Origin of the sequence: Paenibacillus glycinis (assembly GCF_009909185.1) — a bacterium.
In the GTDB taxonomy this organism is placed as follows: domain Bacteria; phylum Bacillota; class Bacilli; order Paenibacillales; family Paenibacillaceae; genus Paenibacillus_Z; species Paenibacillus_Z glycinis.
In genome coordinates, this window is sequence record NZ_JAAAMV010000028.1 from 1 (window position 1) to 115,343 (window position 115,343).

The 115,343-nt window shown below is 58.9% G+C and carries 96 protein-coding genes, 1 tRNA gene, 1 pseudogene and 1 other annotated feature (1 of these 99 running past the window's edge); of the genes and pseudogenes, 65 read left to right on the forward strand and 33 right to left on the reverse strand.

The features are described from left to right. The 3 genes from GT019_RS26735 to GT019_RS26745 form a co-directional block, all read right to left on the reverse strand. Nucleotides 1-312, reverse strand: a 312-nt coding sequence (locus GT019_RS26735; RefSeq protein WP_201755615.1) for a hypothetical protein, incomplete at its 3' end; no start/stop codon positions are given. A gap of 17 nt (nucleotides 313-329) precedes the next feature. Further along, nucleotides 330-1,286: an aldo/keto reductase gene (locus GT019_RS26740; protein WP_161746616.1), complete on the reverse strand. Its 957-nt coding sequence runs from the start codon at nucleotides 1,284-1,286 to the stop codon at nucleotides 330-332. Nucleotides 1,287-1,486: 200 nt separating this feature from the next. Beyond that, nucleotides 1,487-2,359, reverse strand: coding sequence for an aldose epimerase family protein (locus tag GT019_RS26745; RefSeq protein WP_161746511.1), 873 nt, complete (start codon nucleotides 2,357-2,359; stop codon nucleotides 1,487-1,489). 221 nt (nucleotides 2,360-2,580) lie between these two features. On the opposite strand from GT019_RS26745, the gene GT019_RS26750 reads away from it, so the two are divergent. The 4 genes from GT019_RS26750 to GT019_RS26765 all read left to right on the forward strand — a co-directional run bounded on the left by GT019_RS26750 (nucleotide 2,581) and on the right by GT019_RS26765 (nucleotide 6,238). Then, nucleotides 2,581-2,901 carry a PadR family transcriptional regulator gene (locus tag GT019_RS26750; protein ID WP_161746512.1) on the forward strand — a complete coding sequence of 107 codons (321 nt, stop codon included), beginning with the start codon at nucleotides 2,581-2,583 and terminating at the stop codon, nucleotides 2,899-2,901. Beyond that, the gene (locus GT019_RS26755) at nucleotides 2,898-3,455 is read left to right on the forward strand and encodes an HAAS signaling domain-containing protein (RefSeq protein WP_161746513.1); all 558 of its coding nucleotides are present in this window, start codon (nucleotides 2,898-2,900) and stop codon (nucleotides 3,453-3,455) included. Before GT019_RS26750 ends, GT019_RS26755 begins: the two co-directional genes overlap by 4 nt. Then, nucleotides 3,452-4,405, forward strand: a complete 954-nt coding sequence (locus GT019_RS26760; protein ID WP_161746514.1) for a DUF4097 family beta strand repeat-containing protein — start codon at nucleotides 3,452-3,454, stop codon at nucleotides 4,403-4,405. The genes GT019_RS26755 and GT019_RS26760 overlap by 4 nt, the downstream gene beginning before the upstream one ends. Before the next feature lie 384 nt (nucleotides 4,406-4,789). After that, nucleotides 4,790-6,238, forward strand: a complete 1,449-nt coding sequence (locus GT019_RS26765) for an HD-GYP domain-containing protein (RefSeq protein WP_161746515.1) — start codon at nucleotides 4,790-4,792, stop codon at nucleotides 6,236-6,238. Between the two features lie 156 nt (nucleotides 6,239-6,394). On the opposite strand, the gene GT019_RS26770 is transcribed toward GT019_RS26765, so the two are convergent. Next, nucleotides 6,395-7,288 carry a helix-turn-helix domain-containing protein gene (locus tag GT019_RS26770; RefSeq protein ID WP_161746516.1) on the reverse strand — a complete coding sequence of 298 codons (894 nt, stop codon included), beginning with the start codon at nucleotides 7,286-7,288 and terminating at the stop codon, nucleotides 6,395-6,397. Between the two features lie 361 nt (nucleotides 7,289-7,649). On the opposite strand from GT019_RS26770, the gene GT019_RS26775 reads away from it, so the two are divergent. The 4 genes from GT019_RS26775 (at nucleotide 7,650) to GT019_RS26790 (ending at nucleotide 14,360) form a co-directional block, all read left to right on the forward strand. Then, the gene (locus GT019_RS26775) at nucleotides 7,650-7,901 is read left to right on the forward strand and encodes a hypothetical protein (protein WP_161746517.1); all 252 of its coding nucleotides are present in this window, start codon (nucleotides 7,650-7,652) and stop codon (nucleotides 7,899-7,901) included. Between the two features lie 106 nt (nucleotides 7,902-8,007). Next, nucleotides 8,008-11,898 carry a response regulator gene (locus tag GT019_RS26780; protein WP_161746518.1) on the forward strand — a complete coding sequence of 1,297 codons (3,891 nt, stop codon included), beginning with the start codon at nucleotides 8,008-8,010 and terminating at the stop codon, nucleotides 11,896-11,898. A gap of 127 nt (nucleotides 11,899-12,025) precedes the next feature. Then, nucleotides 12,026-12,745, forward strand: a complete 720-nt coding sequence (locus tag GT019_RS26785) for a response regulator transcription factor (RefSeq protein WP_161746519.1) — start codon at nucleotides 12,026-12,028, stop codon at nucleotides 12,743-12,745. A 214-nt stretch (nucleotides 12,746-12,959) separates the two neighbouring features. After that, nucleotides 12,960-14,360: a putative bifunctional diguanylate cyclase/phosphodiesterase gene (locus GT019_RS26790; RefSeq protein ID WP_161746520.1), complete on the forward strand. Its 1,401-nt coding sequence runs from the start codon at nucleotides 12,960-12,962 to the stop codon at nucleotides 14,358-14,360. 146 nt (nucleotides 14,361-14,506) lie between these two features. Here GT019_RS26790 and GT019_RS26795 read toward each other — a convergent pair whose 3' ends face one another. Beyond that, nucleotides 14,507-14,725 carry a hypothetical protein gene (locus GT019_RS26795; protein WP_161703863.1) on the reverse strand — a complete coding sequence of 73 codons (219 nt, stop codon included), beginning with the start codon at nucleotides 14,723-14,725 and terminating at the stop codon, nucleotides 14,507-14,509. A gap of 287 nt (nucleotides 14,726-15,012) precedes the next feature. Between GT019_RS26795 and GT019_RS26800 the strand changes: the two genes are divergently transcribed. The 3 genes from GT019_RS26800 to GT019_RS26810 all read left to right on the forward strand — a co-directional run bounded on the left by GT019_RS26800 (nucleotide 15,013) and on the right by GT019_RS26810 (nucleotide 18,418). After that, a complete protein-coding gene (locus GT019_RS26800; protein WP_161746521.1) occupies nucleotides 15,013-16,572 on the forward strand; it encodes a sensor histidine kinase in 1,560 nt (519 codons plus the stop codon). A 94-nt stretch (nucleotides 16,573-16,666) separates the two neighbouring features. Continuing rightward, nucleotides 16,667-16,741: transfer RNA gene (locus GT019_RS26805), tRNA-Thr, on the forward strand. 303 nt (nucleotides 16,742-17,044) lie between these two features. After that, on the forward strand, nucleotides 17,045-18,418 hold the full coding sequence (locus tag GT019_RS26810) for a sedoheptulokinase (protein ID WP_161746522.1): 1,374 nt from the start codon (nucleotides 17,045-17,047) through the stop codon (nucleotides 18,416-18,418). Between the two features lie 341 nt (nucleotides 18,419-18,759). On the opposite strand, the gene GT019_RS26815 is transcribed toward GT019_RS26810, so the two are convergent. Both GT019_RS26815 and GT019_RS26820 read right to left on the reverse strand, forming a co-directional pair. Beyond that, nucleotides 18,760-19,218 carry a hypothetical protein gene (locus GT019_RS26815; RefSeq protein ID WP_161746523.1) on the reverse strand — a complete coding sequence of 153 codons (459 nt, stop codon included), beginning with the start codon at nucleotides 19,216-19,218 and terminating at the stop codon, nucleotides 18,760-18,762. Between the two features lie 283 nt (nucleotides 19,219-19,501). Continuing rightward, nucleotides 19,502-20,455 carry an alpha/beta hydrolase gene (locus GT019_RS26820; RefSeq protein WP_161746524.1) on the reverse strand — a complete coding sequence of 318 codons (954 nt, stop codon included), beginning with the start codon at nucleotides 20,453-20,455 and terminating at the stop codon, nucleotides 19,502-19,504. 193 nt (nucleotides 20,456-20,648) lie between these two features. Between GT019_RS26820 and GT019_RS26825 the strand changes: the two genes are divergently transcribed. Continuing rightward, a complete protein-coding gene (locus GT019_RS26825) occupies nucleotides 20,649-21,221 on the forward strand; it encodes a hypothetical protein (RefSeq protein ID WP_161746525.1) in 573 nt (190 codons plus the stop codon). Nucleotides 21,222-21,285: 64 nt separating this feature from the next. On the opposite strand, the gene GT019_RS26830 is transcribed toward GT019_RS26825, so the two are convergent. Next, entirely contained in the window at nucleotides 21,286-21,936 is a 651-nt protein-coding gene (locus GT019_RS26830) for an NUDIX hydrolase (protein WP_161746526.1), read from the reverse strand. A gap of 3 nt (nucleotides 21,937-21,939) precedes the next feature. Next, nucleotides 21,940-22,434, reverse strand: a complete 495-nt coding sequence (mscL, locus tag GT019_RS26835) for a large conductance mechanosensitive channel protein MscL (protein ID WP_161746527.1) — start codon at nucleotides 22,432-22,434, stop codon at nucleotides 21,940-21,942. Nucleotides 22,435-22,610: 176 nt separating this feature from the next. Between mscL and GT019_RS26840 the strand changes: the two genes are divergently transcribed. The 3 genes from GT019_RS26840 to GT019_RS26850 all read left to right on the forward strand — a co-directional run bounded on the left by GT019_RS26840 (nucleotide 22,611) and on the right by GT019_RS26850 (nucleotide 26,891). Further along, nucleotides 22,611-24,416: an ATP-binding protein gene (locus tag GT019_RS26840; protein ID WP_161746528.1), complete on the forward strand. Its 1,806-nt coding sequence runs from the start codon at nucleotides 22,611-22,613 to the stop codon at nucleotides 24,414-24,416. Between the two features lie 262 nt (nucleotides 24,417-24,678). Beyond that, nucleotides 24,679-25,857 carry a DNA alkylation repair protein gene (locus GT019_RS26845; protein ID WP_161746529.1) on the forward strand — a complete coding sequence of 393 codons (1,179 nt, stop codon included), beginning with the start codon at nucleotides 24,679-24,681 and terminating at the stop codon, nucleotides 25,855-25,857. Continuing rightward, the gene (locus GT019_RS26850; RefSeq protein WP_161746530.1) at nucleotides 25,854-26,891 is read left to right on the forward strand and encodes an FUSC family protein; all 1,038 of its coding nucleotides are present in this window, start codon (nucleotides 25,854-25,856) and stop codon (nucleotides 26,889-26,891) included. Before GT019_RS26845 ends, GT019_RS26850 begins: the two co-directional genes overlap by 4 nt. Nucleotides 26,892-27,026: 135 nt before the next feature. Here the strand turns inward: GT019_RS26850 and GT019_RS26855 are convergent, their stop codons facing one another. The 8 genes from GT019_RS26855 to GT019_RS26885 form a co-directional block, all read right to left on the reverse strand. Then, nucleotides 27,027-27,320 (reverse strand): transposase, encoded by a 294-nt coding sequence (locus tag GT019_RS26855; protein ID WP_161746531.1) that lies wholly within the window; start codon nucleotides 27,318-27,320, stop codon nucleotides 27,027-27,029. 37 nt (nucleotides 27,321-27,357) lie between these two features. Further along, a complete protein-coding gene (locus GT019_RS31655; protein ID WP_201755616.1) occupies nucleotides 27,358-27,501 on the reverse strand; it encodes a hypothetical protein in 144 nt (47 codons plus the stop codon). A 165-nt stretch (nucleotides 27,502-27,666) separates the two neighbouring features. Continuing rightward, nucleotides 27,667-27,969, reverse strand: coding sequence for a hypothetical protein (locus GT019_RS26860; protein WP_161746532.1), 303 nt, complete (start codon nucleotides 27,967-27,969; stop codon nucleotides 27,667-27,669). Between the two features lie 27 nt (nucleotides 27,970-27,996). Beyond that, the gene (locus GT019_RS26865) at nucleotides 27,997-28,602 is read right to left on the reverse strand and encodes a TVP38/TMEM64 family protein (protein ID WP_161746533.1); all 606 of its coding nucleotides are present in this window, start codon (nucleotides 28,600-28,602) and stop codon (nucleotides 27,997-27,999) included. Between the two features lie 26 nt (nucleotides 28,603-28,628). Beyond that, entirely contained in the window at nucleotides 28,629-29,819 is a 1,191-nt protein-coding gene (locus tag GT019_RS26870; RefSeq protein WP_328804038.1) for an MFS transporter, read from the reverse strand. A gap of 36 nt (nucleotides 29,820-29,855) precedes the next feature. Further along, complete coding sequence (locus GT019_RS26875; protein WP_161746535.1) at nucleotides 29,856-30,989, reverse strand: MGDG synthase family glycosyltransferase; 1,134 nt, start codon at nucleotides 30,987-30,989, stop codon at nucleotides 29,856-29,858. Nucleotides 30,990-31,245: 256 nt separating this feature from the next. After that, the gene (gene ilvA, locus GT019_RS26880) at nucleotides 31,246-32,517 is read right to left on the reverse strand and encodes a threonine ammonia-lyase IlvA (protein WP_161746536.1); all 1,272 of its coding nucleotides are present in this window, start codon (nucleotides 32,515-32,517) and stop codon (nucleotides 31,246-31,248) included. Nucleotides 32,518-32,591: 74 nt separating this feature from the next. Further along, nucleotides 32,592-32,859 (reverse strand) — a binding site (T-box leader). A gap of 89 nt (nucleotides 32,860-32,948) precedes the next feature. Beyond that, entirely contained in the window at nucleotides 32,949-33,773 is an 825-nt protein-coding gene (locus GT019_RS26885; protein ID WP_161746537.1) for a PPK2 family polyphosphate kinase, read from the reverse strand. Between the two features lie 194 nt (nucleotides 33,774-33,967). Between GT019_RS26885 and GT019_RS26890 the strand changes: the two genes are divergently transcribed. The 6 genes from GT019_RS26890 to GT019_RS26915 all read left to right on the forward strand — a co-directional run bounded on the left by GT019_RS26890 (nucleotide 33,968) and on the right by GT019_RS26915 (nucleotide 40,548). Beyond that, complete coding sequence (locus tag GT019_RS26890) at nucleotides 33,968-34,537, forward strand: histidine phosphatase family protein (protein ID WP_161746538.1); 570 nt, start codon at nucleotides 33,968-33,970, stop codon at nucleotides 34,535-34,537. Next, nucleotides 34,528-34,947 carry a GNAT family N-acetyltransferase gene (locus tag GT019_RS26895; RefSeq protein ID WP_328804039.1) on the forward strand — a complete coding sequence of 140 codons (420 nt, stop codon included), beginning with the start codon at nucleotides 34,528-34,530 and terminating at the stop codon, nucleotides 34,945-34,947. The genes GT019_RS26890 and GT019_RS26895 overlap by 10 nt, the downstream gene beginning before the upstream one ends. A gap of 79 nt (nucleotides 34,948-35,026) precedes the next feature. After that, entirely contained in the window at nucleotides 35,027-35,338 is a 312-nt protein-coding gene (locus GT019_RS26900; protein WP_161746539.1) for a Dabb family protein, read from the forward strand. 136 nt (nucleotides 35,339-35,474) lie between these two features. After that, nucleotides 35,475-35,900 carry a metallothiol transferase FosB gene (gene fosB, locus GT019_RS26905; RefSeq protein WP_161746540.1) on the forward strand — a complete coding sequence of 142 codons (426 nt, stop codon included), beginning with the start codon at nucleotides 35,475-35,477 and terminating at the stop codon, nucleotides 35,898-35,900. Nucleotides 35,901-35,944: 44 nt separating this feature from the next. Further along, entirely contained in the window at nucleotides 35,945-36,118 is a 174-nt protein-coding gene (locus GT019_RS26910) for a hypothetical protein (protein WP_161746541.1), read from the forward strand. A 206-nt stretch (nucleotides 36,119-36,324) separates the two neighbouring features. Next, complete coding sequence (locus GT019_RS26915; RefSeq protein ID WP_235949493.1) at nucleotides 36,325-40,548, forward strand: choice-of-anchor I family protein; 4,224 nt, start codon at nucleotides 36,325-36,327, stop codon at nucleotides 40,546-40,548. Between the two features lie 768 nt (nucleotides 40,549-41,316). Here the strand turns inward: GT019_RS26915 and GT019_RS26920 are convergent. Then, nucleotides 41,317-42,342, reverse strand: a complete 1,026-nt coding sequence (locus GT019_RS26920) for an electron transfer flavoprotein subunit alpha/FixB family protein (RefSeq protein WP_161746543.1) — start codon at nucleotides 42,340-42,342, stop codon at nucleotides 41,317-41,319. Between the two features lie 278 nt (nucleotides 42,343-42,620). Then, entirely contained in the window at nucleotides 42,621-43,490 is an 870-nt protein-coding gene (locus GT019_RS26925) for an electron transfer flavoprotein subunit beta/FixA family protein (RefSeq protein ID WP_161746544.1), read from the reverse strand. Nucleotides 43,491-43,753: 263 nt separating this feature from the next. Here GT019_RS26925 and GT019_RS26930 point away from each other — a divergent pair, with 263 nt between their 5' ends. The 9 genes from GT019_RS26930 to map all read left to right on the forward strand — a co-directional run bounded on the left by GT019_RS26930 (nucleotide 43,754) and on the right by map (nucleotide 55,915). After that, the gene (locus GT019_RS26930; protein ID WP_235949506.1) at nucleotides 43,754-46,054 is read left to right on the forward strand and encodes a (Fe-S)-binding protein; all 2,301 of its coding nucleotides are present in this window, start codon (nucleotides 43,754-43,756) and stop codon (nucleotides 46,052-46,054) included. A 224-nt stretch (nucleotides 46,055-46,278) separates the two neighbouring features. Continuing rightward, nucleotides 46,279-48,735, forward strand: coding sequence for a 3-hydroxyacyl-CoA dehydrogenase/enoyl-CoA hydratase family protein (locus tag GT019_RS26935; protein WP_161746545.1), 2,457 nt, complete (start codon nucleotides 46,279-46,281; stop codon nucleotides 48,733-48,735). A gap of 74 nt (nucleotides 48,736-48,809) precedes the next feature. Further along, nucleotides 48,810-50,009 (forward strand): thiolase family protein, encoded by a 1,200-nt coding sequence (locus GT019_RS26940; protein WP_161746546.1) that lies wholly within the window; start codon nucleotides 48,810-48,812, stop codon nucleotides 50,007-50,009. Between the two features lie 180 nt (nucleotides 50,010-50,189). Beyond that, nucleotides 50,190-52,004: an acyl-CoA dehydrogenase family protein gene (locus GT019_RS26945; protein WP_161746547.1), complete on the forward strand. Its 1,815-nt coding sequence runs from the start codon at nucleotides 50,190-50,192 to the stop codon at nucleotides 52,002-52,004. 233 nt (nucleotides 52,005-52,237) lie between these two features. Continuing rightward, a complete protein-coding gene (locus GT019_RS26950; protein WP_161746548.1) occupies nucleotides 52,238-53,983 on the forward strand; it encodes a long-chain-fatty-acid--CoA ligase in 1,746 nt (581 codons plus the stop codon). Beyond that, nucleotides 53,964-54,395 carry a PaaI family thioesterase gene (locus GT019_RS26955; RefSeq protein ID WP_161746549.1) on the forward strand — a complete coding sequence of 144 codons (432 nt, stop codon included), beginning with the start codon at nucleotides 53,964-53,966 and terminating at the stop codon, nucleotides 54,393-54,395. Before GT019_RS26950 ends, GT019_RS26955 begins: the two co-directional genes overlap by 20 nt. A 111-nt stretch (nucleotides 54,396-54,506) precedes the next feature. After that, nucleotides 54,507-54,680 (forward strand): hypothetical protein, encoded by a 174-nt coding sequence (locus GT019_RS26960; RefSeq protein WP_161746550.1) that lies wholly within the window; start codon nucleotides 54,507-54,509, stop codon nucleotides 54,678-54,680. A 190-nt stretch (nucleotides 54,681-54,870) separates the two neighbouring features. Continuing rightward, a complete protein-coding gene (locus GT019_RS26965; protein WP_161746551.1) occupies nucleotides 54,871-55,059 on the forward strand; it encodes a hypothetical protein in 189 nt (62 codons plus the stop codon). Between the two features lie 112 nt (nucleotides 55,060-55,171). Then, nucleotides 55,172-55,915, forward strand: coding sequence for a type I methionyl aminopeptidase (gene map / locus GT019_RS26970; RefSeq protein ID WP_161746552.1), 744 nt, complete (start codon nucleotides 55,172-55,174; stop codon nucleotides 55,913-55,915). Nucleotides 55,916-55,917: 2 nt separating this feature from the next. On the opposite strand, the gene GT019_RS26975 is transcribed toward map, so the two are convergent. From GT019_RS26975 to GT019_RS26990, 4 genes are all read right to left on the reverse strand, one after another. Further along, nucleotides 55,918-57,030 (reverse strand): Ger(x)C family spore germination protein, encoded by a 1,113-nt coding sequence (locus tag GT019_RS26975; protein ID WP_161746553.1) that lies wholly within the window; start codon nucleotides 57,028-57,030, stop codon nucleotides 55,918-55,920. Then, the gene (locus GT019_RS26980; RefSeq protein ID WP_161746554.1) at nucleotides 57,023-58,126 is read right to left on the reverse strand and encodes a GerAB/ArcD/ProY family transporter; all 1,104 of its coding nucleotides are present in this window, start codon (nucleotides 58,124-58,126) and stop codon (nucleotides 57,023-57,025) included. Before GT019_RS26980 ends, GT019_RS26975 begins: the two co-directional genes overlap by 8 nt. Nucleotides 58,127-58,129: 3 nt before the next feature. After that, nucleotides 58,130-59,542, reverse strand: coding sequence for a spore germination protein (locus GT019_RS26985; RefSeq protein WP_161746555.1), 1,413 nt, complete (start codon nucleotides 59,540-59,542; stop codon nucleotides 58,130-58,132). A 127-nt stretch (nucleotides 59,543-59,669) separates the two neighbouring features. After that, a complete protein-coding gene (locus GT019_RS26990; protein ID WP_161746556.1) occupies nucleotides 59,670-60,608 on the reverse strand; it encodes an AraC family transcriptional regulator in 939 nt (312 codons plus the stop codon). Nucleotides 60,609-60,713: 105 nt separating this feature from the next. Between GT019_RS26990 and GT019_RS26995 the strand changes: the two genes are divergently transcribed. Further along, the gene (locus GT019_RS26995) at nucleotides 60,714-61,358 is read left to right on the forward strand and encodes an SOS response-associated peptidase (RefSeq protein ID WP_161746557.1); all 645 of its coding nucleotides are present in this window, start codon (nucleotides 60,714-60,716) and stop codon (nucleotides 61,356-61,358) included. Nucleotides 61,359-61,478: 120 nt separating this feature from the next. Here the strand turns inward: GT019_RS26995 and GT019_RS27000 are convergent, their stop codons facing one another. Next, on the reverse strand, nucleotides 61,479-62,267 hold the full coding sequence (locus tag GT019_RS27000; protein ID WP_161746558.1) for an AraC family transcriptional regulator: 789 nt from the start codon (nucleotides 62,265-62,267) through the stop codon (nucleotides 61,479-61,481). Between the two features lie 158 nt (nucleotides 62,268-62,425). Here GT019_RS27000 and pyk point away from each other — a divergent pair. Both pyk and GT019_RS27010 read left to right on the forward strand, forming a co-directional pair. After that, nucleotides 62,426-63,430, forward strand: a pseudogene (gene pyk, locus GT019_RS27005) (pyruvate kinase); the annotation flags it as partial. A gap of 200 nt (nucleotides 63,431-63,630) precedes the next feature. Beyond that, nucleotides 63,631-65,568 (forward strand): ABC-F family ATP-binding cassette domain-containing protein, encoded by a 1,938-nt coding sequence (locus GT019_RS27010; RefSeq protein WP_161746560.1) that lies wholly within the window; start codon nucleotides 63,631-63,633, stop codon nucleotides 65,566-65,568. 479 nt (nucleotides 65,569-66,047) lie between these two features. Here GT019_RS27010 and GT019_RS27015 read toward each other — a convergent pair whose 3' ends face one another. Then, nucleotides 66,048-67,511 (reverse strand): MATE family efflux transporter, encoded by a 1,464-nt coding sequence (locus tag GT019_RS27015; RefSeq protein WP_161746561.1) that lies wholly within the window; start codon nucleotides 67,509-67,511, stop codon nucleotides 66,048-66,050. Nucleotides 67,512-67,686: 175 nt separating this feature from the next. Here GT019_RS27015 and GT019_RS27020 point away from each other — a divergent pair, with 175 nt between their 5' ends. Then, on the forward strand, nucleotides 67,687-68,574 hold the full coding sequence (locus tag GT019_RS27020; protein ID WP_161746562.1) for a helix-turn-helix domain-containing protein: 888 nt from the start codon (nucleotides 67,687-67,689) through the stop codon (nucleotides 68,572-68,574). 108 nt (nucleotides 68,575-68,682) lie between these two features. Here the strand turns inward: GT019_RS27020 and GT019_RS27025 are convergent, their stop codons facing one another. Beyond that, complete coding sequence (locus GT019_RS27025) at nucleotides 68,683-69,126, reverse strand: Dps family protein (protein ID WP_161746563.1); 444 nt, start codon at nucleotides 69,124-69,126, stop codon at nucleotides 68,683-68,685. 539 nt (nucleotides 69,127-69,665) lie between these two features. On the opposite strand from GT019_RS27025, the gene galU reads away from it, so the two are divergent. Both galU and GT019_RS27035 read left to right on the forward strand, forming a co-directional pair. Continuing rightward, nucleotides 69,666-70,544, forward strand: a complete 879-nt coding sequence (gene galU / locus GT019_RS27030; RefSeq protein WP_161746619.1) for a UTP--glucose-1-phosphate uridylyltransferase GalU — start codon at nucleotides 69,666-69,668, stop codon at nucleotides 70,542-70,544. Nucleotides 70,545-70,605: 61 nt separating this feature from the next. Then, nucleotides 70,606-71,568: a hypothetical protein gene (locus GT019_RS27035; RefSeq protein WP_161746564.1), complete on the forward strand. Its 963-nt coding sequence runs from the start codon at nucleotides 70,606-70,608 to the stop codon at nucleotides 71,566-71,568. Between the two features lie 80 nt (nucleotides 71,569-71,648). Here the strand turns inward: GT019_RS27035 and GT019_RS27040 are convergent, their stop codons facing one another. Beyond that, nucleotides 71,649-72,038 (reverse strand): DUF6220 domain-containing protein, encoded by a 390-nt coding sequence (locus GT019_RS27040; protein ID WP_161746565.1) that lies wholly within the window; start codon nucleotides 72,036-72,038, stop codon nucleotides 71,649-71,651. A 208-nt stretch (nucleotides 72,039-72,246) separates the two neighbouring features. On the opposite strand from GT019_RS27040, the gene GT019_RS27045 reads away from it, so the two are divergent. The 3 genes from GT019_RS27045 to GT019_RS27055 all read left to right on the forward strand — a co-directional run bounded on the left by GT019_RS27045 (nucleotide 72,247) and on the right by GT019_RS27055 (nucleotide 75,920). After that, nucleotides 72,247-73,380, forward strand: coding sequence for a GntR family transcriptional regulator (locus GT019_RS27045; RefSeq protein WP_161746566.1), 1,134 nt, complete (start codon nucleotides 72,247-72,249; stop codon nucleotides 73,378-73,380). A 140-nt stretch (nucleotides 73,381-73,520) separates the two neighbouring features. Further along, entirely contained in the window at nucleotides 73,521-74,216 is a 696-nt protein-coding gene (araD, locus tag GT019_RS27050) for an L-ribulose-5-phosphate 4-epimerase (protein ID WP_161746567.1), read from the forward strand. A 24-nt stretch (nucleotides 74,217-74,240) separates the two neighbouring features. Further along, a complete protein-coding gene (locus GT019_RS27055) occupies nucleotides 74,241-75,920 on the forward strand; it encodes a ribulokinase (RefSeq protein WP_161746568.1) in 1,680 nt (559 codons plus the stop codon). A gap of 113 nt (nucleotides 75,921-76,033) precedes the next feature. Here GT019_RS27055 and GT019_RS27060 read toward each other — a convergent pair whose 3' ends face one another. Then, nucleotides 76,034-76,330, reverse strand: coding sequence for a hypothetical protein (locus GT019_RS27060; protein WP_161746569.1), 297 nt, complete (start codon nucleotides 76,328-76,330; stop codon nucleotides 76,034-76,036). Between the two features lie 32 nt (nucleotides 76,331-76,362). After that, nucleotides 76,363-76,833 (reverse strand): hypothetical protein, encoded by a 471-nt coding sequence (locus GT019_RS27065; protein WP_161746570.1) that lies wholly within the window; start codon nucleotides 76,831-76,833, stop codon nucleotides 76,363-76,365. Nucleotides 76,834-77,112: 279 nt separating this feature from the next. Here GT019_RS27065 and GT019_RS27070 point away from each other — a divergent pair, with 279 nt between their 5' ends. After that, nucleotides 77,113-77,940, forward strand: a complete 828-nt coding sequence (locus GT019_RS27070) for an alpha/beta fold hydrolase (protein ID WP_161746571.1) — start codon at nucleotides 77,113-77,115, stop codon at nucleotides 77,938-77,940. A 229-nt stretch (nucleotides 77,941-78,169) separates the two neighbouring features. Here GT019_RS27070 and GT019_RS27075 read toward each other — a convergent pair whose 3' ends face one another. Beyond that, nucleotides 78,170-80,383, reverse strand: a complete 2,214-nt coding sequence (locus GT019_RS27075; RefSeq protein ID WP_161746572.1) for a methyl-accepting chemotaxis protein — start codon at nucleotides 80,381-80,383, stop codon at nucleotides 78,170-78,172. A 215-nt stretch (nucleotides 80,384-80,598) separates the two neighbouring features. On the opposite strand from GT019_RS27075, the gene GT019_RS27080 reads away from it, so the two are divergent. The 6 genes from GT019_RS27080 (at nucleotide 80,599) to GT019_RS27105 (ending at nucleotide 90,416) form a co-directional block, all read left to right on the forward strand. Beyond that, nucleotides 80,599-82,167 (forward strand): response regulator transcription factor, encoded by a 1,569-nt coding sequence (locus GT019_RS27080; protein WP_161746573.1) that lies wholly within the window; start codon nucleotides 80,599-80,601, stop codon nucleotides 82,165-82,167. Nucleotides 82,168-82,178: 11 nt separating this feature from the next. Continuing rightward, nucleotides 82,179-83,960, forward strand: a complete 1,782-nt coding sequence (locus GT019_RS27085; protein ID WP_161746574.1) for a cache domain-containing sensor histidine kinase — start codon at nucleotides 82,179-82,181, stop codon at nucleotides 83,958-83,960. A 162-nt stretch (nucleotides 83,961-84,122) separates the two neighbouring features. Further along, entirely contained in the window at nucleotides 84,123-85,430 is a 1,308-nt protein-coding gene (locus GT019_RS27090; RefSeq protein ID WP_161746620.1) for an ABC transporter substrate-binding protein, read from the forward strand. Nucleotides 85,431-85,575: 145 nt separating this feature from the next. After that, the gene (locus GT019_RS27095) at nucleotides 85,576-86,451 is read left to right on the forward strand and encodes a carbohydrate ABC transporter permease (RefSeq protein WP_161746621.1); all 876 of its coding nucleotides are present in this window, start codon (nucleotides 85,576-85,578) and stop codon (nucleotides 86,449-86,451) included. Then, a complete protein-coding gene (locus tag GT019_RS27100; protein WP_161746575.1) occupies nucleotides 86,444-87,262 on the forward strand; it encodes a carbohydrate ABC transporter permease in 819 nt (272 codons plus the stop codon). The genes GT019_RS27095 and GT019_RS27100 overlap by 8 nt, the downstream gene beginning before the upstream one ends. A 76-nt stretch (nucleotides 87,263-87,338) precedes the next feature. Beyond that, nucleotides 87,339-90,416 (forward strand): glycoside hydrolase family 2 TIM barrel-domain containing protein, encoded by a 3,078-nt coding sequence (locus tag GT019_RS27105; protein WP_161746576.1) that lies wholly within the window; start codon nucleotides 87,339-87,341, stop codon nucleotides 90,414-90,416. Nucleotides 90,417-90,722: 306 nt separating this feature from the next. Here the strand turns inward: GT019_RS27105 and GT019_RS27110 are convergent, their stop codons facing one another. Beyond that, complete coding sequence (locus GT019_RS27110; protein ID WP_161746577.1) at nucleotides 90,723-91,331, reverse strand: superoxide dismutase; 609 nt, start codon at nucleotides 91,329-91,331, stop codon at nucleotides 90,723-90,725. Nucleotides 91,332-91,563: 232 nt separating this feature from the next. Between GT019_RS27110 and rfbC the strand changes: the two genes are divergently transcribed. From rfbC to rfbD (GT019_RS27125), 3 genes are read left to right on the forward strand one after another with little or no spacing between them, the layout of a single operon-like run. Further along, nucleotides 91,564-92,121 (forward strand): dTDP-4-dehydrorhamnose 3,5-epimerase, encoded by a 558-nt coding sequence (gene rfbC, locus GT019_RS27115; protein ID WP_161746622.1) that lies wholly within the window; start codon nucleotides 91,564-91,566, stop codon nucleotides 92,119-92,121. A gap of 7 nt (nucleotides 92,122-92,128) precedes the next feature. Further along, entirely contained in the window at nucleotides 92,129-93,157 is a 1,029-nt protein-coding gene (rfbB, locus tag GT019_RS27120; RefSeq protein WP_161746578.1) for a dTDP-glucose 4,6-dehydratase, read from the forward strand. Between the two features lie 11 nt (nucleotides 93,158-93,168). Further along, on the forward strand, nucleotides 93,169-94,014 hold the full coding sequence (gene rfbD / locus GT019_RS27125; protein ID WP_161746623.1) for a dTDP-4-dehydrorhamnose reductase: 846 nt from the start codon (nucleotides 93,169-93,171) through the stop codon (nucleotides 94,012-94,014). 174 nt (nucleotides 94,015-94,188) lie between these two features. On the opposite strand, the gene GT019_RS27130 is transcribed toward rfbD (GT019_RS27125), so the two are convergent. Both GT019_RS27130 and GT019_RS27135 read right to left on the reverse strand, forming a co-directional pair. After that, a complete protein-coding gene (locus tag GT019_RS27130) occupies nucleotides 94,189-95,724 on the reverse strand; it encodes an S-layer homology domain-containing protein (protein ID WP_161746579.1) in 1,536 nt (511 codons plus the stop codon). A gap of 159 nt (nucleotides 95,725-95,883) precedes the next feature. After that, complete coding sequence (locus GT019_RS27135; protein WP_161746580.1) at nucleotides 95,884-98,319, reverse strand: O-antigen ligase family protein; 2,436 nt, start codon at nucleotides 98,317-98,319, stop codon at nucleotides 95,884-95,886. A gap of 402 nt (nucleotides 98,320-98,721) precedes the next feature. Between GT019_RS27135 and GT019_RS27140 the strand changes: the two genes are divergently transcribed. The 16 genes from GT019_RS27140 to queG all read left to right on the forward strand — a co-directional run. Continuing rightward, nucleotides 98,722-99,498 carry an ABC transporter permease gene (locus tag GT019_RS27140; protein ID WP_161746581.1) on the forward strand — a complete coding sequence of 259 codons (777 nt, stop codon included), beginning with the start codon at nucleotides 98,722-98,724 and terminating at the stop codon, nucleotides 99,496-99,498. Between the two features lie 19 nt (nucleotides 99,499-99,517). Then, the gene (locus GT019_RS27145; RefSeq protein ID WP_161746582.1) at nucleotides 99,518-100,255 is read left to right on the forward strand and encodes an ABC transporter ATP-binding protein; all 738 of its coding nucleotides are present in this window, start codon (nucleotides 99,518-99,520) and stop codon (nucleotides 100,253-100,255) included. 70 nt (nucleotides 100,256-100,325) lie between these two features. After that, nucleotides 100,326-102,407 (forward strand): HAD-IA family hydrolase, encoded by a 2,082-nt coding sequence (locus tag GT019_RS27150; protein WP_161746583.1) that lies wholly within the window; start codon nucleotides 100,326-100,328, stop codon nucleotides 102,405-102,407. Between the two features lie 46 nt (nucleotides 102,408-102,453). Further along, nucleotides 102,454-105,570, forward strand: coding sequence for a glycosyltransferase (locus GT019_RS27155; RefSeq protein WP_161746584.1), 3,117 nt, complete (start codon nucleotides 102,454-102,456; stop codon nucleotides 105,568-105,570). Between the two features lie 389 nt (nucleotides 105,571-105,959). Continuing rightward, the gene (locus tag GT019_RS27160) at nucleotides 105,960-107,006 is read left to right on the forward strand and encodes a polysaccharide pyruvyl transferase family protein (RefSeq protein ID WP_161746585.1); all 1,047 of its coding nucleotides are present in this window, start codon (nucleotides 105,960-105,962) and stop codon (nucleotides 107,004-107,006) included. A 19-nt stretch (nucleotides 107,007-107,025) separates the two neighbouring features. Continuing rightward, nucleotides 107,026-107,235: a hypothetical protein gene (locus GT019_RS27165; protein ID WP_161746586.1), complete on the forward strand. Its 210-nt coding sequence runs from the start codon at nucleotides 107,026-107,028 to the stop codon at nucleotides 107,233-107,235. Between the two features lie 2 nt (nucleotides 107,236-107,237). Further along, nucleotides 107,238-107,411 (forward strand): hypothetical protein, encoded by a 174-nt coding sequence (locus tag GT019_RS27170; protein WP_161746587.1) that lies wholly within the window; start codon nucleotides 107,238-107,240, stop codon nucleotides 107,409-107,411. 15 nt (nucleotides 107,412-107,426) lie between these two features. Next, on the forward strand, nucleotides 107,427-108,275 hold the full coding sequence (gene rfbD / locus GT019_RS27175; RefSeq protein WP_161746588.1) for a dTDP-4-dehydrorhamnose reductase: 849 nt from the start codon (nucleotides 107,427-107,429) through the stop codon (nucleotides 108,273-108,275). Beyond that, entirely contained in the window at nucleotides 108,272-109,216 is a 945-nt protein-coding gene (locus tag GT019_RS27180; RefSeq protein WP_161746589.1) for a glycosyltransferase family 2 protein, read from the forward strand. Before rfbD (GT019_RS27175) ends, GT019_RS27180 begins: the two co-directional genes overlap by 4 nt. 93 nt (nucleotides 109,217-109,309) lie before the next feature. Further along, nucleotides 109,310-110,716: an undecaprenyl-phosphate glucose phosphotransferase gene (locus tag GT019_RS27185; RefSeq protein WP_161746590.1), complete on the forward strand. Its 1,407-nt coding sequence runs from the start codon at nucleotides 109,310-109,312 to the stop codon at nucleotides 110,714-110,716. Beyond that, nucleotides 110,706-111,653: a glycosyltransferase family 2 protein gene (locus tag GT019_RS27190; RefSeq protein ID WP_201755620.1), complete on the forward strand. Its 948-nt coding sequence runs from the start codon at nucleotides 110,706-110,708 to the stop codon at nucleotides 111,651-111,653. Before GT019_RS27185 ends, GT019_RS27190 begins: the two co-directional genes overlap by 11 nt. Nucleotides 111,654-111,790: 137 nt before the next feature. Beyond that, complete coding sequence (locus tag GT019_RS27195; protein WP_161746591.1) at nucleotides 111,791-112,273, forward strand: hypothetical protein; 483 nt, start codon at nucleotides 111,791-111,793, stop codon at nucleotides 112,271-112,273. A 257-nt stretch (nucleotides 112,274-112,530) separates the two neighbouring features. After that, a complete protein-coding gene (locus GT019_RS27200) occupies nucleotides 112,531-112,953 on the forward strand; it encodes a GNAT family N-acetyltransferase (RefSeq protein ID WP_161746592.1) in 423 nt (140 codons plus the stop codon). Nucleotides 112,954-113,135: 182 nt separating this feature from the next. Beyond that, nucleotides 113,136-113,687, forward strand: a complete 552-nt coding sequence (locus GT019_RS27205) for a DUF402 domain-containing protein (protein ID WP_161746593.1) — start codon at nucleotides 113,136-113,138, stop codon at nucleotides 113,685-113,687. A gap of 187 nt (nucleotides 113,688-113,874) precedes the next feature. Beyond that, on the forward strand, nucleotides 113,875-114,393 hold the full coding sequence (lepB, locus tag GT019_RS27210) for a signal peptidase I (RefSeq protein WP_235949496.1): 519 nt from the start codon (nucleotides 113,875-113,877) through the stop codon (nucleotides 114,391-114,393). A 40-nt stretch (nucleotides 114,394-114,433) separates the two neighbouring features. After that, nucleotides 114,434-115,343, forward strand: the 5' portion of a protein-coding gene (gene queG / locus GT019_RS27215; protein WP_161746625.1) for a tRNA epoxyqueuosine(34) reductase QueG. It continues 230 nt past the right edge of the window; 910 of the gene's 1,140 nt are visible here — the first part of the coding sequence; its start codon is at nucleotides 114,434-114,436; its stop codon lies beyond the right edge, outside the window.

Below are 115,343 nucleotides of genomic sequence, written 5' to 3' on the forward strand. Positions count from 1 at the left end.
AGCCCGCGCCAAGCCCCGCAAGCCCGCGCCAAGCGCCGCAAGCCCGCGCCAAGGGCCGCAAGCCCGCGCCAAGCGCCGCAAGCCCGCGCCAAGCGCCGCAAGCCCGCGCCAAGCGCCACAAGCCGGCGCCAAGCGCCGCAAGCCCGCGCCAAGCGCCGCAAGCCCGCGCCAAGCGCCGCACCCCCGCGCCAAGCGCCGCACCCCCGCGCCAAGCGCCGCAAGCCCGCGCCAAGCCCCGCAAGCCCGCGCCAAGCGCCGCAAGCCCGCGCCAAGGGCCGCAAGCCCGCGCCAAGCGCCACAAGCCGGCGCCAAGCGCCGCACCCCCGCGCCTAGCGCTTCCCGCAAAGCTCCGACAGCTCCGCGAGCTCGCGGAGCTCGTCCGCGCCGAGCGCGAAGGTCATCGCGCGGACGTTCTCCTCCGCGTGATGCGGCTTGGAGGCGCCGGGGATGGCGAAGACCGTGTCGCCGTTGGCGTGGATCAGCCAATTCAGCGCGACTTGGCTCGGCGACGCCGCGTACTTGGCGGCCAAATCCTCCAGCCGCTCGATCAGCGGCTGCGTCCGCTGCAGGCCGGCGGGCTTGAAGCCGGCGGAGAACCGGCGCGGCCCCTTGAGGCCTTTGACGAGATCCGGATTGCGGTGGAACTTGCCGCTCAGGAGCCCCTGCTCGAGCGGCGAGTACGCGATGATCGCGATGCCGAGCTCCTTGGCCGTCTCCAGGATGCCGTTGCGCTCGATTCGGCGGTCGAGCAGGCTGTACTTGACCTGATTGGACGTGAGGCGCAGGCCGTGCGCGCGCAGCGCCTTATCCGCTTCGCGCATTTTCGCCGCGGAGAAGTTGCTGACGCCGACATGGCGGATGCGCCCGGCCTTCGCGAGCTTCGCCATTTCGTTCATTTCGGCGGTCGCCGAGGAGAAGGAGTACGGCTGATGCACCTGGTACAGGTCGATCCGCCAGCCCTTCAGCCGGCGCAGCCGCTCGTCGATCGTCCGCGGGATGCTGCCCGCCGTGCGCAGGGCCGGCCACCATTTCGTCGCGACGCGGACGTCCGCGGGCGAAGCCCCGGAGCCGTTCAGCGCATCGGCCAGCGCCTCCTCGGACCGGCCGCCGCCGTACACCTCGGCGGTGTCGAACCAGTTGATGCCGCCGGCCAGGCTGATGCGCACGATCGAAGCGATGTCGGCGTCGCTCAGCACCGGCCAGAATTTCCCGACCATGCCGCTGCCCTTGCTGAATTGCCAGCACCCGAGGCCGAGCGGGGACAGCTCCAAGTCCGAGCCGCCCATCCGCCTAAGCTTGACCGGCGCGCTTTCCGGTTCCGCGAGCCCGGCTTCCGCCGTTCCCCGCGCGGACGTTCCGGCTAGACTTTGCCTCGTCTCCGTTTCCCCGTCCAACCCCTGTCGTTCCGTTTGCTCCATGTCCGAATCTCCCTCTCTCCTCAAAATCATTCAAGGTCATCGGGCCGCGATCGCGCGGCTGCCGCGTGTTAGCGCGAGAATCCGATCGTAAACGCCAGCTCCAGCTCCTTGCCGGCATCCAGCCGAGGCAATTCATCCCGCGTATTGAGCGCGCTGTTCAAGGCCATCCACGGTTCCACGCACAGGAAAGGAGAGCCGTTCACCTGCCAAAGCACGACGTACTTGAACGCCTCGCTGTACGATAACGCAACGGTGCCGCCGTCCGGTCCGGGAAACGCGATCCGGCGCTCCGAAGCGTCGAGCAGCGCGACGGATTCCTTCAGGCCCGTCAGCCGGACGGCGCCTTCGATCGGCTTCACGACGTTATCGTTGTAGTCGAGATACTTGGTTGCGTCCGTCTCGTAAACGAGGTCCTTGCTCTCCGTGCGGAAATACGGATGGAAGCCGGCATAGAACGGCATGCTGCGCTCCGACAGATTGCGGTAGGTTTGGCGGATGGTCAGCTCGCCGTCCGCTAACGCGTAGGTGAAAAGCAGCTCGAAGGCGAACGGGAATTCCGCGAGCGTGCCGGCATCGCTGCGAAGGCGGACCGTCAGCGACGCTTCGCCGTCCTCGGACGTGGAGACGACCTCCCAGGGCCGGTTGCGCGCGACGCCGTGATTGCGCATCGCGTACGTTCGGCCCTCCCATTCGAACTTGCCCTCGACCAATTGGCCGCAAATCGGGAACAGCACCGGGTTGCCGCCTCGGATATTCGCCTGCGGATCCAGGAACGACGCCCGGTCGAGATAGAACAGCTCCTCGCCGTGCAGCCGGCAGCTGACGGCGATGGCGCCGCGCTCGGGGCAAACGGTGACCGAGGAGCTCGTCCCGGCGTCCTTCAGCGTGTAGAGCGGATAACCATCCTCGTGTTGCGTGACTTCGTAACGGGTTTGATTCATTCGTAATTGGCCTCCATTTCATTCGGGCGAGATATGAAAATCATACCATATCGCATGCCCCAGACTAAAGGCTGCCCAAATTTTAGAAATTGTTGCTAAGCTATATTGCAATGATGAATAGCTGGTGATATAGTATACCTATCGAGCGAAAGCCGATTATTTTTTCGGTCAGCTATTCTATAATGCTTAATACTCAACGATAACCAATAGGGGCGCTGCGAATGAATGTGCAATTTAAGAAAGGCGTGCTCGACTTATGCGTGCTGGCGTTGACCGCCTGGGAAGACCGGTACGGTTACGAGCTGGCGGTCACGATGTCGGCGAAGTTCGAGGTTGCGGTCGGCAGCGTCTATCCGCTGTTGAACCGGTTGACGCAGGAGGGCTTCTTCTCCACGTACCTCAAGGAGTCCAGCGAGGGACCGCCCCGCAAGTACTACAAGCTGACGGCGCTCGGCCACACGCATCTGATGGGCCTGATCGGCGAATGGCGGAGCTTCTCCGTCGCGGTGGATGAACTCATTAAGGAAGGTGTGGAACGATGACGAGAGAGCAGTACCTGGGACAGCTGTGGGATCTGCTGGCGCCCGTGCCGGAGAAGCAGCGCAAGGAATGGATGTACGATTACGAGGAGCACTTCCGCGTCTCGGCCGAGCTTGGCCGAAGCGAAGAGGCGGCCGCGGCCGAGCTCGGCGATCCGCGGATGATCGCGAAGGAAATGCTGCTGAATTACCGCGTCGATCAAGCGGACCGCAAGAGCGGCAGCATCACGCTCGTATCGCGCGCGGTGTTCGCGGCCGTCAGTCTCGGCTTCTTCAATCTGATCTTCGTGCTCGGGCCGTTCATCGGCATGATCGGGGTGCTGATCGCGCTCTGGGCCGCTGCCGTCGGCGTGGCGCTATCCTCGCTCGCCGTGATGTACGAAGGATTGTTCGGCAGCGCGTTCACGAGCGTGCAGGCTTCGTTCATCGCGCTTGCCCTCATCGGGCTCGGCATGCTGCTCGGCGCAGGCGTGCACTGGCTGACGCGCGCTTTCGCGAAGCTGACGCTGCAATATTTGAAATTCAATTCCAAAGTGATAAGGGTGAAAAAAGGGTGAGAAACTGGATCGTGATTGGCCTCATTCTGCTGGTCGTCGGATTGATCGGCACCTTCGGCACGTTCGGCACCAAGGGCGATTTTTCGTTCGGGACGGAAAAGGTGGACCGGCAGCAAACGATATCGGGGGACGGCGTTCGGAACATCGAGATCGATACGGGCAGCGTCGACGTAAAGGTCGTTCCCGGCGCGGGAGACGAAGTGAAGGCAAGCCTGACCGGCCGCGCCAGCAAGAAGTACCTCGACAAGCTGGAACTCAAGCTCGCGAAGGAAGGCGATACGCTGAAGGTCAGCTTCAAGGATCATCTCGGCTTCCGAATCGGCTTCAATATTCTGAACGTCAACCTGAAGCTCGAAGTGCCGCAGCGGCAGTATGCATCGCTCAAGCTGGATTCCGGCAGCGGCGATAACGAAGTCGGCGGGATTCAGGCGGATGCCGTCGTCCTGGACGGCGGCTCCGGCGACATGGATTTGAACGGATTGCGGAGCAAGACGATTACGGTCTCCATCGGCAGCGGCAATCTGAACGCCTCGGACGTGAAGGCCGATGACGGCATGAAGGTCAAGGCGGGCTCGGGAGACGTACGGATAGACGGATTGACCTCGAAGTTGATCGACGTGGATCTGAGCAGCGGCAACGTGAACGTCGCGGACGCCGATGCGGAGCTGAAGCTCGAGACGGGCAGCGGCGACATCACGGTGGAGCAGCAGACGATAAGCCGGCCGGCCGCGCTCAGGACGGGCAGCGGCGACGTGGAGTATATGACCGACGAGCAGCCGGCCGACGCCGAGATCAGCTTCAGCACCGGGTCCGGCGACCTCGACAACGATTGGGACGGCGTCAAGGGCATGACGGACGACGACGGGGTGCATCATCTCGTATTCGGCGGCGGCTCCGTGCCGGTGCAGGTGCATACGGGCTCCGGCGATCTGGATGTGGGGAAACGGTAAAAAAGCAATAGGGCTGTGGCTGCTAATCGAGCGGTCGCAGCCCTGTTTTTGCGTCTGTGGAACTACATTTTACCTGGCGAAAAACCGATATTCTGAAAGAGAGAATAATTGCCGCTTACGCCGGCATTTGCCGCGGCAGCCTCGCATACACTTCGCTGGTTGCGATACGGGAGGGATTGCGAATGGCGGAGTCGCCGCACATGCCGCATTTCCCTGAAAGCACGGTCCTCGTCGCGCAGGGCGAAACGCGCGACATGCGGTTCACGTCCTGGAACCCGGGCAACCGGCCGTTCCATTGCCATACCCCGCCTCGTAACGCCAACGATTATAAGCTGCCGACCGGCAGCGTATTAACGCAAGGGACAAGGGAGAGGAATCCAAAGCATGCACGTACAACGCAAAGCCGTCATCGGCCCTATACTGACCGCCGTTCTTCCGGTCGTCCTGTTCGAGTGGCTGCGCTCGGATCGGGCGGCCGACGTTACGCTCAAGGCGCCGCAAGGCCATTTCGTCTTCGTCACGCTGGTCGCGGCGCTCGCGATGGTCGTCGCGCTGGCCGTCGGCCTGGCGGGCCACCGGCTTCGCAACATCAAGGTCAGCTTCATGTCCCTCGCTTACTTGTCGCTGGCCGGCGTTTTCCTCCTGCACGGCCTGACGACGCCCGGCTTCGTCGTGCATACCGGCAATTTGCCGGCCATGTTCGCGCAGCTGAGCTTGTTATTGACGGCACTCTGGCTCTGCCTGTCGGCGGCTTCCTCGGATCATCGGTTTATCCGGGGCTTGTCCAAATGGCGGCAATGGCTGATTCCGGTCTGGCTGCTGCTGCTCGGGGGGCTGGCGTGGTTCACCGTCCGCATGCCGCATGACATGGATATGATGCCTTTGAAGAGCGGGCCGTTCAAAGGGGCGGCGGTCATCGTCACCTGCGTCGCCTGCCTATGGACGATGTACCGGTATTGGCAGTCGTATCGGCATGCCGGCTTCCCGCTGCAGCAGGCGATCGTGTACAGCGTCAGCTTCATTCTCGCCGCCCAGTACATCATCGTCGAAGGCACGAATTGGCGGCTGAGCTGGTGGATGTACCACCTGCTGCTGCTGATTTCCCTGCTGGTGATGGTCGTCGGGCTGCTCCGCCAGTATTTCTCCCAGGGGTCCTTCAGCTCGTCGCTGCGCGTGCTGTTCCAATCCGATCCGCGCGCATGGCTCGAAGCGTGCAAGACGCCGAGCGTAAAGGCGCTGATCATGGCCACCGAAGCCAGGGATGCGTATACGGCGGGCCATAACAACCGCGTGGCGCTCTACGCGCTTCGTCTTGGCGAGGAGATGGAGCTGTCGAAGGACAAGCTTCGCGCGATTGCCCAAGGCGGCGTCGTCCACGACGTCGGGAAGCTGAGGGTGCCGGATGCGATCCTGAACAAAGCCGGGAAACTGACGCCGGAGGAACGCCTCGTGATCGAGCGCCATCCCGTCTCGGGCTACGACATGTGCAAGCGGCTCGGCTTCATGGGGGACGAGCTATCCGTCATCCGCTCCCATCACGAGAAATGGGACGGCACCGGTTATCCCGATCGCCTGCAAGGCGAAGAGATCCCGCTGCTCGCGCGGATTACCGCGGTCGCGGACGTCTACGACGCCCTGACGTCATCCCGTTCTTACCGGAAAGCGATGTCGCACGAGGAAGCGATGGCCATCATCGTCGAGGGCAGCGGCGCGCATTTCTGTCCCGCCTGCGTCAAAACCTGGCGGCGGCTGGCTGCGACGGATGCCGAATTTTTCGCCGAGATCGCGGCAAGCAGCCGGACGCTTCGGCTCGTTCGCCAAGCAGCGCTGTAACGCGCAGTTTCATTCGCCGGGTAATGCTGTAACGCACCTTTTCGGTCAATGGGCAATGCTGTAACGCACCTTCCCATTCAAAAAGCAACGCTTTAATGCACTAAACCGTGAGGGCGCAAAGTCCCGCGGTTTTTTCATTTCGGCGATAATTCGCGATCAGGGCCAAATCTCGTGCGGCGCTACTTTTAACGCATTCGCGATGAGCAGCGTCGTTTGGCGCTGGGGCCTGCTTATTTTGCCGTTGCGCAGCTTGGAGATGGTTTGCAGCGATATGCCGGTCGCGGACGAGAGTTCCTGGGCGGACATGTACTTGCGGGCCATGAGCACTTTCAAAGTAACGGACGGATCGGCGGCGGTGGTCCGGTTCTCGGCAATCGACTGAATATCGGTCACGATGAAGGCGATATTCTTCAGGCTGCCGTCCCCGTGGAAGAACGGGCGGTACGTGATTTGCAGCTCCAGCTGCAGGGAGTCTTCTAATCTCTTGGTGTGGACGATGATGGTGTCGGTGCGGCGATGAAGCGCTGCGAGCCTGAGCGATGAGAGGATGCGTTCGCGTTCTTTTTCCTGGAAGAATTCGTTCAACGAGGCCTCTTCCACGCGAAACAATCGATCGACGACGGGCGAAGGATAGTACTTGAAGTATCGTTCGATAATGAATCGGTCGTTCAGGATGCCGGACAAGAGCACCTGCCCGGAGCTGCCCATGCCGTCGATCCACGACTTGGCGCTGATGTCCTCGACGGTCAGGAGGAAGGCCGAATCGTCCGTATCGGCGAGCGCCTCGCAGGTCAGCAGCAGCCGAAGCGGATCGTCGCTGGGCATTCGCTTGACGAGGGAGATCTCGTGCTGGTCGTCGGAGCGAAGCGTGCTGCTGCTCCATTCCGAGAACAAGCGGTTCGGCGGCAGTCCCTCGAGCACGTCTCTGGGGAAACCGACCAAACGGGAAAATGCGTTGTTCGCCAGGTTGAAATGGCAATCGTCGTGCTTGTCGACGACGACGACGGCCAGCGGCGTTTTCAGGTTTTGAAAGACAGCGGTAGTCAGCATCACGGGCATTCCCTCACAATCTGTAACTAGCTGGTTTATAGAACAGTATAAGAGCGCTTCTCCTACTTTTCAACTGGGACTATTCAAAAAATCGGGCCGGATTTTTTTTCGCGTTTAGTTCTGAAGGATGAGATCGCCCGCAGTGCCCGGATATGCTGGGAAAGAGCGTTTCGGAGCTTCGCGAAAACGAAAGAAAGGCAAGAAATTTTTTCCAAATTCCAGATGCTGGGTTCTGTCTGCGCAGAACTCGATTTCGCGAGGCGCCGCGCGGATTTGCGGGCTTTTCAAAGCTAACATTATCGGTCATAATCAAGATGCGAAACCGCAGCAAGAGATACCTACACCGAGGGGAAGATTCCGGATGAGAAATTGTACAGTCGAGGCGTGCGACAAACCTGTAAAAGCGAAAAAAATGTGTTCCATGCATCATCAGCGCTGGCTGAGGCACGGCGATCCGGACATCATCAAGGTTCGCCAGGCCGCGGAACCGACCGCTTGCAAATGGGTCAATTGCGTCAAACCCTCGATCAGCAAAGGCTTTTGCTCGAAGCATTATTACATTCAGCGGCTGCAGCAATTGCAGGGACAAGCCCGCATGCAGCCGAACGCCTGACCCAACTGCCCCCGCTCGACAATCTCGCAATCTATAAGCTATGAAGCATTTTCCTCCCAAGGTATAATAAGGGCACTAGGTCCTAATGCACGCAGGAGGGTTCCGCTTGGGTAAATATTCGCTCCGGACGAAAGTGCTTGTCCTCATTCTCTTCGTGACCGCCGGCGTGCTGTCGATCGTCGGCTACGGCAATTATTCGGCTGCCAGACGCACCGTCATGGAAGCGCTCGTCGACAAGGCGGGCACGAACGTGCAGAATACGGCCAGTAACCTCGCATCCTGGATCGACACCCGGCGCGCCGAGGTGGAGGTCATGAGCCGCACCGATCAGGTGCGGTTCGGTTCTGCCCGCGATCGCCTGGACTACTTCCGCAACGAAATCGACCGTTCCGCCTCTCCGTTCAAGTCGCTCGGATTCGCCGATCCGACCGGGCGGACGGAGCTGAGCGGCGGCGACGTCATCGAGATCGGGGACGAGGACTCTTTTCCCGCGGCCATCAAAGGAAAAGTCGTCGTGACCGATCCGTTCGCCAGCAGGCTGGACGGCACGCCGATCGTCGCCATTCAGGTGCCCGTCTACGACGAAAGAAACATGATCGCCGGCTTGGTCGATGCCTCCATTTCCACCGAACAGGTATTCCGGGAGCAGCTTCGCGTCCGGATCGGAAAATCCGACAGAGCCTTCGTATTTAACGACGAAGCCCGCATCATCCAAGCGCCGCAAGGCGGCGGTCCGCTCGCGGTTTCCGCCCTCATTACTTCTCCGGAGCTGCCTTTCCAAAGGGCCGCGAAGGACATGCTGGAGAAAACCTACGGCGTCGCCGAGCTCCACGGAAAATCCGGAAGCTCCATGCTGTTCTACGCCGCGGTGGAAGGCACCAATTGGCATATCGCCCTCAACGTGCCGATGCGGGAGATCGAAGCGCCGCTGACGGCGATCAAATGGCGGTCCATTATTTCCATCGCCGTCGCCGAAGCCGTTCTGACCATCCTCTTCTTCTTGTTCTCCTATCAAATCATTCGTCGCATCAAACGGATTCTGACCGTCACGGAAGCGGCCGCGGGCGGCCGCTTCGACGTCAGCGACGTCCGGGACGAGGGCGGGGACGAGCTTTCCCTGCTGTCCAAGTCCGTCAACCAGATGAAGGTGCATCTCAGCGGCATGTTCAGCCAGATGGACGCCATGATCAATCAGAACCAATTCGCCTTCATCGTGCTCGACAACAATTACCGCGTGACGTATTTCAGCAAAGCCGCGGAACAGATGCTCGGCTACGCGGCGGAGGAGGTCCTTCGCAAGGCGACGCCGCTCGACTTCATCGACCCGCAGGACATCGCCATGGAAGCGGAACGCCTGAGCGGCAGGTACGGCAGGCCCGTGCCGGCGGATCTGACGGTATTCGAGCTGCTGCGCCGCGACCAGTTCTCTTACGAACGGGAATGGCATTACGTCCGCAAGGACGGGACGCGCTTCCCGGTCGCGCACAGCTCGAACGGCATGCTGAACCGGGAAGGCCGCTTCATCGGCGTCGCGGGCATCGCGCGGGACATCACGAAGCAGAAGCAGGCCGAGAAGGCGCGCAACCAGCAGCTCAAGGTGATGGGCGCCGCCAAGGATCTGATCGCCACGTTCGACGACCAGGGGCAGCTGCTCTACATCAACGAAGCGGGCAGGTCGATGCTCGGCATCCAGTCGCCGAACATGAACGTGGACGAGGTGCCGAAGCGCACGGTCGCGGAGCTGCTCGACGGCATCGAGGACGCAAGGACGCTCGGCTACCGGGAGAACGAGGCGCTGCTCCGCACGCTGCAGGGCGAATTCTTTCCCGTTTCCAAAATCCTGGTCGCCCACCGCGACGACGATTCCGGGGAGATCTTCTACTCCTGCATCGCGCGCGACATCTCCGAAGCGAAGCGCGTGCAGTTCGAGCTGGAGCATGCCAAGCGAGAGGCGGAGAGCGCGAACGTCGCGAAGAGCCACTTCCTGGCGCAGATCAGCCACGAGATCCGCACGCCGCTCGCCGGCATCATCGGCCTGACGGGGCTGATGCAGAAGACGGAGCTGACTTCGCTGCAGCTGGATTACTTGCACAAGACGCGCGATTCCTCCCAGGCGCTGCTCGCGATCATCAACGACATCCTGGATTTCTCCAAAGTCGAGGCAGGCCGCATCGAGCTGAACGAAATGCCGTTCGACCCGTACAGCCTCATCCAGAAGCTGACGGAGATGCTCAGCGTGTTCGTCGGCGGCAAGGAACGGTTCCAGTTCATCGCCGAGACGCCGCGGCTGCTCCCGGAGCTCCTGATCGGCGATTGGCTGCGCATCGAGCAGATCTTGCTGAACCTCTGCATCAACGCCATCAAATTCACGGAGCACGGCTACGTCCGGTTGCGGCTGCAGCTGCTCGAGGGCGGGGATCCGGGCGGCGGCCGCGCGCGCATCGCGTTCAGCGTGGAGGATACGGGCATCGGCATGACGGAGGATCAGCTGGGCAAGCTCTTCAAGCCGTTCATGCAGGCCAACGCGGAGACGAACCGCAAGTACGGCGGAACGGGCCTCGGCCTCGTCATCGTCAAGCGGCTGGTCGAGCTGATGGGCGGCTCCATCCAGGTCGCGAGCGAGATCGGCAAGGGCAGCCAGTTCTCGTTTACGCTGGATATGGCCGTCGCCGCGCCGCCGCTCGCGGACCGGTTCGTGATTCAAGCCGGGAGCGATTGCTCCGTATGGGTAGTGGAAGACCACCCGCTGATGAGCGAGCGCCTGAGCGCCGTCATCGAGGACACCGGGCTCATGCCGATTCCGCTGCAGTCCTGGAAATTCGCCCACGAGCGGCTGGTCCGCTCCGGCATCGGCGTCCGGCCGTTCGCGATCCTGCTCGATTTCGAGATGCCGGACATGTACGCCGAGGAAACCTGGCATGCCATGCACGCAACGGCGCTCGAAGCGGGGGTCAAGACGGTCGCGCTCACGACCGCCTACGGCCGGGAGGAGCTGCTGAAGCTGCCGCCGGAGAAGCGGCCGGACGCGATTCTCGTCAAGCCCGTCACGCGCGTCAGCATGTTCAAGGCGCTGCTGACGCTGTTCGACCGGACGGACCGGGAGGCGGCGATCGGCGCGGAAGAAGCGGCGGCCGCCTCCGCGATGCCGGAGCGGCTGACCGGCACGATTTTGCTGGCGGAGGATAATTACGTCAACCAAGTGGTGGCCGTCGAGCAGCTGCGCGAGCTGGACTACATGGTCGATGTCGCGGAGACCGGGACCGAGGTGCTGCGCATGCTGACGGAGAAGCGCTACGACCTCATCCTGATGGATATCCACATGCCGGACATGGACGGCGACGAGGCGGCCCGCATCATCCGCCAGGATTCCAAGTACGACCGGATGCCGATCGTCGCGCTGACCGCGAACATCATGCAGGAAGACCATGACCGTTACATGCAGCTTGGCATGAACGACGTGCTGACGAAGCCGGTGGATCCCGGCACGCTGGCGAAGGCCATGGCCAAATGGCTGCGTTACGGCAAGGAGCTGCGCGTCGACGCGACCAAGGCCAAGCCGAAGGAACGGGAGGCGCCGAGCGCCGTGTACGTGCCGGTATCGCCGGCGGACGACGGCTGGCTGGACCGCGGCGTGCCCGGTTTGCGGCTGGACGAGGCGCTGCAGCGGGTGAACGGCAAGCGCGAGATATTGACGCATATGCTGAAGCTATTCGTAAGGGATTACCGGCATTTCGACGCACGCTTCGAGGAGACGCTGCTGGACGGCGATTATGCCGGCGCCCGGCGGATGGCGCATACGCTGAAGGGCGTTGCCGGCAACCTGTCCGCCGCCGAACTGTCCCGGGCCGCGCAGGAGCTGGAGCAGCTGTTGAAGGCGCCCGGCGATGCGCCGTCCGAGGCGGAGATCGCCGCGGCGGCGGCCGAAGTGAGCGCGGCGCTGCGGGGGCTGCTTCGCGAATTGGAGAAGGGAATGCCGGATTTCGACAGCGCAACCTAACAATTTTCTAACAATCTATTGTTGGGTTGATCTTCCTATTGTATATTAATAGTAAGAAAGCGCGCCTGATTGTACGGCTCCGCGGTTGGTGTCGAAATCGACGAATCCCTTCACGAGGTGAAGTATCATGTATAAGCTCTTGGTGATCGAAGATGATGTTATGATGAGCGATATGCTGTCCATGTACATGTCTGGCGAGGGCTACGAGATCAAACAGGCAGAGAATGGCGAGCAGGGACTGAAACTTCTCGAGCAGTTCGTGCCGGATGTCGTATTGCTGGATCTCATGCTCCCGGATTGGGACGGAACCGAACTTTGCATTCGGATGCGCCAGCATTCCACCGTGCCGATCATGATCGTTTCCATGAAATCCGAAGTATCCGAGCGCGTGCAGGCGCTGCGCGCAGGCGCCGACGATTATTTATGCAAGCCGTTCAGCATGCACGAGTTAAGCGCCCGCGTCGAAGCGCTCATCCGAAGAGCCCGCCTCATGCAGCCGAACGCGGCCGGAGGTCAGCAGGAGGAAGCCGGGCAGGCATCCGAGAAGGAGATCAAGCTGGATTCCGAGCGCCGGCTGCTGCTCGTCCGCGGCACCTTCGTCGAGACGACGTTCTCCGAATTCGAGATCATGAAGCTGTTCCTCACGCATCCGGGCAAAGTGTTCAGCCGCGAGGATCTGATCAACGCGATCAGAGGCTTCGATTCGTTCGTCACGGATCGCGCCATCGACGTGCATATCGTCAATCTCCGCCGAAAGGTGGAGAAGAATCCGAAGGAACCGCACTATATTCGCACGGTATGGGGCGTCGGCTACAAATACGTCACGGAAGTCGAAGCAACGCGCTAATACTTTCCTAACAGTTCCTTGCCGCAAGTTCGACCTTGCGGCAAGGGGCTTTTTTTTGTTCTCTGCCGGTCCGAACCTCCCCGACGACTGCGAAAATTGGAAAATCTAACATGGCGCTCATACATCTCTGCTTCTTTCCTAATAGTTTTGTGTGAGAATTTGCCTATTGTACAGCTCGGACATTATAGGACCAAAGGCGGTGTGGAAAACGGCAATGAAAGAGACGGAGTGCGATGCAGCGGACAACTTCCCGCGAACGGGAACGGTACCTCTTGCGGAAGTCGTGGACGCGTTGACGGGGCTGCCGGGGCGGAAAGCGGCGTTCGCGATGCTGGCGAGGGCCGCCATGCTGGCGAAACGGACGGGGAAGAACGTACTGGCGGCGCTGGTCGACGTAGACCGCTTCTATATCATCAACGAGACGCGGGGGACGGCGTTCGGCGACGAGACGCTGCGTCAAATCGCGCGCAGGCTCGGCATGCTGGAGCCGTGGTCCAATCACGCCCATCGGCTCGGCGGCAACACGTTCCTGTTGTTCCGGCTCGTCGGCCATGAAACGGAGATGCGGGAAGCGGACGCGATGATCCGGGAGCTGAAGCATGCGGTCGAGGATGTGCTGACCGTGCGCGGCCAATCATTGTATCCGTTCTGCAGCATCGGCGTCAGCCGGTATCCCTGCGACGGCGATACGGCCGAGCTGATCGTGCGGCACGCCGATACGGCGCTCCGGCAGGCGAAGGCCGCCGGAGGCAACCGGATCGCGTCGTACGCGGAGGACGGCATGGCGCATGTCCACAGGACCGAGGAGCTGCGCAGCGCGCTAAGGCATGCATTGTCCGCGAACGCGCTTTCGCTGCGGTACCAACCGCTCTACGAGTCTTCGGGAGCGCTTAGGGGCTTCGAGGCGCTGCTCCGCTGGCGACACCCCAAGCTCGGGGATATCTCCCCGGCGGAGTTCGTCCCGCTTGCGGAGCAAAGCGGCCAGATCGTCGAGATCGGCGAATGGGTGCTGGGCGAGGCCTGCCGGATGCTGAACCGGGCGGAGGCGAAAGGTCTTCGCCAGCTCGTCATGTCCGTCAATCTTTCGCCGCTGCAGCTCCGCGCGCCGGGGTTCGTGGAGTCGCTGCAGCATATCCTTGACCGGACGGGCACGAGACCGGAGTCCCTGGAGCTGGAAATCACGGAAAGCATGATGATCGACGCCGACGACAGCATGAATACGGTGCTGTACCGGCTCCGCGGCATGGGCATCCGGATCGCGCTCGACGATTTCGGCGTCGGATACGCCTCGCTCACGTATTTGCGCAAGCTTCCGCTGCATACGCTCAAGCTCGACCGCTCGTTCATCCGCCACATCGGCGAGCAGAGCGCGGAGCATGTCATCGTGCGCGCGATGATCTCGCTCGTGCATCAATTGGGGTTCGAGGTCGTGGCCGAGGGCGTGGAGACCGAGGATCAATTCCGGCTGCTGCGGGAATGGGGCTGCAACTTCTATCAAGGCTATCTCCTGGCGGGGCCGCTCGAAGAAGAGGCGGTCGGCGCGCATCTGCTGAAGCATGCCTGCCGCGTGTTCCGCGCGCCTTGCGACGAGCGGGTCGCGGTTCTGCAGCATTGACCAGAACGGCGCCCCAATAGCGCGTACGAAACGAAAGAAAGGCAGTCCGCGCGCATGCGGGCCGCGGCCGACGGGCCGGGTCCGCTATGCGAGAGGGGCTGCCTTTTTGAACGAAATAGGGCGGGATTTCGTCGCTGCGCGTTTGCTCAGCACACTTCCAGGTAAAGCTTGGTACCATCGCTGTATTGGAGGATCGCCACGTCGCGGATCATTTCGACGGACTTGATTCGCTTCCATTTCTTGCGGAAATCAAAGTTGTATTCCATTTCCTGCAATTTATTTTGCAGCAGCTCCATGTACGAAAGCTGCTCGGATGGGTAGTGTACCGGGACCGAACGATTTTTGAAGGTTATGACTTTGGTCATGTGTTGTGCACCTCCGTTTCTTTAATACTGCCATTGTACAGGGCGAATCTTAGTCCCTTATAAAATGAACATGAGCCGGTTGTTTGATTTGCTTACCCTTTTCTAACAAGTTAGAAAAGGCGGATTGGCTTGCGCTCGAAGCCGAAGCGTTGAATGCAGCATTCCGTAAGGACCGGGCCGCGGCGTAGTGGTATTATGCGCCCGATGGCGGAGGAATTATCCGCCAGTGCTTCAAATCGTGCGAGGGCGGGTAATGACCCGGAGATGATGTGCGGGAGGATTAAGAGTTGACCTTTGCATTCGCGAAAGCGTTATTCGCTAATATCAGCTTGTTGATCGCGCTGGCGTATATGTTCGATCTGGGGTACCGCTACCTGTTTCAATATGCGTCGGAGCGCGTAAAATACGGCATTACCATCGCCGTCTTCATCCTCGGCGGATGGCTCGCGATGGCGTTCGGCCTCCGCGCGGACGGCCTGCTCGTGCTCGATTTGCGATTCCTGCCGGTCATAATCGCGGTCCTGGTCTTTCCGAATCCGCGCGCGATCGCGCTGATCGGCCTCGGCATCGGGCTCGGGCGGCTGTTCATGGGGTTCGACGAGACGTCGATCGGCGCCTGCGCGAACATGACCGTGCTCGGGCTGCTGGGCATGTGGCTCAGCGCTTGGCTGCGCGCGAAGCCGTGGCGCTTCCTGACGAAGAGCCTGATCGCCCTGACTTCCCTGAACGTGGTGTTCGCGCTGAACGCCACCGCGGTAGTGGCGCTGGCGCCGTCCATGAGCGTGCGTGAATTTTGGCTAAGCTTCGGCATCTATTCCTTTCCGCTGCGGCTGCTGCTCGGCGGGCTGCTGATCTTCATCATCCGCGACTTCCAGAAGGAGCAGCAGCGGGTGGACGAGCTTCGCAAGATGAACATGCTGCTGCGGCGGCAAACCCGCGAGCTGCGGATGGCCAAGCGCGACGTCGAGGAGAAGGCGCGCGAGCTGATGCTGGCGAACAAATACAAATCGGAGTTTCTCGCGAACATGTCGCATGAGCTGAAGACGCCGCTCAACAGCATCATCATGCTCTCGCAGCTGATGAAGGAGAGCGAGGAGGAGCGGGACGCGGTCAAGGAAGAAGTGCAGTACGCGGAGCTCATCAACGGCGCGGGCAACGAGCTGCTGCAGCTGATCAACGACATTCTCGATCTGTCCAAGGTGGAAGCCGGCAAAATGGATATCAGCATCGAGCCCCATTCGATCATAGAGCTCGTGCAGACGCTCTATCAGCAGTTTCTGCCGGTGGCGACGCAGAAGAACGTGGCGTTCGAGACGGAAATCTCCCCGCAGGTGCCGGAAGCGATCCATACGGACGCGCTCCGCATCAATCAGATCCTGCGCAATCTGCTTGCCAATGCCTTCAAGTTCACGGACACGGGCAGCGTGCGCCTGATCGTCAAGGCGGAGGGCGGCGTGCCGATCGAGCCGTCCGCGCTGAAGAAGCGCAGGATACACAATTGGAATCCCGTCTCATGGGCTCGCCCGGCCGTACGGACGGTGGCGCCGCTCCGGGTATCTTTCTCGATCGTGGACACGGGGATCGGCATCGAGCCGGAGAAGCAGGAGCTCATCTTCGAGGCTTTTCGGCAGGAGGACGGCTCGATCAGCCGCAAATACGGCGGCACGGGACTGGGATTGTCCATCAGCCTGCAGCTGGCCCGTCTGCTCGGCGGATCGCTTTCGCTCGAGAGCCGCAAGGGCGAGGGAAGCAAATTTACCCTTCGCGTTCCGGTGTCGGCGCAGGCGGCCGGCGATGCCGCGAAGAGCGCGGAAGGCGGCCCGTTGCCGCATCGGCGGAAGCGCTGAACGATTTTTCCGGTTTTTTTCGACAAAAAGATTGACTCCGCGCGGACAATGCAGTATATTATAAAAGTCGCCTCGGCGACACGAGGATAGACAAGCTGGTGTAGCTCAGGGGTAGAGCAACGCACTCGTAATGCGTAGGCCGGGGGTTCAATTCCCTTCACCAGCACCATTTACTCCAATAACGGCGCGGTTTCCGATAATTTCGGGGATCGCGCTTTTTGCTGTCTGGAGACAGAAATAAAAATCGAAACGGCATGGGAAGTTTGCGGCTCCCATGGGAAAAGATAACGTGTAGCGTGCTGAACCGTTATCATTCCGGCAAACATCGCCAAGCACACAACAGGAGACGGCAGCGTTTGGGCGAAATCAATACGGAGGATACATATTTCTGCGTCTCCCGGGAAACGAAAGTCGTTGAAGTCGCGTTCGTTCAACCAATGCGCTTATTATTCGAAACGGAGGTTTACCCCTCATGCTCATTGCAGGCATCGATATTGGCACAACGTCCATCGGCATCGTAATCGTTTCGGCTGAAGGCGGCGAGACGGTCGGCATGCTTACGAAATCGAACGACGCCGCGCTTCCGAGCGAACGAAGCTGGGAGCGAATCCAGGAGCCGGAACGGATCGTGGCGATCGTCCGCGAGTTAATCGCGGGCTGCGCGCCTTATTGGAAGGACGTGTCCGCGATCGGCATATCCGGTCAGATGCACGGCGTGCTGTACGTGGACCGCGGCGGACGCAGCGTCAGCCCGCTGTTCACGTGGCAGGACGGCCGCGGCGACCTGCCGATGGGACACGGCGAAGGCACGTATGCCGAGCATCTCTGCAAACTGACCGGCCATTCGGTGAGCAGCGGCTACGGACTGGCTACGCATTATTACAACAAGCTGAACGGGGAAGTGCCGAAGGAAGCGTCGTTCCTGTGCACCATCGGCGATTATGTGGCGATGAAGCTGGCGGGGGCCGAAGCCCCGGTCATGGATCCGTCCAATGCGGCAAGCATCGGCTTGTTCTCGAGCCGTCTGCATGCCTTCGACTTGGAAGCGGTCCGCCATGCCGGGATGGACGCCTCCTTGCTGTCCCCGGTCGGCGAGCGATACGCCGTTGCAGGCACGACGGACGACGGCAAGCAGGTCGCCATTGCCATCGGCGATAACCAGGCAAGCTTCATCGGCTCGGTTCAGAAGCTGGAAGGGACGCTGCTGGTCAACGTCGGAACGGGCTCGCAGATGTCGTTATATGCCGGACAGCACGAGGATATACCGGGACTCGAGACGCGGCCTTTCCCGGGAGGCGGCTATCTGCTGGTCGGCGCTCCGCTCAGCGGCGGCAAATCGTATGCGCTGCTGGAGCAATTCTTCAAAGCGGTCTGCCGCTCGTTCGGCGGAGTCAGCATCGACGATGCGGATATCTACGAGCGGATGAACGAGCTGGCGGCGCGGGCGCTGGAAGAAGGGCAAGGGAGGCTGCGGTTCGGGACGCAGTTTTACGGCACGCGCCATGACCCGCTTGTCCTCGGCCATGTGGCCGATATCAGCCCGGACAATTTTACGCCGGGTCATTTCGCCCTCGGCGTGCTGGGCGGCATCGTGGACGAGCTGATGGGTTACGTGCATCTGCTGCCCGGGCGGCTGCTCTCCCCCGTGGCCGTCGCCGCGGGATCGGGCAACGGCATTCGCCGCAATCCGGTCATGCAGCAGCTGCTGAGGGAGCATTTGAACCTGCCGCTGCATCTGGCGGAGTCGAAGGAAGAAGCGGCCTTCGGTGCCGCCGTGTACGCCGCGGCAGCCTCGGGCGCATTCCCGGATTTGAACGCGGCGATGGCATCGATGAAGAGAGCATGATCGTTGACGAAGAGGGCGCTCAAATTCGTTCAGCGCAAGATGAACGCTAAACAATGATATCCGAGCCTAATGGGACCGTTGTCGGGGTATTACACCGGCCTATCCGGCGAGCCCATGCTATGAAGGTCGGCGCGCGCGGCTGTCTGCGCGCGTTTTTTTGCTTGGCATGGCAGATAACGGCCCTAATCGATTAGCGGGTATCGGAGTCGTTCGCCGGCTTTCCGACGCGGGCGATGCACGCGCATTGCGCCGGTGTCCCAAGCGGGCATATGACGGGCGAGGCTCCTACCCGCGCGCGAAATCTGCGATTCAGCTTGTGCGAATGGCATCGGCATCTTGTCTTATTCAAGGATGTCCCTCCTGACATAGAGTACATTAGCTCTCAAGAAGGAGGAATTCAGGTGTCCGCTAAAGTAAAAGTGAAGAACGTCAAGGCAGTCCGCACGAGCAAGTCCCGCAAAGCAAAGGTGTCGAACGAAGCTCTCGGGGGTGTCAGTTCCGGTCATCAATGCTGCAACCGCAGGGACGGCGCGGTCGAAGGAATTCAAGAGGCAGGCGCCGATCTGAGCGATTTGTTCTGCCAGTTGAAAAACCCCGTCGTTGCCGCCAAGCTCGTTCGCGCCATCCGCTGCAGAAACCGCAAAGTCATCGAAGAATTGATCGGCGCGAACTGCGAAGTTGTCTGTTTCTTCCACCAAGGTCGTTTCGCCTGCGTTCGTATCGCCTGCGTCTTCGGCAACTGCTGCGATGTCCGCATCAGCTTCGACATTTGCGTCTCCCAAGGCAACTGCCGCAACCAATTCTAATCTGCCCCCTCTGATGCGTTCGTTTCCGGAATGTCCGAGAAGGTCCCATGGACCCCTTCTCGGGCATTTTTGGTTTGTCCGCATGTTTGCATGACCGAATGTCCGAATGTCCGCATATCCGCATCGAAGCAGCCGTTCGCGTTCGGATCCCCGCCGCGCGGCGAAGGCGAGACGGCAAACAGAGACTGCCTTCGGCCAAACGGCCTTCGGGACAGTCCCTGCGCTGCGGCGTCGAACGCCTTTGTCCATGCGCAAGCGCTCATCCGAGCGCCGACGATTATTGCTCGATCGGTTCTTTCAGCCAAGCATTGGCGAGCATCAGCGCGCCGCGCGCCGCGGCCGTGCCGGCCAGCGCGTTCAGCATGACGAAGTCGTGGATGATGCCTTGGAAACGCGCCGCCGTCACGCGAACGCCCGCTTCCCGTAGCTTCGCGGCGTAGGCTTCGCCCTCGTCGCGCAGCACGTCGGCTTCGCCCGTGATGATCAGCGCCGGGGGAAGGCCCTGCAATTGCGCCGAGGACGCGCGCAGCGGCGATGCCGTGACCTGCGCCCGTTCCTCGGGATCGGTCGTGTACTGATCCCAGAACCACTGCATCCCCTCTCGGCTCAGAAAATAGCCGGTCGCGAACTGCTCGTACGATTCCGTGTCGAAGGACGCGTCCGTGACTGGATAGAACAGCAGCTGTCTGGCGATTCTCGGGCCGCCGCGCTCCTTCGCCATAAGCGTCACGGCGGCGGTCATGTTGCCGCCGACGCTGTCGCCGGCCACGGTCAGCTCGCCCGGCGCTGCGCCGAGCTCTTCCCCGTGCTCGGCGACCCACTGGACGACCGCGTAGATCTCCTCGATGGCGGTGGGATATTTGTGCTCGGGGGACAGGCTGTATTCGGGAAATACGACGATCGAGCCCGAGCCGTCGGCCAGCTCGCGGACAAGCCGGTCATGCGTGTGCGCATTCCCGAATACCCAGCCGGCGCCGTGGATATAGACGATGACGGGGAGCTTGCCGGCGATAGTCTTCGGTTTCAGCACGACGACCGGCACCTCGCCCTTCGGACCGCCGGGGATGCTTCGTTTCTCGATCGCGACGTCGGGCTTGGCGACGGGGCCGGACTGCACCTCGTCCACCTGCTTGCGGCCCTTCTCGGGCCCGAGCTCGTACACGAACGGCGGATTCGCCGTCTTCTCGACGAACTGCTGCGCTTCTTGCTCCAAAATGACTTTCTTTTGCATAGTTTAACGCTCCTTTCGGTTTAATTTGGGGGTCTCGTCCTTTTCTTATACACGGCAGGGATGATGCCGAAACCCGCTCCGCCCCGGAACCGGCACGCGGAGGAGCGGCGAGGCGCGCCGGACGGATCGCGCGAACCGTTCCCGGACCCGCGGCATAAGCTGAGCATAAAGCTTGGAAAGGGAGGGGACAGGTATGCCGTTCATTCCGAATTTTCCGCAATCGCTGCTCGAGGAGCACATGCGCTGGCACCATGCCAACCATTACGACGACCCTTCGCAGCTGCCCCCGGGCTACGGGCAGAGTTTCCTGAATTTCCACCGTCAATTCATCAATAAGGTGTACCAATGGTACAACCAGCAGGGATACGACCCGCGGCTGATCGCGGGCTGGCAGGGCGTGCCCGAAGCGATTCGCAACACGCGCTGCTATAACCAGGCGGCGGAGGCGCGCGTCTTGAACAATCCGCGTTCTTTCGCGTCGGCGGACCAGCTGGGGCTGTTTATCGAAGGCTCGAACCTGCACGGCTGCATCCATCAGGAGGCGGCAAGGATTTTCGGGGAGTCCGCGTTGAACGATTTCGACGAGGCGCCGCGCACGACGATGTTCTACAATATCCACTTCATGATCGATCAATGGTACCGGAACTGGGAGCAGGCAGTCGGCGTCGCCCGAAAGACGGGCGGCAGGGCATCCTCGGGCGTCAAGCGGGACATCGGCGGGAAAAATGCGGGCAAATCCGGGACGAAGCGGGGACGAATTACGTGAACCATGCAGAAAAGGACCGCCGAATAGCGGTCCTTTTTGCATGATTCGATGGCGGCCGGACCGCTCAGGCATGGAGCAGCAAGGCGCGGAACGTTTCCGTATAATAAGAGGCCGGGCGGGGTACGAATTGGGAGGCCGCGACCAGCGCCTCCGCTTCTTCCGGACGACCGTCCGCGCCGAGCCGGAAGCCGGCAGCCCGCGCACGGGCCAGACGGCCCTCGAACAGCGCGATCATGTCTTCCAGGTCGGCTTCGTACACGCCCGCCACTTCCTCCTGCTGCAGCGTGAGCGAGGCGAGCGGCCCGCGGTAGACGAAGCCGTATACGCCGCTGATCTCCCGGTCGACGAATGCCATGCCTTTCGCGATGCCCGCGGCTTCCTTGCGGGCTTCGCCGAGCGGGATCAGCGAATCGAACGGGATGGCGGCGCCGAGTTCTTCCTCGATCTCGCGCGCCGCGTCCCGCATCGTCTCGCCGGCGGTCAGATGGCCCGCGGCGGTGATGTCGTAATGGTCCGGGAACGTGTCTTTGCCGGAAGCGCGCTGCTGGAACAGGACAAGCCTGCGTTCGCCGTCGCGCCGAGCCAGCCAGCAATGGATGGAGCGGTGCCAGAGGCCGCGGGCATGCACTTCGCTGCGCGGAGCCGTGCCGAGCCGGACGCCGTGCTCATCGTAATAATCGAAGCGTTCCTCATCTGCGGCAGGTTGCGTGTTCATCGGCTAGGACAAGCCTCCCTCGAGCTCAGGCTCGACTTCCAGATGGGAGGTGCAGTGCGAGCAGCGCGTCGCTTTGACCGGGATCTTGGAGAGGCAGTACGGGCAGTTCTTGTCCGTCGGCTCCGACGGCGCGGCAGGGTCGGGCTGGCCCAGGCGGCGCAGCGCGTTCGCGCCCTTGACGATCATGAAGATACAGAAGGCGACGATCGCGAAGTCGAGGATGACGTTGAGGAAATTGCCGTAGGCGATGACGGCGACGGAGCCTTTCTGCGCATCTGCCAATGTCTTCGGGTGCTCCGAATCCAGCATGGATATTTGTATGAACTTGTCCACCAGGTTGACGTTGCCGAGCAGCCGGCTGATCGGCGGCATGATGATGTCGTTGACGAGCGAGGTGACGATTTTGCCGAAAGCGCCCCCGATGATAACCCCGACCGCAAGGTCGAGCACGTTGCCTCGGACGGCGAACTCTTTGAACTCTTTTAAGATTTTAACCATGATTTCACTCCTTCCAAAGCTCTATTATAACGAATGGGAGGGCTACTTCAAGCCCATTGCGGGCAAAAACCGGGACGGCCCGGAATGCCTGTCGCGAAAAAAAGGATTATCTGGAAAAATGTCGAATTGGGACGTTAAGAATCGCTCGGCACATTTCCGGAAAATGGAGAATCGACATGATAGAATCCCTGTTCGGCGACAAATGGATGATGCTCGCGCTTGCGCTGGCGATCCACCTGTTCGCGTCCATTACCATCTACAGCATGATCGGCCAACTCAAGCGGGTGCGCGCGATGCAGCACTATTGGCTGCTGAGCGGGGCGCTCGTCTACGCCATGGGTCTGTGGGTCAGCCATTTCATCATTCTGTTGACGTCCAATTCCATGATCGTGATCGACTGGACCATCGCCGTCAAGCTGTTCGGCATCATGGCCTGCACGTACGGTTCGTTCCGCATACTGGGGTCGCTCGCGCCCTATACGCTGCGGTTGTTCGCGAGCAGCCTGCTGATGGCCTTCGGCGCGAATCTCATCGTCTACACGTCCCTGATGGGCAGCGACGCAGAGTCGTTCGGCGCGGCTCCGGGCTTCGTCTTCTTCACGTTCCTCTTCAGCTTCGTCGGAACGGCGGGCTCGTTCTATCTCTTCGAACGCAAACCCGGCTCGATGCTCCTGCCCGGATTGCTGCTCGGCATCTCCGGCATGATCATGCAGCTGTTCGGCCTCGGTACCTTGACCGACGTGGATGCCGGCGTGGTGCTGACCGCCGATCGGTTGAACGATTACATGCAGCTGCTGTCCATCGTGCTCGGCTTGGCCACCTTGGCGATCTTCGCGTTCAGCCTCGTCGCGCGCTTCGTCGACCGCCGGTACGCGTCCATGAACGAACGGTACAAGCTGCTCGTGGAGAACTCCATCGACATGATCGCCGTCATCCACGACGAGCGCTGGGAATACATCAACCGCTCCGGCCTGCGCATGTTCGAAGCTGCCGGCGAGCGGGATATGATCGGCAAAAGCATCTATCTGCATCTGCGGCCCGAGTACCACGCGGAGATGAAGCGGATGCTGGAACCGTCCAGGCAGAAGGAGCGCCAGATGCCGATCGAGATGGATTGGTTCACCGTGCAGGGCAAGCTCCTCCATACGGAGGTCATCGAATCCAGCACCAAGCTCTCGGGCAAACCGGTCGTGCAGGTCATTATCCGGGACATCTCGGAGCGCAAGAAGAACGAGGAGCTGCTGATCAATTCCGAAAAGCTGTACGTCGCCGGACAGCTGGCCGCGGGCATCGCGCACGAAATCCGCAATCCGCTGACGTCGCTCAAAGGCTTCCTGCAGCTCATCGCTTCCGGGCGCAGCAGCAAAAATTATTACGATATCATGAAGTCCGAGCTGACCCGCATCGAATCCATCGTCAGCGAGCTGCTCATGCTGTCCAAGCCGCAGATCTACGAGCTGACGCACCAGGATATCCGGCTGCTCATGTCGGATACGATCACGCTGCTGGAAGCGCAGGCGATCCTGCACGACATCGTCATCGAAGCGAATCTCGGCGAGGAGCCGCTGTGGGTCCATGGCGTGGAAAATCAGCTGAAGCAGGTATTCATCAACGTGATCAAGAACGCGATCGAGGTCATGATGGACGGCGGAAGCATCAAGGTCGCCTGCCTGCGGAACGCCAGCGGGCGGATCGTCGTGCGGATCGCGGACCGCGGGCCGGGCATCACCGAGGATCAGATGGCGAAGATCGGGCAGCCGTTCTATACGACGAAGGACAAAGGAACGGGCCTAGGCCTGATGGTGACGTACAAAATCGTCGACAATCACCAAGGCACCGTCGAGGTCAGCAGCTGCGTCGGAGAAGGCACGACGTTCGATATTATTTTGCCGTACCAAGCGCCGACCGGCGCGGAGGAAGCGAATTGGAGCAAGGTCGTTCCGCTTCACCGCTACCGCGAGGACAACGAAAGCGCCTCCTAGTCATGGCCTCCTGACATCGGGCGGCCGGTTATCCGCGAGCAAGCAGCGCGGAAGCCGGCCGCTTTTGCATGCGGCGGCAGTCAAGCGAGATGTTTTCGCGCGTTAACGCAGCGTTTTCCGTACAAGGAGGATTCTAGGCGGGGCATGCTTTATTCCGGCAAGCTTGATCGCAATGTCCCTTGATTCGGCCGCACGGGAGGGCAAGGGCTTTTCAACTTGGCGGGCGGATGGTCTATAATAGCGGAAGGAGGCGAGTAAAGAGATGCCCGAACCGTTGAAAGCGATGTATAACCTGCCGTTCCTCCGGCAGTTTGCGGCGACAGTCGCATCCGCATGGCCGGCTTTTCCCGAGGAAGATTTCGTCCGGCTCGCGTCCGGCGAGGGCTGGGAGACGCTGGAGTTGAAAGGCCGCATGAGGCGGATCACGACGTCGCTCGGGGAGACGCTGCCCCGAAGCTATCCCGAAGCGCTTGACGTGCTGCTGGCGATTTGCGAGCGATGCCGCGGATTTCCTTATTTGTTTTTCCCCGATTTCGTCGAAGTGTACGGACTGCCCGATTGGGAGCGGTCGATGGACGCGCTCGAGCGTTTCACGGCGCAGTCTTCGGCCGAGTTCGCGATCCGGCCGTTCATCCTGCGGGAGCCGGAGCGGACGATGGCCCGCATGGCGGAGTGGGCCCGGCACGAGAACGAGCATGTGCGCCGTCTCGCCAGCGAGGGCTGCAGGCCGCGTCTTCCGTGGGCGCAGGCGCTGCCGTTGTTCAAGCGCGATCCGTCGCCGATCCTGCCGATCCTGGAGCAGCTGCGGGCGGATCCGTCGCTCTACGTGCGCAAGAGCGTGGCGAACAATTTGAACGACATCGCGAAGGACAACCCGGCGGTCGTCAAAGCCATTGCCGCCAAGTGGACGGGGCAGCATGCCTATACGGACTGGATCGTGCGCCGCGGCTGCCGTTCGCTCGTCGGCGCGGCCGACCCCGAGGTGCTGGCGCTGTTCGGTTACGAAGGAACGGCGGCGGCGGACGCCGTCGCCGCGGCCGAGCTTGAAGCGCTGCGGGCGGAGGCCGTCATCGGCGGCATCAGCGAGCTGCGCTATAAGCTGCGGCTGAAGGACGAAGGAACCGAGCCGCTCCGGATCCGGCTGGAGCTGGGCGTCGGCTACGTGAAATCCGGCGGCAAAACGTCGGAGAAACGGTTCCTGCTCGGCGACAAGCGAATATCGCCCGGAGCGGGCGTTCAGGGCGCGAAGACGCTCGATTGGAAGGACCTGTCGACGCGCAAGCACTATGCGGGGCTTCACGCGCTGAGGCTGCTCGTGAACGGCGCGCCCGTCGCCGGGACGACCGTCCTGCTGCATGCAGCCGAGGCGCGTGAGACGGCATGCGATGATGCGGCCGCGCCGGCTGCCGGCCGCGCCTTCGGAGGGAGCGATTCCCCATGACGATCGGCGCGCGCGTCGTCAAGACCGGCCTGGCCGTGGCGCTGGCCGTGTACATAAGCACGCTGCTTCAATTTCCTTCGCCCATCATCTCCGCGGTCGCGGCGATCTTTACCATCCAGCCGTCCATTTCCCGCTCCTGGCAGCAGGTGGTGGAACAGGTGCAGACGAACGTGCTCGGCGCGGCCGTGGCGCTGGCGGCGGTCCGGCTGTTCGGCCATACGCCCATCGCGCTCGGGATGGTGTGCATCATCGTTATTTTGATCAGTATCCGGCTGCGGATGGAAAGCACGATCGGCCTGACGCTCGTCACCGTCGTCGCGATCATGGAAGCGAACAATCAGGAAGGCTGGCTGTTCGCGCTCGACCGCCTGCTCATGGTGCTCGCGGGCATGGGCGCGGCATTCGCGGTCAATATTCTCGTCTTCCCGCCGCGGCCGCGCAGGCAGTTCATCGTGCAGGTCCACGACGCGCATGCCAAGCTGTCGCTGCTGCTGCGCATGGCGATCTCCAACGAGATGAAGGAGGACGTGCACCGCGCAGAGAAGGAGAAGCTTCAAGGCGCGCTCGGCAAGCTCGACGAATCGTACCGCCTGTTCGAGGACGAGCGGCCGCTGCTGCGCAAGCGCAAGCAGGCGGGCGCCAGGCAGCTGATCCTCTCCCGGCATATGATCAAAGCGCTCCATAAAGGCATGGACTTGCTCGAGGCCGTGGAGGAGCATTATTTTGCCGTCTCGGGCTGCGAAGCGTGGGCGCAGCGGTTCGACCAGCAGATCGAGGAACTGGCCAAATACCACGAACATATCCTGCTCAAGCTGGACGGCAAGATGAAGGCGAATGCCGACATCGAGCCCGAGGAAGAGCGCGAAGGCCGGCTCATCGAACAGCTTAGCGACTACTTGCACCGGAATCCGGACGAATACAAACGGCTCGTCTTCGTGGCCTCGGCGATGCTGGAGTACGCGTATCACCTGCGCCGGCTCGACCGCGTATCGGATCAGGTCCAGCAGCGCCGCGAGACGGACGCGCCGGCTTGACCGGGCACGGCACGAGGCTTTAAGCCTTTGAACTGCCGGCCATCGAATAAGAATCCTATGCTGCACAAAAGAAGGGGCTGCCTCGTACATCGTGATGATGTCGCGGCAGCCCCTTCCAGCGCGTTGCGGAATCGGTCAATTATTTTCCTTGGTATCGTCCGGATGACGGCGCGGATGCTGCAGATGAGCCTCGAGCGCGGTCGTCTCCTTCTTGGGCACGAGCCGCGGGTCGGTCGTGCCCTCGTGATGGTTGTCGAAATCGAGCTGCACGAGCTCCCATTCCGTCGTGCCCAGCTGCGGATCGGCGGGGAACACGTCCCCGCGGTTCAGCTTCTCCTCGCGGCCCCATTCGTTCTTGTAGACGCCGTCCACCTCGACCGGTTCGCCGGAAACGGGCTCCATTTCGAAATGCCCTTGTTGTTCGCTCATAACGATCTCCTCCTGATGGTCTCTCCGCGCCGGAAGGCTACAGTCCGTGCTTCGGCACGGCGGCGCGGTCGGCTTCGGATTGCGCCTCGCTCGCCGCTTTCTTGCCTTGGCCGGTGCGGTCCGCTTTAGATTGCTCCCTGCTGGCGTCGCGCTGCAAATGGGAAGGGTGTTCGCCTGACATCGTGGATCATCCTCCTGATCGCGATAAGTCATGAAAATCCACCTTCAGTTTGCCACCGGGGCGTCCAAACTATGTGCGCCGCCGCGCTCCCGGCGTCAAAAGCACGTCCGTTCTCCCGTGCACCGCCCTAACGCAAAAAAAGCACCGTTCCGGCGCTTCAAGGGATTATACCAGCCGCAGCCCGCAGGCGGGGCAGTCGACATCGCGGTGCGTCACGGTTTCGCCGCATGCCGGACACGGCTCGCTGAACGGCTGCTTATGCTCCGCGAGCCGGGCCGCGGCGGCCTCGTCGTCGGCGGAGGCGGCTTCCTGCCGGGCGGAGGAGCCGCCGAACAGCGCTTCCACGAACCGCCGGAGCTCGGACGACTTGCCGGAATCGTCGGCGGCCAGGCGGATCATATAGACCATGGCCGCGACGAGCGCGCCGGCGATCGCCAGCACGACGATCGTTGCAATCGCGTTCATCATGTTGCGGACGTCCTCCTCGCGCGGAATTTATTTGAGTTGGTAGCGGGATTCGAGCTTTTTGCCCCCGAACCACATGACCACCAGCAGGACGAGCGCAAGCAGGATCCGCCAAGGCTGCTCCGTCAGATCGCCGATGTTGAAGCTGAGCAGGGAAACGGCGAAGATCATGACGGCCTTGCCGAGCAGGACGGCGAGCACGAACGAACGCATCGAGATGCCGCTTAAGCCGGAGATGATGTTGATGAGCGCGGAAGGAGAGAAGGGGAAGCAGGCGAACAGGAAGATCGGCGTAAAGCCTTTGCGCTCGATATAAGCGAGCAGCTTGGCCGCGCGCGGGAACCGGCGGCGCAGCCAGCCGCCGAAATGGCCGCCGAGCTTGCGCGACAGCCAGAACAGCAGGATGGATCCGCCGCAGACGCCGATCCACGAATAGAGCGAGCCCAGGAACAGCCCGTAGATGTTGGCGTTGGCCGCCACGAAGACCAGCAGCGGCAGCACCGGGATGAACGCCTCCGCGAACGGCAGGAGGATGCCGGGGAGCGGACCGAACGCGGAGTAGCTCTCCAGCGTCCGCTGCAAATGCTCCAGATCCATTCCCTTCAGCTGGCGGAGCCAGTTTTCGATCAATTCCATCCCTTGTCCCCCTGATCGTTAAGCCGTTATCCGTGCGTCTTGTGGTCGTGGAACGCGCGGAACGGAAACCAAATATAGAAAAACCCGATGGCGGCGTACATGATGCCGCAGTACAAGAGCACCTCGGTCTGGCTCTGCCACAGCGCCAGCGTGCCGCCCACGACGGGACCGATCATGCCGCCGACGCCCTCGACGGTCGAGAAGATGCCCCAGCCGAGACCCTGTTGCTTAGGTGGTACGTAATTGGCCAGCAATGCGTTCCAAGCCGGCAGCAACGTCGCGTACGAAATCCCCAGCACGCCGGTCAGCAGGATGCACACCCACATCGGCGGCGCGAGGGAGAGCAGGTAAAGTCCCGCGCCGATCAGCACGAAGCCGAGCACGAGAAACCATTTCTTGCCGCCGAGCATGTCCGATAGGCGCCCAAGCGGCATGAGGCTGACGATGGTGCAGACGCCGCCGGCCAGCAGCAGCAGCGAATACTGCGCGCCGTTCATGCCGAGCTTGTCTTCCGCGAAGCTGGGCAGGATCGGCACCAGCATGCCGGCGCCCATCGTTTGCAGCACCATTCCTGGCAGGAGCAGGCGCATGTGGCGCAGCCGCTCCTTCAGAACGGCGAATTGCTCGCTCACCGGCAGCGAAGGCGCCGTGCCGGATACCCGGCCGTTGCTGAGGAACAGCGCCAGCAACCAGCTCAGCGCGGCGACGGCGAGCAGCATATAGTAGGTCGCCGTCCGGCTGTGATCGAGCAGGAGATTGCTGACGATCGGACCGGCGCCGATGCCGATGAACCAGATCGTATAGAAGAACCCCATCTGCATCGCGCGGCGGTCGCCGGTGACTCTCGTCAGGCAGACGATCCAGATCGGCGAGATCCCGACGCCGTACAGCGCCGAAGCCGCGATAAATAGCCAAGGCTGATGCGCGAACGGAATCAGCACGATGCCGGCGATCGAGAAGAGCAGCCCGATATGGACGACGAAGCGGATGGAGAAGCGGTCAAGCAGATACCCGATGAACATTTTGAGCACGGTATCCGTCAGATAGTGCGCCGTAATGGCGATGCCGATGATGTCCAGCGACAAGCCGAGCGATTTCTCGCCGTAAATGGGCAGAAAGCTGATGAGCGCGGCTCCGCGGATGAATTCCACGAAGAGCAGAATGACGGAAAAGAGTATGATTTCACGGCCGAACAATCGCGATTTAATGACGGTCACAACCCCTTGTAGTCGGATACCGAGCATCCCGGCGAATCAAAGGCGGGCAGACGTCCTCTCCATTATATGCAAGCCGGAGCAGAAATCCAAGGCGACGGTCTCGGCCGCCTCTTTGTACTGGAGCTTGCGGGCTCTGACTCTGTGCTGCATGAGAAGGACGGGATCATGGATAAGGGCGACGATCTCGCGCGCCAGCTGCTCCGGCGTCTGGATGAGCTGGGCGACGGCTTTGCCGGCCAGATAGCGCGCGTTGTTGCGTTCCTGACCCGGCACGGGCTGGTAGGCGAAGATCGGCAGTCCGAACGAGAGCGATTCCGCCAGCGTGACGCCGCCCGGCTTCGTAACGATGCAGGCGGATAACGCCATCAGCTCGTGCATCCGCTCGACGTAGCCGAAGACGCGCAGCCTTCCGTCCGAGGCGGCTTCCCCGAACTGCTCCGGCAGCGCGGATGCAAGCGCTTCGTTGCGGCCGCAGACGACGGCGACGGTAAGATTAGGATGCCCAATCAAAGGCAAAATCATATCCGACGCCGCGGAGAGCGTCTGGGCGCCGGCCATGATCAGGACGACGGGGCTCCCGACGCGGAAGCCGTAGCCCGCGCGCATATCCGGATCGACGACGGTCGTGCGGAAGCCGCGCTTGATCGGGATGCCGCTGACGCAGATGCGGCGCTCCGGGATGCCGAGCGCGTGGAGCTCGTGCTTCATGTCCTCCGTCGGGACGTAATAACGGTCGATATCCGGATGAACCCAGCGGCGGTGCAGATCGAAATCCGTCACGACGGTGCAGGTCGGAATGTGCAGGCCGATTTGTTTCTTAAGGGCGGGCATGGCGAGCAGGGGAAAGGTGTGGATGACGGCATCCGGGCGCTGGCGCAGCAGGATGCGGCGCAGCCGGGCACGGCCGAAGGAATGGAGCCAATTGGCGAACACGGAGTCGTGCTTCATCGGTTTGGTTCGGTCGTACAGCCACCCGTACAGGCCGGGAATCAAGGAGTAGCTCTTCATGTATACCCGTCTGGTCATGGCGTTAATCCAAGGATGGGCTTCGGCAAGCAGGTCGACGAGCATCGGTTCCCCGAGACGCCGGTCTTCGATCGCTTCGCTTATGGCGCGCGCGGCCTGCAAATGCCCGTCACCGTAAGAGGCATACAGAATCATGATTTTCATTATGAAAAACACCTCCTGTCGGCAAGCATAGCGCGGGAATGTCACAGGGCCGTTAGCGGTTTGTGAAGTGATTGTAAGGAACAGGAAAAACGCCTTGAAACGCGCGCGGGGCGCGGGTTCCAAGGCGTCGGAAAGGGACAAGTCCGGACATGGTTCGAAAGCTCGGAAGGAGGAGTGCGGGAGGTATCAGGGCTGAAATGCAAGCATGGCGATCGTCGATCCGAACAAGACGAACTCCGTCTCGGACCCCGGGCACTCAGATCAGGATGTTGAACAGAACGGGGTCCTTGTTCAGCTCGACGAAGCTGAGCCCCTTCAGGTGCATGCGCGCGATCAGCGGCTCGTAATCCTGGCGCTGCTTCAGCTCGATGCCGACGAGCGCCGGGCCGTTGTCCTTGTTATGCTTCTTCGTGTACTCGAAGCGGGTGATGTCGTCGTCCGGTCCCAGCACTTCGTCGAGGAATTCGCGGAGCGCGCCGGCGCGCTGCGGGAAGCTGACCATGAAGTAATGCTTCAGCCCTTCGAAGACGAGCGAACGCTCCTTGATCTCCTGCATCCGGTCGACGTCGTTGTTGCCGCCGCTCACGACGCAGACGACGGTCTTGCCCGCGATCTGCTCGCGGTAGTAGTCGAGCGCGGCGATCGGCAGGGCGCCGGCCGGCTCCGCCACGATGGCGTTCTCGTTATAGAGATCGAGCATGGTCGTGCAGGCTTTGCCCTCCGGCACGAGCACGATATCGTCGAGCAGCTCGCGGCACATGCGGAAGGTCAATTCCCCGACGCGCTTCACCGCCGCGCCGTCGACGAACTTGTCGATCGTATCGAGCGGAATCACCTCGCCGGCATCCAGCGATGCCCGCATCGAAGGCGCGCCCTCCGGCTCCACGCCGATCAGCTTGGTCGCCGGCGATACGGCTTTGACGTAGGCGGCCACGCCCGCCGCCAGCCCGCCGCCGCCGATCGTGACGAACACGAAGTCCGGCGCGGTCTCGATCGCTTCCATGATCTCCTTGCCGATCGTGCCGTTGCCGGCGATGATCTTGGGATCGTCGAACGGATGGATGAAGGCCAGTTCGTCCTTGCGGCTTGCCTCGATCGCTTCCCGGAAGGCATCGTCGAACGTATCGCCGGTCAGGACGATTTCCACGTTGGGGCCGCCGAAGAAGGCGACTTGGTTGACTTTCTGCCGCGGCGTCGTGCTCGGCATGAAGATCTTGCCGGGAATGCCGAGCGATTGGCAGGAGTAGGCGACCCCCTGCGCATGATTGCCGGCGCTCGCGCAGACGACGCCGCGCATGAGCCGTTCCTCCGGCAGCGACTTGATGAGATGGTAGGCGCCGCGCAGCTTGAAGGAACGCACGACCTGCAGGTCCTCGCGCTTCAGCAGGACGTTGCAGCCGTATCGCTCGGACAACACGCGGTTCTGCTGCAGCGGCGTGCGCGCCGACACTTCCTTCACATGCATCTGTGCCTGCGCGATCTCCGTCAGCCCTACCGTCAGCGCCTCATAGTTTCGTTCGTTTCCCATGGAACTCTCTCCTTCGTAGCGTGAATGCCTTGCGACCGGTCAATCCCCCGGAAAATAAAAAAATCCCGTCCCCGAAAAGGGACGAGATTGTTCTCGCGTTACCACCCTGATTCCGCTCGCGCATTGTGCTTGTGGCGCTGCCCAATGGCCGAACGGCTCTTTGCCGCGTACGATCATACGCGCTCCTTGTAACGGCGGATCCCGTCCGTGCTTACTTGGCGATTCAGCGCGGCTTCTCCGGGAGGATACGCAATCGGCGGGCAAACGTCGGCTCTCAGCGGGCGCCGACTCTCTGGGGATTGCCTGATGCAGCTTTGCGCGTGTTCCCATCAACGAATTTCGTACATGTCGAAATTGATTATAGTTGTAATACTCGCGCAATTCCGCTCAAATGTCAACGGGAAAATCCAGCATTCGGCGCGGGCCGTCTTCTAGTGCGCATCCTTGTCTTCGCCGCCCGTAAGCGACCCGAACTGCGTCATGTCGATCTCCGGGTAGGACAGCTTCAGCGAATCGAGCACGGATTCCACGATGCGGAGCACGAGGTAGTCCCGGAACCAGCGGTTGTTCGCGGGCACGACGTACCACGGGTTGCGCTTGGTCGAGGTCGCCTTGAACGCGTGCTCGTAGGCCTTCGCGTACGCTTTCCAGTACCGGCGCTCCTCGAGGTCGTTGGGATCGAATTTCCACAGCTTCTCGGGATTCTCCATCCGTTCCTTGATCTTGCCGAGCTGGAACTCCGGCGAGATGTGCAGGAAGATCTTGATGATCGTAATGCCGCCGTCGCTCAGCATTTTCTCGAAATTGACGATATGCTTCAGCCGTTTTTCGGCTTCCTTGCTATCGATCAGCTCGTGCACCCGCGTGATGAGCACGTCTTCGTAATACGACCGGTTGAACGCCGTGATTGCGCCTTTGGCCGGCGCGACCTTGTGCGTCCGCCACAGGAAATCATGCGCCGATTCGTCCGTCGTCGGCTTCTTGAAGCTCTCCGCCCGGAAGCCCTGCGGATTGAGGCCGGCGAGCACTTTTTTGATGACGCCGTCCTTGCCGCTGCAGTCCATCCCCTGAAATAAGATGAGCACGCCGTCCGTCTTGCTCGCGAAGAGCTTCTCCTGGTGCTCCCGCAGCTTATCCAGGAGCTCCTCGAACTTGTCTTCGATCTCGTCCTTGTCGTCGATGCCTGCCGTATCCTCCGGATCGAAGTCCGCGAGGGACATGCTTCGTTTCTCGTTCAGCCGGTATTTCTCCAACATGGGCATTCTCCTTTCGAGCTCGCAATGGAATAGCCTTCTCTAACCATCTAGCATCGCTTCCGAATCGCGCGATTATGCATGGCTCGTCCCTTGCGGGAACGTCGTCGAAATTCCGGCTCAACCGCGGACGGACATGTTAAAATGGATTATACTAGAAAACGAATGCCCGCGCTCGCCGCGGAAGGAGGGAAGCCATGACAACCGTACTGCTGCTTGTCCGGCATGCGGAATCCGACGTTCGTGCCGGATCCGACCGCGCGAGGGGATTGACCGCGAACGGACGCGCGGACGCGAGACGGCTGACGGAGCAGCTGCGGCAAACGCCGATCGACGCCGTCGTATCCAGTCCCTACGCGCGGGCGGTGCTGACGGTGCAGGGGATCGCCGACGAGCGCGGCCTGCCGGTGCTTCCCGTCGAGGATTTGCGGGAAAGGCGGCTGCACGGAACGGACAGACTCCTGCCGCGGGCCGCTTTTCTGGAGGCGGTGGAGCGCTCGTTCGCCGATCCGGACGCATCGCTTCCGGGCGGCGAGTCGTATCGCGAGGCGCAGCGAAGAGGCGCCCAAGCCGTGCGCGGGCTGCTCGACCGGTTCGCCGGCAAAACGGTCGCCGTCGGCACGCACGGCAATCTGTTGAGCATGATTTTGCAGGCATGGGACGCGCGTTACGATTATGCATTTTGGCAAAGCCTGACGATGCCGGACGTTTATCGCGCGGAATTCAAGGCTGACAGCCTTCTGGGAGTGGAACGACTGTGGACGTGACGTACCGCGAGATGACGATGGATGATTACGCGGCCTGCTATTCGCTCTGGGCGTCGACGGAAGGCATGGTGCTGAGCGATTCGGATTCCCGGGAGGAGATCGCGCGCTACCTTGCGCGCAATCCCGGGTGCAGCTTCGTATGCGCGAGAGGCGACGAGCTGCTCGGCACTTTGCTCGCCGGCCACGACGGCAGACGGGGATTTCTGTACCACGTGGCCGTCGCGACGGACCGGCGCGGACAAGGTATCGGCGGCGAGCTCGTGAAGCGCGGCCTGGCGAAGCTCCGCGCGGAGGGCATCGCGAAATGCCATCTGTTCGTGCTGGCCGGCAACGAGCTCGGCCGGGGATTCTGGTCCCGTTCGGGCTGGGAGGAGCGGAACGGGATTTTGTTGTTTTCGTCGGATACCTAGACGGCGGCGAAAGGTGTAGGATAGGAAGGTAACGGTTTGCGCAAGAGAGGGACAACCAACGTCGAGGAGGATGAAGAAGATGGAACAAACAAGCATTCAGCATATGGTGATTTTCAATTTGAAGCACGAGGCGGGGTCGGAAGCGGCGGAGAAATTCCTGCAGGACGGCAAGCGCGCGCTCACTTCGATTCCGGTCGTGAAAAACTTCAGCGTATTCAAACAAGTCAGCCCGAAGAACGACTACGACTACGGGTTCTCGATGATTTTCGATAACCAAGCGGATTACGAGACCTACAACGCGCATCCCCTGCACGTCGATTTCGTGGAGACTCGCTGGGTGCCGGAAGTATCGCGGTTCCTGGAGATCGATTTCCAGCTTCACGGCGCGTAAAGAAAACGGAAAGCATCTGGTTTCCTAATTAACGTCTCGGCCATACGCGAACGGGCTGATTCGGGGTTAATTCGCGCCAGTGCGATGCGTGTCATGCTCTCCCTTATGAATTGACTTAGATAGCGGGTGAGATTCCATGAAGATCGGAAGCATCAACCATCTGCTCTTCTCCGTCTCCGATTTGGAGCGCTCGATTTCCTTCTATCGGGACGTATTCGGCGCGAAGCTGCTGGTCAAAGGCCGGCAGACGGCGTATTTCGATCTGAACGGGCTGTGGCTGGCGCTGAACGCGGAGCCGGATATCCCGCGCGGCGAGATCCGCGAATCGTATACCCATATCGCGTTTACGGTCGATGACGCGGAGTTCGACGAGGCGGCGGAACGGCTCAAGGCATATAATGCGCACATCCTTCCCGGCCGGGAACGGGACGAGCGGGACAAGCGATCCGTCTACTTCGCCGATCCCGACGGGCATAAATTCGAGTTTCACACCGGCAGCCTGCAGGACCGGTTGTCCTACTATAAAGCCGTGAAGCCGCATATGCTCTTCTATGAGGAATGAGGCAGCTTCGCAATCTCATTCCCGGAATGAGAGGAGCGGCCACCATGCACATCGAAGAGGAGCGGACAGCGGATCCGGCTGTCCCGCGGACGCGAAGGAAGCCTTCCCTGGGCTTCGTCCTGCTGGCGATCGCCGTCGTCCTGGCCGTGATCGTCTCGAGCTTCGCGCTCGCGCATTTCTTGGTCGGCGAGGCGTTCCGCCGTCTGACCGGCGGTTGAAGAGCCATACGTAAGCCACGCGCAAGGCCCCGACGTATCCGTTGTCAAAACGGGCGATGGGGTCTTTTTCGCCGTGGCGCTTGAATCCTCGGAATCTTCGAAAATGTGCTGATATCGTTTACAAAACATCAAAATCTCTTTAACAATCTCGTCATAAAACTCCTATACGCTCAATGCGAGATCATAGAATAGGAGTTGAAGATCAGTTGAAAACGAGAAACAAGCGTCTATTGTCCCTGTTGCTGTCCGCAGAGATCGTAGCGAGCACGTTCATCGTTGCAATTCCAGCTTCCGCCGATGCGTCAGCGGTCGGTACGCCTTACGATGCGAACGGTGTTTATGATGTATCCGTGCCGCATGTGGTGATCAATCAGTATTATGGTTCGGGCACTTCGACGGGGGGCGCCGTCGATTACGGTTTTATCGAGCTCTATAATCCTACCGAGTCCGCCGTAGATCTTAGCACGTGGTCCATTCAATATGCCGATCGCGGAGGGAATGCGACAGGAGCGTCGGGTCCATGGCAGAAGTTAGACCTGTCCGGCACGATTCCCGCGCATGGTTATTACCTGATTCGCGGCGAAGCATCGCCTACGACGGCCGCGGATATTAAACTCTACTTGCCGGACGAGGCAGACAAGGAATTTGCGAGCGCGCTTCAAAACAAGGGCATGAAGGTCGTGCTCATGAGCAATCAAACGACCCTGGACGTGGCGAATCCGTTCGCGCAATCGACAAAGCCCGCAGGTTACGTTGACATGCTTGGAACGGGGAGCAATGACAAAACGACGGACATCGACGGTTACGAGAACGAATATCCCGCGGGACCGACCGTCGGAAGCGACACTGCCGGAACGACTGGCGGCACGTCCAAGAATATATCGTTGCGCCGCGTGAATTACGCGGATTCGGACAACAACAAGAACGATTTCGTGCAAATTACGTATAGCAAGCTCGCGAGCAGCGACTTGCCGACTTATAGCCCTCGCAATAGTGAAGGCATAGCGGGAACGGCTACGCCTCCGCCGGCGGGTCCGGGGAATCCGGAGCCGGTGGACTTGGTTTTGACCGGTTACTTGCCCGATGCTACCGCATCGCGCCCATACTCGGCTAAGTTTGATGCTTCCGGCGGAACCGGACCTTATGTTTACAGCGCGACAGGGCTTCCGTCAGGCTTGAATATCGACCCTTCGACGGGGCTGATTACCGGAACCGCCGCAGCGGCCTCGTTGAACGATGTCACCGTGACGGTCGCAGACAGCGCGACGCCGCCGAATTCGGTAAGCAAATCGGTTAACTTTGCGGTTAATCCCGTCTATCAAGACAAGATATCCATGAAAAAATTGGGATCCTTCATTGCCGGAACGCCGAATGAGGACGGCGGCGTGGCCGAGATCGTCAAATACAACCCGGAAAATCACAAATTTTATTCGGTCAACGGCTCCAGCGCGCCGGCCACGCTCGATATCGTAAGCTTGGATGACGAGGGCAAGCCCGTCCAAGATACCGTTAAAAAAATCAACATCGAAGATGCGCTGGCCGAAGCCAACATCCCGGATTTTGCCTACGGCGACTTCACCAGCGTCGATATCGACACGCAGCACGACTTGGTTTATGCGGCGATTCAAGAAAGGACCTATTCGAACAACGGCGTGATCCTCGTATTCGACTACGATGGCAATTACAAGTCGTACTACCAAGCCGGCGTTCAACCGGATATGGTGAAAGTCACGAAGGACGGACGCTACGTATTGACCGCCGATGAAGGCGAAGACAGACATGCGGGCATCGATCCGGAAGGAAGCGTGACGATCGTCGACACGCAGTCCGGTGAAGTGAAGCATGTGAAATTCGACAATCCGGAAGTCATCGCCGATAACGTGCACCTGCGCGGCACCGTCGACGAAGACGGCGTGATCACCGGACCTGCGGCTTCCAAGGAAGCGGCGATCTATGATCTCGAGCCGGAATACATCGCGCTGTCGGCCGATGAATCCAAAGCCTACGTGTCGCTGCAAGAAGGCAATGCGATCGGCACGATCGACATCGCCAACAAAACGGTCGAGTCGGTCAAAGGCTTGGGCTACAAGGATTTGAGCAAACCGGAAAATTCGCTGGACTTGGTGAAGGACGGTCTGATCCGTTTTGAAAACGTACCTTTCCAAGGCATGTTCATGCCGGATGGCATCGACTCGTATACGGTTGGCGGCAAAACGTACTTATTCACCGCCAACGAAGGCGACGGTACGGAGTGGCCGGACGCCGAGGAACCGGGCGACGAGAACTGGCCGGGCAGAACGAACGTCACGACGATCGGCGACGTCAAGGGGAATCTGAATCCGGATTCCGAAGCCGCTATTTTCCTGGCGAATCGCACCGTCAACGGAAAGACGCCTTACGACAAGGTGGAAGTGCCGAGCGATATGGGGCCGGACGGCATTTATTTATACGGCGGACGCTCTTTCTCCGTCTGGGATGCCGATACGATGGCTCCAGTCTATGACAGTCAGAACGACTTCGAGAAAATAACGGCGCAGCGGCTGCCGCAATATTTCAACTCGGATCATAAGGAAATCGGTTTCGACGCAAGAAGCCAGAAAAAAGGACCGGAACCGGAATACGTGAAGGTAGGCCAAGTAGGCAGCAAAACTTTCGCTTTCGTCGGTCTTGAGCGGATCAGCGGCATTATGACGTACGACGTCACCGATCCGACGCACCCGGCTTTCGTGAATTACGTCAATACGCGGAATTTCGGCACGCCCGAGGATCCATCCAATCCTTTGCAAACCGATGCGGGACCGGAAGGCATCGACTTTATTCCGGCTGCGGACAGCCCGACCGGACTTCCGCTGATTCTTGTCGCAAACGAAGTGGGCGGTACGATTTCCGTCATGGAAATGGGCTTTACCAAAGTGACGCTGGATCAAACGGCGCTTTCGTTCCAAACCGGAGACAATGCCAAGAAGCTGACGGCTACCGTGACGCCTGCGGCTGACGGCGCGGCAACGGTGGCGTGGTCGTCCTCGAACACCGCGGTCGCAACGGTCGATGCGAACGGCAACGTAACGCCGGTCGGCGCAGGCACGGCCGTCATCACGGCGCTCAGCGCGGATGGATACGGCATGGCGGAAGCGGCAATAACGGTTACGACTCCGTCCGGCTCTGGCGGTGGCGGCGGCCCGATCATCAACAACCCGGATAATTCCGATACGCCGACGGTAGACGGCTCCAAAGTCACGACCGAAGTCAAATCCGCGACGGACGCATCGGGCAACGCGACGGCCGCCATCACCGGCGAACAAGTCGATCAAGCCTTGTCCAAACTGAGCGCCGGTTCGGTTAACCGGATCGCGTTCAAAACGGTCGTCGACGCGAACGCGAAGCACGCGACGATCACCCTGCCGGCAGCGGCGGTCGATAAACTCGCGGGCAGCGCCGCGGAATCCGTGATCATCGATGCGGGCCTCGGACAAGTCTCCTTCGACCGGAAGGCATTGGCGGCGATCGCGAATGCGGCGACGACCGGAGACGTCAGCGTAACGGTAGCGAAGGCCGATCCTGCGAAGGCGGGCGAAGGTCTCTCCGCGCAAGCCCAAGCCGCCCTGAAGGAAGCGATCGGAACCCATCCGGCCTACGACTTCACGGTAACGGCGGACGGCAAGAAGGTATCCGATTTTGCGGGCGGCCTGGCAAGCATCAGCATTCCGTATACGCCGGCGGCGGGTGAAAACCCCAATGCGATCATCGCGTACTACATCGCGGATAACGGCGAGCTCGTGCTGGTGCCGCAAGCGAATTACGATGCGGCGACCGGTACGCTGAACTTCAAGGTCAAGCATTTCTCGCGCTATGCGGTAGCGTACAACGCCGTGAATTTCGGCGATATCGCAGCCAGCTTCGCGAAAGACCACATCACGTACCTGTCGGCGAGAGAGATCATCAAAGGAACGAGCGCAACGAGCTTCAATCCGAAAGCAAACGTGACGAGAGCCGATTTCACGCTGATTCTGGCGCGCACGGCAGGCGTCGACCTGAGCACTTACAGCGGCAGCCAATTCAGCGACGTCAGCGCCGATGCGTACTATGCGCAGTCCGTAGCATGGGCGGCATCGACCGGCATCACGAACGGCGTTACCGCAGGACAATTCAGCCCGAACGCGAACATCACGCGCGAGCAAATGGTGGCGATGATCGCGCGTTTTGCCGATAAGCTGAGCTTCAAGCTGCCGGCAACGGCGCCGAGCTTGCCGTTCGCGGATGCGTCCAGCATCTCGGCTTTCGCGCAGGATGCGGCGGCAGCCGTTCAACAAGCGGGCATCATCAACGGCAAGCCAAGCGGAAGCCAAACGGCGTTCGCGCCGAAGGACTTCGCTTCGCGCGAAGAGACGGCGAAAATGATCGCCGTGCTGTTCCAATTGATGGCGAAGTAATTGCATTGGTAGTGGCCAAATTAGCCCGGATCGCTCAGCGGTCCGGGCTGTTTGGTTTTTGCCGAGGGGGAAGAGCGCCTCGCTCAGCGGTTTGGCTGTTTTGCGTAAGGCGAGTGGGCGATCGCTTCGTTCAGCGGCTAAGCTTTTATGCTTACTACGAGAGAAAGCACCAGCATTGCTTCGGTTTTCGGTGAGACAGCGAAAATTCCGAGCAGAAGTGATCGACCCTTCGCAACGGGCGCATCAATTCAAAATGTCCCTTCCTCGCACATGGCCGGGAATTGACGGATCGAATTCCGATTACGCGTTATAAATTCTGCAAAAGTGCATCAATAATTGTCCCGGCAGCTACGTGGAGCGAGTTTGATGCAAAAGTACATTAATTTATTGCATATCCGATGATTGCTCGGTAATAGCCGTAAAATTGCTGTAGAAAGGCATCAATATCTGAATGGAGGACCATTCAGACAACATTTACTGCATAATTGCATCAAATTCACTTCCAATCTCGTGTTCGAGTGCTTGATGCCGTTCACAAACGAACGGCGGTACCGGAGTACTCGTCCATATGCGGGGGAGCGAAACGGGATGTAGAAATTGGCGCAGGACGATTGCTTGGTATGCGTTCGCTTCGATCGTATCGGCAGACGAATCTGGGGCTCGGTTACGAATGCTCCGGCGGGCACGTTCTGAACGTGGTATCGCCTTTAGTCGAGGAAGTGGGGAGTAGGGAATTTCTATCCGGACGAACGGCAAACGCCGGGCTTGTTACGCGCCCGGCGTTTCGAAAATGCGTTTGAACTGCGCCGTCAACAGCGGCACGACCTCGAACAAGTCCCCGACGATTCCGTAATCGGCTATGCCGAAGATGGGGGCGTCGGGGTCTTTGTTGATCGCGACGATGACGCGGGACTGGCTCATGCCGGCCAAATGCTGGATCGCGCCGCTGATGCCGCAGGCAACGTAGAGCTTCGGCGTAACGGTCTTGCCGGTCTGCCCGATCTGCAGTGCGTAGTCGCAGTAGCCGGCATCGCATGCGCCGCGCGAGGCGCCGACCGCGCCGCCGAGGACTTCGGCCAGCGCGGCGAGCGGCGCGAAGCCTTCCGCGCTGCGCACGCCCCTGCCGCCGGCGACGATGATGTCCGCCTCGGCGAGATCGACCGTGCCGGCGGCTTTGCGGGCGATGCCGCGGACGACGGTCCAAAGCGGCGGCGCCGCATAAGGCAGCGCCGCGATCGCGCCCTCGCTGCCGGCCGCGACCGGCTCCGCGACGGGCAAATTATTGGGGCGCACCGTAACGACCTGCGGCGCGCCGGGCAGAAACCGCCGCTGCTCGAACGCCTTGCCGGCGTAGAGCGGGCGGGTGAACACCGCGGCCGCGCCGCCATCGTCCCCGAGGTCGATGGCGGTCACGTCCGCGACGTGGCCGCCGCCGGCCGCGGCGGCCACGCGGGGCGCGAGCTCGCGCCCCGCCGCGGTGTGGCCGAGCACGATCACGCTCGGCCGCGCCGCGGCAACGGCGGCGCCGATGGCGGCGGCGTACGCCTCCGGCGCAAAGCCGGCCAGGGCCGGGTCGTCCACGACATGGACGACCCCCGCCCCCCGGGCGGCGAGCTCCGCGGCGGCTTCCCGCAGCGCCGCCCCGGGCCCGCCGCCGACGACGACGGCGTGCACGGCGCCGCCGTCGCCGGCCAGCCGCCGCGCGGCGCCGAGCGCCTCCAGCGCCACGCGGCGCAGCTTGCCGTCCATGCACTCGGCATACACGAGTGCCGTTCGATTCGCAGTATCGGTCATCGTTCCATGACCTCCTCTCTCTTATGAAACGGCTCGCGCCGCCAGATCGCCGGCGCGGCGAGCGTCATTACGAAACACGCTAGCGCAGAAACGATGAATATCCGATTCCAGCCCAAGGTTGAACAGCTCCGGCCGCAACAACTCTAGATGCTCCAGATGCTTCCGGCGTGCTGCGCCAGCATCCCGCGCGGGCATGCGTCCCACCGAGCGAAGCGGCTAGCGCCATTCGAACACTTCCGGCTCAATACCGGCGAAACGGCTCCCTGCCGGAGGTGGGACTAAAACAACTTCGCTTCGCGCTGCAGCAGCTCCGCAAGCTGCCCGGCCTGCTCCGCGGGCGTGCCGCTCAGCTTGCGTCCCGCCGCGCGGACCGGCGGCGCGAGGAGCGCCACGCGCTCCGTCCGCGGCGCAAGGTCGTCCGCGCCGAGCCCGAGCTCCGCCGCGCCGAGCTGGCGGAGCGGCTTGCGCTTCGCCTTCATGATGCCCGGCAGCGACGGATAGCGCGGTTCGTTCAACCCTTGCTGCGCCGTAACGAGCGCGGGCAGGGGAACCGCGACCGTTTCCACGCCCCATTCCGTGTCCCGCTCCACGACGGCGATTCGACCTCCGCCGCCGCCCCATGCGGCTCCGCTCGGCGCCTGCGCGCCGGCAGCGCCGGCGGGAGCGTCTCCCGCGCCTTTGCCGGAACCCGCTCCCGCCGAGCCGGCCTCCACCGTCAGCTTCAATGCCGCCGACGCATGCGGCAGCCCGAGCCGCTCGGCGACCTGCAGCGCGACGCTGCCCGCGCCCCGGTCCACGGCGAACAGGCCCGCCAATACCAGATCCGGCACTAGCTCCCGCACCGCCGCGGCAAGCAGCGCCGCGACGGCGTATCCGTCATCCGGGAGCCCGTCCTGCGCGATCAGCGCGGCCTCGTCCGCGCCCATGGCCAAGGCGGTGCGAAGCGCCTCCGCGGCGCGGGCGCTGCCGCAGGAGACGACCGTCACGCTGCCGCCGTGGACCTCGCGCAGACGAAGCGCTTCCTCGAGCGCGTATTCGTCGTACGGGTTCAGGATGAACTTCACGCCGTCTTCGGCGACGGCTCCGTTTTCGATGGCGATTTTTTCCTCCGTATCGAAGGTTTGCTTGATCAATACGACCAGCTGCATCGGTATCGAAACACCTCCCGATCGTTCTGTAATTGCCCGCGGCTGTCATACCGTCCCGCGGCCGCCGAATACGATAGCATATACCGTCCGAGCGCCGCTGCCGCCCCTGTTACCTTATGAACTTGGCCCTCGAAATAGACCGCGCCGGCCGCCGGTTCCGGCCCTTCGCGACATGTTGAAGACCGCCCGGACATATACTGAACCACTCCGCGTTTCCGAGGGAAGGAGGGAGCCTTGTGGCGGGATTAAGCGATCATGCCTGGATGCTGACGATCCGATGGTTTTTCTTCGCCCTGCTGACGCTGACGGCGCTGGCCTGCTTTTACGCGGTGGTCCGTCGGCGGTTGGACTACATGCTGCTGGGCCGGAGCGAGCGGCGGAAGCCTCCGCCTCCGCATGACCCGTCGGACCCCGAGAACGACCATCGCGACGAGATGCTTCAGGTCTCCTCGTTCGCAACGGCAGCCAAGCTGGCGTCGGAAGCGGCGCCGCGGTTCGAGTGGAGCCTGGCCTGGGCGAATCAGGTATTCGGCCACCGCAAGCTGTTGAAGGACATTCGCAGCGGGATCATGCATGTCGTGCTGTTTTACGGGTTCATCGTGCTGCAATTCGGCGCGGCGGACATCATTTGGAAAGGGCTCACGGGCGCGGCGATCCCGTATCCGGCCTACCGGGGATTCGTGCTTACGCAGGAAATCGCGGTGACGCTCGTGCTGCTCGCGATTGTCTACGGCACGTTCCGACGGTACGTGGAGCGGCTGCGGCGGCTGAAGCGCGGCTGGAAGCCGTCGATCGTGCTTTGGTTTATCGGAGGACTGATGCTGACGGTCCTTCTCACGCAGGCCTTCGACCGATTAAAGGAAGCGGTGCCATCCGGCCAGGGCGGCGGGGACGTGCTCTACTCCGGCTACGCCCCGGTGTCCTCGGCGCTGGCCGACGGCTTCCGGGAGATCGGGCTGACGTCCGGCGCGGGCGGCGTCCTGTACGAAGTGTTTTGGTTGCTGCATCTGGCGGTGCTGCTCGGATTTCTGGTGTACGTGCCGCAGTCGAAGCATTTTCACATCTTCACCGCGCCGGTCAATCTGTGGCTGCGCCGCCGGACGCCGCCGGGCAGGCTGGCGCCGCTGGATCTGGAGGACGAGGAGGCGGAGTCGTTTGGGGTCGGGGCGGTGGAGCAGTTCACGCGCAAGCAGCTGCTCGACCTCTATGCCTGCGTCGAGTGCGGCAGATGCACGAACGTGTGCCCGGCCTCGTCCACGGGCAAGCTGCTGTCCCCCATGCATTTGATCGTCAAGCTGCGCGACCATTTGACCGAGAAAGGCGCCGCGATCACCTCGAAGTCCCCTTGGGTGCCGGCCTTCGGCGGAAGCGGGGAAACGGGCGCGCACGTGATGTCGGGGACGGTGCCCCTGTGGTCCGGCGGCGGCTCCGCGCGGACGACCATCGAGCCGACCATGACGGCGCAGAAGCAGGCTTGGCATGCGCAGGCGGACGCGGCGGCGACGGACGTCGCGCTGATCGGCGACGTGATGACGGAGTCGGAGCTGTGGGCGTGCACGACCTGCCGGAACTGCGAGGACCAATGCCCGGTCGGCAACGAGCACGTGGACAAAATCATCGACATGCGCCGTTACCTCGTCCTGACGGAAGGCCGCGTCCCGTCCGAAGCGCAGCGCGCCATGCAAAATATCGAGCGCCAGGGCAATCCGTGGGGACTGCCCCGCGCGGAGCGCGCGTCATGGCTTGCGGCCTACGAAGCGGCCGTTCCCGATGCGCCGCCGGTGCCGACGATGCGGGACGCGGCCGGACGCGGCGAACAGCCGGAGCTGCTGCTGTGGGCCGGCACGATGGGCGCGTACGACCAGCGCAGCCGCAAGATCCTGTTCGCGGTGGTGCGCCTGCTTCAGGAAGCCGGCGTGCCGTTCGCCGTCCTCGGCGGCGAGGAGAAGAATTCCGGCGATACCGCGCGGCGCCTGGGCAACGAGCTATTGTTCCAAACGCTGTGCGCCGAAAACGTCGCCACGCTCCAGCGTTACGGCATCCGGCGCATCGTCACGATTTGCCCGCATACGTTCAATGCGCTGAAGAACGAATACGGCGACTTCGGCCTCGCGCGGTCGGTGGCGGTGGAGCATCACACGACGCTGCTGGCCCGGCTGGTCGCGGAGGGGGCGCTGACGCCTTCGCATACGGTGAGCGAGCGGGTCGTCTATCACGATTCCTGCTACTTGGGCCGCTACAACGGCGTGTACGACGCGCCGCGGGAGCTGCTGCGGGCGATTCCCGGCGTGAAGCTGCTGGAGATGGAGCGGAACCGCGCGAACGGCCTGTGCTGCGGCGCGGGAGGCGGCCTGATGTGGATGGAGGAGCGCAGCGTCGTGCGCGTGAACGAAGCCCGCGCGGCGCAGGCGCTGGAAACGTCCCCGACGGTGATCGGATCCGCCTGCCCGTACTGCCTCACGATGATGGAGGACGGCATCAAGCTGCACGACGCCGAATCCGGCGTCCGCGCGCGGGACGTCGCCGAGCTGCTCGCCGAGAGCGTGTTCGGCGACGGACGGTAATGAAGGGCGGAACGAACAGCCGGCCGGTGCTTGCCGGTCGGCTGTTGGCCCCGTAGGTACGGAGCTGAACGGTACCTAGTGCCGTACATGACCGCCGAGACGGCCACGGTCCAGCGCCATACGGCTATCGCCAAATCACGGGATGCGTCGATTCTCGGCTATGCATACAGTTTGGCCCCCGGCTGCCGCCGCTATCGTCAAGCGCCAGCCGGCATCGCCGCGCCATGCGGCAAATTCACTACGAAGGAGGGAACGGTGTGGGAGAACGATCGACGCCGTCGCCGGCGATTCGCCGCGCGGCCGTCATTGGATCGGGCGTGATGGGGGCGGGCATCGCCGCCCAGCTGGCCAATGCGGGCATTCGCGTGCTGCTGCTGGATGTGCCGCCGGCATCGCTGACCGAGCAGGAAGCAAGGAGCGGGGCGACGCTGCAGGACCGGGCCGTCCGCAACCGGCTGGCCGCGGCCAGCCTCGCCAAGCTTGCCAAGCAAGAGCCGCCCGCGCTGTACGAGGCTTCGTTCATCCATCGCATCGCGGCCGGCAATTTGGAGGACGATCTCGGCCGGCTCGGCGAGGCGGAATGGATCGTCGAGGCCGTGGTCGAGCGGCTGGACGTCAAGCGGAGCGTTTTTGCCCGCGTCGAATCCGTGCTGCGGCCGGGCACGCTCGTCTCGTCCAACACGTCGGGATTGTCCGTGGCGGCGATGACCGAGGGGCGCGGGGAGGCGTTCCGGAAGCAGTTCGCGGTGACGCACTTTTTCAACCCGCCGCGCCATATGAAGCTGGTCGAGCTGGTGCCGGGTCCGGATACGGCGGCCGGGACGCTGAGCAGGCTCGCCGCGATATGCGAGCAGCAGCTCGGCAAAGGCGTCGTCCTTGCCAAGGACACGCCGAATTTCATCGCCAACCGGATCGGGACGTACGGCATGCTGACGACGATCGAGGCGATGCGCGCCTTCGGGCTCGGCGTCGACGAGGTCGACGCGTTGACCGGTCCGGCCATGGGCCGGCCGAAGACCGCCACGTTCCGGATGCTGGACCTCGTCGGATTGGATACGCTGCTGCACGTCTTGGACAACGTGCGGGAACGAAGCGAGGATCCTTCGGAGCGCGACGCGTTCGCGAGACCGCCGGTCCTGGAGGCGCTCGTGGCCAACGGGTGGATCGGGGAGAAGGCGGGAAGCGGCTTTTACCGCAAAATCAAGCGTCCCGGCGGGCGCAGCGACATCGAGACGCTGCAGCCGGATACCCTGACGTACGCGCCGCGGCGGAGCGTGAATTCGCCGGTCATCGAAGCGGCCAAGGCCGCCAAGGGCGCCGCCGCCAAGGTCAAGGCGCTGCTGTTCACGGAGCCGAACGACCGCTATGCCCGGTTCGCCTGGCAGGCGATCAAGACGGTATTGCTGTATTCGGCCCGGCAGCTGGGCGTCGTCGCGGACACGATTCCGGACATCGACCGCGCGTTGGTCTGGGGCTTCAATTGGGAGCTGGGACCGTTCGAGCTGTGGGACGCGATCGGATTGGAGCGTTCCGTCCAGCGCATGCGGGCGGAGGGCGACGAGATTCCGGGCTGGCTGGAGGAATGGCTCGCCGCCGGCAACCGCAGCTTCTATAAACAGGAAGGCTCGCTGCGCTTCTACGTGAACCGCGGCGAATACCGGCAGCTGGAGGAAGAACGGGACGTCATCTCGCTCCAGGCGCTCAAGGCTTCCGGCAAAACCGTGCTCGGCAACGCCGGCGCCTCCCTGCTCGACCTGGGCGACGACGTCGCGGGACTCGTGTTCCACTCGCCGAACAACGCGATCGGCGGTGACATTCTGACCGCGATCCGGCAAAGCGCGGAGGAGGTCGGCCGCAACTGGCGCGGGCTCGTCGTCGCGAACGAGGGACGGCATTTCTGCGTCGGCGCGAATCTGACGATGCTCCTGCTCGAAGCGCAAAACGGCGATTTCGACGAGATCGACGACATCATCTCCTTGTTCCAGAACAGCATGCTGACGCTCAAGCGCCTCGATCGTCCCGTCGTGGCGGCGCCTCACCGGATGACGCTCGGCGGCGGCGTCGAAGCCTGCCTGCCGGCGGACCGGATCGTGTTCGCGGCGGAAACGTATTTCGGCCTCGTCGAGACCGGCGTCGGCCTCATTCCCGCCGGCGGCGGGTGCAAGGAAGCGGCCGCGCTCGCGGATGCCCGCGCCGGCGCGGGCGGCGACCTGCAGCCGCAGATCAACGCGATGTTCGAGACGATCGCGATGGCCAAGACGTCGACGAGCGGCTTCGACGTCGCCCGCCTCGGCTTCATGCGGCCGCAGGATCGCGTCGTCATCCGCGGCGAATCGCGGACGGCGGAAGCGAAACGGACCGTGCTCGCGATGGACCGCGAAGGATACGTCCCGCCCGACGCGGGCCGGAGGATTCGCGTGGCGGGCCGCGAAGGGCGCGCCGTGCTGCAGCTGGCGGTGGAGAATATGCGACTCGGCGGGATGGCGACGCCGCACGACGTGTGGATCGGCCGCAAGCTGGCGCATGTGCTCGCCGGAGGCGACGCGCCGCCGGGCGCGGAGGTCAGCGAGCAGTACCTGCTCGATCTGGAGCGCGAGGCGTTCCTCAGCCTGTGCGGCGAGCCGCTGACGCAGGCGCGCATGGCTCATATGCTGACGACCGGAAAGCCGCTGCGCAATTAGGGGCGGCTTGCATCGAACGGATCGCGCATCTTCTATCCTGTATTCAAACCAACCCCTAAAGGAGGAACCCATCCATGAGCGCTGCACGAAATCCGCGGGATGCCGTGATCGTATCGGCGGTCCGCACCGCCGTCGGCAAAGCGAAGAAGGGCAGCCTGGCCGACACGCGCGCCGAGGATCTGGGCCGCGCCGTGCTGCGCGCGGCCGTCGACCGCGTGCCTGGGCTGGAGTACGCCGATGTCGAGGACGTCGTCATCGGCTGCGCGATGCCCGAGGGCGAGCAGGGGCTGAACTTCGCCCGCATCATGACGCTGTATGCGGGCTTTCCGGTTGCGACGCCGGCCGTGACCGTCAACCGGTTTTGCGCGTCCGGGCTGCAGGCGATCGCCTATGCCGCGGAACGGATCCGTCTCGGCGAGGCGGACGTCGTCCTCGCCGGCGGCGTCGAAAGCATGAGCCATGTCCCCATGACCGGCTTCAAGCTTTCGCCGCATCCCGGCATCGCTGACAGCATGCCGGAGGTGTACATGGGCATGGGCCACACGGCCGAGGAGGTGGCCCGGCGCTACGGCATCAGCCGCGAGGCGCAGGACGCGTTCGCGGCCGAGAGCCATCGCAAGGCGGCACGGGCGATTGCCGAAGGGCGCTTCCGCGAGGAGATCGTCCCGCTGCATATCCGGCGGGAGGGCGTCGGCGACGACGGCAGGCCGTGGGCCAAGTCGTTTACGTTCGACCAGGACGAAAGCGTGCGCGCGGATACGACGCCGGAGGTATTGGCGAAGCTGAAGCCGTCCTTCGCCCGGGAAGGCTCCGTGACGGCGGGCAACGCTTCGCCGATGAACGACGGCGGAGCCGCGGTCGTCGTCATGAGCCGGGAGCGCGCGGAACGGCTCGGCGTCAAGCCGCTGGCGACATTTCGCGCCTATAGCGTGGCCGGCGTAGCGCCGGAGGTGATGGGCATCGGTCCGATCGAGGCGATCCCCAAAGCGCTCGCCCGCGCCAATCTCGCGCTCGAGCAGGTGGATCTCGTCGAGCTGAACGAAGCGTTCGCCGCGCAATGCCTGCCGATCATCCGGGAGCTCGGCATCGATCCCGCGATCGTGAACGTCAACGGCGGCGCGATCGCGCTCGGCCATCCGCTCGGCTGCACGGGCGCGAAGCTGTCCGTCTCGCTGATCCACGAGCTGCGGAGGCGCGGCGGCGGAACCGGCATCGTCTCGATGTGCGTCGGGGGAGGCATGGGAGCAGCCGGCGTCTTTTCGGCGGAGCCGTAACCGGAACGAACAACCATGCCTGATTCGGTTGAACCTCACGTTCTATCCTTGGTCCGCTAGTCTTGACCTGCCGACTCTCGCCAACGCCGACGTGGCATGGAGCGAGGCAGGCATTCTTCGAGCATCATTCGCGCATTCCTACATCGCATCTCCCGCTTTACAGAGAAAGGAGGCATCGGTATGGCGCAGAACAAAGGTTGGGGCGGCCGGTTCGTAGTGGAGGACATGGCGCCGGAAGACATTGTCACGCCGGAGGATTTCACCGAGGAACAAGTGATGATCGGCGAAGCGGCCCGCGCTTTTCTCGAGGGCGAGATCCGTCCCCGCGACGCGGAGATCGAAGCGCTGGATTATACATTGACCGTGGAGCTGATGCGCAAGGCCGGGGAACTCGGCCTGCTCGGCGCCGACGTGCCGGAAGCGTACGGCGGACTCGGTCTCGACAAGGTCAGTTCGACGCTGCTGGCCGAGACGCTGGCCGAGGCGTCTTCCTTCGCGCTCTCCGTCGGCGCGCACGTGGGCATCGGCACGCTTCCGATCGTATTCTTCGGCTCGACGGAGCAGAAGTCGAGGTACCTGCCCGAGCTGGCCGCCGGCAAGAAAATCGCGGCCTACTGCCTGACGGAGCCCGCATCCGGCTCCGATGCGCTCGGGGCGCGGACGACGGCGAGGCTGAATCCCGAGGGCACCCATTACGTGCTGAACGGCTCCAAGCTGTACATCACGAATTCCGGGTTCGCCGACCTGTTCATCGTGTACGCGAAGGTGAACGGGGACCATTTTACCGCCTTCATCGTGGAACGGGGCTCGCCGGGCTTCAGCATCGGGCCGGAGGAGCACAAGATGGGCATCAAAGGGTCCTCGACCTGCCCGATCTTCTTCGACGACACCCCGGTGCCGGTCGCGAACGTGCTCGGCGAGGTGGGCAAAGGCCATATCATCGCGTTCAATATTCTGAACATCGGGCGTTTCAAGCTGGCCGCGGGCTGCGTCGGCGGCGCGAAGGAAGCGGTCGGGCTCGCCGCCAAGTATGCCAGCGGGCGCAAGCAGTTCGGCCGGCCGATCGCGTCCTTTCCGCTGATCGGGGCGAAGCTGGCGGACATGAACATCGCGGCTTACGTCACGGAAAGCATGGTGTACCGCACGGCCGGCTGGATCGACGAGATGCTGCAGGCCACCGAGTCCCGGGACGGCGAGACCGGCGCGGGCGAATCCGGCGCCCGGGCGGCCAAGGCGATCTCCGAGTACGCGCTGGAATGCTCCATCAATAAGGTGTTCGCGACGGAGGCGCTCGATTACGTAGCGGACGAAGCCGTTCAAATCCACGGCGGGTACGGCTATATCAAGGATTACAAGGTGGAGCGGATCTACCGGGATTCCCGGATTAACCGGATCTTCGAGGGCACGAACGAGATCAACCGGATGCTCATCCCCGGCACGCTGATGAAGAAGGCGCTCAAGGGCGAGCTGCCTTTGCTGCGCAAAGCGCGGGCCCTGCAGGCGGAGCTGCTGCAGCCGATGCCGCTTCCGTCCTTCGACGCGCCGCTCGGCAAGGAAACGTACCGCATCGGCCAGGCCAAGCGGACCTTTCTCGCCGTCGGCGGCCTCGCGGTGCAGCGGTACGGGCTGGCGTTGGAGCAGCAGCAGGAGGTGCTGTGCCTGCTCGCCGACATGATGATCCAGACGTTCGCAATGGAAAGCGCCGCGCTGCGCACCCGCAAAATGCTGCAGCGCGCCGGTGCCGCAGGCGCCGAATCCGCGGCTTCCGCCCGCACCCGCAATGCCGTCGACATGACGGTCGTGTTCGTGCAGGAAGCGATGGAGCGCATCGAGCGTTACGCGAAGACGGCCTTGTCCGCCCTGGAAACGGGCGACGCGCTCCAAACGCAGCTCGCCGTGCTGAAGAAGCTGATGCGAGCGCCGCTGGACGATACCGTCGCGCTCAAGCGAAGCATCGCCGCCCGCGTGATCCGCGGCCAGCAATATACGTTGTAGCGAGCGCTTGCGCAAAAACTTGGCTTATGTTTTTGAAGCTGGTTTTTGCTTGCGATGATGCTTTTTCAAATAGTTTCACAAAAACTTGGGCATATGCTTCCGAAGCGAGTTTTGCTCGCGAGGATGTAGCTCTGGTCGTATCGCAAAAACTTGGCTTATGCTTCCGAAGCTAGTTTTTGCTCGCAAAGATGCCTTTCCCAAGAAGTTTCACAAAAACTTTAGGAGGCGGGGAAATGGACCATCAGCTCGCTTTGCCCTGGCTTCGCAATTACCCCGGCGAAGTGGCGCCGGACGTGGAAATTCCGAATCTCGCCATCGGCGAGCTGCTGCTCCAGGCCGCCGCCAAATATCCCGCCAACGAGGCGTTGTTCTTCTTCGGCAAGCGGACGACGTACAAAGAATTGCTCGCCGCCGCGCAACGGATGGCGGCAGGTCTTCAAGCGGCCGGCGTGGGCAAGGGAGACCGCGTCGCCGTCATGCTGCCGAATTGCCCGCAAGCCGTCATCGCTTATTTCGGCGTGCTGCTTGCGGGCGGAGTCGTGGTCATGACGAATCCGCTCTACGTGGAGCGCGAGCTGGAGCATCAATTGCGGGACAGCGGCGCGTCCGTCATCGTCACGCTCGACATGCTGTACCCCCGGCTGGCGCGGGTGCGGGGCGATACGCCGGAGTCCGGTCCCGTCCCGCAGCTGCGGAAGGTCATCGTGACGTCGATCCAGGACGGACTTCCGTTTCCGAAGAACCTGCTCTATCCCGTCAAGCAGCGCCGCGCCGGCAAACAGCCGCAGATTCCGTACGGCAAGGACGGCGTGACGAGGTTCGCGTCCTTCATGGCGAAAGCCCCGAAGCTGCCGGCCGAGGTCGCGCCCGACCCGGAGCGGGATATCGCGCTGCTCCAGTACACGGGCGGCACGACGGGCACGGCCAAGGGCGTGATGCTGACGCATCGGAACCTGATCGCGAACGCGGCCCAGTGCGAGGCGTGGTTTTACCGGGTGCAGGAGGGGAAGGAGCGTTTTCTGGCGGCGCTGCCGCTCTTTCACGTGTTCGGGCTGACGGTGATCATGAATTTTTCCGTGCTGAAGGCGGGTTCGATCGTGCTGCTTCCGCGGTTCGAGATCGAGGCCGTGCTGAAGGCGATCCGCGACGAGAAACCGTCGATCTTTCCCGGGGCGCCGACGATGTACGTCGCGCTGCTCAATCACCCCGAGGCGAAGAAATACGACCTGTCGTCGATCAAGGCGTGCATCAGCGGGTCCGCGCCGCTGCCCTTGGAGGTGCAGACGCAGTTCGAAGCGGTTACCGGCGGCCGGTTGATCGAGGGCTACGGCTTGACGGAAGCGGCGCCGGTGACGCATGCGAACCCGATCTGGACCAAGCGCAAGATCGGCACGATCGGACTGCCGCTGCCCGGCACGCTGGCCAAGGTCGTCGATCTGGAGACGGGCGAGACGCTGCCGCCGGGCGAGATCGGCGAGCTGCTGGTCAAGGGCCCGCAGGTGATGCAGGGCTACTGGAACAAGCCGGAGGCGACGGCAGCGGCGCTGCAGGAGGGCTGGCTGCGAACCGGAGATCTGGCGCAGATCGACGGCGACGGCTTCTTCACCATCGTCGACCGGATCAAGGACATCATCATCGCCGGGGGCTTCAACATCTATCCGCGCGAAGTGGAAGAGGTGCTGTATGAGCACCCGGGCGTCAAGGAAGCGGCCGTCATCGGCTTGAAGGACGCGTACCGCGGCGAGACGGTGAAGGCGTTCGTCGTGCTGCGCAAGGACGTGAACGTCTCTTCCATGCAGCTCGACCGTTGGTGCAGGGAGCGGCTGGCCGTGTTCAAGGTGCCCCATGTGTACGAATTTCGCTCCGAACTGCCGATGACGATGATCGGCAAGGTGCTCCGGCGCAAGCTGCAGGAGGACGAGGAACTGGCCGCGGCCGGGAACGATGAGGGTGGGGAGCATGAAGGAAAGCGGGAATGACCGTTCGGAGGACGGCCGATCGGCGCTGGAAGCGATGGAATCCGCGGCGAAGCAGACGTTTTGGGGCTACCTGGGCTGCGAGCTGGTGTCCGCGGATCCGGGCAGGGCGGCGATATCGCTGCGATTGAGGCCGGAACATTTGAACATGGCGGGCATCGTGCACGGGGGCGTGCTGGCTTCGCTGCTCGACAATGCGATGGGCCTTGTCGCGATTTTGGCGTGTCCGGAGGAACGGACGGTAACGACCGGATTGAACGTGCATTATTTACAAAGCTCGTCGGAAGGCGTGCTGACCTGCGAAGCGGAGCTGATTCACCGTTCGCGGCGAACGCTCACGTTGGAGGGGCGAATTGCCGATAATAACGGTGAGCTCCTTGTATGGGGAAGCGGAACGTTTCGCAGGGTAACTTGATTGTAACATGTTACATTTCTGTAGCCGGTTGTCCGCCGCATTGAAAGCGTAATTCCTTTCCTCTATAATTAGCCTATATATGGAAATTCCGGAGCGAAGGGAGGGCGCACTGTGGTTAGCCCCTGGATAACGACTGCGGTCATCCTGTTCGGCATCGTCGTCGCGATCGTTGGCGTATTCGCATACCTGCGCATGTATAAAAGCAGCGCCTGGTCGGCTGCGACGACGCGCCCGCAGGACATGGATGCGCCCGGCGCCGAGCCGGCGGAAAGCGACAAGAAATGAGCGTTAACAAATAAAATAATCCGGTGCGCTTTTATATCACGGTTTAAAATGTTATAATTGATTGATAAATTAGAAAATTTAATTTAGTGCTGCTCCATCAGCTTCCTGACTCACCTTCATTTTGTGGATCGTTCAACATTCGCTGACCGTATTTGTTAGAACCACCAACCGATGCTAGGGAGGGGATTTCATGGCTAAACGCAGCCATAATGAAGTCAAAGAAAGCCTCGTGGAGCTTACGCGCATTTTTCAGCCGAAGGACTCGCGGAAGTTCGTCAGGGATTACATCCGCAAGTATAGGATCATGGGCGGATACGAAGAAGAACTGACGCTTGTGGTGGAGCATGAAATGGGGAGACTTCGCTCCTCGGTAAGTTAATCGAATGAAAGCCAAGCCTTGCCCGGTACGATAGGGACAAGGCTTTTTTGTTGCCTTCGCGCTTCCGGTCCCGATGCAGCTGCCCGGCAGGACGTTATTGGAGGGATGGCCCGTGATTCAATTCAAAACGGCGGAAGAAATCGAACGCATTCGCAAGGCGGGGCGCGTCGTCGCGGCTTGTCACCGCGAGATCGGCAGGCGGATCAGGCCCGGCGTCACGACGCTGGACATCGACCGGTTCGCGGAGGCCTACATGCAGAGCTGCGGGGCAAAGCCGGCCCAAAAGGGCTACAGGGGCTATGCGTACGCCACCTGCGCCTCCGTCTGCGACGTGGTGTGCCACGGTCTCCCGAAGGACGTCCCGCTGCGGGAGGGGGAAATCGTCACGATCGACATGGTGGCCGAGCTGGACGGATGGCTGGCGGATTCGGCTTGGACCTACGCGGTCGGACGGGTGAACCGCGACATGGAGCGGTTGATGAACGCGACGAAGAATGCGCTGTATCAGGGCATCGCGCAGGCGGTCGCGGGCAATCGGCTTGGCGACGTCGGCAGCGCCGTGCAGGCCTTCGCGGACCGGGAGCGCTTCGCCGTCGTGGAAGCCTTCATCGGGCACGGCATCGGAAGGAAGATGCACGAGGATCCGCAGGTGCTTCACACGGGCAAGGCGGGGACCGGCAGGAAGCTGAAGGAGGGCATGGTCATCACGATCGAGCCGATCTTCGTGACGGGGCGTCCGGACATCGCCATCGACGCGGACGGCTGGACGGCCCGGACGTTCGACGGCTCCTGGGGAGCGCAGTACGAGCATACGGTGGCCATTACGGGTGCCGGTCCGGTGATTCTGACGGACTGAGGTCATTTCATTTTGCCAACGTTCTTGATCGTCATCTTGACTTTGCATCGCACGTCGATTTGCGAGTACAATTCGCGCCAGTTCGTCCGCTTCCAATCGGCATAGCTCATGCTGTTGCGCACGTACGCGCCGATGCCGATGCCGTCGGCGCCCGCGCGCTGCATGTTCTTCATCATCGCTTCCGCCTGCCCGGACACGTACGCTTCGATTTTGCGTTCCAGCTTTCTCAGGTCCTTCGGTTTCCCGAGCTTGAGCCCGCCGACGTATTCCAGTACCGTCCCGTCTAAGGCCACGCGCACGGTAACGGTCGTGCCGGGTCCGGATCCGCTGACCTTCACGCTGCGCTGGCTGACGAGAGACGTGACCATGACCGCTTCCCGCGGTGCTCCTTGGTGCTGCAGGTTGATGCCGATTTCGCCCTGCTTGAATCTGCTGCGCATGAATGCGAAGATCATCGCGTCCTGTGGCGGCAGACGATAGACGAAACGGTCGTCCCGGAATAACGCGATTCCGTCGATGACGATATTCTTGCCCGCTTTGCGGATCATCGGCGCTACGGGATCGATGCCGTCGTCGTAATAATCGCGTACGAATTGATGCAGGGTCGCTTTCGGAATCGCATGCGTGCCGGCCTCCTTCTCGAGTATCCGTTCGATATACCGGTCCGTGCGCGGATGCTGGCTGTAGCGCTGGTTGAGCAGCTGCTCCGCGTCGCCGTTCACGACGGCGATCTTCATCAGCGGCGAGATGGCCGGATCGCGGATTTGCGTATCGAGCTGGTTCCCGATGCCGGCTTCGGCGAAGGACCGTCCGAGCAGCGTGACGCGCAGCTGTCCGCTGACCAGCTGCAGGCTCGTTTCGCGGGACATTTTGATGCGCGCTTGCTTGCTCGTCGGCGCCGTCGTGCTGAGCACTTCCCGTTTCTCGTTGGACTCGGCCTCCAGTCGCGGAATGGCGACCGCGATCTTCAATTCCCCGTTCGGCATCAGATCGTAGCTGGTCGACTGGATGAAGCCGATCCGCTCCAGGATGCGCTGGTCGCCGCAGCCCCCGAGCGCGAAAGCGGCGATAAGCAAGAGCGGCAGCGGCAGCCTTCTCCAGCGGGCGTTACGCATGGACGGGGGCCTCCTTTTCTTTGCGGATCAGGAGCAGCGCGATCAGAAACAGGGGCAGGCCGAACGCGATGCCGATCTCGACGATGCCGAACCAGGTCAGCCACTCATTCACTTCGGCCAAGGTATCGGGTATAAGGCCGACGAAGAAGGTGCCGGCGATCAGCGCGATGCCTCTGTATGAAGGCTTAAGCTTCGGAAACAGCCGACCGCTCGCTTCGTTCGCGGACCAATAGTACATGGCCATCGTGGCAAGCATCGTGAAGAGCAGCAGGCCGTACAGCAGATTTTCGATTCGTTCGATGAACGGAAATTTCACATAGGCGAACATGTCGATCAGGGGATATTGCATCTCCCTCAGTTCGCCGAATCCGAAGAATCCGAAAACCAGCATGCTGACATAGATATAGCTGACGAATACGAGCAGATTGGCCCAAATGGCCAGCTTCATCAGTTTCGCGGAGCGGTCGACGTACCCGAACAGCAGCATGACGAGCTCGTAGCCGAGAAAGGCGGCGTAGATCCCCGACATGCCGGGCAGAGCGAAATCGCCCTCTTGAAAGAAAAAGGGCGTCAGCCGATTCCAGCTATATTCATGGAAGAGCATGCTGGAGAACAGATACATCCACACCGTTAGATAGAAGAATACCGTGCTTGCTTTCGATATCGTATAAATGCCCTTGATAAACAACGAGTAGGCGAGCAAGTCGATGACGATCTTGAACCAGACGGGGTTGGTCGTCGGGAACGCGATCATTTGAAAGATAAGCACGTATTCCATGGAGACGAGGCAGGCCAGCATGCTCCATACCATCGTCAGCAGAAGATAGAGAGGCGATAGCAGCAGCAGGGGCAGCCGCCGCTCCATGATGTCGAAGATGGATTTACCCCGGCCCATCCGGTAGACCAGCCCGATCAGCAGCAGATTCGCCGTGACGATGACGCCGTAGAACGGAAGCGCCAACCATCCGTTGATTCCGAACGTTTGCGCCAGCATCTGCCCGAGGGACAGGATGACGACGCCCGTTTGCGTCATGTAGATCAGGACCAGGATATGAAAGGGAGCAAGCTTCTCCTTGACCGCTACCAAAATGACCACGTCCTATTTTTTCATTTTCATGCGGGCCGGATTCGGGCTCTTGGCTTGCGACGGCCGGGTCTTCAGCAGCTTGAACGGCGCGCGGATGAAGACGTCCGCCCAATCCCCCGGTTTATGCGGCGCGACCGGCGTCATGTAGGAGGAACCGAGGCTCGTCAGATGGCATAAATGGATGATTAGGTAGGCGACCCCTACGGTGATGCCGAGGTTGCCCCAGATGCCCGCCAGAATAATCAGGCCGAAGCGGATCAAGCGGATGGATGCGCTCATGATATAGCTCGGCATGACGAAGGACGAGATCGCGGAGGAAGCGACCACGATGATGAGAATGTTGCTCGTGAAGCCGGCTTGGACGGCGGCCTGTCCGATGACGATACCGCCGACGATGCCGATCGTTTGCCCGATCTTGGTCGGGAGCCGGGCGCCGGCCTCGCGAAGCAGCTCGATGACGAGCTCCATGAGCAATGCCTCGTATACCGGGGGAAACGGCACCCGGCTGCGCGATTCGGAGAGCGTCAGCAGCAGATTCTGCGGGATCATCTCGTAGTGGAAGGTCGTGACCGACACGTAGAAGCAGGTGAACAGAATCGTGACCGCGAACGAGAAGAACCGCAGCGCCCGCGTTGCCGTGCCGAGCGACCAACGCTGGTAATAATCGTCGGAGGACGTGAAAAACTCGAAGAACGACGTGGGCGCGCTGAAAGCGGACGGACTGCCGTCCATAATCCCGACGACGCGGCCAGCGGCAAGTTTGGAGGCGATCGCATCCGGGCGCTCCGTCGTAAAAAATTGCGGGAAGATCGAGCTTGGCCTGTCGTCGATCAGCTGGACGAGCATGTTCGTGTCGTGGACGGCATCGATTTCGATCCCGCGAATCCGCCTGCTCAATTCGTCGACGTAATGCATGTTCACGATGTCCGCGACGTACAGGAGAAAGACGTCCGTTTTGGAGATTTCGCCGACCTTCATGCGCACGCATTTGAGATGGGAGCTTTTGATTCTTCGGCGGATGAGGGACAGCGTGTCTCCCACGGGCTCGCTGAACGCATCGTGCGGCCCGGTAATCGTCGTCTCGCTCTCCGATTGGCTGATGGAACGGCCTTTCGGGTTGTACATGTCGATGACGTAGGCTTGCTCCCGATAGATCAACGCGACGGAACCGGATAAGATCGCGACGACGATGTCTCTGTCCGCCTCCATGCGCGCGCCGGACAGCCGATCCAGCGCATTTTGCAGCTCGCTTTCGGAAGCGGACAGGATCGGCGCCGTCACTTCGCGATAAAGCTTCTGGCTGTCGACCATATGATCGAAATAGAGCAGGTCCGCATGAAGCTCGGGGAAGGCTTTGTGCGTAAAATCCGCGCAGTCGTCGAATTGCCGAAGAATATGGGACAGTTGCTGCTGCCGATGATCCATGACGCACACCCTAAGTTATTCGGAATTGGTATGCTTACAGGCTTTCCCGCGAAAGGCAATTTATACGAAATCCCTTAGTTTAGGAAGACGCAAGAAAGCCGCGCATCGGTCTGCGCGGCTTTTGCTTTCAGTTGTCGATGGATTGCCGGGAGTGCAAGGAAGCGCGGTACTCGCTCGGCGTGACGCCGGTTTTCCGCTTGAACAGCCGATTGAAAAACTTCGTGTCCTGATAGCCGGAGCGGACCGCGATATGGCCGACGGCGTCCTTCGTCTCCAGCAGCAGCCTGCAGCTAAGGTCGATGCGCGCGCTCTGCACGTAGCCGAGGAACGTCACGCCGGTCGCGCGCTTGAAGGTTCGCTGGAACTGGCGTTCGCCGATGCCGAGCCTCGCCGCCATGTCTGCCGCGTGCAGCTCCGCGGCGCAATTCGCGCGGATGTAGGCAAGCAGCTCTTGCATGGAAGAAGAGACCGGTTCGTCGGAAGCCGCATGGCGGAGCGGAGGCTGCTCGGTACGCTGCCGGTACAGCAGGATCAGCAGCTCCACCGTCAGCGCGGACAACGCCGCCGCGAAACCGGCCCTCCGCGCCGTGAATTCGAGGTGCAGGCGTTGAAAGAGCTGCCGTGCCGCCTCGCCGCGATCATGCAGATGGAACCATGCCTGGCCGTTTCCGAGCTCGCGGTAAAAGGCGGTGATCTCCTCTTCGGCCTGCACGGCCTGCAGCAGCTTGCCGAGCTGCTCGGCGGTCAGGATGCAATTGTATAACGCGAGCGGCCGGCCCTTCGCCGCCGGACGGAAGACGTGGGCGATGCCGACCGGAATAAAGAACAGGTCGCCGCGCGCCACGGGCAGCTGCGCCGTATCGATATAGTGAACGCCGGCGCCTTCGGCGACCAGGCAGATTTCGATGAAATCATGCGCGTGCATGCGCAGCTCGAACGATTCTTGAACGCGATTGACGAAGACCGGCATCGGGTTGTCGATCAGCGAGGCGTAGGGCAGCAGCCGCTCCCCCCGGAAGAAACGCGGCATATCCGCCGCGCCGGGCTCGTTTGGCCTCTCTTTCATGCAGGCAGGACCTCCTCTGGATGGATTGATTAGGTGAATTGCCGGGCGCATACATATTTCTGGAAAATCCGGCCATAATAGCCAAAACAAGAGGAGGTTTACGCCATGTGTCAAGCGATAGCCATCACGGCCGCTTCATCCGAGCTGACGGAGCGTTTCGGGCTCGACAATGTCCTGTTCCATACATCCAACCGGTATGAAATCCACCCGACGGAATCGGTGTCCGCGATCATCCACCACAAGAACGAAAGGGTCCTGGACGAATTCCGCTGGGGAATGGTGCCGTATTGGGCGAAGGATTCCGTGCGGATGGACAGCATGAAGCTGTTCGAGAAACCGATCTACGAGCGGATCGCCAACAAGCAGCGCTGCATCATTCCGTGCACCGGCTTCTACGTCGCCCGCACCGAGGGCAAGGAAGTGCATCGCGTCAAGATCACGATGCGCAGCGGCACGTTCGCCGTGGCCGGCCTCTACGACGTGTTCCGCCAAGCGTCGGGGGAAGAGATGCGCACCTGCACGATGCTCATGACCAAGGCCAACGGCTTGATCGCGCCGTACGAGCCGCAAATGCCGGCCATCCTGGAGCCGGAAGACATCTCCGATTGGCTGACCCGCGGCGTGCGCACGCCGTTCGAGCTGAAGAACATGCTCCGCATGATGGAGTCCGCGCGCATGATCGCGATTCCGCTCTCGCCGACCGGCGACGCGGAGCTGGAGTTCGACGCGCAGCGGACGGAGATGGTGTAGACGTTTCCTTGGCATCTGGCTTAGAGCCCACGGGCTGCCTTTACGGCAGTCCGCGGGCTTTTTGCGTTTTAGTTTTATTTTAACCGGGACGAGCTTGATTCGGTAAGCGTAGCCTGCGCCTTAATCCCTGCCCGAACGCTCCGCGATGATATCGGAGGGCAGCTTGCCGGCGATGCGTTTGAAGATGCGGTTAAAGTACGAGGGATCGCTGTAACCGAGATGATCCGAGATGTCCTGCACGGTCAGCCGCGAGTGGCGAAGCATGTAGAGCGCGGTCTTCATTCTCCTGCGATGCACGTAGTCGCTGATCGTCATGCCCGTCACCTTGCGGAACAGGGAGGCCGCGTAGTTGGGGCTGACGCCGATGCAGCCGCCAAGCTCGAGCTTGGTGATTTTGCCGCGGTAATGGTCGTCGATGTACCGCTTCATCACCTCGATATGGTGAATGGACGAGGGCGCCTTCTCGCCTTCGTCGTACTCCCGGCTGACCGTGACCATGAGCTCCGTCAGCAGCGCCGCGCACATGATGGAGAAGTAGCGGTCCCTCGCGGACCACTGCTCCACGATATAAAGCAGCTTCTCGAGCAGCAGCTCGGGCATGTGCGTCACCCAGCGCAGGGGCGTCCGCCTGGCGAGAATGGGGAGCAGCAGCACCGTCGCGGTATCCGCCGGGCTGAAGCGGACGACGACGCTCTCGCGGAGGCTGCCGGCGCCGCGCAGCTCCGCCGCGGGCACCCCCGCGGGAATGAGCAGCAGGTCGTTCTTGCGGCACGTGGTCAACTGCCCGGCGAGGCGGTAAGTCGTCTGCCCGAACCGGATCCAGACCAGGGTGAAGCTGTCGCTGCCGAGCGTCTGCTGTTCGCTCTTCAGGATGCCGCGTTCCTGCCGGATATCGAAGATGTCGAACATGGCGTCGCCTCCGTTTCCTCTTTCTTCATCCGCTTCCTGCTACTTTCGTCCTCTTCATCGTACTATTCTACAGCTACTGTACTATAGTTCATCGCGCTCGCGCAATCGATCTTCTACAATGAAAGAAGCGATGAAAATAGGATCTGGGAGTGAGCAGAATGAAGAAGACAGCGATCGTGTGCACGATGGGACCTGCCTGCATGTCCGAAGAAATGTTGGAGAATATGCTGCTGGCCGGCATGAATATAGCTCGATTGAACTTGGCGCACGGGGAGCTTTCGGACCATAAGGAGCGCCTCGAGCTGGTGCGCGCGGCCGCGAAGAAGCTGAACGTGCCCGTCTCCATCATGCTGGACATCAAGGGACCGGAGATCCGCACCGGACTGCTGCAGGAGCCTTCCTACCTGCTGGCGACCGGCGAATTCCTGACGCTGACGACGGAACAAGTCCTGGGCACCGAGAAACGGATCTCGGTCTCGTACGACCTGGCGCAAGACGTGTCCGTCGGCTCGCGCATCATGATCGACGACGGCTTGATCGAGCTGCAGGTCGTTCGCATCGAAGGACCGGACGTCGTCTGCGTCATCCAGAACGGCGGCATCATCAAATCCCGCAAAGGCGTTAACCTGCCGGGCATCCGCACGAGCCTGCCGGGCGTGACGGAGAAGGACAAGCTGCACATCGCCTTCGGCATCGAGCACAACGTGGAAATCATCGCGATGTCGTTCGTCCGCCGCGCGGAAGACGTGCAGGAAGTAAAGGCGATGCTGGCCGCGCAAGGCGCCGGCCACATTCAAGTCATGTCCAAGATCGAGAACCAGGAAGGCCTGGACGAGCTCGAAGCGATCGTGGAAGCTTCCGACAGCATCATGGTCGCCCGCGGCGATCTTGGCGTCGAGATTCCGATCGAGGACGTGCCGATGGCGCAGAAGCAGATGATCAGCGCCTGCAACCGCGCCGGCAAATTCGTCGTCACCGCGACGCAAATGCTCGAATCCATGCAGAGCAACCCGCGTCCGACCCGCGCCGAAGCGTGCGACGTGGCGAACGCGGTATGGGACGGCTCCGACGCGGTCATGCTGTCCGGCGAGACGGCGGCCGGCAAATACCCGCTGGAGGCGGTCCGCACGATGGCGGCGATCGCGATCCGCGCGGAGCAGACGATGGGCGAAGTCGCAAAGAAAGATTTGATCGGAGCGTAGGCTTCGTTTAAAGTGAATAGAGAAGGTGAAACGGCTGGCGTCTCCTTTGGGGGCGCCAGCCGTTTCATTCCGGAGAAATCCACGCCACTTGGCTTGGATGAGGACAACGCGCGGCGGCTTTGCCGCGCATTGCGATTTACTAACGTTAGGCGGGAGCACTTATGCACGTATTGACGGTTGATCATATTTCGAAGAGCTACGGCGAAAAAATATTGTTTCAAGATGTGTCGTTCGGCGTGGAGTCGGGCGACAAAATCGGCATCATCGGGGTGAACGGCACCGGGAAGTCGACGTTCATGCAGGTCGTCGCGGGCATCGAGCCTCCCGACGCGGGTTCGATTCTCGTCGTCGGCGGGACGACGGTGCGGATGCTGTCGCAGGATCCGCAATTCGACCCCGAGGAGACGGTGCTGGAGCATGTGCTCGGCGGCGATTCCGCGCAGATGCAGGCCGTGCGCGCCTATGCGGCGGCGCTGCGGGAATTGGAGCTGAAGCCCGGCGACGAGGCGCTGCAGGAGCGCCTTGTTCGCGCGAACCAGCGGATGAACGAAGCGGACGCGTGGGGCATCGAGAGCGACGCGAAGATCGCGCTGACGAAGCTCGGCATCCTGAACTTCGACGCCAAGCTCGGCATTCTCTCCGGCGGGCAGCGCAAGCGCGTCGCCATGGCCGCGGCGCTCATTCAGCCGGCCGACGTGCTGCTGCTGGACGAACCGACGAACCACATCGACAACGAATCCGTCGCGTGGCTGGAAGGCATGCTGCAGAAGCGCAAGGGCGCGCTGCTGATGATTACGCATGACCGGTACTTCCTGGACCGAGTCAGCAATCGGACATTGGAGCTCGACAAGGGCAAGGCGTACTTCTATTCCGCCAATTACAGCCGGTTCCTGGAGTTGAAGCTGGACCGCGAGGAGCGGGAGGCGGCTTCCGAATCCAAGCGGCAAAACCTGCTGCGCAATGAACTCGCATGGATGCGCCGAGGCGCTCAGGCGCGCTCGACGAAGCAGCAGGCGCGGATTCAGCGCTTCGAGTCGCTGAGCGCGCAAGGGCCGGAGAAGGCGGCCGGCAAGCTGGAAATGTCCGTCGCTTCCTCGCGGCTCGGGAGGAAAATTCTCGAAATTGACGGTCTGGGTAAATCGTTCGAGGGCCGCAAGATCATCGACGGCTTCAGCTACATCGCGGTGCCGGAGGACCGCGTCGGCATCGTCGGGCGCAACGGTCTCGGCAAGTCGACGCTGCTGAAGCTGATCGCCGGCAAGCTGGCGCCGGACGAGGGCATCGTCGAGCTCGGCCCGACGGTGAAGCTCGGCGTGTTCTCGCAAGAGCGCGAAGAGATGGACGAGAGCTTGCGCGTCATCGATTACATCCGCGAGAGCGCGGAGCAGGTCGCGACCGCCGACGGCTCGACGATATCCGCGGGCCAGATGCTGGAGCGTTTCCTGTTCCCGCCCGCGCAGCAATGGACGCCGATCGCGAAGCTCTCCGGCGGCGAGAAGCGCCGCCTGCAGCTGCTGCGCGTCCTGATGGAAGCGCCGAACGTGCTGCTGCTGGACGAGCCGACGAACGATCTCGATATCTTGACGCTGACGGTGCTGGAAGATTACTTGGACGACTTCCCCGGCGTCGTGTTCACGGTATCCCATGACCGGTACTTCCTGGACCGGACGGCGGAACGGATCTTCGCGTTCGAGGGCAACGGCGTCATCGAGCAGCATGTCGGCAACTTCACGGATTACCAGGCCTACGCGGCCGCGCATGGCGTACGGGCGGCGGCGAACGAAAGCGCCGAGCGCAAAGCCGACGCCGCCGCGACCAAGAAGCCGGCGGCCGAAGACGAGACGGAGCCTGCCAAGCCGACGAAGATGACGTACAAGGAGCAGAAGGATTTCGATACGATCGACGCGGATATCGCGAAAGCCGAAGCGGCGCTGCAGAAGGTGCAGGAGAAAATGGAGGCTTCCGCCAGCGATTCCGGCCTGCTGCAGGAATTGCTCGCCGAGCAGGCGACGCTTGAGGCGAAGCTGGAGGAACTGATGGACCGCTGGGCATATTTGAACGAACTGGCGGAGCAGATCGCGGCGAACAAGAAGAAATAACCGACGATTCGGCGTCGGTGTCGCGCAGCGGCATTGTCTTGACCTGCCCCGAAGGCATAGCGACGAAGGCGATGCGTTGCCATGCTCGCCACGGACGGGCGGGGGATGCCGGCTCGCGGCATAGATTCGAATAAATGCAAAGAAGAGGTTCTCCTTGTCGGAGAGCCTCTTCTTTGCATGATGGCGCAGGTTTCGAATTGACGATGGTGCCCTTGCCGCCAGCTTGCCGGCAGCTTGGCGCACGCGCCGCAAGCGGGCGGCAAAAATTGCTGCCGAGCTGCGCTTGAAGCAGCCGCTCCAGCATAAAGCCGGAAAGCTCGGGCGAGTCGCCAACCGAGCGGCGAGAAATGGTGCCGAGCTGCGCTTGTAGCAGCCGGCCAGCGCGAAGTCGAAAAGCTATGGCCGCCCTCCAAGCGAGCGGCGAGAATCGATGGCGCTGCGCTTGAACCCGCCGCGCCCCATCTCGCCGCCGTCACGCCTTAAGCGCGGGCGGCGACGGCATTCGAGGCCGCCGCCTCCGCGCCAGACGGCGCGCCGCTGCCCGTGCTTGCAGCGATCCCCTGCGCCGCGGGGGTCGCCCTCTGCAGCTCCCGCTGTTCGGCGCGGTTCAGATACTTCCGCTGCCGCCAGCGGATGAAGGCGAGGACGCCGCGCACGTATTCGTCGGCGATCATGCAGCAGTAGATGGCGACGAGCCCCCAGCCCAGATGCAGGCCGAAGTAATACGAAAGGCCGGTGGCGACGCCCCACATGGAGAAGAGGGCGGTGACCATCGGGAAGCGCGTGTCGCCGACCGCGTTCAGGCCGGAATTGAAGCCCATGTTGAGCATTTTCCCCGGCTGCAGCACGATGTTGAGGGCGAGGAGCGAGATGCCCATGCGCATGATAGCGGGATCTTCGGTGAAGAAGCCCAGGAACCATCGGCCGAGCAGGGCGAGCAGCACGGCGTTGATCGTGACGATGGCCAGTCCGATATAGAGCGCCCGGTACGCGTTCTTGTACGCTTCCTGATACTGCTTGGAGCCGAAGAGGTGGGCGATCTTGATCTGCACGCCCATGGCAACGGCCAGCCCGAGCATGAAGCAGAACGATTCGAGCGTGTTCAAATACGTCCGCGTCGCGAGCTCCTTGGCGCCGAGGACGGCCAGGAACATGAAGATGACCATCTGCGAAAGCACCCAGCAGGACGAATTGACGCCGAGCGGCCAGCCGATGCGGAGCACTTCCTTGAACAGCTTGCGGTCCCTCAGCCGAACATCTGCGATTCCAACCTTGCGTTCGAACGCATGGACGAACATGTAGGCCAGGATGAGCATCATGATGATCCGGCAGGAGAACGTCGAGATCGCGACGCCTTTCAACCCCCACTGCGGAAAGCCGAACGCGCCGAAAATAAACGCGTAATTGAACAGCACGTGCAGGACGTTGATGGCGACCGCCGTCAGCATCGGCCCGCGCGTATTGCCCGTATTGCGGATCACGGTGCTGAACGCGGCCGAGAGGGCGAAGGGCGCGAGTCCGCAGCCGGCGACGGAGATATAGGTGCGGGCCAGCGGGAGAAGCTCCTCCGGCGTCTGGATCAGCCGCGCGATCTGGTCCGGCAGCAGGAAGAGGAGCGCGCTGATGCCGATGCCGATGATCGCGGTGACCTTCGCCGCGATGACGGCGATCGTGCGGGCTTCCTCCGGCCGGCGCGAGCCCAGCTTTTGGGCGACGAGGATGCCTGCGCCGCCGGTGATCGTCATGAACAGCGTATTCAGCCCGTTGAAGAGCTGGTTGGACAGCCCGACCACCGCGACGGCGTCGTCGGATACCCGGCTGACCATGAGCGTATCCACGGTGCCGAGCAGCGTGGCGAGAAACAATTCAATGAAGATCGGCCAAGACAATGACCATAACGAATACGAGCGAAGCTCGCGTTTGCGATCCGATGCTGCGTTCATCCTGCTTGCTTACCTCCCGTGATGCCGTACGATTGCGAATGCGCCATGCGCGCGTTTCACTTTCAAATTATAGATGGTATACTGAGCGCAGTGTATGATGCTTTCAACCGAAACTTTCAAAATTCAAACCTCTGGAATCGGCCGGGAAGGACAGCCGGGGAAAGGAAGGGCTTTCATGAGCATGCTGCAGTTCACGGTGCCGCCGCTGCCGCATTACATGCTGTGCGGACCGTCGTTTTACGCGCCGGGAGGCAGGCATGTCAGCCGGCGGAACGTCGGGGTGTTCGACCTGCTGGTCGTGCGCGAGGGCTGTCTCTACATGGGGGAGGAGGACCGGACCTTCGAGGTCGGCGAAGGCTGCGCGCTGATTCTCAGGCCGGACAGCTACCATTACGGGACGAAGGGCTGCGACGTCCATACCTCCTATTATTGGCTGCACTTTCAGACGACGGGCAGCTGGTCCGTCACCGACGACGAGCTGCCGAGGCACGGCGTCGAGCCGTACGACGAGAAGCGCACGCAGGCGCTGTGGTCGTACGCCACGCATACCTTTCAGATCCAAGTCCCGCAATTCGCGCGGCTGCTGCACCCGGGCAAGGTGGACGAGCTGATCGGGCAGCTGATCCAGCTGAACCAAAGCTTTTACTCCGGCAGCGCGAAATGGAATCAGCAGGCGCTCTTCCAAGACGTGCTGCGCCAGCTGTCCGCTTCCATGGCGAAGGAAGAGTCGACGCCCGCGGCGGCGTGCGCGGACTTGGCCGCGGCCTATATGCGCAAGCATTACCGCGAATCCGTCACCGCGCAGGAGCTCGGCGACCGGCTGAACTTTCACCCGGTCTATATCGCCCGCTGCATGCAGCGGATCTACGGCTGCACGCCGATGGAGTACCTGCTGCATCACCGCATCGAGCAGGCGAAGCTGATGCTGCTGCAGACCGACCACACCGTCGCCCGCATCGCGGAGGAGGTCGGCTTCAACCAGGCGGCGTATTTCACCTCGTGCTTCACGCGGGCCGAGGGCATCTCGCCGCGCAAATACCGGCAGCGGTTCTCGTACGGTTGACGGGAGCATAGAAAAGAAGACCGTCATCCGGCGGCATGCGCGGCGGATAACGGTCTTCGGTATAGGCAGGGAGCATGCTTGCGGCTGCCGATTTTCTCGCGGAATCGCTTAGCGTCCGTTGAACGCTTTAAGCATCCACGTGTGCTTCTCGAGCGATTTGTGAATGGCGAGCAGCAGATCGCTGGTCGTCTCGTCGCCCGCGGCCTCGGCGGCTTCCATGCCTTCCTTCAGCTCGGAGGCGACGTTCGTGAAGTCCTCGATCAGGACGTCGACCATCTCGCCGGCCGTTTCTTTGCCCGATGCTTCTTTAACGGTGGAGTACTCCAGATGCTCGGCCATCGTGGCGTAAGGCGCGCCGCCGATCGTCAGCAACCGCTCCGCGATGTCGTCGACATGCAGCGTGGCTTCCTCGTAGAGCTCCTGGAACTTCACGTGCAGCGTGAAAAACTGGTTTCCTTTGACGTACCAGTGATAGTTGTGCAGCTTCACGTAAAGGACGCTCCAGGTCGAGATTTGTTTGTTCAGGATCGTTTGCAGTTTTTTTGTCGGCATGTTCGGCATCTCCCTTTTAAATAAGATCGAGTACTTACGCTGTTGCAGCTTGCTGCGCTTGCGCTGCGGCCGGCAGGCGCGCATTCGCCCGGGATACCCCTCTATTTTGCCGAGGCGTCCGGCGAAATAACCGCGGCTTCCGCCGCAACTTCGCACCCTCGGCAAACTTTGGCCCGATGTCCGCATGGGCGAGCCGGCGACGGCATTCAATCCGGCGAGCCCCGTACCCGCGAACGTACTGCGCGTGGGCGGTCGCTTCCTTCTACTCTTAACCGCAGCTTCTGGAAATGAAACTAATTAATAATAAGTACTAAATTAAAATTATTATAAATAAGGATAAATGTCAAGGGTCATTGCTTCCGATCTTCGGTCGTGATACGTTAGCTTCAACAGGAATGAGGCGCCTCGCCCGCGATTCCGCCGTACGGCCGGCAATCGGCGGATCGAACTACCGATGGACCCCGCAGCGTTCGTTCGCGGCGTTCACCGTATAAAATCAGGCATTGTGGCCAAAACAGAAGAGAGGACCGAACATGAACATGGCAAAGAAACGGGTTCGCAAGGCAATTATTCCGGCAGGAGGGCTCGGCACGCGGTTTTTGCCGGCTACGAAGGCGCAGCCGAAGGAAATGCTGCCGCTCATCGATAAGCCCGCCATTCAATATATCGTCGAGGAAGCGGTCGCTTCCGGCATCGAAAGCATCATGATCGTAAGCGGCCGCAACAAGCGGGCGATCGAGGATCATTTCGACAAATCGTTCGAGCTGGAGGCGGAGCTCGAAGCGCAGGGCAAAGCGGAAATGCTGGAGCTGGTCCGGAGCATCTCCCGTTTGGCGGAGATCGTCTATATCCGGCAGGGCGCGCCGCTCGGCTTGGGCCATGCGGTATTGTGCGCGCGCCGTTTCGTGGGTGACGAGCCGTTCGCGGTGCTGCTCGGCGACGATATCTTGCAAGCGGAGCGGCCCTGCCTCGCGCAGATGATCGAGCAGTACGAGCGGCGCGAGTCGTCGGTCGTCGCGGTCATGGAGGTGCCTTGGGATCAGACGCACAAGTACGGGATCGTCGATCTGGCCGACAGCGACGACGGCCGTCTTCGCGGACTCGTGGAGAAGCCGTCTCCGGGCGAAGCCCCGTCCAATCTGGCCATCGTCGGCAGGTACGTGCTGGAGCACGGCATTTTCGAGCTGCTCGAGCATGCCAAGCCCGGCAAGGGCGGCGAGATTCAATTGACGGACAGCCTCCAGCGCCTTAATTTGACGAACCCGATGAGCGCGTTCCGATTCGAGGGCCAGCGCTACGACGTCGGGGATAAGTTGGGCTTCGTGCAGGCGACGATCGACTTGGCCCTGCGCCGGGAGGATTTGTCCGAGGACGTGCGTAACTACATGATCGAGCGGTTAAAGCAGGGATATAGCTGACGGGAAACGACGGTTGTCATCGCGTTCCCGCCGGCGGAAGGCGAGGACGCGACTGTTGAAAATGAATGGAAAGCAAGCCCGCAACCGGGGCATCGTGCTGACGCTGTCGCTGCTGGCGGGCGTCGGGATCGGACTTTGGATGAACGGCGAGGCGGAGCCGCAGGACCGGCCCGCGGCTGCTCAAGCGCAGGACGCGATTCCGGATCATGCAGCTCATGAAGCGGCGGATGCATACATAGGCAAGGACCGGGAACATGAACATGAAGATGCGAACGGCAAAATAAGCATGGATATGCCCGGCATGAGCATGGAAACGGGCGCGGCGGACAACGCGACATGGGATTGGCCGACGGGAGCGCCGAAAGCCGGGGAGCGCGCGACGCTGCGCATTACGATCACGGATGCCGCAGGCAAGCCCGACGCGGGGCTCCAAGTCAGTCACGAGAAAAAGCTTCATCTGATTATCGTCAGCCAGGGGCTGTCGACGTTCATGCACCTGCATCCCCGGGAAACGGAGAAGCCGGGCGTGTTCGATGTGCCCGTGACGCTGCCCTCCGCCGGACGGTACAAGCTGATTGCCGACTTCAAGCCGAAGGTCGGCGAGCAGCAATGGCAGGGCGTCTGGGTGGAGGCTGGCGCAAACGGGAAGCGGACGGCGGACACCGAGCCTGCGCTGGCCGCGGACAAGCAGCTGGAGCAAGCGGCGGACGGCATGACGGTCAAGCTTTCGCTGGGATCGCCTCCGAAGGCCGGGGAAGACGCGGAGCTCGCGTTTTCCTTCGCCGATGCGGCGAACGGGCAGGCCGTCCGCGATCTGCAGCCGTACCTCGGGGCGGCCGGACATGTGGTCATCCTGGATGCCGCCGCGAAGCATTATCTGCACGTGCACGCCATGGACGGTGCCGGAGGACCGGAAGCACGGTTTCACACGTCGTTCCCGGAGCCTGGCTTGTACAAGATATGGGGGCAGTTCCAGCGGAACGACCGCGTCGTGACGGTCCCTTACGTGATTGAAGTGCAATAACCGTTCGCCTGAATTCGGAGGGCGCGCGGGCGAGAAGCCGTTCACGGGGAGAGATGCCCCGTTGGACGGCTTTTTGCCGTTTATCCTGGGCGTCCGCGCCAGACGCGGTAAGCGCGTCTCGCCGTCACGACGGCCATCCAGAACATCGCGATGGCGATGACGGGATGCAGCGCCGAGACATAAGGGGCGTCCGCGCCGATATGCGCCGTCATGTACTGCAGCATGACGAGGAGGTACGACGCCAGCGAGAACCAGCGGACGAGGCCGCGGACGCGTCCGAAGAACGTCAGAACGAAGACGCCGACGGGAACGAATTCGAAGACGTGGATGAACGACGCGTGATCCCGCCAATGCTTGGCGTTCACCAAGACGGCCATGCCGGCCAGATACACTTGGATGACGATGCAGGCCGCGAACAGCAGCGCGAGCAGGAAAATGGCCAAGCGTACGAAACGGTTCCCTTCGGGCATGATGCGGAGCCTCCCTTTCCGTGTGGATGGCATGCTTTCCCTTCCAGTTTACGTTGCCCTGGACGGACCTGTATATTGCACGCAGGTCTAGTTTTGCGCGGTTCGCGGGAGCGCGTTGGCCGGTCGCCTATTATGTACGTACAAGTTGGGCGTATGCTATACTACTCCCATACAAGCCAGCGGAAGCAAGAAAGCATGAGGTGCACGAGTGAAAGAACAGCAAACCCCCAAATACATACAATTGAAAGAGGAGATCGTCTCTTGGATCGCGACGGCGCAGTTCAAGCCGCATGACAAGCTCCCTTCGGAAAACGAGATCGCCGGCCGCTTCGGCTTCAGCCGTCAAACGGTACGTCAGGCGCTCGGCGATTTGGAAACGGAGGGGTGGCTGTACCGTTCCCAGGGCAAGGGCACGTTCGTCGCCGAGGCCGAGCGGGGCGGGGCGCGCGCGGAATCGCGGCAGAAGCTGACGATCGGCATGATGACGACGCATATCTCGGATTACATCTTCCCGACCATCGTGCGCGGCGTGGAATCTGCGCTGCGGCTGCAGGGCGCGAGGCTGCTCCTCGCGAGCACGGACAACGAGAAGGCGCGCGAGCGGGAGAGCCTGGAGTCGATGCTGCTTCAGCAGCAGCTCGGCGGTCTGATCATCGAGCCGACGAAGAGCGCGGAGGGCAATCCTAACCTCGATTATTTCCTGGCGCTCGAAGCGCGGCGGATTCCGTTCGTCATGCTGAACGAACGCTACAGCGACTTGGACGCGCCATGCCTGAAGGTCGACGACGAGACGGGCGGCTTCCGCGCGGCGGAGCATCTGGCGAAGCTCGGCCATAAGCGGATCGCCGGCTTCTTCAAGACGGACGATTTCCAGGGCGTGTTCCGCATGCGCGGCTTCATGCGCTGCCTGCGGGAGCGGAAGCTGACGCTGCAGCCGGATCATCTGATCCGCTACGCGACGGAAGAGAAAGGGACGAAGCCGGCGGAAGCGCTGGCGGAGCTGCTTCGGCGCGATCCGGCCGAACGGCCGACGGCGATCGTCTGCTATAACGACGAGCTGGCCGTGCGCCTCCTGGACGTGATTCGGCTGAGCGGCTTGTCCGTCCCGGCCGACCTGTCGATGGTCGGCTTCGACGACGCGAATCTGGCGACGGCGACGGAAGTGAAGCTGACGACGCTCGAGCATCCCAAGACGCGGATGGGCGAGGATGCCGTGGCGCTGCTCATGAAGCTGATGGACGAGCCGGGCGGCGACGGTGGCGAGACCGGCGATATCGTGTACGACCCGAGGCTGATCATCCGCCAATCGACGGGCCCGGTTCCGGCGGAGGAAGCAAATTAAGGCGTGACACACTTGTACGTACAAGTTATAATGGAGTCGATTAGATGCGACGGCACGTCAGCGCCGGGCCGACTCCAAGCGGATTCGACCCTCAGCGGTGCCGGACGTCCGTCTTGCTTACTGCGGGAAGGGGAATGGACATGCTGGAATCGTTGAAGCAAGCCGTATGGGAAGCCAACATGGAGCTGCCCAAGTACGGCCTGGTCACGTTTACGTGGGGCAACGTGAGCGGGATCGACCGCGAGCGCGGCCTGGTCGCCATCAAGCCGAGCGGGGTGCCGTACGAGGAGCTTCGCGCCGATCAGATCGTGATCGTCGATTTGGAAGGGAACGTCGCGGAGGGCGGACTTCGGCCTTCTTCCGACACGCCGACGCATGTCGCGCTATACCGGGCGTTCCCGGGCATCGGCGGGATCGTGCATACGCATTCGCCGTGGGCGACGAGCTGGGCGCAGGCCGGGCGCGGCATACCGGCGCTGGGCACGACGCACGCGGATTATTTCTACGGGGAGATCCCGTGCACCCGTCCGATGACGGAAGCGGAGATCACCGGCGCGTACGAGCTCGAGACGGGGAACGTGCTCATCGAGACGTTCCGCGAGCGGGGCATCGATCCGAATCAGGTGCCGGCCGCGTTGGTCTGCAGCCATGCGCCGTTCTGCTGGGGCAAGGATCCGCACAACGCCGTGCATAACGCCGTCGTCGTCGAAGAGACGGCCAAGATGGCCTTGCACACGTTCCAGCTGAACCCGGCCGCGCCGCCGATGGATCAACGTCTGCTGGACCGTCACTATTTGCGCAAGCACGGCAAGAACGCCTACTACGGGCAGAAGTAAACGAGACCAAGGAGGAATCGTATCATGACGCACAACTATGCGATCGGCGTGGATTACGGCACGGAGTCCGGCCGCGCGGTGCTTGTCCGCTTGTCCGACGGCGCGGAAATCGCGGAGCATGTGACGCCTTACCGCCACAACGTAATCGACGAGCGTCTTCCGGAGAGCGGCCTTAGGCTCGAGCATGACTGGGCGCTGCAGCATCCCCGCGATTATATCGAGGTTCTGGAGCAATCGGTACCGGCGGTCGTGCGGGAATCGGGCATCGATCCGGTCGAGATCATCGGCCTCGGCATCGACTTCACGGCTTGCACGATGCTGCCGATCGACGGAGCGGGACAGCCGCTTTGCTTCGATCCCTCGCATAAGCACAACCCGCACAGCTGGGTGAAGCTGTGGAAGCACCACGCGGCGCAGGACGAAGCCAACCGGATCAACGAAACGGCGGCGGCGCGCGGCGAGACGTTCCTTCCCCGTTACGGCGGCAAGCTTTCTTCCGAGTGGATGCTCGCGAAGGCGTGGCAAATCCTGAACGAGGCGCCCGAAATCTACGAGACGGCGGATCAGTTCGTCGAAGCGACGGACTGGGTCGTCAGCCAAATGACCGGCAGCATCGTCCGCAACAGCTGCACGGCGGGCTACAAAGCCGTCTGGCATAAGCAGGAGGGCTATCCGAGCCGCGAGTTCTTGAAAGCGCTTGATCCGAGGCTGGAGGATTTGGCCGAAACGAAGCTGCGCGGCAGCGTGCTTCCCCTCGGCACGAAAGCCGGCGAATTAACCGCCGGCATGGCTGCCCGCATGGGGCTGGTCGCGGGCACCGCGATCGCCGTCGGCAACGTGGACGCGCACGCGGCCGTGCCGGCCGTCGGCGTCGTGACGCCGGGCAAACTCGTCATGGCGATGGGCACGTCGATCTGCCATATGCTGCTCGGCTCCGAGGAGAAGCAGGTCGAAGGCATGTGCGGCGTCGTCGAGGACGGCATTATTCCGGGCTTCTACGGGTATGAGGCCGGGCAGTCGGCGGTCGGCGATATTTTCGCTTGGTACGTGGACGAGGCGGTTCCGGCCTACGTCGCCGAAGCCGCCAAGAACGAGGACATCCACGTGCACGAATGGCTCGAAAAGCAGGCGTCGGCGCTGAACGCCGGCGAATCCGGCCTGCTCGCGCTGGATTGGTGGAACGGCAACCGCTCCGTGCTCGTCGATACGGATCTGACGGGCATGATCGTCGGCCTGACGCTGTTGTCGAAGCCGCAGGAAGTGTATCGCGCGCTGCTCGAAGCGACGGCCTTCGGCACGCGGAAGATCATCGACGCCTTCCACGGCAACGGCGTGGAAGTGCACGAGCTGTACGCTTGCGGCGGGCTGCCGCAAAAGAACGCCCTGCTGATGCAGATCTACGCGGACGTGACGAACCGCGAGATCAAGGTCGCGGCGTCCAGGCAGACGCCGGCGCTCGGCGCGGCCATGTTCGGCGCGGTCGCGGCCGGCGCGGCCAAAGGCGGCTACGACAATATCGTGGACGCGGCAGCCGCGATGGCCCGCGTTCGCGAAGAGACGTTCAAGCCGATTCCGGCGAACGTCGCGGTCTACGAGAAGCTGTATGCGGAGTATAACCAGCTGCACGACTACTTCGGCCGCGGCGCGAACGATGTCATGAAACGGCTGAAAGCCATCAAGGAAGAAGCAAGCGCGCGCGAATAATCGCCGGCTCGTCCCGCTCTTATATAAACGTCGGATCGACATGCAATCGCCCGCGGCCTTAGCGAAGGCCGCGGGCGATTTTTTGCATGCCGCGCATTGCGTGGCGAGAGGCGTTATTGCGCTTCTTCCGCTTCCAGACGCTGCAGCTCGTCGAAATTGTTCTCGACTTGGCCGGGGAATGCCGGGGCATCGGGATCGTTGCTGCGCGGTCCCGTCACGAAGAGCTCGAGTCCGACGGAATCGCCGCGGTGAACGGGAAGGTACAGCAGCGTTTGCGGAATCGGACGGCCGTTGAGACGAAGCACCAGGTCGACATTGCCCGCGATGACGACGCCGTTCACCGAGATGATGCGGCCGTTGTTGCCGAAGCGGACGACGCCCGTCGAGGCGAGCGCCTGGCCGACGTTCATGCCGGGGAAGTGCCGGATCGTGTAGGCGTTCGTTATCCATGGGAAGAAGTTGCCGCCGTTAATGAAGACGCGGACGAATCCGAATTGAGGTGGAAAGCCGGGTCCACCGGGGAATCCGGGGAATCCGGGGAAACCAGGGCCGCCAGGAAAACCAGGGCCACCAGGGAAACCAGGTCCGCCGGGGAATCCAGGCCCGCCGGGCGGAAATCCGGGACCGCCGGGGAATCCTGGGCCGCCGGGCGGAAATCCGGGACCGCCGGGGAATCCTGGGCCGCCGGGCGGAAATCCGGGACCGCCGGGGAAACCGGGGCCGCCAGGCGGAAATCCGGGGCCGCCAGGGAATCCCGGACCGCCGGGTCCACCGGGGAAGCCAGGCCCTCCAGGTCCGCCGCCCGGACCGCCGGGTCCACCAGGAAATCCGGGGCCGCCGGGAAAACCTGGACCGCCGGGTCCACCGGGGAAGCCAGGTCCTCCAGGTCCGCCGCCCGGACCGCCGGGTCCACCCGGCACGCCCGGACCGCCGGGAGGAAATCCGGGCGTGCCGGGGGTCATGCTCCGAGGCCCGTTGCAGCCGCAATCCCTATACCCCTGGGGCGCGCCGGGAACAAACGCATAGCGAGTCATAGATCGATCTCCTTTTGAACACGCAAGGATGGGTGAATATCTCGGTTCAGCTTATGCGGCAGGAGCCTATCCGGTGTCCGCTTTTTAAAACATCGCGACTATCCGCGCGGAGGCGCGGTATACATATACAAACGGGCGAAATGGAGGCGGTTTGAACGATGGGCTTCTACGTCGAGGTGGAGCACGGCGTGAAAATCTTCGTCGAGGACGTCGGCCGCGGCAGGCCGGTCGTGTTCATCCACGGCTGGCCGGCGAACCGCAAAATGTGGGAGTACCAGACGAACGTCGTGTCCCGACACGGCTACCGCTGCATCTGCATCGATCTGCGGGGCTTCGGGAATTCCGACGCGCCGCTGCACGGCTACACGTATAACCGCATGGCCGACGATATCCGCGTCGTGGCGGAAGCGCTCGGCCTACAGGAAGCCACGCTGATCGGTTTCTCGATGGGCGGGGCCGTGTGCATCCGGTACATCACGCGACATGCCGCGCGCCGAATGCGGGGGCTTATCTTGGCGGCAGCCGCGGCGCCGCACATTACGCGGCATCCCGAGTATCCTTACGGCCAGCCGTCTTCCCATTACGAGACGATCATTGGAGGCCTGGAGACGGACCGGCCGAAAGCGACCGCCGATTTCGGCGCCGCGTTCTTCCATAAGCCGGTCAGCGAACCGTTCCGCGCGTGGTTCGACGGGCTCGGGTTCGAAGCGTCCGCCAACGGCGCGATCCGCGGCATGGAGGCGCTGCGGGACGAGGATCTGCGTGCGGAGCTGCCCTTAGTCCGGGTGCCGACGACGATTCTTCACGGCAAATACGATGCCATTGTCCCATTCAAGCTCGGCGAGCTGCAGCATAAAGCGATTCCGGGCTCCGCGCTCGTGCCGTTCGAGGAGAGCGGACACGGCTTGTTCTATGACGAACGCGAGAAATTCAACCGGGAGCTGCTGAACGCGCTCAAGGCTCAGACTCCCGAGCAGCGCCGGTGATCGAGCGGCGTCGGATCGACGAAAGGGCAGCCGGATTGCGCCTCGGCTGCCCTTCGTTTGTCTCTTGCCAAGGAACGGTAAGCGGAAGAGAGCCATGACCGTTCCGGTGTATCGTTGCGTGCAATGATTGCGAGTTCTCTCAAGCCCGTCGCAGCCGCCTTCGCGGCCCCGCAGTAAGCCTGACCGGCGGGCCCACCGCCGCGGGTTGTTGGTTTAACGCTTTACTACACTAACGTATACGGGCGTCGCTTAGCCGGAATTGCCCGACCAGCTGCTGCAGCAGACCCGTGATCGCCTCGACGTGATTGGAGGTATGGCGGACGTGAAGGAAGTCTCCGAGCAGCTCCTGCACCGTGCCCTCGACTTCCGCCGAGATGCGGCGGTTCTGTTTGCTGACGAGGGCGATTTTCTCCATGATCGCCACGACCTCGTCGATAATCTGCGATTTGAGCGAGTCGTCTTCCTGCGTATGGTTCAAAATCTCCGAGGCCGCCGCCACCAGCGCGGTGCCTTCGGCCACGACCCGCGTGCCCTCGCCCATGGTCTCGGTGGCGCGCTGCGCGTTCTCGTGAATATGCCGGACGATGCCGTGCACCTCTTCCGTCGATTGCCGGGTCGAATCCGCCAGCTTCTTGATCTCGGCCGCGACGACGGCGAAACCTCTGCCCTGCTCGCCGACCCTCGCCGCTTCGATGGAAGCGTTGAGCGCGAGCAGATGGGTCTGCGCCGAGATTTCCTCGATCACGCCGAGCACGCTCCGGATGTCCTCCGTCGTCACCATGAACGCCTCGATCGACCGATTCGTTTCCGTCACGCGATCGGCGATCTGCCGCATCTTGTCCGTGATCCGGACGAGCTCGCCCTGCGCGACGCCGATGTTCGCGGACGCCTTGTCCTCGAGCCGCCGGAGCGTTTCCCGCATCTCGCCGGCCGCGTCCTTCGCGTTGTCGATATCCTTGAGCTGGCTGCGGATGCCGAGAATCATTTCGTTGATTTTGCCGCTTACCCGCTCCGTCGTGCCCGCGGTCGCGCCCGTCGTCTCCAGCAGGATCCGCTGATTGGTCAGCACGTCGCCGGAAGCGAGCTTCACCTGCAGCATGACGCCTTCGAGGGAGTCGATCATGTTGTTGATCCACTTGGCCAAATCGCGGGTTTCGTTGTTCGCGAACGCGCTCGTGTCGAGCCGCTGCGTCAGGTCGCCTTTGCCTTCGGCGTTGATGCGGATGAATCGGTTGAGCCGCCGCATCTGGCGGGCAGTCTCGCGGTTGCCCCGGCGATCGAGCGACCAGACCATGGACAAGCCGAACAGGAGATTGAACAGCCCGACGGCGACGGCGCCGATGACGGGCAGGTCGCCGGCGGACAGGAAGTAGGCCAGAACGGTGCCGAGCGCGCCAAGACCGGCGAGCCAGCCCAGCGAATGCCTGAACTGCGTCCAGCGGATGCTGCGGATCCGGTAGACTTCCTCCAGATCGCCCTCGCACATCATCCCCCATACATCCGGGCAGTGGGGCAGCCGGAACGTCACGCCTTTCCCGATGACGGGGATGTGCCGGTAATCGGAATAGCCGGGGAAGGCGACGAACAGGTTGCTGCCTTGGCGGATCGTATCGGCGACCCCGGGATGCAGCTGCCCCGTGGCGGGATCGGTGAAGATCAGTTCGAGCTCCGTGTGTTCCCGCACGGAAACGGTGCCCCAGTCCGTGGAGACGCCGTCCTTCAGGTTCTCCCCGCGGGTGAACGTCCGGTCCTCGAACCGGCTGCGCGACAAAGCGGTGCCGGGCGCGATGCCCGCGTTCAGCGCCGGCTTCGCCATGAACAAATAATTGTCGCCGGAGTCGGGGTACACGTGACCGGATTCGCGTTGGATCAAATCGCCGATCACGTCGTTGGGCACGCGTCCGCACAAGGCGCCCTGCCATTCGCCGTTCACCATGACCGGGGTGATGAAGAGCAGGGTCATTTTGTCGTGGAACGACGACGTGCTCGGACCGAGCTTCAGCGTCAACGGATCGGCGTAGGGGCCGAACAGGCATTTGCGCCCGCCCGGAACGCTCCGGGCATAGGCGATTCCGGGGGCGATCAGGCTGCCGGAGCCGTACGTATCGCCGCGGTGGCGGCTATCCGTGGAGCAGGCGACGCGGCCTTCGGCGTCGAGCAGGAACAGCTCCGAGAAATCCGCGGCCCGCGTGCGGGTCTCCGCGAACAGCCGCTCGCAGGCGGCTTGAGCGTTGCCGAGCGGGCCGGCTCCGGCACCCGCGGACAGCTGCGCGAGCAGCCGGTCGAGATGGTCCCAGTATTCCGTCGTCCAAGCCTGCAGCAGATTCATCCGCGTATCCGCGATGCCCTCGAATATATCCGCGACGTCGTCCTCCATCTCCTTATTCAGCTTGTACGACCACCAAAGCGGCAACCCTTTCCGCAAACCCAGCCAATGAAACATCAGGCATCCCCAACCCTCTATTTAGCTTTATATGGTAGAAATTATAACATGATTTCTCAATAATTTGTTAATAATTGTCGAATGCAGCTGGGTATTTCGGAATGGATGTTAGGTATTTAGACGCATTCGACCGATAAACGGCGCGCAAGAATCCGATCGGGCATATCGGTTATAATGAACCTATTATTTTTTGGCAGATCGAGGGGGAACGAATAATGTCGATTTATTGCAGGCTGTTGATCGTCGACGACGAGGCGTTGATCCGGAACGGCATCAAGCATTACATGAACTGGGAGCAGGAAGGCTTCCAGATCGTCGGGGAAGCGTCGAACGGCAAAGAAGCGCTGGCGCTGATCGAAGAGCTGCAGCCGCATATCGTGCTGACGGATCTCGTCATGCCGGTGATGGACGGGGAAGAGCTGACGCGCCGGATCAAGCTGCATCATCCGGAGATCGAGGTCATCGTCCTGAGCAGCTTCGGCGACTTCGATTACGTGCGTTCGACGTTCCAAAGCGGCGTCCGCGATTATATTTTGAAACCGAAGCTCGATACCGGGCAGCTGCTGGACGTGCTGAAGACCGTCGCCGATAAGATGCCGTCGCTGCAAGCCGGCGGAGGCGGAGGCAAGCACGGCCCGTCCGTGAAGACGGTGCTCGAGAAGCTGCTGGCCGGCTTCGAGCAGGGCGATCTGCACATGGGAGGCGAGCTGGCCCAGGCATTTCCCCACCGCATGTTTTGCCTGCTCGGCCTGGATCTGCGGGGAAGACCGGTCACGAAGCAGGAGATCGGCGATATTCGCCAGCGGATGGAGGATGAGCTTGGCAAACAAGCGCTTTACGCGCATCAATTCGTCTACCACAGCCTGAAGACGGACGCGGCCATGATCGTCGTGCTGTTCAATTTGGATTATCCCATCCTCAGCTTGCTGCCGTTCTGGGCAAGAACGATGGCGGACGCGGTGGCCCGGCCGGAGCTCGAGGCGGCGATCATCGTCAGCGAGCCGTTCTCGGAGCTGCCGCGCCTGGCGACCGTGTACAAGAAGAGCCTGCTTCGGTTGATGGACTACGCGTTCTACTTCCCGCGCAAGAAGCTGCTCGTGTACAACGAGCTGCCGGAGCCGCCGCAGGCGCAGGAGCCGTTCAACCTGAACCGGTTTACGGAGGCGTTCAAGCGGGAGCGCTTCGATGCGGCGTTCGATTATTTGCGCGAATACATGGTCTCTTATACGAACGACTACACGACGGACGTGTTCGCGTTCAAGTCGTTTCTCAACAATCTGATGTTCAACGTTACGGTGCTGCTCGGCAACATGGGCTACGCCGTCGCGCCGCTCGAGAGCAAGAAGTACGACTATTTCAAGGCGATCGAGGAGTCCCGGAGCGCGGCCGCGGCCGCGGGTCTGCTGGAAGCGTTCGTCGCGGAGGCCAAGCAGTGCATCGCCGACAAGACCGAGCAGGCCGGCAACGCCAACATGAAGCGGCTGCTGGATTATATCCATGCGCATTATGCCGAACCGCTGAATTTGACGGAGATGGCGAAGCATTTTCACTTCAATCCTTCGTATCTGTCGAGCTACTTCTCTTCGCATCACAACGAAGGCTTCGTCGACTACGTGCACCGCGTCCGGCTGGAGAAGGCCGAGGAGCTGCTGCGCGCCGGCGAAGCGTCGATCTCGGAGATCAGCGGCATGGTCGGCTATTCCGACCACAGTTACTTTTGCAAAGTGTTCAAGAAGCACACCGGCCTGTCGCCGAGCCGTTACCGGCAGCAATCCATGAGATGAGCGGGTGAAGCATGAGAAACGTATTGGATCGGTTCAAATACAACGGGCTGTTCGTGAAAATGTTCCTCGTCATGGCGGCCGGCATCGTGGCGGTATCGGTGACGACGACGTGGACGACGATCAACATCTCCAGCCGCGTCTTCATCGACACGTTCAGCATCACGAATTCGAAGGTGATCAACCAAATTCAAAGCAGCCTGGACTCCTTCAACTATTCCATCATCGTCACGATGAATAAAATCGCCCAAAGCGGAACGATCCGGCAGTTCCTGACCGAAGACGACGGCGATTCCAGCGAGATGTTCAACGCCTATTACTTGATGGGACAGCAAATGAACCGCTACCGTTCCAGCGTGGACGCGTACGATATCGGCATCACGGTCACCGGCGTGAACGGCAGGCGCTATTCCACGGATCGTTCGTACTGGCCGGTGCCCGACAGCGTTCTCGCCGAGCATCCCATCACGAAGCGCTCGCTGGCGGAGCCGCGCAAGCTCATCTATTCGTACGACGATGCCGGCGCGTCGGCCAATCCGGGGCTTCAGCCGGCGATCATCGCTTCCAAGGCGCTCGTCGACCGAAGCGGGGCCGTGTACGGGATGATGTATTTCGCGGTGCGCGAGCCGTATTTCGCCCGCTTCTACGACAGCAATACGAGCGCCGGCAACGACGTCGCCGTGCTGGACGGGCAGGGGACGATCGTGTCGTCGAACCGCGGCGATTGGATCGGCCGGCAATCGGCGGAGCTGCTTCGCTATGCGAAGGAAATCGATGCCAAGGGCCTTCGCTACAAGAACGCCGAAGTCATGGGCAAGGATCAGCTGCTGCTCGCGGAGCAGCTCGGCGGCTTGAACCTGTACATGGTCAACGTGATCGACAAGCAGCAGGTCCTCGGGCAGTTGACCGATACGCGGCGGATCGCGCTCATGGTGATGGCGATCGTGGCCGCGACGGTGCTGATCGTGTTTCTCATCTCGCGCAACCTGACGAAGTCGTTGACCCGGCTCGTGAAGCAGATCTCGACGATCTCCAAATACGAGTTCGACCGCCATGTCAAAGTCGACGGCAGCTACGAGACGCGGCAGCTCGGCATCGCGTTCAACGCGATGATCGACGAGCTGAACGCGTACGTCGGCCAGCTGGTCGAAACCCAGAAGCAGCGGCGCAACGCGGAGCTCGAGGCGCTCCAGCAGCAGATCAACCCGCATTTTCTGTACAATACGCTCGCGTCCGTGAAATTCATGGTGCAGCAGGGCAGCAAGGACAAGGCGGCGGAGACCATCAACGCGCTGATCTCGCTGCTGCAGAACGCGATCGGCAACGTCAGCGAGATGATCACGGTCCAGCAGGAGCTGGATAATTTGAAAAGCTACGTGCTCATCAATCAGGTGCGGTACGGCGAACGGATCCGCGTCAGCTACTTCATCGCGCCGGACTGTCTGGCGTACCGGATCCCGAAGCTGATGATCCAGCCTTTCATCGAGAATGCCTTCTTCCATGCGTTCAACGAGAAGGCCGAGGGCTACATCCACATCATGGTGACGCAGGAGGGCTCGTCGCTCGTCTGCGAGGTGGTCGACAACGGGGACGGGATGAACCTGAGCGGCGAGATTCCGAAGCCGGTCAGCAAGCGCCAGCTGTTCAGCGGGATCGGCGTGCGCAACGTCAACGACCGCATCAAGCTGCTGTTCGGCGAAGGGTTCGGGGTGACGATTACGAGCGACATCGGGGAAGGAACGCGCGTGCGGATCCGGATTCCGCTCCTGAAACCTAAGGATCCTCCTACTTTCTAAAGATTGTCCAAACCGCGAAAGGCTGCTAGCCGCATCGTATAAGAATATGACAAGTCGTTGTAAAGATCGTGCTAACGAGCGAATTTCAGGGAATGCTATCATAAAGCAGTGAGCTAGTAAACGCTTACAAAGACAACGAAAAGAGAACCGGAGGTCATGAAAGTGAAGAAACTGATCGGATTACTCGTAATTTGCGTGCTCGTGCTCTCGGCGTGCTCGTCGAAATCGAACGATACGGCGGACAACGGCAATAGCAGCGGCGGGAACGGCGGCGATAAGGCCAGCAAAATCACGGTTTGGGCATGGGACCCCAACTTTAACATTAAAGCGATGAATCTCGCCAAGGACGCCTACGCGGCGAAAGACCCGAACTTGACGGTCGATATCATCGAGAATGCCCAGAACGATATCGTGCAGAAGCTGAACACGGGCATGAGCTCCGGCACGACCAAAGGCTTGCCGAATATCGTGCTGATCGAAGATTACCGCGCGCAAAGCTTCCTGCAGGCGTATCCGGATATGTTCTACGACCTCAGCGGCTCGATCAAAGCCGAAGACTTCGCGGATTACAAGCTTGGACCGACTTCGGTCGACGGCAAGCATTACGGCGTGCCGTTCGACTCCGGCGTGGCGGGCCTGTACGTAAGAACGGATTATCTGGAGCAAGCGGGCTACAAGATCTCCGACCTGCAGGACATCACGTGGGACCAGTACATCGAGATCGGCAAAAAAGTCAAAGCCGCAACGGGCAAAGACTGGATCTCGCTTGACCCGAACGATCTCGGCGTCATCCGCATGATGATCCAATCCGCGGGCTTGTGGTACCTGGACGCGGACGGCAAAACGCCGAACATCGCGAATAACGCGGCCATGAAAGAAGCGTTCGAGGTGTATAAGAAGCTGATGGGCGCCAACATCGTCAAGACCCATTCCGACTGGAGCTCCCTCGTCGCGAACTACAATACGGGCGCCGTGGCTTCCATCCCGACAGGCAACTGGTTCACGCCTTCCATCACGGCGGAAGCGTCGCAATCCGGCAAATGGGCGATCGCGCCGATGCCGAAGCTGGCCAAGACGCCGAATTCCGTCCACGCGACGAGCATCGGCGGCAGCTCGTGGTACGTGCTGAACGTGCCGGGCAAGGAAAAAGCGGCGGCGTTCCTGAAGGACACTTTCGGCTCGGACGTGGATCTCTACCAGAAGTTCGTCACCGACGTCGGCGCCATCGGCACGTACAAACCGGCGGCTTCCGGCGAAGCGTTCTCCGCGGCGAACGAATTCTTCGGCGGCCAGAAGATCGTCTCCGACTTCGCCAACTGGACGACGAAAATTCCGAACGTGAACTACGGCCTGCATACGTACGCCATCGAAGATATCCTGATCGTCGAAATTCAAAACTTCCTGAACGGCAAACCGCTTGACGACGTCTTGAAGGACGCGCAAAGCCAAGCCGACGCGCAGGTGAAGTAACAATCGGACCGACGAGACCTTGGACCTGGTTCCGCGCCGCGCCGCGATTCGATCGGCGATCCGGCGCGGGTCGGCCCAAGGTCATTATGATGATTCCCGAGATGGAAAGGAGCTGGCCGCCACCGTGAGCAAAGCGAGAGCAAGCATGAATATCAAAGCGAGAACGAGCGCGATCAGTTGGTCGTTCATTGCGCTGGCCGTCCTGTTGATCTGCGCGTTTTACTTTTACCCGATGGTCAAGGCGCTCATGCTGTCGTTCCAAACGGGAACGGGCACGAACCTCCATTACGTGGGGGGAGACAATTACGCCAGGCTGTTCAAGGATAAGACCTTCCTCACCGCGCTCAAGAACACGTTCATCTTCCTGATCGTGCAGGTGCCGATCATGATCCTGCTCGCCCTGTTCATCTCGGTGCTGCTGAACGACAGCAAGCTGAAGCTGAAGGGTTTTTTCCGCACGGCCATTTTTCTGCCGGCCGTCACGTCGCTCGTCGCGTACTCGGTTATTTTCAAGTACTTGTTCGGCAATGACGGACTTATCAATACGGCGCTGCTGAAGCTGCATCTGATCGGCGCCCCCATCCAATGGATTACCGACCCGTTTTGGGCTAAAATCACGATCATAATCGCCATCACCTGGCGTTGGACCGGATATAACATGATTTTCTATTTGTCTGCCCTGCAGAACATCGACAACTCGATCTACGAGGCGGCGCGCATCGACGGCGCATCGGCATTCCGCCAGTTCCGCCAGATCACGGTGCCGCTCCTGAAGCCGATCATCCTGTTCACGTCGATCACGTCGACGATCGGCACGCTGCAGCTGTTCGACGAGGTCATGAACATCACGAAGGGCGGACCGGGCAATGCGACCACGACGCTGTCGCAGTACATCTACAATCTATCGTTCAAATACACGCCCGACTTCGGCTACGCGGCGACCGTCTCGTACGGCGTCGTCATCCTGATCGTGATCTTCTCCATTCTTCAGTTCAGACTGGCAGGTGACAGAAATGGCTAAACGGATATTCACCTACGTATTCTTGAGCGTGGCGGCCGCGATCTCGATTTTTCCGTTTCTCTGGATGATCGTCAGCGCGACGAACAAGTCGGTCGACGTCACGAAAGGCTCGCTTCTTCCGGGCTCGAACCTGGGCGCCAACTTCAGCAAGATCGTCGACCAGATCGCGCTCGGCCCGGCCCTGCTCAACTCCGCCAAGATCTCGATCTCGACGACGGTGCTCGCGCTGCTGATCGCTTCGCTGGCGGGTTACGGCTTCGAGATTTACCGCAGCCGGGCGAAGGACATCGTCTTCAATATCCTGCTGCTGTCGATGATGATTCCGTTCGCGGCGCTCATGGTGCCGCTGTACCGGATGTTCGGCACGATCACGCGGGTCATCCCTGCGATCGGGATCGACACGATGTCGGCGGTCGTCCTGCCGACGGTCACGACGGCGTTTCTCATCTTCTTCTTCCGCCAGAGCACGAAGATGTTTCCGAAGGACATGCTCGAGGCCGGCCGGATCGACGGCTTGAACGAGCTAGGCGTCTTCTTCCGCATCTACGTGCCGACGATGCGGACATCGTACGCGGCGGCGGCGATCATCACGTTCATGTCCAGCTGGAACAACTATTTGTGGCCGCTCGTCGTGCTGCAGTCGCCGGAGAAACGGACGATTCCGCTCCTGATCTCCAACCTGGGCTCGAGCTACGCGCCGGATTACGGCGTGAACATGCTCGTGATCCTGATCGCGACTTTGCCGACCGCCATCGTCTTCTTCCTGATGCAGAAGCATTTCGTCGCGGGAATGACGGGCTCGGTCAAATAAGCCTGCACGCGGCCAAAATTAAGCCTACAATAGAGATGCTAGCGATCCAGGCGGATCAGCCAAGGAGGAACGGAAAGTGAAAGCAACGACAGCCGACATCGGATGGCTCGGCGATCCGACGGTGTATCAAGTGAATCGGCTAGCGGCGCATTCCGATCACCGCTATTACCGCACGACGGAGGAAGCCGCGCGGCAGTCGCCGATGAGCATGCGGTATTCGCTGAACGGCAATTGGAAATTCCATTACGCGGCGAACGCGGCAAGCCGGCCGGAGCGATTCCACGAAACGGACTACGATTGCGGCGGCTGGGACGACATTCAAGTGCCCGGGCATATTCAGCTCCAGGGCTACGGGCAGCTTCAATACGTCAATACGATGTACCCTTGGGACGGCCTTGACGCCGTCCGGCCCCCCGATCTTCCGGCAAGCAATCCGGTCGGCAGCTATGCGAGAACGTTCCGCCTGCCCGAGACGATGCGCGGGCCGCTCTACATTTCCTTCCAAGGCGTGGAATCGGCATTCTACGTCTGGCTGAACGGCCGATTCGTCGGGTATGGCGAAGACAGCTTCACGCCTTCGGAGTTCGAGCTTACGCCGTACTTGTGGGAAGGCGACAACAAGCTCGCCGTCGAAGTGTTCCAGCGCAGCACCGGCGGCTGGCTGGAGGATCAGGATTTCTGGCGGTTCTCGGGCATCTTCCGCGACGTGTACCTGTATACCGTGCCGAAGGTCCATGTCCAGGATCTGCAGGTTCGCGCGGAATTGGACGACAGCTATCAAATCGGCACGCTGCGCGTCGATCTGGCGCTGCTCGACTCCCGGGACGGCGACGACGCGGGGGCTCGCGCGGAGCTGACGCTCAAGGATGCGGACGGCCATGTCGTTACCGCTGCGGAAGGCGTCTTCGGCGGCGGCAAGCTGACGCTCGAGGCGAACGCGGGGGCCGTGAAGACGTGGAGCGCCGAGCTGCCTCACTTGTACAGCGTCTGCTTGTCCGTCTTCGACGCGCGCGGCGAGCTTGTCGAAGCGATCGTGCAGAAGACCGGCTTCCGCCGGTTCGAGCTGATCGGCGGCCTCATGTGCCTGAACGGCAAACGAATCGTCTTCAGGGGCGTGAACCGTCACGAGTTCAACGTTCGCCGCGGCCGGGCGATCACGGCCGAAGACATGCTGTGGGACGTCAAGACGATCAAGCAAAACAACCTGAACGCCGTGCGGACGTCGCATTATCCGAACCAGACGCTGTGGTACGAGCTGTGCGACGAGTACGGCCTGTACGTCATCGACGAGATGAACCTGGAGACGCACGGCTCGTGGCAGAAGATGGGCGCCGTCGAGCCCTCCTGGAACATTCCCGGCAACCGGCCGGAATGGCGGGGAGCGGTGTTGGACCGCGCGCAATCGATGCTCGAGCGCGACAAGAATCATCCGTCGATCCTGATCTGGTCCTGCGGCAACGAATCTTACGCGGGCGAAGTGATCCTGGACGCTTCGAATTATTTCCGCGAGCGGGATCCGGGCCGGCTCGTCCATTACGAAGGCGTGTTCCACAACCGCGAGTATGACGCGACCAGCGATATGGAGAGCCGCATGTACGCGAAGCCGGAGGATATCATCGCCTATCTCGAGAGCAATCCCGCGAAGCCGTACATCAGCTGCGAATACATGCACGCGATGGGCAATTCGGTCGGCGGCATGCACAAATACACGGAGCTCGAGCAGCGGTATCCGATGTACCAGGGCGGCTTCATCTGGGATTACATGGATCAATCGCTGATGGCGCGGGACCGGTACGGGAACGAGTTCTTCGCCTACGGCGGCGATTTCGGCGACCGGCCGACGGACTACAGCTTCTGCGGCAACGGCATCGTGTTCGCGGACCGGCGCGTCTCGCCGAAGATGCAGGAGGTCAAATTCCTGTACCAGAACGTGAAGCTGCAGCCGACGCGCGACGGCGTGAGGATCGTGAACGAGAATTTGTTCGCGAATACGAAGCGATGGTCGTTAACGGTACGACTATATCGGGACGGCGCCGAGGTGCACGGCTGGACCGGCGAAGCGGCGGTCGAAGCGGGGAGCGAGGCATTCGTACCGTTCGATCTGCCGGCCGAGGCCATGGCGCGACCGGGCGAGTACGCGATTCATGCGGCTCTTGTACTGAAGGACGCGGAAGCTTGGGCGGAAGCCGGCCATGAGGTCGCTTTCGGCGAAGAGCTGTTCGAGGTCGCGGCGGCGCAATCGGACGCGGCTGCGGCCGCGACGCCGGCGGGATCGGTTCGCGTCGTCGAAGGCGACGTCAACATCGGCGTGACCGGGGACGGCTTCAGCGTCCTGTTCTCGAAGCAGGCCGGTTCCCTCGTCTCGCTCCGGTACGGCGGGCGGGAGATGATCGCGGCTCCGCCGATGCCGCTCTTCTGGCGGGCGACGACCGATAACGACAAAGGCGCGAGCCTCGGCTTCGAGGCGGGCGTGTGGTATGCGGCAAGCCTGGCGCGCAAATGCGTCGGCGTCGCGCTGGAAGCGGCGGAAACCGGCGACCGGGCGACGGTGTGGTTCGATTACGGCTTCTCTATCAGCGCGGAGCTTCGCGTCCGGACGGCCTATACGGTCCACGCGGACGGAAGCGTGAACGTCCGGATGGATTACTCGGGGGCGGCAGGGCTGCCGGACGTGCCGATCGTAGCGCTGTCGTTCAAGCTGTCCGCCGATTACGGCGAAACGGAATGGTACGCGATGGGACCCGAGGAGAATTACATCGATCGCGCCTTCGGCGCGCGCCTGGGCGTGTTCGGCCGCAAGGTTGCGGAACTGCCCTCCGCGTATCTGGTTCCGCAGGAGTCCGGCAATCGGACGGGCGTTCGCCGCTTGCGCATTACGGACGGCCGCGGGATCGGGTTGCAGCTGGCGGCACCGCCGTCCGCGCCGGTGGAGTGCTGCGTTTCGCCGTACACGGCCTTCGAGCTGGAGCAGGCCGCGCATCCTTACGAGCTGCCGGGCGTTCATTACACCGTCGTGACCGTGGCGGGGCGCCAAATGGGCGTCGGCGGGGACGACAGCTGGGGCGCGCCGGTGCACGAGGAGTACCGCATCCCGGCCGAACGGGCGATGAGCTTCGCGTTCACGCTGTCCGCCGTCGATCGCGCGTCGGAATAACGAGCCGGCGAGCGGCGAACCGGCAATGGTTTAAGCACCATGGGCTTCGGTCCGGGATGTTGGCGAATTGCATGAATGGCAACGATTGGCCATGACTAACTGCGCATGAACTGCTGTGCGCCGGAAGCAAAAACGACGCAGCAAAGAGGCTGACAACAGGCGATCCTAATCGCCGAATGTCAGCCTTTTTGCCGTCCCGTTAGCTCCAACTCTCCTGCCCGCGGCCGATGCCCTGCACTCGTGGCTTTTTCCACATAAAAAGAACCTCCGCGCCGAAAGCGCGAAGGTCCCGCAGGAGCAAGTCGATTACTTGGCAGCGTCGTAACGTTTGCCGACTTCGGCCCAGTTCACGACGTTCCAGAACGCCGCGATGTAGTCAGGGCGTTTGTTTTGGTAGTTCAGGTAGTACGCGTGCTCCCAGACGTCCAGACCCAGGATCGGCGTATCGCCTTCCATGATCGGGCTGTCTTGGTTCGGCAGGCTGTACACTTTCAATTTGCCGTTGCTCAGCGCGAGCCAAGCCCAGCCGCTGCCGAAACGCGTCGTTGCCGCTTTCGCGAAATCGGCTTTGAATTGATCGAAGCCGCCCAATTCGTTCGCGATCGCATCGGCAAGAGCGCCCGTAGGCGCGCCGCCCGCGTTCGGTCCGATCGTTTCCCAGAACAGGGAGTGGTTCGCGTGGCCGCCGCCGTTGTTGCGGACAGCCGTGCGGATCGCTTCCGGTACGCTGTTCAGGTCGGCGATCAGGTCTTCGACGGATTTGTCTTGCAGCTCGGGAGCGGACTCCAGGGCAGCGTTAAGATTCGTCACGTAAGTGTTATGATGACGGTCGTGGTGAATCATCATCGTGGTTTCGTCGATATGCGGTTCAAGAGCATTGTTTGCATAAGGCAAAGCGGGCAATGTGTGTGCCATTGGTCAAAAACCTCCTAATAATATGTAATCGTTTTTCCACTTCATTATCCCCGTTCTCGTCCAATAAATCAACATAAATGTTTGTAAAGTCGGTTTGAAAATTCATCGGACGCCGGAACATCTTCTAGCATGATCATTTCCCAGGGTTCCCATACCGCTTGGGCCAAGCTCGAAGCAAAGCGGCCCCTTCCGGAATATACATGAAGTATTACCGTTGAAATGGGTGAGCCATATGATCGTGTCCGATGCGGGACTCCCCGGCGTGAAGGTTATCGAACCCGCCAGCTTTCAGGACGCCCGCGGCTTTTTCATGGAGAGCTACAACCGCGAAGCGCTGGCGAAGCACGGGATAACGAACGTATTCGTCCAGGATAATCATTCGTTGTCCGCGGTGCCGGGGACGCTGCGCGGCATGCATTACCAATTGGAGCCGAGCGCGCAGACGAAGCTGGTCCGGGTGATCGCGGGCAGCATTTACGACGTCGTCGTCGATATCCGCCGCGGGTCGCCGACGTTCGGCCGCTGGGAAGGCTTCGCGCTGTCGGCCGGCAACAAGAAGCAGCTGCTCGTCCCGCAAGGCTTCGCGCATGGATTCATGACGCTCGAGGCCGATACGGAAGTGCTGTATAAAGTCGATGCGTACTATTCGCAATCCGACGATCGGGGCATTGCCTGGAACGACCCGGCGCTCGCCATCGCATGGCCGCTCCAGCCGTCCGTTTTGTCGGCCAAAGACGCCAAGCATCCCATGCTCCGCGATGCGGAGTCGAACTTTACTTACGCGAGGTGAAGACAGCGTGAAACTGATGATTACGGGCGGAGCGGGCTTCATCGGCAGCAACTTCGTTCATTATATGCGCAAGGCGTACCCGTCCTATTCGATCCTGAATGTGGACGCGTTAACGTATGCAGGTAATATAACCAATTTGGCAAGCATTGAACCGGCGGACGGGCGCTACCGGTTCGTCCGGGCGGATATTCGGGACAGGGCCGCGATGCTGCCGTTATTCGAGTCGGGCGTGGACGCGGTGATCCACTTCGCCGCCGAATCCCATGTCGATCGCAGCATCGCGCAGCCGGACGTGTTCGTGACGACGAACGTGGTCGGGACGCATACGCTGCTGGAGCTGGCGAAGGCGCATGGCGTGAGTAAATTCGTGCAGGTATCCACCGACGAGGTGTACGGCTCCTTGGGGGCGTCTGGCCTTTTCACGGAATCGACGCCGTTATCGCCGAACAGTCCGTATTCCGCGAGCAAAGCCGCGGCGGATCTGTTGGTGCGGGCGTACCACGAGACGTACGGCATGCATGTGAACATCACCCGCTGCTCCAACAATTACGGTCCCTATCAATTCCCGGAGAAGCTGATCCCGCTCATGATAGCGCAGGCGCTGCAGGATAAGCCGCTGCCGGTCTACGGCGACGGGCTGAACGTGCGCGATTGGCTCTACGTGGAGGATCACTGCAGCGCGATCGATCTCGTGCTGCACCGGGGGGCGCCCGGCGAGGTGTACAACGTCGGCGGGCGCAACGAACGGACGAATCTGGAGGTCGTGACGACGATTCTGGAGGCGCTCGGCAAGCCGGCTTCCCTGATCAAGCATGTCCCGGACCGGCTCGGCCATGACCGCAGGTACGCGATCGACGCGGACAAAATCCGCACCGCCTTGGGCTGGCAACCGCAATTTCCGTACGAACGGGGCATACAGGCCACGATCGAATGGTACATCGACAATGCAGCATGGATGGAGCAGGTTGCTACGGGCGCCTATCTCGGCATCAACGAAGGGCATTCGACGAACGGCGAGGAGTTGGGCGGATCATGACAACAAGACCGATGCGCATCATCGTGACGGGGGCGAACGGCCAGCTCGGGCAGGAGCTGTTGGCGCTGCCGGGGCTGCAGCAGGAGGGCATCAGCATGCTTGGCTTCGGCCGCGGAGGCCTTGACGTGACGAACCTGCAGAACTGCCGCGAGGTCGTCAAGCGCTATCAGGCGGACGCGGTTATTCATTGCGCGGCCTATACGGCCGTCGACCAGGCGGAGTCGGAGCCGGCGGAGGCCTTCCGCATCAACGCGGAGGGCACGCGCAATATCGCGCTCGCGGCAAGGGAATTCGGGGCGAAGCTGGTGTACGTCAGCACCGATTACGTATTCGAAGGCACGGCTTCGGAGCCGTACGAGGAGAGCGGAGAGACAAAGCCCCGCACCGTATACGGCAAGTCCAAGCTGGCGGGCGAGCAGGAGGCGACGGCGATCGGCGGCCGGACGTTTATCGTCCGCACGTCCTGGGTCTACGGCAAGCATGGACGCAATTTCGTGGAAACGATTCGCGAGCTGGCGAAGACGCGCGACGAGATCCGGGTCGTGATGGACCAGCTGGGCTCCCCGACCTATACGCTGGATTTGGCGGAATTCCTGATCCGTCTCGTGCGCACGGAGCATTACGGCATCTATCACGCGACCGGAACCGGGGTGTGCTCCTGGTACCAGTTCGCGCAGGCTATCCTGGAAGAGAGCGGCGCTGCGGGCGTAAAGCTGCTGCCGTGCACGACGGCCGACTTTCCGCGCCCCGCGCCGAGGCCGGCGTATTCGGTGCTGCGGCATGGCGCAATCGGGCGGCAGGGGATGCAGGGCTTGAGACACTGGCGGGCGGCATTGGCGGCGTATATGCGGGGGTAATGCTACTATGCTACTATGCGGAGCGAGAGAGCATACCTAATATCAATTCACTTCATTTCCTATTATTGCTCGCCATTTTCACTAGAATTGGAAGCGCTTTGTCGATATAACCAAAGAAGCCCCCACGATGAGTGGGGGCTTCTTTGCTGGAAGTTGGATCTCAATAGTCAAAGACTATTTGATGAAACCAACGTTACCGAGGAAACGTGCGATCATTGTAGCTGCTTCAGCACGGTTCGCATTGGCGTTACCTACTACCGTAGTAGCAGTTTGGCCTTTAACGATACCTTCGCTTACGACAACAGCAACTTCGCCTTTTGCCCAGCCCAGGCTGTCCGCATCTTTAAAGCTTGCCAGTGCCGTAGATACTTGCGCATCCGTCAGCGTGACATCTTTACCCGCGAATTTCAATGCGCGAGCTACGATAGCAGACAGTTCTTTACGAGTGATGTTCGCGTTCGGTTTGAAAGTACCGTCTTCATAACCCGTGATCAGACCTGCTTTAACCGCCGTAGCGACCGTAGCAGCGTACCATTGGTTGGAAGCGACGTCTTTGAATTGCGAAGTCGAACCGGATACTTCAAGACCCAATGCGCGAACGACCAAAGCTGCAAACTCAGCGCGAGTAATATTACGTTTCGGTTCGAATTTGTTAGCAGACGTACCGTTAACGATCAATTTGCTTGCGAGAGCCTCAACATCTTTCTGTGCCCAGTTTCCAGCCAGATCCGCGAAGGATACGGCTTTCGCTTGGATGACAGTGTAGATGCTGTTGCCGTTACGTTTCAGCGTTGCAATCGTTTTGCCGTTCTCAGTATTGAAGGTAGTTGGCACAAAAGTGAACGTACCCGTTGCTGGATCGTACAAAACGCCAACAAGGTTGGACGTATCAGCCGCAACTTCATTCAGGCCGATCGTACGGTTAACGTACTGGCCGAATGTCGTAATTTCTTGTTCTTTGCCACCTCCAACTGCAACGACTTTGAAGTCGACAGCTGGAGCAACCTGTTTACCGCCTGCTGCAGTAACGGCTGCGCCGATTTTGTCAGCAGTATCGCCAGTTACTTTTTTCAATTCAACGCGGATCACAAGGTCCTTCAGCTCAACCCCGAGGGATTTAGCGAGATCTTCGAGTTTCAACGCGGCGATTGGCAGGGTGTAGGAAGTACCGTTTTCCAAAATGATGGTCAGGGACTTGCCTTTAGCCAGAGCGTCGGCAGGCAGCAGAACGACATCGGATTTCGAAGAAACCGTAGCGTCTGCGTTAGCATTGAACAAGTTGATAAGAGCATCGCGGTTAACAGTTCCGTCAGCGTTGATAACGTCCATAGTTACAGGCGGGAAGTATGCAGAGCTACCGTTGCTAGTAGAGTACGTGTACTCGCCAACCGTACGGCTTGTTGGGCCATATTGAAGGTAAGTATTTTGAGTGATCGTAATTGCTTGATCAAATACGTATGCTCCATTGCTGTATGTAGCCGTTGCAACGCCGTACTGACCGTTTGGTCCGTAGACGCCGACCGTAATTGTACTGCGATCGCCTGTGAGAGCACTGTATTCAGCATCAGTCAAAGTAACCGAACCCGAAAGTTGATTATTGTTCTGAGTGACGTTGAATGTCGCAGCAAAAGCGATAATCGGAGTAAATACGGAAACAATCATTGCAAAGACAAGAACTGCCGCTGTTTTGTTCTTAAGAAGCTTTTTCATGTTATGTTTTCACCTCCTTTCATTGGAATCAAAAGAGATCATTTACCAGAAGTTATTATATAATATCTCACTACGATATAGTAGGTCAATAAATGTAAAAAAGAAGGGGAATTTCATTGAAATTGTCACAAAATATAGTTTGAATTTCACAAAGAGCAACTATTTCTCCGATTTAATATTAAAATCTTGTAATTTCCCTCTTATTGTTTTATCGTCTTTTCCTTGGGCATTTAGAGCATCCAGATAGACTTGTAATGCATTCGCTACATACTTTTCGTCCAGTTTATGTTTTGTTAGCGGTTTGGTGATGTCGACTGCTTCCTTATAGTTCTTTTGTTCAACGTCGATTTGTCCGATCGCTAAACGAATAAGCGGCGTTACGCTGAAGTCCCGTCCTTGCAGTTGTTCGGTTGGCAATTCTTTCAGAAGGTCGATTCTAGCAATAACTTCGTCGTAGAGTTCTTGGGCGCGTTTCCATTTCTTAAGGGCGCCTGTCGTGTCGGTAGTCTTCTCAGCGATACCTGCTTGCGCATATTCCCAAATTGTACGTTCGTAAAATTCAATGTCCCAAGGCCTGGTTTTAATGCCTGCTTCGAGTACGTATAGTGCTTTATCGGTATTCCCCAGGTTTTTATCCAGCGTAAATTCAACTAGGAATAGATCTCGATTGTAGGGCTCGGATCTCCGAAGCTGATTGACTAATAACGAAATGCTTTGCAAGTATTGCTGATCCCTCGTTTGATTGAAAGCTTGATTCAACCAATCGATTTCGCGCAGGAGATATTCGGGATTGCTCGGCGAATACTTAATGGCATCGTCAAGCGGAGGAATTAAATCTTTCAGTTGATGCTGCTTGTCGGAGGCAAGTGAAATAGCATTACGATAATAGGAATCGGCCATATAGGATCTCCAAGAACCGATCAACATAATGGATGCCAGCAAGGCGATGCCTATGGGAAAACCGATCTTCCAGACTTTTCCCGAAATTTCGTCCTGGCGAATCTTCTGGGGAAGTGCCATTCGTTCGCCGTAAGCGGCTCCCATTAATCCCAGCGATAAGAAGACCAAGATTGCCAGATAGATATAGCTCATATCAAAATCGATTGCGCTATGCACGAGAAGAGAAACAACTATGATATAGAATGCAAAGTGGGATTTGTCTTCTTCGTTGTCCTTGATATAACTTCGTATGTAAATGTAAAATACGCAGGCGATGAAACCGATTAAAACGAGCAGTCCTACCCAACCGGTTTCAACAAGCGTTTGCAGGTAAAAGCTATGAACCTGTTTGCTGCTATACGGGTTATTTTGGTATTTCTCGTAGAGAGCATTCCATCCTCCGCCGCCTGCCCCGAAAACGGGATAATCGGCAGAAATCTTCAACGCGTCTTTATAAAACGTTCCGCGTTCGAGCACGCTGTGTTGATTGAGGTTGATGTTCTCGAGTCGATCGGCGATTTCGCCAGGCAATAATTGACGTATGCTGCTGCTGGCTAGGAGCAGGGAGGCACCTGCCAAGGTAATGACGACCAGTGCAACGGGAACGACTGCATACGATCGTCTGGTTGCGGCAAATGCCTTGAATCTTGCTTCCAAGCGCTCGTTAAGCAGTTGGTGCAACAATAGTATCACGCCTGCGGATATAAGGCCCGCAATGACAATCAAGGACCAGCCCTCAAGCGGTAATTTGGACCAGACTGATATCAGATTCGGATCGCCGCCTGCCGCCTTCGGAAGCACCCGAGGAGCGATGGCATTCATGGTTGAAGTCGTTCGGCCCAGAATCGCGAAGGAGGCGAGTATTGAAATGCAGGTATAAAGCAGAAACAGCAATTGCTGCTTGAACTTCAAGAAAGGCAGCACGAGCAAAATCAATATTGGCACGATAACCAAGGCGCCCCGGGACAAAGTGAGCATGAAGGACACCCAAATTGGCACGAGCATGAAGGCATGAATAAAACGCAAATACGATAATCGGACTTGTACAATAAGAAAAAGTCCGACTAAAAACAAGGCAGAAAGATAAGCGGCATAAGCATTCGGGTACTGGAACACCGCGGTGACTCGGTATACCTCTTGTTGGTACCAGAGTGCATCCGGAAAATAGCGTTGTCCGAACATATTAGCAAGTCCGTAGAAAACAACGCCGTAACCCGAGAACTGGATGCCGTAGAGGAGCAACAACCTTGCCTTGGTGGAGTCGCCATAATATAGACCCAGTAAAAAGATGGACGACAACATGAACGAGATATAGATCATGATATGCGACTGATGAACCGAAGCGGCTCCCGCATTTGAAATTAAGTAGGTGAGTGGCAGCAGCCACACGCAAGCAGATATTATCGACTTCCAACTGTTCAATCTTGCGGTCTTATACAAGTAGATGGTCCCGGCAAGCAAGAGAACGAAAAAAGCGATTTCCGCTCCGATAATCGAGCGTTCGTACATCAATAAATACCCGACGAATAGCTTGCTACTGTTGTAGGGGTAAATAAAAAGCAGCAGGGTAATTACGACTAGCCCGGTCCATTTGATCAGCGAGAAATCTTTTGCTTCGGGCTTTGCAAGTTTTTTTTGGTTGAGACTCGTCTTCATTCGTTTCTCCTAATGATCATCATATATGTAAAATAATTGCGCTATTGCCTTGTGACTTTTTAAGCAAGTATATAGTTAAACGTATTTAGATGATAAAAGTTTCGGTAAAAAAAGAAATTTTTTCATAGTATTAAAAAGGAAAACTATTTATGATTACTTAAGTATAATAAGAGAACGATGCCGAGCTACAAAAAGTAACAATGGGTCCTTTATAATACTAGAATATAAACTAAATTTCAAAACCTAATCCGTTGAATGGAGGAGACCTTGAAAATATTTGTTAGTCAGGAGGGAAATTAACTTAAATTAACTGGAACTAATAATGCAACCTTGATATCATTGATATCATTATTTGTAAAATTGGAATTATTAATAATCGTTTACAAGTTAAGGGAGTTTGAAATGGACATATATTTTAAAAATCTATACAAATATAAAGATTTGTTTTTCGAGTTAGTGCGAAAAGATATAAAGCTTAAATATAAAAATTCGATTTTAGGTGTTCTTTGGAGCATGTTGAACCCCTTGTTGATGATGGTCGTTCTGAGCCTTGTTTTCATGGAGTTTTTTAAAAACAATATCCCCAATTTCCCGGTTTACGTTTTGATAGGCAGGCTTGTATATCAATATTTTTCGGAGGCCACCAACTTTGCCATGGACTCCATCAATGTCAATAGCCAGTTGATTCGGAAGGTTTACGTTCCTAAATATTTTTTTCCACTTTCACGTGTTGTCTCATCGCTAATAACAACGATTCTTACTTTGGTGCCATTAGCATTGACAATGGTAATTACGGGCCTTCCATTGCGTTGGATTAATTTAATGATTGTATTCCCGCTCTTTTACTTGTTGGTTATTGTAGCGGGAGTTGGGCTGTTGCTTTCTGCTATCACGGTGTTTTTCAATGATATGAAACATATGTATTCGATTTTTTTGTTATTGCTGATGTACATGACACCGATTTTTTATCCGGCTTCTATAATTCCGGAAAAGTATTTGACATTAATCAAGTTGAACCCGATTTTTCCTATTGTTGAAATGTTTCGTGATTTCCTGATGTATAATACTATGCCCGATATATCGGCGCATCTATATTTGATTATGAATATGGTTATTTATGGAGGAATCGGGTTGTTAGTATTCTATAAAACGCAAGACCGGTTCGTTTATCACTTATAGAGTTGAGGTGTGAGAACCGATGAGCGATATTGCGATTCAGGTTTCGAATGTAACGATGAAATATCGGATAGCTTCTGAAAAACTAGATTCTCTGAAAAATTACTTTATTAAGAAAATAAGAAAAGAAATTCAGTATGAAGAGTTTCATGCGCTAAAAGAAGTAGGATTCTCCGTTAACAAAGGCGATGTCTTCGGAATCATTGGATTGAATGGCGCGGGGAAGAGTACTTTGCTGAAAATAATAGCGGGAGTGCTAAAGCCAACACAAGGCAAGGTAGTGACAAAAGGGGCTATCGCTCCATTGATCGAATTAGGGGCGGGTTTTAACGGCGAGTTGTCCGGTGTTGAGAACATATATCTGAATGGGCTATTAATGGGGTATTCGAAGAAGTTCGTAAAGGACAAATTAGAGGAAATAATATCTTTCTCGGAACTGGATAAATTCATTCATACGCCATTGAAGAATTATTCGTCGGGTATGAAGGCGAGACTCGGATTTTCTATCGCAACAGTCATTCAACCGGAAATATTAATTGTGGATGAAGTGCTATCTGTAGGTGATTTTAAATTCAAAGAAAAATCCGAGAAGAAAATCAAGTCGATGATTGAAGATGAGGGAACTACAGTTTTATTTGTTTCACATTCATTAAGCCAGGTTGAGAGAATTTGTAAAAATGCACTGTGGCTGGAGCATGGTTGTGTGAAGAAGATCGGTAAAGTTGAAGAGATCATTTCCGAATTTAAGAATAATGCCTAAACATCATTCATTTTGTATTGTGTTGGTACATGTAGGTAATACAGTGCATTAAGGGCATAAGGTGATAGTGATGCGTGATAAAGTGAAAGCGGAGTTCGAACAAATATGCCGACTGATCGATCAGAATGAATACATATCGTTCGATATCTATGATACGGCCTTGCTCCGCAATGTGCTGTATCCAAGTGATATTTTTGACATCGTAGAGATGACGTTGAGCGAGCAACGAATAGCGATAGTGGAGTTTAAGCGATTGCGGATCGCGTCGGAGAGCGAAGCTCGAAGGCGTTCTGTGAGCGAGGACATTACTATCGATGATATCTACCGAGTTGTAATGGAACGTATCGGTACAGCGCTAAGCGAGCAAGCATTGCAGTTGGAGCTAGAAGTGGAACGTAAGTTCACAGTCGCCAATCGCTTCATAAAGCAGGTCTACGACTATGCGCGTGAGCGCGGCAAGCTCATCTTGTTCATCTCAGACATGTATTTGCCTCCGACTGTACTCACCGAATTGTTGTTGAAGAACGGATATGATCAGTATGATGCGTTGTTGGTGTCGGGCGAGGATGGCTGCTCCAAGGCGACAGGCAGCCGCTATCGGCAGTTGCAGGACTTATACCCATCTACCATGAGCTGGCTGCACATCGGTGACAATCTCGTTTCTGATTATGAGAATGCGAGAAAAGCAGGTATTAATGCGTATTATTACAAATCCGTGCGGGAACGTGCGGGGATGAGCGTCATTGATAACGGCCGTGGCCGTCTTACGCTTCGACAGTCGCTCATGAAGGCTCTGCAGATTAACGCATGCGAGACGACGGATGAATATGATTACTGGGAGCGCTTCGGAAGGTTGACTGTCTCTTCGTTGTTCTACGGGTTTACGACATGGTTGATGGAAGGGTTGAGGGGTCAAGAGAATGTTTACTTCCTCTCACGAGACGGTTATCTGCCGTACTTACTCTATAAGAGATTGGCGTTGCATCGCGCGGATGTCCCTCAAGCACAATATATATATGCTTCAAGACGTGCGTATCAAATTCCGAATATTATCCATATACCGCAAGATGAAGCGATTGAGTTGCTCATAGCAAACAATAAAGTTCCAGGGCATAGCATTACATTACAAGAGATATTCGACAATCTTAGATTAGACAAGCTGAAAGATTATGATAATAAGTTCGAGATGTTTGGCTTATCTGACTTTACATATGAGCTCCGCGGTCAACGAGACATTCACGCCACACGTGAATTACTAAAGTCAATATATCCTGATATTATGGCTCATTTAAAAGAAGAGGCAGAGCTTCTTCGAACATATTTGCAGCAACAAGGCATAGAAGGCAAACACCGCGTGAACGTAGTTGATGTAGGCTGGCGTGCTTCGACGCATAAGGCGCTTCACGACATGACAGGGATGAACGTATATGGCTATTATCTCGGCACAATAGAGAATGTCTACACGGATATCGCGGACAAAGTGAGTGCATTCGTCTTCAACTTGGGGCGGCCGCATCAACTGCGTAAGCATATCATGGAAAATGTTATGATGTATGAATTCCTATTCTCAGCTCCGCATGGGTCATTGATTGGCTTCAAACAAGATGGTAGACGAGTCGTCCCTGTTCTGAAGGATTTGGAAGAGAATAGCGCGGTTATCGCTGCGATGAATGGCATCCAGATCGGGGTGCTGGCTATGGCTGATGAATACGAGCAGTACGCTGACTACTTGCAAGGTATGAAAGTAGAGGAAGCATTGAGCGATTTCATGGCGTTTATAGAAGCGAAGCGTTACGAAGACCTGATGGCGTTCAGCGAGCTAACAGCAGTTGTCGGGATCGGGGATTCCAAGTCTAAGCAAAAGTACGTAAGTGTGATTCCATCGGGCGTAAGTCAAAAAATAAAGCGTGCGGCAATGCGTCAGTCAGTGACGAATTTATGGCCAGGTGCGATAGTCATGACGGGCAGTAAGGAAGCAGCCGCGAGTCGATGGCGGCATGTTGGGAATCGATTATACATACAATTCAATGGCGGTCGAAGGAAGAAATTACTGGGGTTAATGGTCAAGGGTATCAAGGATCCAAAGAGGGCAATGCGATATGTGAGAGGGTCGATTGTTGACCAGATTAAATCGTTAATTCGTAAAGCATAAATATGTGCTCTGCAACTATATATTCATCATGAAAGGATAGTTACGAATGGATAACGAAAATATCTTGCTCCCGAAGGTTTCAATCATTGTTCCGATTTATGGAACGGAAAGTTTATTAAGCAAATGTCTCGATAGCATTATAAATCAAACCTACAAGAACCTCGAAATCATTTGCGTGAATGATTGTTCGCCAGGGAATGCAAAACAAATTGTACAAGAATTTTGCGAAACAGATAATAGAGTTAAATATGTTGAACATAGCGTAAACAAAGGATTGTACCATGCGCGTATAACTGGAGCTGGGCTCGCTACTGGTGATTACATTGCTTTTGTTGACAGTGACGATCATATCTCCGTTGATTATTATCGGTTATTAATAGAAAAAGCTATGTCGTCGCACGCCGATATCATTGAGGGAAGAATTGTACGAGAATATGAATCTGGCGAGAAATTCATTCAAAATTTGAATAATATTCTAGCTGATGAATTGCATGGAAATATAATTAAACAAAGGTTTTTCTCGCAAGAAGGAGTTTTCTATCATTGGCATGTGATTTGGAATAAAATCTATTCGATGAAATTGTGGAAACAATGTCTGCCATACTATAAGAAGCAAGATCAACATCTAATAATGACAGAGGATCTGCTCTTCTCGTCATTACTATTTTTCAATGCAAATCATTATTGTTCCGTGAATAATGCAGTCTATTATTATTTTATTCGTTCCGATGCGGCAACAGGAGCGGCATCGAATGAGAAAAAAATGTTGAAAAATATCAGTGATATGGGAATTGTCTTTTCTTTTGTGGAAAACTATTTAAAGCTTCATGAAGATGGAGAGAACTTGCAGCACATTAAGAATTGGAAGACGAGTTATTTTCGTTTATGGGCTGGACGAGCCCACTCCGAGCCGATTTCTTCGTCTGCAAGGAAGAATATACTAAATGAACTTAGAAGTTCGTTTGGGGTAATCTCTGAAGAAAGTGAACAGGTTAAAGTTGAGGATTATTACCATTCCATCGTTACTACTACATGGGATGACCGTTTAGAGGAGATTAGAAGGGCGATAGCAGACCCACAGATGGAGTTTGTAAGCTTCGATATATTTGACACGCTTGTTGTGCGTCCGTTCTACTCTCCACAAGATTTATACATTTTCATGGATGATTATTTTAGTATGATCTATCCCGAAGGTGCGCTAATTCCGTTCTCTTCTATTAGATTTAGGGCTGAAGAGCGCGCACGTGGAATGCTACGAATGCAGAATCCAACTTGGGAAGACGTTAATCTGTATGAAATCTACAGTTACATAAAGTCAGAATACAATTTGCCACATCCAATCGTGGATATGATGTTAGAAAAGGAACTTGAATTAGAACTGCGATTTATTGAGCGAAGAGAAACAATATTCGAACTATATCGCATGGCTTGTTCGATCAATAAAAAAGTCATCTTTGTCTCCGACATGTATCTTCCACAAACAGCAATCGAAAAAATATTAAGTAAAGTCGGTTACGATGAATACCATCAATTATATGTGTCTTCAGAAGTTCGATTGTTAAAAAATACGGGGTCATTATTTGATTATGTAGTTAAGGATCTCAACACACAAGCAAATCGTATCATTCATATAGGAGATAATTGGGATTCGGATAAAATAAAAGCCCAAAACAAGGGATGGAATTCGTGGTTTATAGGTAAAACCATGGATCTATTATTGAATAAATTGCAGGATAAAGAAACCGGACACAGTGCTAATTCTTTTGACGACAGTAGTGCGAGATGGATGAGCAGTGAGCAGGCTCAGTATTTGAGTGTTCGGTGTATGCTGGCTGTCGTTGCCAACAGGCTATTTGACAATCCTTTTATTTCATTTAATGCTCAAACTGACTTTAACTGCGATCCTTTTTTTGTAGGCTATTACGCACTAGGAATGCATGCATTCGGGTTGGCACATTGGCTAGCAGAAGAATCGCAAATGAAACAGCAGGACACGATGCATTTTATGGCTCGTGATGGTTACTTGCCGCAGTTAGTGTATGACATTGTATCTAGCCAATATCCAGAAGCAGCGAAATCGAATTATTTGTACGCATCTCGGCTGATGTTGCTTCCATATTTGCTTACCGCAAACAATCAGTATGGTTTGGAGTTGTTCGTTTCCTTACATGCACATACTCCGATGAGTATCTTAAAGATGTTTGATGAAGTGTTGGTTGAAAACTGGACGCAAATGCTGAATAATTACGACGTGAAATTAGATAAAACGTTTAAGAGTAATAAGGAGTTTATGGATTTCGTTGACCTGATAATGAATAAGCTAGTCGATTCAGGGAAGCTTACGACTCATATAGATAGCTTATCGCGTTATTATAGAAGTATTATTCAGGGGAATGATGCTATTTTCGATTTGGGTTACTCAGGGCGTCTACAGACTATTCTCGTTAAGCTCTTAGAGCGACCTGTGGATGCTTATTTTGTGCATGCGAACAAGGAGACTCCTTGGATGTACGGAAGGAGGAACGGGTTCCAGGTGCAAACGTATTACGAGAACAAACCGGAGATCAGCGGCATACTTAGGGAGCAACTTTTTGCCAAATCTGCTCCTTCGAGTGTAAGCATTCGAGTTGATGAAGTTGGAGTAATTGAGCCTGTCTTTGAGGATTACAATGATCACCCTATAAATGCTGCTTTCATGGAAGTCATGCATCAAGGAGCTGTCCAATTTGCCAAAGATATGACACATACTTTTGGCGAATCTATTACGACATGGAAATTCCGAAAGAATGAGGTCTCTCAGCCACTGGAGTATTATATTCATCACTCTCAGAATGCCGATCGGCTATTGTTTAACTTTTCCTACTCAGATGATACAGTTCATGGCGCTAACGATCGAAATCGGTTGACTCATTGGTGGGATGCAGAATTAGCGAGGGCACATCCTTCTATTAATCGGACTACTGATCAGGGTATTAATTATGAACGATTCGGTATGTTGTACAATCGAAGCAATATCGTTAAGGTATTATTCTATGGTTTATTTGATCGAGAAGAGCTTAAAACGAAATTAAAGCGACATTACGCTTCCAAGCCGATTTTGTTAAATGTAATAATTACAAGTTATCGTTCATTAAGAAGAGTCAAACGCAGAATTATTAAATGAGAAGTCCGGGCATGGTTGCGCGGGGAGGTCATGTGAATAGGGCTACGATAAGCACTATCGGAAGTGGCATAATCATGAAGACTCCGACTTCATTACATACATGCAGCGTAAATTTGTACAAGAAGGTCAATTACTAATCTCAAATAATGCATCGGTTGTTGAGATTGGATTTGCGAACGGAATGGCATTGTATAGATTGCAGCAGATTGGCTGTCGCAATCTACTCTGTTTTGAATGATGGTGAGCTTGTTGGTCCGTAGGATCACTTTCGTGCTTGTGATGCCTCCAACACTGGGATACTAACAGTCAGTCATCATGGTACAAAAAATGAAATTATAAGAGCGGCTCTTAAACCAGGAAGTGCTCTTATCATACAAGGAGGACTAATAATGAAAAGAGTTGCACTACTAACTGAATGTTTAATATATAGGGAAGATAGAACATTTGAAGAACAGTTTGCAGCAGTTGGTGGAAACACCGGTAATAACGCATACCTTACAGCTCTAAAGGATATTTTTGGTGCGGATCATCTGAATTATCAAAATCTAGATAAAAGTTTATCAGAAGATAAATATGATGTTTATATTGTCGGAAATCTGTCATGGATTATTGAAAACAAAGAGGTTCCGTCATTTTATTATGATGCATTCAAGAAAATAACGAAGAATGGCAAGCGGTTTGTACCTATTAGCGTAGGTACTCAAGTGCATACGTACAAATCGGATTTCCGGTATCATCCCAGTACACTTAAATTCCTTAAGAAGATCTCTGAACAAGCCTGCATTGCATGCCGCGGTGATTACACTGCCGAATTGCTGAGTAAGAATGGCGTTAAAAATGTTGAGGCAGTTGGATGTCCTTCTATGTTTCATTCTAGAGATCCAGAATTCAATTTCACTAAAAGAAGAACGCTCAGGGACGGAGCAAGAGTTGCTACTGGAATTACACCTTGGCCGAATCCTACTATGCCCGTCTCATTTGTAAAGAGTTTCTTCGAATATTCAATTCAAAATCAAATTGATTTCATTGAACAGGCGGAAACAATATGGATTGATCAGTTATTCGGCTCACAACCAGAGTTTCACGGTCAATTGATTAACTATTTGAACAGGTACTCTAAACTGTTTTTTGACATTGAGCAGTGGCGATTATATAGCAGGGGGTTGGATTTTTCTTTTAGTGCAAGATTCCATGGAAATGTCATTCCGCTGATGGAAGGTGTACCGACTCTGTTTGTCTCAATTGATGCAAGAATGAATGAAATGTGTGAATATTTTAAGTTCCCAACATTACAAGTTAATGAATTTGATTTTAATTGGTCGTTGAGTGAACTTTATGATATGGCTGACTATACTGCATTTAATAAGACTTACAGAGAAGCATATCGGAAGTTTGAGAATTTGGCTAATATAAACGAGCTAAAGATCGTTCTATGATGTGGTGGAACGGTGCTGATTGACCGTCAAGAAGACGGCTGACATTACCGATATGCTCATTGTCACGGACAAGGACCAAGTGATTCGCCCGAACACGACCGGGATCAACAGGAACGATCCGTTCCTTAATATTGCTTGGCCGGTCGTCGCAGCCGGTCTTGTGGAGAAAGGCAGGTATCACCTGAATGTCCATGATTCGGATTACGATTTCGTCTACGGGGGGCAATGAACGTGTTGGTGACCGGAGAAGCGGGCTTCATCGCCAGCGATTTTATTTACTACTACCGCACCATTCATCCGAATTCGCGCATCATCGACATCGATGCTTTTACCTGCACGGGGAATACGACGAAAGACTGGTGGGCGTCTATTCGCAGCGGCGCCTACCAAGGTGAGCTTATATGAGCGGGGGATCGTCAGATGAACATACTCGTCACCGGAGCCAATGGCCAGTTGGGCCGGGAAGTCGCCCTTTTAGCGGCCGGACCGAACGTGAAGATCAGGGGATTCGGACGCGATGAACTGGATATTTCGAATCCGGCGCAGTGCGAAGCGGTGATGATCGAATGCATGCCGGAGGCTATCATTCATTGCGCAGCGTATACCGCGGTGGATCAGGCTGAATCCGAACCGGACGAGGCTTTTCGCATTAATGCGGATGGCGCGCGCAACGTGGCGATGGCGGCAAAGGCGATCGGGGCTAAGCTCTGCTACGTAAGCACGGATTACGTGTTCGACGGCAAGGCGACTGCGCCGTACGAGGAGCAAGCGCCGACCAATCCGCAAACTGTTTACGGCAGGTCTAAGCTGGCGGGAGAACGGGAAATTCAATCGGCGGTCGACGAACATTTCATTGTGCGCACGTCGTGGGTGTTTGGCAAATACGGCCGCAATTTTGTTAAAACGATCCTCAAGCTCGCCGGCCAGCAAGAACGGCTGCAGGTCGTAAACGATCAGATCGGTTCTCCAACCTACACGCTCGATCTTGCGCAATTTCTGGTTGAGCTGGTGCAGACCGAGCAATACGGCATTTATCATGCTTCGAACAGCGGAGCTTGCTCTTGGTACGATTTTGCGCAAGCGATTCTGGAGGAAAGCGGAATAACCGAAGTTCGGCTCGAGCCCTGCACGACGGCTTCGTTCCCTCGCCCCGCGGCGAGACCGGCGTATTCCGTCCTGAGCCATTCGGCGCTTCGGGTGCGCGGGTTTAAAGAGTTAAGGCCTTGGCGCGAAGCGCTGCACCATTATTTAAAGGATGAAGATGCGTGAAAACAGCCCCTACAGCCAGCGTATGCATTGTGACTTATAACAGCGGACCGGATATCGGCAACTGCCTGGAGGCTGTATTAGCGCTCTCGCATTCGCTTGAGCGAATCGTTGTCGTTGATAATGCTTCAACCGACAATAGCAGGGAAGTCGTGCGCCGTTTCGGGGATAAGGTAGTGTTGGTCGAAAACCCAGTGAATGTTGGCTTTGCGCAAGGACAAAACCAAGCGATCGCGCATACGTCCTCCGATTACGTGCTGACGTTGAATCCCGACGTTACGCTAGATTCGGAGTATCTGGGGACGCTGATTGCCGTCATGGAGGAGGACCGCCGCGTGGGAAGCGCGACCGGGCAGCTGGTGCTAGGCAGCGAACCGACCGTTATCGACAGTACGGGCATTGAAATGGGACGAACGAGACGTGTCTGGGATCGCGGGGGCGGCGATCCCGTGTCGCAATGGGAGGAGTCCGGCGAACTATTCGGCGTTTCGGCGGCGGCGGCGGTCTATGCGCGGCGAATGATCGAAGATATCAAGCTGGAAGGGCAATTCTTCGACGAAACGTATTTTGCGTATAAGGAAGACGTGGATGTCGCCTGGAGGTCGAAGCTGCTCGGATGGAAGGCGTATTACGCCGCCGAAGCCAAAGCGACGCACGGTCGGGGATGGAAATACGAGGGCCGCAAAAGCCGAAAAAGGATGTCGTTGTTAATCCGCAGGCATTCCTACCAGAACCGCATTTATACAATTGTGAAGAATGAGCCCGCAGACTGGGCGCTGTTCCTGACGATTCCGAGATTGATAGGATTCGAATTGCTGCAAATTGGCTATATGCTCGTTTTCGAGCCGGGGTTGTTGAAGTGTTGGTATAACATCATGAAAGAATTGCCCCGTTTATTAAAGAAACGGAGATCGATCCAAAAGATGCGGAATTCCAGAATTTGAATGATGCTATCATTCTATTTCAGTTTGGCCGAACTTCCATTTTTTGATATAATATACTTATGTTCGCCATAATGCGAGAAGGAGGAAGGGCCTATGATCCGACAAAACCAACGTTTCTTAACTCAAATCTATGTAATGGCGGATTTGCTCTGCGCGCTCCTGACTTTTCTGACCGCATTCTGGCTCAAGTTCAAGAGCGGCTATTTGCCTCATCAGCCTACGCTTCCGTTCAAGACCTATCTGATGTGGGCGACGGTGTACTCCCTGGCTGCGGTCCTGATCGGCTTCTACGCCCGCTTCTATGCGCCGCGAAGGCGAAAAAGCTTGTCTTATGAGGCGATGAAGATTATCCAGGTTCAGGGGTTAAGCTTTCTCGGGCTGCTGAGCTTGTTCTATATCGTGAAGGAAGTACATATCTCTCGCGAATTTTTGGCGCTGTTTTTGACCGAAAATATCATATGTCTATGCATTTACCGGTTCTCGGTTAAATTGATTCTTTCTCGCGCTAGGCGAAGAGGTTACAACAGGCGGTACATCCTCATCTTGGGGGCGGGTTCGGTAGGGCGCAGCTTTCATGACAGCATTGGGCAGAATCCCGGGATGGGCTATAGCGTCATTGGCTATTTGGACGATTTTATTACGGAGCATGATCACGAGCATCGAACGCAGAAGCCGATTCTCGGCAAGATCGAGGACCTGGATGCCGTTTTGACACGGCATACCGTAGACGAAGTCATCATCGCGCTGCCATTGAAAGCTTATAAAAAATACGCGTACATCATCGATAAGTGCGAACGGTTCGGCGTTAAGACGCTGATCATCCCGGATTTCTTCGACGTGCTTCCCGCTCGTCCGTTCTTCGATAATTTCGCCGGCATCCCCCTCATTAATGTGAGGGATGTTCCGCTGGATGAGCTTAGCAACCAGATTTTGAAACGGATGTTCGATATCGTGTTCTCCTTGCTCACGATCGCGTTGACTTCCCCGGTCATGCTCGTTGCTTACCTAGGCATCAAGCTAACGTCGCCCGGGCCGGTTATTTTCAAGCAAGAGCGGGTCGGACTGGACCGCCGGACGTTCCGGATGTACAAGTTTCGTTCCATGCATATGTACGATCAATCGGTCGCCGATATGCAATGGACGGTGGAGAACGATCCCCGCAGGACGAGATTTGGCGCGTTTCTTCGAAAAACCAGCATCGACGAATTGCCGCAATTCTTCAATGTGCTGGCCGGTCATATGAGCGTGGTCGGTCCGCGGCCGGAGCGCCCTTATTTCGTGGAGCAGTTCAAAGAAGAAATTCCCAAATACATGGTGAAGCATCATATCCGGCCGGGAATTACGGGTTGGGCGCAGACGAATGGCCTTCGCGGCGATACGTCGATCAAGGATCGTATCGTGCACGACCTCTTCTATATTGAAAATTGGACCTTCTTCTTCGACATTAGAATTATCGTGCGGACGGTAACGAAAGGCTTGTTGAATAAAAATGCCTACTAACCCGAACCATCGCGTGTCTGTTATTATTCCGACTTACAATGCTGGCCCGGAGTTCGAAGTGCTGCTTAGAAGGCTTCAGAGCCAATCTTGGCCTCCTGAAGAAATTATCGTGATTGACTCCGCTTCGACGGACCGGACGGCCGAGACAGCCCTCCAAGAAGGCGCTCGAGTGATACGCATAGCCAAGGCGGAATTCGACCATGGGGGTACCCGGAATTACGCGGCGCAGCAGGCAATGGGCGACACGTTGGTTTTCATGACCCAGGACGCTTGTCCTGCGGATGCTTATTTGCTCGAACGCCTGTTGGATGCCTTATATGCCGATGAGGATACCGCTTGCGCGTACGGGCGGCAATTGGCCAGAGAAGATGCAGACGTACTTGAAAAAATGTCGAGGGAGAGCAATTATCCCCCGGTTTCCATGCGAAAGAGCGAAGCGGATCTTCCGGAGCTCGGCATCAAGACCTTTTTCTGTTCGAACGTTTGCGCGGCATACCGGAAAGCGATTTTTTTCGAGCGCGGACAATTCGACGCTCCCGTTCTGTTCAACGAAGATTTGTTTTTCGCGGCGCGATGCATCCTGAACGGCTACACCGTGAACTATGCAGCGGAAGCGCGCGTCATTCATTCGCACAATTATTCGGTCGTGCAGCAATTCAGGCGGTACTTCGATAATGGCGTATCCATGCGCGACAATGAATGGGTATATCCTTATTCGGCCGTGGGCAAAGCCGGGTCGCGCTTGGTTTGGCATCAACTGCGTTATTTGGTCCGCAATCGGCATTGGCTGTGGGTGCCTAAACTTGCGGCAGACGCAGGCGCCAAATTCCTTGGGTTTCAATTGGGCAAACGCTACCGGAAGCTTCCGGAGAGGCTTTGCGTGCGGTTCAGCATGCATCGCGGAATTTGGGCCAAACTGAGTTCCGAGCGACGATGACGTCTGAAGGCTTGAAGAGATCGAGATGAACAACCTCGGAAGCAACAACCGAGGTTGTTTTTTTGTCAGGAGGTGTCGAAAAAGGGTATAATGGATAAAAAATGTCGGAATCGCTGGCGTAAGTTTAGGAGGCTGTTATGAAAAAATGGATCATGGTTCTGATATTGGCAGCCGGAATCGGGTTTGCGGGCTATAAGTACGTCTATCATGCGGTCGGCAATAAGATCATGGAACAGGTAGCGGACGAGGTGCTGAACGCCAAGGAGACAACCGAGATGTTGGCTGATCCTGAAGTCAAGCAAATGATACAGAGCAGCTTAGACGCTGAGGACGTGAAACATCTTCTAGGCGAACAAGCAGTTGCCGAAGATCGAGCCGGCACGGACAAGCAAGGACATTCGAGTCCCAAGAAGATGGCGGTTAAAAACAAAAATGAAGCGATAAAGCTTGTAATGGACAAATTTTCGATCGGCGAGTTGAAAGACATGGCCGCGAAAGTAAAGGGCGGAATGACTGGACAGGAGAAAGCGGAATTGAAGCAACGGGTGTCGGAGCGGTTCAGTGAGGACGAATTGGATTCGCTTAAAATCATAGCGCTTATGGAAGCCGAGAAACACTGAGGAGTAAGACCATCGAATTATGCGGCTTGCGAAATCTTGCGATCAAGGTAGAGCAAGGCGCCATTCTTTTGTCCGAATAAATTTGAAAACGCTTGCAATAAAGCGCTTTCAACAGAAAACGACCGATTTAATAAATTTTTTAAGGATTTTTAAAGGTTTTAGAAGGAATTCGAATGATTTTGTCGTATTATTAAATTTACCTAAAAAATTCGTTAGATCTTGCATTCCATACTGGACTTGAAGAGGAGCTTAAAGTTATGGACGTTCGATCCTTCCAATTAGCCGATTATCAACCTGTTACCGAGCTGCTGGAAACCGTCTTGTCGGAAGAGTGCTATGAGCAGACCATGGAAGCTTTTGCCCGCCAACTCTCCTGGGACAGCGAATTGGTATTGGTTGCGGCGGTCGACGACGAGATCGCGGGCATTATGATCGGGACGATCGATAATGGGCGCGGTTATTACTATCGTATTGCCGTGCATCCGAAATACCAGCGTCAAGGCATCGGGAAACAATTGATCGCCTCGCTTCGCCAGCGTTTCACGCAGCGCAATGTCACGAAAATCATGGTTACGGCCGATGAACACAACGAACCGATCCTTTCGCTTTACGAATCGCTTGGCTACGTCGCGGCGGATTTTTTCCGTTCGTTCCAGAAGCTGAGCATTGTCGCAGGGTAACCTTCCCGGCCCCGTCTTCTTATATAATGCTTTTCGCGTTGGACAAGCATATCTGCCGTCATTGCTTTTGGCGAACAGATATGCTTTTCTTATACGTATAGGAAAGATTACGCTTCATATATGGAATAATAAAGACAATCGCGTTTCTTCACGAAATTCTGTCTGCGTAGGAGTAATTGCATATGACAACCTATCGGCCCTGTGTCATTAAGAGCTTCAAGAATAACGGCCACCTGCACCGGGTTTGGTTGGAGAATTGGCTCGTGCCCGCGGAGCAGCTGGCGCCCGAGCATACTGCGGAATCGATGCTCGTGTTCATTAACCGTCAGACTCCGATCCAGGAAGCCGACGGCAAGCAGTGGATCAGCCGGGTTCCGGCGGTATCCTTTTTTATCCCGGGCCAATGGTTCAACGTCGTCGGCCTGCTCGAGGACCACGGCGTGCGGTATTACTGCAACGTGGCCTCGCCGATGTTTTTCCAGAACGACGTGCTGACGTACATCGATTACGACCTGGACGTCATCGTTCCCCGCGGCGGCAAGGCGCAGGTCGTGGATCAGGAGGAGTACGAAATGCACAAAGTCGCCTATCATTATTCGGAAGAAGTCAACCGAAAAGTAATGGAGGGGCTCCAAGCGCTGCTGCACCGCGCGCAGAGCGGGCAAGCTCCGTTCAAGGACGAGCTCATCATGTCGTATTACGACGCATGGAGTAAACAGACGGGCGAGGTGTAGCTGATACATGAATACTGGTCCAGGCTCGGGAACCGATTCCCCGCAGGAGTTAGAACAGGCAGCTCTGGGACCGCGCAAGCACAGGACGGCATCCGCGAAGGCAAGGAAGGGACGGATCGACTCCGGACGGACGGAACGTCCCGAATCCGCAGGCCGGAGGTCCGCTTCCAGGGCGGTTTCGCCATGGTTGAAGGAACTGTTGACATGGGGGCTGACGCTTGCCGTCGCCGTGCTCGTCGTGCTTTGCATGAATTATTTCGTATTCAGCCTCTCGACGGTCGAGGGCCAATCGATGGAGCCGACGCTGTACGAGAAGGAATGGCTCTTTGTCGACAAGATCAGTTATCGGGCCGGAACTCCCAAGATCGGCGACGTCATTATTTTGAAGGATCCCGCCGACGCCGAACCGCGCAAGGAATATCTGGTCAAGCGCATCGTTGCCGGGCCGGGCGACCGGCTCGAGATTCGCCAGGGAGAGCTGTACCGCAACGGAGAGCTCGTCGTGGAGTCGTACACGGACGTATTGGTCGAAGACCCGGATTACGGTCCGGTAACGGTCCAGGCGGGTCATTATTTCGTCATGGGCGATAATCGCCACGCGAGCGCGAGCCGCGACAGCAGGTCGTTTCAGGCCGTGCCGCGGGAGGCCATTCTCGGGCGCGCGGATCTGATCCTGTGGCCGATCACGAAATGGGCCCGCCTGTAAGCGGGCCGGAAGGAGGTGCCGAGTGGTGGAAAGCGGCAGCATGGATTGGAGACGGCTCAAGGACGACATGAAGGCCGCTGCCCGCGAACTCGGCATCGACAAGATCGGCGTCGCTTCGGCGGAGCCGTTCACGAAGCTCAAGGAGCGGCTCGTGCGTCATCGCGAGCTAGGATACGAATCCGGCTTCGAAGAGCCCGATCTCGATAAGCGGACGGAGCCGGCGCTGCTGTTCGACGACGCGCGTTCGATCGTCGCGATCGCGATCGCGTATCCGTCCAAGCTTCAGGATCCGCCGAGATCCGTTCCGGGGGCGCGGCGCGGCATGCTGTCCCGGTCCGCCTGGGGCGAGGATTACCATACGGTGCTCCGGGAGCGGCTGCGGCGGTTGGAAGGCTGGCTGCGGGAGCGCGTCCCGGAGGGACGCTTTCTCAGCATGGTGGACACGGGCGCGCTGTCCGACCGTGCCGTCGCGGAACGCGCCGGCATCGGCTGGTCGGGGAGCAACTGCGCCATCATCACGCCGGAGTGGGGCTCTTGGGTCTACCTGGGCGAAATGATCACGAATCTGCCCCTGCCGCCGGACAAGCCGGTGACCGAGAGCTGCGGCGATTGCACCGCCTGCATCGATGCCTGCCCGACCGACGCGCTCGTCGCGCCGGGCCAGCTCGATTCGCAGCGGTGCATCTCGTTCGTTACGCAGACGAAAGGGCTCGTGTCCGACGAGCTGATGCGCAAGATCGGTAACCGGCTGTACGGCTGCGATACGTGCCAGATCGTCTGCCCGGAGAACAAGGGCAAGCACGCGTCGCATCATCCCGAGCTGGCGCCGGACCACGAGAAGGTAAAGCCGTTGCTCGTGCCGCTGCTGACGATGGGCAACCGCGAGTTCAAGGAACGGTACGGCTCGAACGCGTCCGCATGGCGTGGCCGCAAGCCGATCCAGCGCAACG

What these genes read in the sequence shown, in the direction of transcription:
- GT019_RS26740 (WP_161746616.1), bottom strand. Translation starts at nt 1,286, where the DNA reads ATGGGCGGCTCGGACTTGGAGCTGTCCCCGCTCGGCCTCGGGTGCTGG.
- GT019_RS26745 (WP_161746511.1), bottom strand. Translation starts at nt 2,359, where the DNA reads ATGAATCAAACCCGTTACGAAGTCACGCAACACGAGGATGGTTATCCG.
- GT019_RS26750 (WP_161746512.1), top strand. Translation starts at nt 2,581, where the DNA reads ATGAATGTGCAATTTAAGAAAGGCGTGCTCGACTTATGCGTGCTGGCG.
- GT019_RS26755 (WP_161746513.1), top strand. Translation starts at nt 2,898, where the DNA reads ATGACGAGAGAGCAGTACCTGGGACAGCTGTGGGATCTGCTGGCGCCC.
- GT019_RS26765 (WP_161746515.1), top strand. Translation starts at nt 4,790, where the DNA reads ATGCACGTACAACGCAAAGCCGTCATCGGCCCTATACTGACCGCCGTT.
- GT019_RS26770 (WP_161746516.1), bottom strand. Translation starts at nt 7,288, where the DNA reads ATGCTGACTACCGCTGTCTTTCAAAACCTGAAAACGCCGCTGGCCGTC.
- GT019_RS26775 (WP_161746517.1), top strand. Translation starts at nt 7,650, where the DNA reads ATGAGAAATTGTACAGTCGAGGCGTGCGACAAACCTGTAAAAGCGAAA.
- GT019_RS26785 (WP_161746519.1), top strand. Translation starts at nt 12,026, where the DNA reads ATGTATAAGCTCTTGGTGATCGAAGATGATGTTATGATGAGCGATATG.
- GT019_RS26790 (WP_161746520.1), top strand. Translation starts at nt 12,960, where the DNA reads ATGAAAGAGACGGAGTGCGATGCAGCGGACAACTTCCCGCGAACGGGA.
- GT019_RS26795 (WP_161703863.1), bottom strand. Translation starts at nt 14,725, where the DNA reads ATGACCAAAGTCATAACCTTCAAAAATCGTTCGGTCCCGGTACACTAC.
- GT019_RS26810 (WP_161746522.1), top strand. Translation starts at nt 17,045, where the DNA reads ATGCTCATTGCAGGCATCGATATTGGCACAACGTCCATCGGCATCGTA.
- GT019_RS26820 (WP_161746524.1), bottom strand. Translation starts at nt 20,455, where the DNA reads ATGCAAAAGAAAGTCATTTTGGAGCAAGAAGCGCAGCAGTTCGTCGAG.
- GT019_RS26825 (WP_161746525.1), top strand. Translation starts at nt 20,649, where the DNA reads ATGCCGTTCATTCCGAATTTTCCGCAATCGCTGCTCGAGGAGCACATG.
- GT019_RS26830 (WP_161746526.1), bottom strand. Translation starts at nt 21,936, where the DNA reads ATGAACACGCAACCTGCCGCAGATGAGGAACGCTTCGATTATTACGAT.
- mscL (WP_161746527.1), bottom strand. Translation starts at nt 22,434, where the DNA reads ATGGTTAAAATCTTAAAAGAGTTCAAAGAGTTCGCCGTCCGAGGCAAC.
- GT019_RS26840 (WP_161746528.1), top strand. Translation starts at nt 22,611, where the DNA reads ATGATAGAATCCCTGTTCGGCGACAAATGGATGATGCTCGCGCTTGCG.
- GT019_RS26845 (WP_161746529.1), top strand. Translation starts at nt 24,679, where the DNA reads ATGCCCGAACCGTTGAAAGCGATGTATAACCTGCCGTTCCTCCGGCAG.
- GT019_RS26850 (WP_161746530.1), top strand. Translation starts at nt 25,854, where the DNA reads ATGACGATCGGCGCGCGCGTCGTCAAGACCGGCCTGGCCGTGGCGCTG.
- GT019_RS26855 (WP_161746531.1), bottom strand. Translation starts at nt 27,320, where the DNA reads ATGAGCGAACAACAAGGGCATTTCGAAATGGAGCCCGTTTCCGGCGAA.
- GT019_RS31655 (WP_201755616.1), bottom strand. Translation starts at nt 27,501, where the DNA reads ATGTCAGGCGAACACCCTTCCCATTTGCAGCGCGACGCCAGCAGGGAG.
- GT019_RS26860 (WP_161746532.1), bottom strand. Translation starts at nt 27,969, where the DNA reads ATGATGAACGCGATTGCAACGATCGTCGTGCTGGCGATCGCCGGCGCG.
- GT019_RS26865 (WP_161746533.1), bottom strand. Translation starts at nt 28,602, where the DNA reads ATGGAATTGATCGAAAACTGGCTCCGCCAGCTGAAGGGAATGGATCTG.
- GT019_RS26875 (WP_161746535.1), bottom strand. Translation starts at nt 30,989, where the DNA reads ATGAAAATCATGATTCTGTATGCCTCTTACGGTGACGGGCATTTGCAG.
- ilvA (WP_161746536.1), bottom strand. Translation starts at nt 32,517, where the DNA reads ATGGGAAACGAACGAAACTATGAGGCGCTGACGGTAGGGCTGACGGAG.
- GT019_RS26885 (WP_161746537.1), bottom strand. Translation starts at nt 33,773, where the DNA reads ATGTTGGAGAAATACCGGCTGAACGAGAAACGAAGCATGTCCCTCGCG.
- GT019_RS26890 (WP_161746538.1), top strand. Translation starts at nt 33,968, where the DNA reads ATGACAACCGTACTGCTGCTTGTCCGGCATGCGGAATCCGACGTTCGT.
- GT019_RS26900 (WP_161746539.1), top strand. Translation starts at nt 35,027, where the DNA reads ATGGAACAAACAAGCATTCAGCATATGGTGATTTTCAATTTGAAGCAC.
- fosB (WP_161746540.1), top strand. Translation starts at nt 35,475, where the DNA reads ATGAAGATCGGAAGCATCAACCATCTGCTCTTCTCCGTCTCCGATTTG.
- GT019_RS26910 (WP_161746541.1), top strand. Translation starts at nt 35,945, where the DNA reads ATGCACATCGAAGAGGAGCGGACAGCGGATCCGGCTGTCCCGCGGACG.
- GT019_RS26920 (WP_161746543.1), bottom strand. Translation starts at nt 42,342, where the DNA reads ATGACCGATACTGCGAATCGAACGGCACTCGTGTATGCCGAGTGCATG.
- GT019_RS26925 (WP_161746544.1), bottom strand. Translation starts at nt 43,490, where the DNA reads ATGCAGCTGGTCGTATTGATCAAGCAAACCTTCGATACGGAGGAAAAA.
- GT019_RS26930 (WP_235949506.1), top strand. Translation starts at nt 43,754, where the DNA reads ATGCTGACGATCCGATGGTTTTTCTTCGCCCTGCTGACGCTGACGGCG.
- GT019_RS26935 (WP_161746545.1), top strand. Translation starts at nt 46,279, where the DNA reads ATGCGGCAAATTCACTACGAAGGAGGGAACGGTGTGGGAGAACGATCG.
- GT019_RS26940 (WP_161746546.1), top strand. Translation starts at nt 48,810, where the DNA reads ATGAGCGCTGCACGAAATCCGCGGGATGCCGTGATCGTATCGGCGGTC.
- GT019_RS26945 (WP_161746547.1), top strand. Translation starts at nt 50,190, where the DNA reads ATGGCGCAGAACAAAGGTTGGGGCGGCCGGTTCGTAGTGGAGGACATG.
- GT019_RS26950 (WP_161746548.1), top strand. Translation starts at nt 52,238, where the DNA reads ATGGACCATCAGCTCGCTTTGCCCTGGCTTCGCAATTACCCCGGCGAA.
- GT019_RS26955 (WP_161746549.1), top strand. Translation starts at nt 53,964, where the DNA reads ATGAAGGAAAGCGGGAATGACCGTTCGGAGGACGGCCGATCGGCGCTG.
- GT019_RS26965 (WP_161746551.1), top strand. Translation starts at nt 54,871, where the DNA reads ATGGCTAAACGCAGCCATAATGAAGTCAAAGAAAGCCTCGTGGAGCTT.
- GT019_RS26975 (WP_161746553.1), bottom strand. Translation starts at nt 57,030, where the DNA reads ATGCGTAACGCCCGCTGGAGAAGGCTGCCGCTGCCGCTCTTGCTTATC.
- GT019_RS26985 (WP_161746555.1), bottom strand. Translation starts at nt 59,542, where the DNA reads ATGGATCATCGGCAGCAGCAACTGTCCCATATTCTTCGGCAATTCGAC.
- GT019_RS26990 (WP_161746556.1), bottom strand. Translation starts at nt 60,608, where the DNA reads ATGAAAGAGAGGCCAAACGAGCCCGGCGCGGCGGATATGCCGCGTTTC.
- GT019_RS26995 (WP_161746557.1), top strand. Translation starts at nt 60,714, where the DNA reads ATGTGTCAAGCGATAGCCATCACGGCCGCTTCATCCGAGCTGACGGAG.
- GT019_RS27000 (WP_161746558.1), bottom strand. Translation starts at nt 62,267, where the DNA reads ATGTTCGACATCTTCGATATCCGGCAGGAACGCGGCATCCTGAAGAGC.
- GT019_RS27010 (WP_161746560.1), top strand. Translation starts at nt 63,631, where the DNA reads ATGCACGTATTGACGGTTGATCATATTTCGAAGAGCTACGGCGAAAAA.
- GT019_RS27015 (WP_161746561.1), bottom strand. Translation starts at nt 67,511, where the DNA reads ATGAACGCAGCATCGGATCGCAAACGCGAGCTTCGCTCGTATTCGTTA.
- GT019_RS27020 (WP_161746562.1), top strand. Translation starts at nt 67,687, where the DNA reads ATGAGCATGCTGCAGTTCACGGTGCCGCCGCTGCCGCATTACATGCTG.
- GT019_RS27025 (WP_161746563.1), bottom strand. Translation starts at nt 69,126, where the DNA reads ATGCCGACAAAAAAACTGCAAACGATCCTGAACAAACAAATCTCGACC.
- galU (WP_161746619.1), top strand. Translation starts at nt 69,666, where the DNA reads ATGGCAAAGAAACGGGTTCGCAAGGCAATTATTCCGGCAGGAGGGCTC.
- GT019_RS27035 (WP_161746564.1), top strand. Translation starts at nt 70,606, where the DNA reads ATGAATGGAAAGCAAGCCCGCAACCGGGGCATCGTGCTGACGCTGTCG.
- GT019_RS27040 (WP_161746565.1), bottom strand. Translation starts at nt 72,038, where the DNA reads ATGCCCGAAGGGAACCGTTTCGTACGCTTGGCCATTTTCCTGCTCGCG.
- araD (WP_161746567.1), top strand. Translation starts at nt 73,521, where the DNA reads ATGCTGGAATCGTTGAAGCAAGCCGTATGGGAAGCCAACATGGAGCTG.
- GT019_RS27055 (WP_161746568.1), top strand. Translation starts at nt 74,241, where the DNA reads ATGACGCACAACTATGCGATCGGCGTGGATTACGGCACGGAGTCCGGC.
- GT019_RS27060 (WP_161746569.1), bottom strand. Translation starts at nt 76,330, where the DNA reads ATGAACGTCGGCCAGGCGCTCGCCTCGACGGGCGTCGTCCGCTTCGGC.
- GT019_RS27070 (WP_161746571.1), top strand. Translation starts at nt 77,113, where the DNA reads ATGGGCTTCTACGTCGAGGTGGAGCACGGCGTGAAAATCTTCGTCGAG.
- GT019_RS27075 (WP_161746572.1), bottom strand. Translation starts at nt 80,383, where the DNA reads ATGTTTCATTGGCTGGGTTTGCGGAAAGGGTTGCCGCTTTGGTGGTCG.
- GT019_RS27080 (WP_161746573.1), top strand. Translation starts at nt 80,599, where the DNA reads ATGTCGATTTATTGCAGGCTGTTGATCGTCGACGACGAGGCGTTGATC.
- GT019_RS27085 (WP_161746574.1), top strand. Translation starts at nt 82,179, where the DNA reads ATGAGAAACGTATTGGATCGGTTCAAATACAACGGGCTGTTCGTGAAA.
- GT019_RS27095 (WP_161746621.1), top strand. Translation starts at nt 85,576, where the DNA reads ATGAATATCAAAGCGAGAACGAGCGCGATCAGTTGGTCGTTCATTGCG.
- GT019_RS27100 (WP_161746575.1), top strand. Translation starts at nt 86,444, where the DNA reads ATGGCTAAACGGATATTCACCTACGTATTCTTGAGCGTGGCGGCCGCG.
- GT019_RS27110 (WP_161746577.1), bottom strand. Translation starts at nt 91,331, where the DNA reads ATGGCACACACATTGCCCGCTTTGCCTTATGCAAACAATGCTCTTGAA.
- rfbC (WP_161746622.1), top strand. Translation starts at nt 91,564, where the DNA reads ATGATCGTGTCCGATGCGGGACTCCCCGGCGTGAAGGTTATCGAACCC.
- rfbD (WP_161746623.1), top strand. Translation starts at nt 93,169, where the DNA reads ATGCGCATCATCGTGACGGGGGCGAACGGCCAGCTCGGGCAGGAGCTG.
- GT019_RS27130 (WP_161746579.1), bottom strand. Translation starts at nt 95,724, where the DNA reads ATGAAAAAGCTTCTTAAGAACAAAACAGCGGCAGTTCTTGTCTTTGCA.
- GT019_RS27135 (WP_161746580.1), bottom strand. Translation starts at nt 98,319, where the DNA reads ATGAAGACGAGTCTCAACCAAAAAAAACTTGCAAAGCCCGAAGCAAAA.
- GT019_RS27140 (WP_161746581.1), top strand. Translation starts at nt 98,722, where the DNA reads ATGGACATATATTTTAAAAATCTATACAAATATAAAGATTTGTTTTTC.
- GT019_RS27145 (WP_161746582.1), top strand. Translation starts at nt 99,518, where the DNA reads ATGAGCGATATTGCGATTCAGGTTTCGAATGTAACGATGAAATATCGG.
- GT019_RS27150 (WP_161746583.1), top strand. Translation starts at nt 100,326, where the DNA reads ATGCGTGATAAAGTGAAAGCGGAGTTCGAACAAATATGCCGACTGATC.
- GT019_RS27155 (WP_161746584.1), top strand. Translation starts at nt 102,454, where the DNA reads ATGGATAACGAAAATATCTTGCTCCCGAAGGTTTCAATCATTGTTCCG.
- GT019_RS27160 (WP_161746585.1), top strand. Translation starts at nt 105,960, where the DNA reads ATGAAAAGAGTTGCACTACTAACTGAATGTTTAATATATAGGGAAGAT.
- rfbD (WP_161746588.1), top strand. Translation starts at nt 107,427, where the DNA reads ATGAACATACTCGTCACCGGAGCCAATGGCCAGTTGGGCCGGGAAGTC.
- GT019_RS27185 (WP_161746590.1), top strand. Translation starts at nt 109,310, where the DNA reads ATGATCCGACAAAACCAACGTTTCTTAACTCAAATCTATGTAATGGCG.
- GT019_RS27190 (WP_201755620.1), top strand. Translation starts at nt 110,706, where the DNA reads ATGCCTACTAACCCGAACCATCGCGTGTCTGTTATTATTCCGACTTAC.
- GT019_RS27195 (WP_161746591.1), top strand. Translation starts at nt 111,791, where the DNA reads ATGAAAAAATGGATCATGGTTCTGATATTGGCAGCCGGAATCGGGTTT.
- GT019_RS27200 (WP_161746592.1), top strand. Translation starts at nt 112,531, where the DNA reads ATGGACGTTCGATCCTTCCAATTAGCCGATTATCAACCTGTTACCGAG.
- GT019_RS27205 (WP_161746593.1), top strand. Translation starts at nt 113,136, where the DNA reads ATGACAACCTATCGGCCCTGTGTCATTAAGAGCTTCAAGAATAACGGC.